Genomic DNA, 112,044 nt, shown 5'->3' with positions numbered 1-112,044 from the left:
GCCGCGGCGCGCGCGTGCAGCCACACGCCCCAGCACGCCGCCTGCGCGGGCGTGGCGCCGCGTGCGCACAGGCCGCCGATCAGGCCGGCCAGCACGTCGCCGGATCCGGAAGTGCCCAGTCCCGGCGGCCCGTTGCGATGCAGCCACAGGCCGCCCGACGGATCGGCGATCCAGGTGTCGGCGGATTTGAGCACCACCACCAGATCCCAATCGCGTGAGAATGCGGCCGCCAATGCCGCAGCGTGCGCGGCGACATCAGCGGCATCGCAGCCCAGCAGCGATGCCATTTCGCCGTGATGCGGCGTGATGATGGCGGGCGGCCGCTCGCGCAGGCGATGCCATCCGCGCAGCAGCTGCAGGTCGATCGCACCCGCATCCAGCACTGCGGTGCCGGGCAGGCGCGACAGCAGTCGCGCCGCCAGTGCGCGCATCGCCGTGCCGCTTTCCACGCCTGGCCCCAGCACCAGCGCGTCGGTGTGTGTCACCGCTGCGGGCAGGTGCCGGCCACCACTCGCGATGCTGCCGTCGGCAGCTTCGGGAAGGCCGAGCACCCGCGCCTCGGGTACGGCGATGGCCAGCGCAGGCGCAGCACTGCCCGCGACCGCGAGCTGCAGTTTGCCCGCGCCCGCGCGCAGAGCAGCCTCGCCTGCGAGGCGCACCGCGCCAGCGAGGTCGCGCTGGCCGCCGACCACCAGCACGCGGCCGCGCTCTTCCTTGCCGCCGCCATCGCGCCGCGACGGCAGCGGCCAGGATCGCAGCAGGGCCGCAGTCAGCGGCTTGGGCCGCGGCGCGCGTCCGCCTGTGTCGGGCGCGGCAGTGCTCACTTCGGCCCGGCCGGGACGTCCGCCGCTTCGGTCACCGGCGCGCCTGCCTGGAGCAGCGGCAGCTCCATGTTGGCCACCTCCAGCCAGAAGCGTGCGTCCGGCGCGGTGCGGTCCATGGCGTAGGTGGTGACCGAGCAGTTGGGCACGTCGGCCTGCCGGTCGATGTCGAGGATCTCGGCCTCGTCCATGCACTCGAACAGATAGCGGAAGCAGTTGACGATCACCTGGTGCGCCACGATCAGCACGCGTTCGCCCACGTAGTCACGACGCAGTTCCTCGGTCACGCTGCGCAGGCGCAGGATCACGTCGCACCAGCTCTCGCCGCCAGGCGGGCGAAAGTAGAACTTGCCCACGCTGGAGCGCTGCGCGGCCAGCTCCGGAAACTTCGCCTTGATGCCGGCGATGGTGTAGCCGTCGAGCACCCCGAATTCCTTCTCGCGCAGGCGTTCGTCAACCAGCACCTGCTCGTCGGGCGTACCCAGTGCACGCGCCACCGCCTCCATGGTCTGGCGTGAGCGCACGAAGGGCGAACTCATCAGCGTGGTGGGCTGGATGTCCGGCGGCAGGCGTGCGAACCAGTCGCCGAGTGCGCGCGACTGCTCGCGGCCGAGCTCGGACAGCGGCGTGTCGGCATCGCGGGTTTCCAGATCGATCAGGTGGTGCGCGGCAAGTTCCGCGCGATCACGCGCGACGTTGCCTGCGCTCTGGCCGTGTCGCACGATCCACAGGCGGTCGGGCCAGTCGGTGTGTCGAAGTCTTGCCATGGAGTGTCGGTGCGTTGGCGCTCCAGATTCGACGTAGACGCGTCAAGGGCGCGCGAATCGGCCGCACGCACCGTGGCATTTGGAATACGGCAGGGAGCGCGTCCCCGGAACTGCCCGGAAGACGCACCCTCTCAATGGCCCACCCTCTCCGCATCGACATGCGGGGATGTTGCGAACCGAGTCACTCGGCCTCGCCGACATCATCCGAACTCAGGCTGACCTTGGTGGTCTTGGCCATCGTGCCTTCGGCTTTGCCCAGTTCAATGCCGGTGACCGGGTTGGACGCAGGGTCGGAGGCAGTGCGCTCCGCCATGGCCGTGACCACGCGCTCTTCCATCGGATCCAGCACGACGCTGGGAACGCCATCACCACCATCGACCGCGGTGAACTGCTCGGGGTCGGAGACGTAGTCGAAGTTCTCGTCGCTGTTCCACGGCCCGCGCATGTCGCCATCGCCCTGCGAGGTGTTGACGTACATCTCCTGGAACTCCGGCATGCCAGGCAGCTTGCCGGGCGGGAAGTTCGGCTCGATGGCGTAGAGCGCCTTCTCGAATGACTTGAGGTGCGCCATCTCGCGCGTCATCAGGAACGTCAGTGCGTCCTTGACGCCCGGATCGGCAGTGACGTTGATCAGTCGCTCGTACACGATCTTGGCGCGCGCTTCGGCCGCGATGTTGGAACGCAGGTCTGCGGTCGGTTCACCGATGCTGTCGATATAGCCGGCGTTCCACAGCTGGCCGCCCGAGTTGATCAGCGCCGGGCCACCGCCATACAGCACCTGGGTCACGTGGGAATCGTTGCCCTCGCCCTGCAGCGAGCGGAACAGTTCGCCCTCTTCCTCGACCGCTTCGGCCAAGCGGCCCTTGGCGCCCTTGTTCAGCATGGCCACCAGCGAGCCGATGACCTCCAGGTGGCTGAGCTCCTCGGTGGCGATGTCGAGCAGCATGTCCTTCCTGCCCGGGTCATCCTCGGAAAGGGCCTGGGTGAAATAGCGCATGGCGGCTGCCAGTTCGCCCTGCGGGCCGCCGAACTGCTCGAGCAGCAGGTTGGCCAAGGCGGGGTTGGGCGCGGCGACGCGGACGGTGTATTGCAGTCGCTTGTTGTGGCTGAACATCTGCTGCTCCTTGGGCGCACGATACGGGAGATCCGGGTCTGTGCGACCGGTCGCGCGCGATGTTCCGCGTTGGGCGGAAGTCACCGGGCTACGTCGCTCTGCACAGGCCGCCGAAGCTATCGGTGCGACTGAAACAGGTGCGTGAATTCACCGGCTTTTTTGCGCTGAAAATCGTTCAGGCTGTCCGGAAACATGCGCACGCCGTGAAGCCGACGGGATGCATCGCGCTACCGCGCTCCGAGGGCCTCGGCCAATGGCACAAGATCCTCGCCGGACACCGGCCGTACCACGCGCGCGATCTCGTCTCCCGCGCGCAACAGCACCAGTGTCGGCCACAGCTTCACGCCGAAAGCGCGGCCCAGCGGCTTGCCGCGTCCGTCTTCCACTTTCAGGTGGATCACGTTCGCCGGCCCGTCCAGCATGTCCCGCAGCGCCGGCTGGGCCGCCTGGCAGTGGCCGCACCAGGGTGCGCCGAATTCGAGCAGCACCAGTCCGGGCGCTGCATCGACATCCATGCGCGCCGGCTCCACCACTTCGTAGTCGCCGCGATAGCTCACGCGGATGCCCGCAGTGCGCGCTCGATATCCTCCAGCGGCGCGTTGGTCAGGGTCTTGGGAAGCTCGGCGATGATGCGCGCCTGCACTTCCTTGTGCAGCAGCGGACGCATGCGCCCGAGCGTGGTGGGGTCGGCGGCAAGCACGAGATATTCGTACTGGTGCTTGAGCGCGCCGTCGTTGAGCGCGTGCGCCAGCTGCTTGGCGAAGGTGGCCTCGTCGATCTGCTGGCCGGTGGACTCGTTCGGCATGCTGCCGGCCGGGCCGTCGTCGTCCATGTTCATCAGCTCGCGCAGTTCGACCTGATGCAGCGCAAGCTCGCGTTCGTCGCCACGGTTGCGGAACAGTCACGCGTTGCCGCCGTCGGCGACCACCACCAGCGTGCCGGAAGGAATCAGTGCCATGCGGTTCTCCTCTTTGATCGAGGAACCACCTTCACCCATCCGCGATCAATGTCGCGTGACCCGCTCAACGCGATGGCGTGTCCTTGTCGCCTTCGGCCTCCGGATCGGGCGGCGCCTGCCGCTGGCTGCCGCCTTCATGGATCGGCATGCGGTCCTTGCCGAACGGCGAGAAACTGTTGCGGTCGCCGCTGCCATGCGGGTACTCACGCTGCTCGCGCTCCGGCTTGTCGGCCTGGGGCGGCGTGTCGGTCTTGCGGGTCATCTCTCTCTCCTGCTGCCACTGGTATCGACGCGTTTCAATCCTGGCGCGGGCGCCGGTCGGGTTCGCGATCGGGGCCGGACCCCGGATCCTGCCTGGGCTGCTCGCCCGGCTGCTCGCCCGGCTGCTGGCCCGGCGCCTGGCGATCGGGATTGGCCGGATGCGGATCCTCGCGGCGCGGGGGCGGCTCCTGCTCGATGCCGTTGTCGTAGGGTCGGTTGTTCATCGTTGCACTCCTGCACCTGCGAGGCGCCCTACCGTGCGCCGGCCGCAATGCAGGATGCGTGAGGGGCTGCCCGTGCCGTCAGGCCTGCGGGCGCGTCTCGGCCTTGGGTTCGGTCACTTCCTGTCCCGCTTCGGCGCGGCCGGCCATCTCCGCCCCCGCATCCGGTGCCAGCTTGCGCATCTGCAGCACCGAGACCAGCGAAACCAGGCCCACGGTCAGGAACGCGAAGGTGAAATTGATCGGCGCGTCAGCGCCTGCGCCGGTCATGCGTGAAGCGATGCTCAGCGCGAAGCCGCCGATGGTCACCCCCAGCGCCAGCGACAGTTGCTGCGCCATCGCCGCCAGGCTGCTGGCCTGGCTCATTCGCGCCTGGTCGATGTCGGCATAGGCGATGGCGTTGATGCTGGTGAACTGCAGCGAGCGCAGGAAGCCGCTGGTGAGCAGCACGCCCACCATCAGCGCGTACGGCGTATCGGCGCGGAACAGCCCGAAGCCGCACAGCATCAGCGAGGCCAGCAGCCCGTTCCACACCAGCACCGGGCGGAAGCCGGAGATGCGCAGCACGCGCGGCGCCAGCACCTTCATCAGCATGGCGCCGGCCGTGGAGGTGAAGGTGACCAGGCCCGACTGCAGCGGATCCAGGCCAAAGCCCAGCTGCAGCATCAGCGGCAGCAGGAACGGGGTGGCGCCGATGCCGATGCGAAACAGCGAGCCGCCCAGCACGCCTGCGCGATAGGTGGGCACGCGCAGCAGGTCCAGCTGCAGCAGCGGATGCGGATGCCGCCATGCATGGCGCACGTAGGCCGCCAGCAGTGCGGCACCGACCAGGATCGCGGCCGCCAGCGCCACGCCCGGCACCAGCCCGTGCCCGATCGCCGACAGCCCGAACATCGCCAGCGCCAACCCGCCGGCCGAGAGCAGGAAGCCGCGCCAGTCCAGCGGCCCCACCGGCTGGCGCAGCATCGGGATGTGCCGCCACGCCAGCCACATGCCGAGCAGGCCCATCGGAATGTTGATCAGGAAGATGAAGCGCCAGTGCGCATAGGTGGTGATCGCGCCGCCCAGCACCGGGCCCAGCATCGGCCCGAGCATGGCCGGCACGGTGAGCCAGCTCAGCGCGCGCACCAGCTCGGATTTCTCCACGCTGCGCAACAGCACCAGCCGTCCGACCGGCACCATCATCGCGCCGCCCACGCCCTGCACGAAGCGCCCGGCCACCAGTTGCCCCAGTCCATCGCTGGCCGCGCAGCCCAGTGATCCCAGCAGGAACACGCCGATCGCGCCCATGAACACCGGTTTGGCGCCGAAACGATCGGCAACCCAGCCGCTGACCGGAATGAAGATCGCCAGCGCCAGCATGTAAGTGGTCAGCGCCAGCTTCAGCGCCACCGGCGCCACGCCCAGGTCGGCCGCGATCTGCGGCAACGAGGTCGAGATCGCCGTGGAGTCCATGTTCTCGATGAACAGGGCGGTGGCGATGATCAGCGGAAGCAGGCGTTTCGGGGACAAAGGGGGACGCAAGGAAGAAGACCGTCATTGTGGCGGCGAGGGTGGCAGCCGGCGTGAGTGCACGCTGACCCCGCCGCAGGGGCGAACAGGGGCGAATAGGGGCGACGCAGGGTGCATTGCGCGCGCAGCCATCACAAGTCCTTCACACGACGCCGGGCGACCGCTCCTAGACTTGTCTGTGTCATGGCCCGCGGGGAGCGCGCTTGGATATGCTCACGCCGGTGCAGGGCCCAGCTGTCGACGCCAACCAGCTGCGCCTGTACGAAACCATCCTCCAGGCCGTGCCGGACCTGGTGTACGTGTTCGATCTCGAGCATCGCTTCATCTACGCCAACCAGGCGCTGCTCGCGATGTGGGGCTGCACCTGGGAGCAGGCCAGGGGCAAGACCCTGTTGGAGATGGGCTACGAGCCCTGGCACGCGTCGATGCACGACGAGGAGATCGATCGCATCATCGCCACGCGCGGCACGATCCGCAACGACGTGCCTTTCGAGCATGCGTCACTGGGCGAGCGGGTATACGACTACATCTTCATGCCGGTGCTGGACCCGCAGGGGCAAGTCGAGGCCATCGCGGGCGCCGCGCGGGACGTCACCACCCGCAAACGCCAGGAAGAGTCGCTGCGCCGCAGCGAGGAGCGCCTGAGCGCGATGGTCAATGCAAGCTCCGACCTGATCTACCGCGTCAGTCCGGACTGGCGGCAGCTGGCGGTGGTCGGGGGGCGTGCGGTCGGCAATTTCACCCGCGGCCAGTCGCTGGCCTGGTCGTTCAACCTCATCCACCCGGAGGATCGCGAGCGCGTGGCCGAAGCCATCCGCCATGCGCGCGAAACGCTGACCCCGTACCAGTCGCAGCACCGGATACGGCTGGGCGAGGACCGCTGGGCCTGGGTCTCGTCGCACGCCGTACCGATCCGCGACGACGATGGTGCGGTCAGCGAATGGTTCGGCGCCGCCACCGACATCGACCAGCGCGTCCGCCACGAGGAATCGCTGCGCCTGCTGGTCAACGAACTCGACCACCGGGTCAAGAACACGCTCGCCATCGTCCAGTCGATCGTGGCGCAGACGCTGCGGACCAGCCCGGACGGCGCAGAGGCGACGCCGCTGATCGAATCGCGGCTGCAGGCGCTGGCCGCGACCCACGACGTGCTCACCCGCGAGAAGTGGAGCGGCGCCCCGGTCGAGGAGATCGTGCGCCTGGCGGTCGGACACTGCCGCGACGGCAACCCGGCGCGCTTCGACCTGCAGGGGCCAGCCGTCAGCCTCGACCCCCGGCGCGCGGTCGCCCTGTCGATGGCGATGCACGAGCTGTGCACAAATGCGACCAAGTACGGCGCGATGTCCGTGCCCGACGGTCGCGTGCGCGTGCACTGGGCGCTGCACGACCAGGACGGGCAAACGCGACTGGTGCTGGATTGGGAAGAATCCGGCGGCCCTCCCGTGCAGGCGCCCACGCGCGGCGGCTTTGGCACGCGCCTGCTGCAGCGTGGGCTGCAACACGACCTCCAGGGCACGGTGACACTGGAATTCCCCCCCGCGGGCGTGCGCTGCCACATCGAAGCTCCCCTCCCTTGCAATGCAGGAATCCGGCCATGACCCCTCGCGTTCTCATCGTCGAAGACGAATCGCTGCTGGTGATGGTGCTCGAGGACCTGCTGCCCGAGCTCGGTTACGAGGTCGTGGCGACGGCGCACTCGGTGGAGACCGCGCTCGAGGCGATGGACGAACACGAGCCGGACATGGCCATCCTGGACATCAACCTGGCCGGTGCCGCGTCGTTCCCCATCGCCGACGAACTCGACAGCCGCGGCATCCCGTTCCTGTTCGCCTCCGGCTATGGCCGTGGCGCGCTGCCGGCCCGTCATGCCGGCGCGGTACTGGTGCGCAAGCCTTTCGGCCGCCAGGACCTCGCCGATGCGCTGGCCGGGATGCCGCGACGCAAGTCCGCGCGCGCCTGATCGCCATGACTCCGCTCGACAAGCCGCTGCGCCGCGAACTGCTGATCGACGAGATGCCCTACACGCTGACCATCGACCCCGAGGGCCTGAAGCTGGTGCCCAAGGGCAAGCGCAAGGGACTGGTGCTGCGCTGGACCGAGCTGGTGAGCGGAGATGCGGCCCTGGCGGTTGCGCTGCAGGCGTCGCTGAAGGTTTGAGCAAGGCCCGGGTGGCACCGTGACTGTGGCGTGGCGTGGGATGCCAACGTTGTATCGCGCCACGTGCATGTCGCTCGCGGCTGAAGCCGCTCCTACAAAGGTGTGGACGGGCGTGTCCGGGAGGCGACGATCCAGGATCGCGCCACGTGCATGTCGCTCGCAGCTGAAGCCGCTCCTACAGAACGCGGTCGTCTCCACTTGTAGGAGCGGCTTCAGCCGCGAACGCAGGTAGGGGCGCCACGCCGCCCACCACGCGATCACCGCCACACGCCGCGCCCACCGGTTTGACCCTTCCTCTCCCAGCCGCGAGGATGGGACTCCATTCACCCGATCTGGGAGCCCTGATGCCAGCATTTACCGGCCAACGTGCCGGCCTCCAACCCCACTTCGCGCCGGCGCTGCCGGCCCGTTCCAGCGTCCTGGCCGACGAACATACCGGCCTGCAGCACGTGATGGTCACTCGCCACCCGCACTTCGGCGGGCAGCTGTTCCTCGACGACGACCTGCAGATTTCCGAATCCGACACCGCCTACGGCGTGGCCATGACCAGCCCCTTGCTGGAACTGCCCCGGCCCGCACGCGTGGCCATCCTCGGCGGCGGCGACGGTGGCGTGCTCTGCGAATTGCTGCGCACGTTCGAACCGCTCGACGCCATTCCCTCCGAACTGACCATGGTGGAGATCGACCCGCGCGTGGTCGCGCTCTCACGCCGCCATCTTCCCGCCCTGTGCGGCGATGCCTTCGACAGCCCGCATGCGCGCGTGGTGAACGGCGACGCCTACGCCTGGATCGCGCAGGCGCGCGGCCTGGACGCAGTGATCTACGACCTGACCATGGACCCGGTGCGCGAAGGCCATCCACGCGCGGAGTTCATCGCCCGCGTCATCGCCCACATGGCGCGCGCCCTGCGCCCCGGTGGCGTACTGAGCATGCAGTGCTGCGGCCACGGCCTGCGCGACGCCGAGGACCGCGCCACCCGCCGCGAACTGCTGCCGCTGATCCGCGAGGCGGTGGACGCGCACTTCCAGGATCGCTGCGAACAAAGCGTGCTGGTTCCGTCCTACCGCGACCTGTGGACCTTCCTCAGCGCGCGCAAGCCGGGCTGAGCGACCGTTCCAGCTGCCGGTAGTACGGCAGCAGCGCCAGCGCGCGCGCGACCACGAACAGCACGAACGCCGCCCACAGCCCGTGGTTGCCCCACAGCGCGGCGGCCGGCCATGCGCAGAGCAGGAACACGGCCAGCGACAGCAGGCCGGCGTTGCGCATCTCGCGCGTGCGCGTGGCGCCGATGAACACGCCGTCGAGCTGGAACGCGGCCACTGACAGCAGCACGTACAGCGCCGCCCAGGGCAGGTACGCGCGTGCCGCCGCGACCACCTCGGGCAGCGACACCAGCAGCCCCACCACCGTCCCGCCCAGCAGCCAGATGGCGAGCGCCAGCAGCGCCGCGGTGGCCAGCGCCAGTTCGCTCGACAGGCGCACCACGCGCCGCAGCCGGGGCAGGTTGCGCGCGCCGACCGCGCCGCCCACCAGCGCCTCGGCCACGAAGGCGTAACCGTCGAGGAAGAACGCGCTGAACGACACCAGCTGCAGCAGCAGATGGTTGGCCGCGAGCGTCACGTCGCCGAAGCGCGCGCCCTGGCTGGCGAACCAGCCGAAGCCAGCCAGCAGGCACAGCGTGCGCAGCATGATGTCGCCGTTGGCCGCCATCATCCGGCGCAGGCGCGTGCCGTCGCGCAAGCGTTCGAGCGGCAGGAACGGCGCGTCGTCGCGGTGCCGCGCGCGCAGCGTGCGCCACAGCACCAGCGCCGCCACCACGCAGGTGGTCCACTCGGCGATCGCGGTGCCCAGGCCGATTCCGCGCGCGCCCATGTCCAGCACGCCGGCGAAGTACACGTCGAGCGCGGCGTTGAGCCCGTTGAGCAGCAACTGCACCAGCAGCAGGGTGCGGCTGTGGCCCAGCCCGATCAGCGCGCCACTGAAGGCATACAGCGCCAACGCCGCCGGCGCGCCCCAGATGCGCGCCTGGAAGTAGTCCATGCCGGCGTTTTCCACCGCGACGCTGGCGTCCATCACCGCGAAGTAGGCCGTCGCCAGCGGCCACTGCAGCAGCATCACCACGATTCCCAGGCCCACGCCCAGCAACAGCGCGCGCGCCAGCGTGGCGCGCACCTCGGCCTCGTCGCCGGCGCCATCGGCCTGCGCGACGAAGCCGGTGGTGGCCATGCGCAGGAAGCCGAAGCTCCAGTAGATGAAGTTGAACAGCAGCGCGCCCAGCGCCAGCCCGCCCAGCGCGGCCGTGCTGCCGTAGTGGCCGATGACGGCGGTGTCCACCAGCCCCAGCAGCGGCACCGAGGCATTGGCCAGGATGATCGGCCAGGCCATGCGCGCGATGTCCGGGCGCGTGAGTGCGGGCGAGTGCGGCGTCTGCATCAGCCGATGATGCCGCAGCCCGTGGGTGGCGCGCATGCGATACGAAGCGGCGCGACCGGCAGATCCCTCGCTGCGCTCGGGATGACAGAGATACAGCGGACAGATGCTTCGCTGCGTTGTGGCCCTCGCCAGCTGTCATCCCGAGCGCAGCGAGGGATCTGCTCCGCGACACCCGGGCGCGTCGCGCTAGACGTCCCGCGCTGCTGCCAGCTGCGTTTCCACCGCCAGCCGCAGCTCCTCGAACGCGCAGGGCTTGCGCAGCAGCGGGATGTCCAGGTCGTGCGCCCCGGCCGGTCGACCGCCGGTCTGTACAGGTTTGTGCAGAAGACTATGAACAGGCCCGTGTGCAAACGGCATCGCGTCATGGCGTCTACCGCCGCACCTGCGGCATTCCCGTTCCGCGCAAGGCGTGCCGACCCGCCTATAGCCGCTCCACCGCCATCGCCCGCACCAGCACCTCGTCCTGGCGGAAGCGCTGCTGCAGCTGCCGCCGGTACGCCGCCCACCAGCCGTGGTCGAGCTGCGCGGCCATCACCTCGAACAGCACCACCTGGTCACGCTGCACCTGCCCGCCATCGTCTTCCCAGGCGCCCAGCGCCGGCGCACGCAGGAAGGCGGTGACGCCGCCGAAGAGGTCGGTTAGTTCTGTGCGTACGGTGTCGAACAGCGACCTCTCGAACGCCACGCCGGCGTTGTCATGCAGCGGCAGGAACAGCTGGACAAGATGCATGGGGCGGCCGGTGCAAGCGATGAAGGCCGCACGATCGCACGCGTGGCGTGGGCATGACGTCTGGAGCACGAAGTGACGGCCCGTTCACCGCACTGCGTCCATAACGCCGCCATGGCCAGACCTTCCATCGCAGCCGCAGCCGCACTCGCGACCCTGTTCGCCCTGCTCGCCCTGTCCGCCTGCGACGACTACCCCCGCGACGCCGACGACATGACCAGGCAGGCCGAAGAACAGGGCATGCGCGTGGGCGCCAGCCACGATCCGCCCTGGGTGGTGGTGTCGACCGACGGCACGGTCGGCGGCCCGGAAGCCGAACTGGTGCAGCGCTACGCCGATGCGCAGGGCTACCGGCTTACCTGGCTGCCGGGCAGCCATGACGCATTGATAGGCGACCTGGAGCGCGCGCGCCTGCACGCGGTGGTCGGCGGCCACCATCCCGACTCGCCATGGAAGCCCAAGGTCGGCTGGTCGCGCCCGCTCGCGCTGCGCGCATCGCCGGACGGGCCCATGCCCGAACGCCGCATCGCCTTGCCGCCCGGGCAACCGGCCTGGCACCTGGCCTTCGACCGCCACCTGGCCGAGCGCGAGGCCGCGCAATGAGCGCCGACGGCCTGCGTCCGCCAGCGCGCGAACTTCCACAGGCGCAGCGCGACGCCCTGCGCCGCGCCGAGCGGCTGTGCGGCTGGACGCTGCTGTGGATGTCGCTGGTCGCGGCGCTGATGTTCGTGACGATGGGCGGCTCGCAGGCGATGAAGACCGCGCTGATCGAGGACGTGCTGAGCCTGGTTCCCCCGATCGCCTTCCTCGTGGCCAGCCGCTTCCGCCGCAAGGGCGTGGACGCCGAGTACATCACCGGCCGCGAGCGCGCCTTCGACGTCAATTTCCTGATCTCCGCCGTCGCACTCACCGGCGTGGGCCTGGCCCTGGTCTACGACGGCCTGCATACCCTGCTCACCGCCACCCGCCCGGTGGTGGGCACGGTGATGATCGCCGGGCACGTGCTGTGGCAGGGCTGGATCATGATGGGCGCGCTGCTGGTCTCGGCGGTGCCGCCGATCATCCTGGGCCACAAGAAGCTGGCGCTGGCGAAGACGCTTTCGCTCAAGCCGCTGCACACCGATGCCGACATGGGCAAGGCCGACTGGATGACGGCCGCAGCCGGCATCGTCGGCGTGGCGGGCATCGGCTTCGGCCTGTGGTGGGCCGATGCCACTGCGGCGCTGGTGATCGCCGGCAGCATCCTGCACGACGGCGCCGGCAACCTGCGCGCCGCGGTCCGCAACCTGCACGACGCGCGCCCCGAAACACTCCAACGCGGCGAGCCCGACCCCCTGCCCGACCGCTTGTGCGCCGAGATCTCCGCACTGCCCTGGATGGACGGCTGCGCGGTGCGCCTGCACGAGGAAGGTTTCCACCTGTCCGGCGTGGTGCTGCTGCGCAACCGCACGCTCACCGCCGCGCAGGTGGAGGAAGTGCGCGCGATCGCGCAGGCGATCGACTGGCGGCTGGACCAGATCGACGTATCGATCAGCACCCCGAGGGAACATTGAGCGCGGGGAACAGGGATCTCTGGCGGAGATCCTGCCGGGATCTCTCGCTGCGCTCGAGATGACAATTTTTCTGCTGCGCCAGTTCGTGAGCAACCGGAACAACAAGCCTGTCATTCCGAGCGCAGCGAGAAGAGCTTTACAACGGCGAATCCGGTCAATCTCCGGCCGCACCACCAACCACTTTGCCGCACCACCGAATGACAGCCGCGCTGGCCTTGCCTACAGTGCGTGCGTACCCGTCCATGCAGACGCCATGCCCCGCCGCTTGAGGATTCCGCGCACCTACTGGGCCGACAGGTCCATCCTGGCCGTGCTGATCGCGGGGACAGCGTGGCTGTCGCTCACGCTGGCGCGCGGCCCCGGCGAGCTCGCGGCCATCTGGGTGGGCAACGGCATCCTCACCGGTTGGCTGTTGTCGCGGCGCACCGCCACCTGGCCGGGTTACCTCCTCGTTGCATTCGCGTCCGAGCTGTCGGCGCGCATCCTCGCCGGCGACGAGCCGCTCTACGCCATCGCGATCGCCGTGTGCAACCTGATCGAAGTGCTGGGTGTGGCCGGCATCGTGCGCCTGCGGGTCCCCGACATCCGCGATCCGCGCAGCTGGATACGGCTGGGCGGAATCGCCACTGCCGCCACCCTGGCGGCCTGCGCGGTGGCCGGCGTGCTGGCGGCGACCGTGGCCTACTCGCTGCACGCGCAGCCGTTCCTGCCCGCGCTGGGGCGGTGGTACTCGGCGCACGTGGTCGGCATGGTGGTGGTGGCCACCACCACCCTGGTCGCGCATCGCAGAGGCCTGGGCCTGCCCATCGCGTCCAGGCGCGGCTGGAGCCTGGCCGCCACGCTGGCGCTGCTGGCAGCGGTGGCGGTCGGCGTGTTCACCACCAGCCACTCGGTGCTGTTCCTCACCTATCCGCCGCTGCTGCTGGTGGCGGTGCAACACCGCTTCGCCGGCGTGGCGCTGGGCGTGATCGCGCTGGCGTTGATCGGCGCCACGGCTACTACCCTCGGCCTGGGCCCGATGGCGCACCAGGAACTCGACGCGGCCACGCGCATCGCCCTGCTGCAGCTGTACATCGCCGGCGGCTGCGTGATGACCATTCCCGTGTGCCTGGCCCTGGCCGAACGCGACCGCCTCGCCACCAGCCTGCGCGACAGCGAGCGCCGCTACCGCATGCTCGCCGACCATTCGCACGATGCCGTCACCCGGGTAAACGCCGAGGGCGAGCGCATCTACGTCTCGCCCTCCGCCACCGAGATGCTGGGCTGGGCGCCGGCCAACCTGCTGGGGCCGCGCTGGGAGATCGTCCATCCCGAAGACCGGGACAGACAACGCGCGGCGATGGAAGAGGTGCTCGCCAGTGGCGAGCCGAACACCGACAGATACCGGCTGCGCCACAAGGACGGCCATTACGTCTGGATCGAGGCGGTGTCGCGCTGCATCCCCGCCGACGACGGCGGCGACCGCAACGACGTGGTGATCGCCGCGCGCAACATCAACCGCCGCGTCGCCGCCGAACAGGCGCTGGCCGAAAGCCGCCTGGAACTCGAACGCCAGTCGCGCGTGGACGCGCTGACCGACCTGGCCAACCGTCGCCAGTTCGAAGAGCGCCTGTCATTGGCGCTCAAGCGCCTGCAGCGACACCACACGCCGGTGGCGCTGCTGTACCTCGATATCGACCGCTTCAAGGGCATCAACGACGGCTATGGCCATGCCGCCGGCGATGCCGTGCTGCAGGCGTTCGCCCGTCGCCTGTGCCACTGCGTGCGCGAGACCGACCTGGTGGCGCGCCTGGGCGGCGACGAGTTCGTGATCCTGCTCGAGGACGTCCCGGCCACGGGCGCCGAGGCGGTGGCGCGCAAGGTGGTGGCCGCCATGGTCGATCCCATCGATGCCGGCGACGGCCACCGCATCACCGTCACCACCAGCATCGGCATCGCCTGCACCCGGCAGCCCACCGACGCCGGCACGCTGATGGCAGAGGCGGACGCCGCGCTGTACGCGGCCAAGAATGCAGGGCGCAACCGCTATCACGTGGGGACGCCGGACTAACGCGCAGCCGCGTCGCGGCGCAATCACCCCAACCCGCTACCAGACCAGGTCGTCCGGCACCTTGAACTGCGCGTAATACGCATCGTCTTCATCACTCGACGGCGCGGCCGCTGCCCCCGCCTGCCCGTGATCGAGCACGATCATCCCCGCATCGCGCTCGCGCACCTGCTGCCCCGCCCCGCGCGGCAGCAGCACATACCCGTCCGCGCCAGCCGCGACCACCAGCTCACCCGCCGCCAGCTTGCGGCGCAGGTCCTCGGTCACCAGCAGCGTGCGGATCGCACCATCGGCGGTGAACCGGTACTCGCTCTCGCCACCGTGCGGCACGCGCTTGTCGCGGATGATCTGGCGCGCCTGCGCGCGCAGCTCGGCCACGCGCGCCTGCGCCCTGCGCTCGGCCTCCAGCGCACGGTCGCGCTCGGCCTTCTCGGCCCGCACCCGCTGCGCTTCCAGCTCGATCTCGTTCGGCCCGGACGGCGCCCGCGCATGCCGGGCCAGGTGCTGCTCGCGCGCCACCGCCGAAACCTTGGACTTCTTGACCAGCCCGGCCTTGAGCAGCTGTTCCTGGAGGGGATTGCCTTTGGCCATGGCGGCGGCACCTTGCTTGGGAGGCCACCATGATACGGCCGCGCCGTCGGGCCCCTTGCCGGCAGCCCTGACGGAGTCCGGACGCGACCGTTCAGTCGCGCAGCTTCAGCGTCGGATGTTCGTCGAGCACGCCGTCTTCCAGGATCACCACGTGGCGCGTGTCGTCCTTGTCGAACAGCACCGGGATCGGCGTCTGGAACAGCGGCCGGCGCACGAAGGCCAGCCGCCAGCGGAAGATCTCCAGCGCCTCCAGCGTGACCAGCTGGGCAGGCGTGAGCCCGGCGCGCAGCGCTTCGGCAGCGGTCGGCGGGGCCGGCCTGCGGCGCTCGGGCGTGCGCGGCCCGGGAGGCGGCGCCACGGACTGCCACGGACCGTCGATGACCGTGGCTTGGTGGTGGTTGCGGGACATGGAAACTCCGGAACTTCGGTGGGGGCCGGGCCTACCTGGCGCGCTTCCCATGGCGCGCTGGCATACGCCGGCGCATGGGGCAAAGCAAGGCGCGTGCCGTTGTGGGTGTGTCGCCACTAAACTCCAGTGAATTCAGTGATTTGTTCACTTCGGATGCAGGAATGTGGACGGGATGTGCACGCCAGGCGCCGTCCGGCTGACACCGAACCGTTGTCCGCGCGCCCACCACCCGATCCGGGTCGACCGGCGCGCCGCAGCGCTGCCGGAAAATTGACTCGCTGCGCCTACCGGCATCCGCAGGGTGCCCCGTTGCGTCCGATTTCTGCCCCTCGCTGCCGCAGGCAGACGCCGCTGCCGCGGGCAGACGCCGCCGAGACGATTCGCTTGCGGCCTCCCCTGTCTCTTCGGAGACTGGGCAACCCCGGGCACACGCACGCACGGCATGACCACCACCCCGCACGAACTGCACCGCCTGGCGGCGTTCACCGACGATCCGCGAGGCGGCAACCCCGCCGGCGTCTGGATCGGCGATGCGCTGCCGCCTGCGGATCACATGCAGCGGGTCGCCGCCGAGGTGGGGTACTCGGAAACGGCGTTCCTGGCCCCTGCCGCTGGGCGCGCGTGGCGGGTCCGCTACTTCAGTCCCCTGGCCGAAGTGCCGTTCTGCGGGCACGCCACGATCGCCAGCGGCGTCGTGCTGGGTCGCAGGTCCGGCAGTGGCACTTACACGCTCGCCACCCGCGCGGGCGACGTGCGTGTCCAGGTCGAGCGCGAAGGAGATATGTGGCGGGCCAGCCTGCAGTCGGTCCCCACGCAGCAGCGCCCTGTGCCCGCGGCCCTGCTCGACGAAGCCCTGGCTGCGCTCGACTGGCGCCGGGGTGAACTGGATCCGCTGCTGCCCCCGATGCTGGCGTACGCCGGGGTGTGGCACCTGGTGCTCGCGGTTGCGCAGCGACAGCGGCTCGAACAGCTGCGCTACGACTTCGAGCGTCTGAAGACGCTGATGCTGGCGCACGCGCTGTCAACGCTGCAGCTGGTGTGGCGCGAATCGCCCACGCGATTCCACGCGCGCAATCCCTTCCCCGTGGGCGGCGTGGTCGAGGATCCGGCCACCGGCGCGGCCGCCGCGGCGCTCGGCGGCTACCTGCGCGATGCCGGCCTGATGCCAGTGCCGGATGGGTTCCAGATCATCCAGGGCGCGGCGATGGGGCGACCCAGCCTGCTGGTCGTCACCGTGCCTGCCGAGGGCGGGATCATCGTGTCGGGCACTGCGGTGGACATGCCGGCAGGGGACTGAGAGCGGTCAGCCCGCCCTGCTTCGTTGCGGGATCCGCGTGCCGCTGCGCGATGCGGAAAACGCCGCCGCTTCCGCTCGGTCCGGCACTGACAGAAGCTGCGCCTGCGCGTGGAAATGCACCAGCAGCCCCGCGAGGCTGCGCAGGTCCTGGGCGTTGTGGTCGCCGACGCGACGGAGTTTGTCGGCGCTGCCGCCGCGCAGGTAGTCGAGCCAGGCGGCGGGGGCTTCCGATCCGGGCAGGTCGTCTTCGCGCACCACGCCGAGCAGTTGCCGCTCGACGGTGGCGAGGCGGCAGTTCTCCCAGACGCCGCGGTAGCGGCGCCGGACCGGATGCAGCAGGTCGATGTGGTCGCGGCCGAGCACCGGATCGGACAGCCGGGCCAGGGTGTAGCGCGTGCTCAGCAGTGGCCGGTCGTAGCACTTGCCGTTGTAGGACAACAGCACGGTGCGCGGCTCCAGCCAGTTGGCGAACTCGCGCAGCATCGCCTGCTCGGCGCCCATGGTGGTCATCAGCAGCTGGCGGATGCGCAGGCCGCCGTCGCGCCAGTCGCTGGCGCCGATCATGAAGGCGCGCGTGCCGGTGCCCCCGGCAAGGCCGGTGGTCTCGGTGTCGAAGGCGAGGATGCGGTGGGTTTCGATCTGGTCGAGGGCGGGCGCAGTGAGGTTCAGCGCCGTCAGGTCCAGTCGCGCCGGCAGGCGTTCGAACGGCACCCACTTCTCGATGTAGCGCAGGCCGGGCGCGATTTCCACACCCTCCAGGCTGCGGTCGAAACTGTGCACTGGCGACAGGGCGCGCGGGCGCAGGCCAAGCAGCTTGCGCAGCTGCGCCACCTGCGCGTCGGTCGTCTTCCCGCGTGGCGCGGCGGGCGGCACCACCTGCTCGCCGGTCGTCTTCCCCTGCGGCGCAACGGGCGCCGCCATGGGTCGGGCCGCCACGCCCGCCTGCTGCCGCAATCCGGCCAGGCGTTTGGCCAGCACGCTCAAGCCGTCTCTCCCAGCAGTTCCAGCACCTGCATCCCCGCCGCCTTCACCGACTTGCCTGCCGCTTCGCTGCTGGCCAGGATCGGCCCCACGCACGCCGGGCAGCCATGCTTGCAGGGACACGAAAGAATCAGCCCCAGCGCCTGCTGGCGCAGATCCTCGCGACGCTCGAACAGCGGCAGCGACAGCCCCACGCCGCCCGGATAGTTGTCGTAGAGAAACAGCGTGGGCGTGAACCCGCGTGCGGCCTCCACCATCGCCTCGCCACTGTCGCCCGAGCGGATCTGCCCGCGCCCGGCCTGGTCGGCGGTGGCGAACCACGCACCGTCGCCGCTGCCCACCGCCTTCTGCAGGTCGCGCCCTTCGGCCATCACGCAGACCATGGCCACCAGGTGCAATGCGTACGCCGCTGAAAGAAACCCATCGAGCGCATCCTGGCGGCTGTCGAAACTGCTATCCAGCACCCGCTGCGGCAGCTGCCACCAGCATGCGGTGGTGTGCAGCTCCTGGTCGGGCAGAGTCACCGGCCCGTAGCCGATGTTCTCGTGGGTGTGGAAGCGGATCTTCTTGTAGCCCGACACCCGCCGCAGCACGTGCACCTCGCCGTGGTGGGCACTACCCTGCCCGGCCAGCGCGCCTTCGGCCTCGTCGAGCACCTTGAGCTTGGTGTAGTCGATGGCGTCGGTGTAGTAGTCCACGTTGGTCTGCTGCACGTAGGCCTTGCGCCCTTCCCAGTCCAGGCGTTCGACCTGGTAGGGCTCGGACTGCACCATGTGGATCGCGCCCTCGTAGAGCGTGAGCGCGGCAGCCGAATAATCGACTTCGGCGATGATGGTCTGGCGGCCGTTGGTGCGGTCGACCACCACGAAGTTGCCGTCGGCCACCGAGCGCAGGTTCACCGCCTGGGCCGGATAGCTGTCGGCGATCCACTCCCAGCGCTCGCCTTCCTGGTGCAGCACGCCGCTTTCGACCAGCACCTCCAGCCACGGGCCCGGATCGACCGGCCCGAAGGCATCCCCAGCCAGGAACGGAAGCTCGAAGGCCGCGCAGCGGATGTGGTCCATCAGGATCAGCGGCTGGTCGGGTTCGATGCGCGCCTGCTCGGGCGTGGCGCTGGCGAAGAACTCCGGATGACGCACCACGTATTGATCAAGCGGCAGGCTGCTGGCCACCAGCACGCCGATCGACGGCTGCTGGCGCCGACCCGCCCGACCGAAGCGCTGCCAGGTCTGCGCGATGGAGCCGGGATAGCCGTTGAGCACCACGACATCCAGGCTGCCGATGTCCACGCCCAGCTCGAGCGCGGAGGTGCTGACGATGCCGTCGATCTTGCCCGAGCGCATCTCGCGCTCCACCTCGCGCCGCTCCGTGGGCAGGTAGCCGCCGCGATAGGCGCGTATGCGCCGCGGCTTGCGCGGGTCGTGGTCGAACACTTCCTTGAGGTACTTGGTGAGCACCTCGACCATCAGCCGCGACTGGCAGAACACCATCGTCTTCAGGCCCGACTTGATCGCCATGCGCGCGATGCGGTTGGACTGCGAGCGGGCCGACGCGCGTATGCCGAGGTCGGGGTTCACCACCGGCGGGTTCCACAGCAGGATGTGCTTGTCGCCGGTGGGCGCGCCGCTGTCGGTGATCGCCTCCACCTCGTGCTCGATCAGCGCACTGGCGTGCTGCGCGGCATTGCCGATCGTCGCCGAGCACAGCACGAACTGCGGCTTGACCCCGTAGAACGCGCACACGCGCTTGAGCCGCCGGATCACGTTGGCCACGTGCGAGCCGAACACGCCGCGATACGTATGCACCTCGTCGATCACCACGTAGCGCAGGTTCTCGAAGAACTGCGCCCACTTGGTGTGGTGCGGCAGGATCGCCTGGTGGAGCATGTCGGGATTGCTGACCACGATGTCGCCATTGAGCCGGATGGCCTGGCGCGCATCGCCCGGCGTATCGCCATCGAAGGTCGCCGCGCGCAGCCCCAGGGCTCCCGCGGCATTGAGTTCCAGCAGCTCGGCCACCTGGTCCTGGGCCAGCGCCTTGGTCGGGAACAGGTACAGCGCCTTGGCCCCCTGCTCCAGCGCCGCACTGACCACCGGCAGCGTGTAGCACAGCGACTTGCCCGACGCCGTGGGCGTGGCCACCACCACATGCCGCCCCGCGCGCGCCGCGTCCCAGGCCTGCGCCTGGTGCGAATACAGCGAGCGGATACCGCGCGCCTGCAGCGCCGCATCGAGCGCGGGCGGCAGGTCACGCGGCAGCGGGCGCAGGTCGGCCGCCTGGCCCGGAATGGTGAACTGCCCGGTGACACGGTCGGCATAGCGATCGGCCAGGCGACGCGCCAGCTGTCCGCCGGAGGGAACGGGCGCAGGCAACGGCCTGGCGTGGAGGATGGCGTTCATGGGGCCTGCCCTGATTGGGCGGGCCAGTGTTGTGGGGGGCAGTCTCACCAGGTGAGTCTGAGCGCTCGCCGGGGAGCCTCTGAACAAGCCCCATTTTGCTCGTCATTCCCGCGAAGGCGGGGCTTTTCAACAGCCCGCAGGGCTGGTCATCCAGGGACTTTGGACTCAACGGCTTGCAGTCAGTGGATCCCCGCGTTCGCGGGGATGACGACAGTTGTTCAGAGGTTCCTTAGGGAACCCACCTGTCCTCATGTGCCCAGGATGCGGCTAGCTCAGGTGCCGGCCTCGCCTCATTCGTCGCGCGCATAACCCGCCTCGCGTTGCGCCCGGATCGCCAGGACGAATACCGCATCCAGCGCCATCACATACCGGTAGAGGGCGATGTACCCGCGAGCGCCCCGGCCGATGACCAGTTCGCGCAGACCATCGCGCGTTGGGCGTCCGATCAGCGGATTGTTCGTGAGCACATCGGAAGCGCTGACGATCTCGCCAAGCCGATCGTGAAGGTGCCCGGCCTCGTGCTGCTCCAGATGGATGATGACGCGCTGCAGGTCCTCATACACGCCGGGCAGAAACTCGACGCGCGCCATGTTACTTGGCGAACTTGCGCGCGACTGGATGCGGACCGGCCTTGCCGTGGCTGCGGTCGACCAGATAACGGCGCATCTCTTCCCAGGGAATGCTCTCGCCGGTTTCGAGGAACGCCGCCCAGCGCTGATCGGCCTGTGCATAGAAGTCGGCGCGCCGTTCGGCGAGATCAGCCTTCTCGGCGATGGCTTCCAGGATGAAGTTGTGCGAGGTGGTGCCGGCCGCTTCCGCAGCCTGAGCGACGCGGGCTTTGAGGTCGTCGGGCAGGCGGATGGTGGTGGTGCTCATGGAAGCTCCGGTTTTGCGTCTCGCGGCAAAAGTAGCACAAATGTGACACATGTATCCCGACCCCTGAACGAATGGCCCCGCCGGAGCGGGGCCATGGCAGGTTTACCGTGAGGTGTCGAGATCAGCCTGCGGGCACCGGCTCGGGCGCCGGCTGCGACGCGGCGCTACGTGCAGTGCGGCTGAAGCGCTGCGACAGCAGCCGCTTCAGCGCCTCCATGCCCTCGCCCCGCCCCGACACCTTGAGCACCGCATAGCCTTCCAGCGCCGCGTTCATCAGGTCGCTGCCCAGCGCAATCTCCGCCCCGGACATGCGCTCCTGCAGGCGCTTGATCCGCTGCAGCCGCGGGCGCAGCGCGTCGAGCGAGGCCAGGTCGCGCTGGAAGCCCTCCAGGTCGAAGTTGCGCGGCAGCACGCCCGGGTTCTCGGCAAAGGCCACCGTGCTCTGGCGCACGAAGGCCTCGGACTTGGCGCCCATCTTGGCCAGGTCCCGCGTCTGGTCCGGACCCAGCGCGGCCATCCCGGCCAGCTCGGTCTCCACCGCCGCCAGCGCGGCATCCAGGCGTCCCAGCCGCTCGGCATCCAGGCTCAGGTCGATCAGGTTCTGCGACATCACGTGTCTCCTTGGTCCATGTGAAAGTTGGCCGGCGCATCCCGTCCGGCCTGTGCATTCCAGCGGGCGGACGCCCGCCGCGCCGCCGGGGAAGTCCGCACCCCGCTGTAGGACAACGCCCCGGTGGCGGGTGGGACTGGGCCTACAGCGGCTGGCGGCGGGTATGGCGCAAGCGGCCAGCGGTAGCGCGCAAGCGGACACGGCCGGCGCGCAAGCGGGAAACAGTGGGCCGCGAGCCGAAATGGCTTGCGCGCAAGCATTCGGCGGTTGCGCGCAAGCGAGTCCGGCTTGCGCGCAAGGCGGCAACAGTCGCGCGCAAGCGGAATTGGCTTGCGCGCAAGCCAACGGCGCCCGTGCTCCAGCACGAGCCATCCAATCGCAAGCCGCGAAGGCTTGCGCGCAAGCGATATTTGGTTGCGCGCAACTGGTTTTCAGTCGCGTGCAAGGCGCGGTGGCTTGGCGCTGATGCAAATCTGCTCGTAGGATGAGTCGGGACGGCCAGAAGCCGCGATGTTTGCGATCCAAGCGTTGGGAAGCAGAGAAAGTGAACCTGACCCGATCCTCCTCATAGCCCTTGACCTTTACAAAAAGTGTCAGGGCAAAAGCGGCAGCCCCAGTTCCTTCAGAAAGGAATTGTGGCGCTTCTTCGCCTCGGCGATCTCCTTTTCGATCGTAACCAGACCGCTATGGACTTCCGCAAGGTCAATCTCCGACTCTGCACGCGCCGTGCTCACATAACGGGAAATATTGAGATTGAACTCGTTCTTCTCGATCTCGGCCATGTCGACGCGCCTTGCATAACGGGACTCCTCTGAGCGCTCCCGATATGTCGAGACGATCTTGGCGATGTGTTCCGGCAGCAGGCGGTTCTGGCGTTTACCCTTCTCGAAATTCTCGGGGCTACTAGCATTGATGAACAACACATCATCCGGCTGCTTGCACTTCTTCAGTACCAAGATGCAAACGGGAATTCCAGTGGAATAGAACAGGTTCGCCGGCAGCCCGATTACCGTATCGATGTGCCCGTCCCTGAGCAGTTTGGTGCGAATGCGCGACTCGGCGCCACCGCGGAACAACACACCGTGCGGCAGGATGATGGCCATCACGCCATCGTCCTTGAGGTAATGGAAGCCGTGTAGCAGGAAGGCGAAATCCGCCGCCGACTTGGGTGCCAACCCGTGGTTTCGGAAGCGCATGTCCTCGCCCAATGCCTCGTTCGGCTCCCAGCGATAGCTAAAGGGCGGATTGGCCACCACGGCATCGAACCGCGGCATCCGAGCAGGATTCGACTCGCGCAGCCAGTCCCATTGGTTCTCCAGCGTGTCGCCGTGATAGATCTCGAACTCTGAATCCTTCACCCCGTGCAGCAGCATGTTCATGCGCGCCAAGTTGTAGGTGGTGATGTTCTTCTCCTGCCCTACCAGTTTTCCAATGCTTCGTTCCTTCGCGTGCCGGCGCACATTCAGCAACAGCGAACCGGAACCGCAGGCGAAGTCCAGCACCTGGTCCAGGTGGGCGCGCGGGCCGGATGCGGGATTCTGGCTGTCGAGGGTGACGATGGCGGACAAGATGTCGGAGATGAACTGCGGCGTGTAGAACTCGCCGGCCTTCTTGCCACTGCCGGCAGCGAACTGGCCGATCAGATACTCGTACGCATCTCCCAGCGTATCGTTATCGGCCTTGAAGTGCGTCAGCCCCTTGGCGATCTCGCCGACGATCTTGATCAGTTGCTTATTACGCTGTGCATATGCCTTGCCCAACTTTTCGGAGTTCAGGTTGATCTCTGAGAACAACCCGCCAAAAGCGCTCTCGAATGATTCCTCTTCGATGTACTTGAAGGCATCCTGCAGCGTGCTCAGCAGGTCATTGCTCTGCACACGCGCCAACTCGGCAATGTTCGACCACAGGTAATCTGGATGCACCACGTAGTGCACCTTGCGGCGCATCTGCTTCTCGAAGGCCAGCACGTCTGTGGGATTGTCGGCATACCAAATGGCCAGCGGCGCCCGGCGCTCTTCCTTGCCCGGAACCGGATAGTCGCCGCCAAGCTCGCGTTTGGCCGCCGCTTCGTAGTTGTCCGACAGGTAGCGCAAGAACAGGAAGGCGAGCATGTAGTCCCGGAAATCGTCCGCGTCCATGCTGCCGCGCAGGGTGTCGGCGATGTTCCAGAGTAACGCGCCGAGCTTGTTTCGTTCGTCTTGGGTCATGGTAATCAGGGCTTCGGTCGGCGCTGGCCGCACCAGACAGTCTGCTGGTCGGCGTGCAGCCGGATCTGGCTGTGGCCATCGTCGGGGGTGTAGAGGATCAACATGTCAGGCATCCACGCCGGGCAACGAGGCCCTGTTGAAGGGGTAGTAATTCAGGAAGTCGTCAAGCACCTTCTCGAAGTGCTCGCGATTCTCCTGCAGCATCTCCACGGGGTCGTAGAACGAATAATTGCCGTGGCTCATGATGTTCACCACACGACCGTAAAGTGTCGCATCCGGATCGTTCTCGGCGTCCTGCTGGATGCACACCGAAAACTTGTCGTGCCCGTGGAATATCTGCGCTTTCTCCAGCAGACTGCGCAGCGCATTGAAGTGATGCGTATAGACCTGTCCCGAGTCGCGTGCGCGGCACAGGTCTTCCAACAGCGCCAGATGATGGAAGAACGGCGTATCGCTGCTCCAGGCAAGGGTGAACTCGCCCGTGGTGCGTGAGCGCGAAAGCAGCCATGACTGGAACTTTTTGCGATCAATCTGCCTGATTTCGTTCCACAGCACATTGAAAAACAGGGCGTGATGGGTGGAGATCACGGTCTTGATGGCGTGATCGTTACGCGCCAAGAACTGGCTCAGGTGGTTGGCCACGACGATGGCGTTGTGCTCATCGAGCGAAGAAATTGGATCGTCTATGACGATATACCTGACCCATTGGTAGGCTTCCGCTCCATCCATCGCCAGCTGCACGATGGCGAGGAAGAAGCACCAGATGAACATGGTTTCCTCGCCACGGGAAATCTTGATCGGCTGCTCGTCATTACCTTTCGGGTAGAAGCGCACCACACCCGCTTCTGCATCGATCCGGAAATCGAAATCCGCATAGCGCTGCAGCAGTGGCCGGATTCGGTTGTCCATCTCCAGCTCGGTTAGACCCGAGAAGAATCGTGAGTTGGTGTTAAGCACAAGCCTGCGGTCACTGTCGCCGGTCAGGTCGTTGTCCCAGCCAAACAGGTCCTCTGTGTAGGCGTTGAAGTACAACGTGTCGCGGGCGTCGCCTTGCCGACCAATGTTCTTGAACGCCATCGACAACTGGGTCTTGCCGACGCCGTTGTGGCCATAGAGCAGCACGAAGCGCTTGGCCTCTTCCGGCGCGCTCGCGGGGCCGTTCAGAGTTGTACGGACGTGGGCGGCGAGTAGGGCCAGGTCGGGAAAGTTCGGCGGCGGACTCACGGGGCATCAGCCTCAACAAGTGGGAGTAGTCGCTGCATCAGGCCCTTCTTGTGCTGCCTGAGCAGCTCGATCATTTCAACCTGGGCCCGAATGAGAACATCCAGATTCGCGAGCAGATCGGCGATCCGCAACTGCTCATCAGGGTCTTCCGGGAATTTCACCATCATCTCTTTCAGCTGAGAAAAGTGTCGGCGGTAATCGAGCATGACTATGGGGTTCGCCTGCAAACACTGAAAAAGAAACGCCGTCGAAACATCCTTTTTTGCACGAAGTATCTTGATGCCGTCCGCGCCCTGAACAAATGGCTTGTTCGCCAACTTCAACACACACGTGTGGTCACCAAACACGATCAGCGGAAACGGGCCAGCGACAAGGCCGCACGAGTCATCTGTCCAACCGGCGATTGGCTTCGCTGACTGATCGATGATTGGATACGCGCCTTCCTGCATGTATTGCGACGTTTGCAGTTTCTTCGGCGGCGTAACCGTGACGATAGTGTTTTCGAGTTTCTGGACTTTCCATCTGCCCACGAACCCCGGAAAACGCAGACACGGCAGGGGCTGTCCTTCGTCCGGGAACAGCTGTTGCATAAGCCCCTGCTTGTGAGCCCTGAGCGTATCGAGCTTGCGGGCTTCCGCACCGATACGGTCATCGAGAGTTGATAGGACGTTACCAACCTTTTGCTGCTCCCTCTGCGACGGGAAAGCAAGCTCAAAAGACTTAAGAACACCTCCCGAAAGTTCTTTGAACGTGTTGCCTGCACCAAGTCTCTCCAACGCAGCCTTGGATCTTGCCAGAGAGAAGTAGAGGAACTTTCCGTCGAATCCCTCCTTTGAGACAAAACCTCGGCAACCCTGATTCATCGCCATCGGGACTGCGTTGATCGCGAGATGGCCAATGGGCGCACGTGTTGAGAGAATAGTCGATTCTGGAGGTAACACTTCAGAGGAGCAGTTCTGTAACCCTTCTTCGGTAATAGTACGGACCGTCTTGGAAATGTAAGGGCTTGCATCCTTCCCCATCTCCGCGGGAGTTACCCACTGAACATCGCCTCCCCAGTACTTCGCCACGCCAGTACTAGGTGTACCGCCCTGTGCGATACGGGCTACCTGAGATAGCGGCCTCGACTCCCACCATCCGTCGAATTCTGGGAAACGTAACTTTGGCAGAGAAGTCCGATATCCGACTGATTTCTGGACACTCTTGTTCTCACTGCGCATACGCACTCAATCCTGCAATCTCCCGACCCTGCGCCAACCGCTCCAGCACAGGGGTAAGCTCTTCCATCAAATCCAGCTCACGGCGCGTCCTTTCCTTCCAGGCCAGTTCCAGTGGCGCCATCAATGCGCTCAGCGCCTCCCCATCGAACACGCGGCGACGCAGGATTTCGTCCACGAATTCCTTGAACTTTTCTGCCTCCAGCCCATGCGCCTGCGCAATCGCGTTGAGCTGATCGGTGCGTCGCTGCACCTTGAACGCCTCGTAGCCCTTGCGGATCACAGCTTCGTCCAGCGCCCGGTCGGTCGGTAGGCTGCGGATGTAGTCCGCAATCACCTCGCGCTCGTCCATGAACTTTGCATCAGCCTGCACCAGCCCAATCACCTGCTCGCGGGTCATGCTGCGCTCGTCCGGCGGTTTTCCACTATCGCGAGCGACCAGCGCCATGATGTAGTCGTAGTCGATCAGGTTGGAGGCGAACAGCACGAACTCGAAGTCCAATTGCTGCACTTCCGGCGCAGCGCCGTCGCCCTGCGCCTGCTGCTGCGACTTGAGCCGCTGCGCCGTTTCTAGATAGGTGCCGCGCCAGGCGCGCAGGTCGTCCGGTGCGATCAGCGTATCCACCTGGTCGCGCTGGGCGGCCGTCAGGTCGGTGTACTGGTCCAGTTGCGTCTTGAAGCGCTGCACCTGCTTGAACAACTCAATGAACTGCGCACGCGCGGCATCGCCACGCAGGTTGGCGATCTGCTCGGGCTTGCTGACCAGCCCCTGCGACTGCATGAAGCCCTGCAACTTCTGCATAGCGTCATCCAGTTGCTCGATGACCTTCGGTGCCAGGTCCACCAGCCAGATGCGGGCAGGCGCGTCGCTGCCTTCGCCCGAGAACAGCTTGATCGCCTCGTCCACTTGCACCTGCTGCTGACGGAAGTCGAGGATGTTGCCGTAGGGCTTGGCATCGTTGAGCACGCGGTTGGTGCGGCTGAACGCCTGAATCAGGCCGTGGTACCTGAGCTTCTTGTCCACGTACAGCGTATTCAGGTACTTGGCATCGAAGCCGGTGAGCAGCATGTCTACCACCAGCGTGATGTCGATCTTCTCCGCGCCCTTGCCGGGCAGGTCGGCATCGGGCACCTGCTGCTGCTTGATGCGCTGCTGCACGTCCTTGTAATAGGCATCGAACTCACCGACACCGAAATTACAGCCGTAACGGGCGTTGTAGTCGGCAATGATCTGCTTAAGCGCGGCGTACTTGCCTTCGGGATCCTCTCGGTTGTCGGACTGCTCCTGCGGCAGGTCTTCCTGCAGCTGGCGCACGTCGGCGGCGTTCTTCGCGGCATCGTCGCCGCCTTCCGCCGCCACGGCCTGCGCAGGCGGGGAAAACACACAGGCGACCTTCAGCGGGCGGAACTCCGGATCTTCGGCCTGCCGCTGGGCCTGCATCTCGCCGAACAGCCGGTAGTACTCGATGGCATCGTTGATCGATGCGGTGGCGAACACCGCATTGAAACGGCGCTGCGCGGTGGCGGCATCGTGCTTGTCGAGAATGGTCTCGATGACCTTGGGTTTGGGCGGCGCCTCGCTAGGCTTGGGCGGGTTGGCGCCTTCGGGCTTAAAATGATCCACATGGAACTTCAGCACGTTGCGGTCGTCGATGGCGTGGGTGATGGTGTAGGCGTGTAGTTCGCGCTGGAACAGATCCAGCGTGGTACGTACGCGCGCGTTTTCGCCTTCGCGCTGCACGCTGGAGGCGTTCTTGTCGAAGATCGGCGTGCCAGTGAAACCGAACATCTGGGCACGCGGAAAGAACGCCTTGATCGATTGATGGGTCTCGCCGAACTGCGAGCGGTGGCACTCGTCGAAGATGAACACCAGCCGCTTGTCTCGCAGCGGCTCCAGCCGCTGCGGATGGTTGCGACCCGCAGACCCGTCCAACGCCAGCCCTAGCTTCTGGATGGTGGTGACGATGACCTTGTCGGCCTTGTCGTCTGACAACAGTCGACGCACCAGCGCCTCGGTGTTGGTGTTCTCCTCGACGCAGCCTTCTTGGAAGCGGTTGAACTCCTCGCGGGTCTGGCGATCGAGATCCTTGCGGTCCACCACGAACAGGCACTTCTCGATGTCCGGGTTGTCCTTGAGCAGGGTGGATGCCTTGAAGGAAGTTAGCGTCTTGCCACTACCGGTGGTGTGCCAGACATAGCCGTTGCCGCCGTTCTTCTCGATGCAGTCGACGATGGCCTTGACCGCATAGATCTGGTACGGCCGCATCATCAGCAGCTTCTGTTCGCTGGCCACCAGCACCATGTAGCGGCTTAGCATCTGGCCCAGCGTGCACTTGGCCAAGAAGGTTTCGGCAAAAGCATCGAGGTGGCCGATCTTGCGGTTGGCCTCGTCGGCAAACTGGTAGACGGGCAGGAATTGCTCGTCTGCGCTGAAATTGAAGTGTCGCGCGGTGTTGTTGGCGAAGTAGTAGGTGTCTGTGCGGTTGCTCACGATGAACACCTGCAAGAAACACAGCAGCGTGCGAGTGTAGCCGTTGCCGGGGTCGGCCTTGTAGTCGACAACCTGTTGCATGGCCCGGCGCGGACTGATGCCGAGCGTCTTCAACTCGATCTGGGCGACTGGCACGCCGTTGATGAGCAGGACTACATCGTAGCGGTGGTGGCTGTTGTCGTGGTTGATGCGCAGTTGGTTGACCACCTCGAAGGTGTTCTTGCACCAGTCGCGGGTGTTGACCAGGGTGTAATGCAGCGGGGTGCCGTCATCGCGTAGGAAGGTGGAGGTCTCACGCAGGCGCTGTGCAGCAGTGAAGACATCCGCGGTGACAATCTCGTCCAAGAAACGCTGCGCCTCGCCGGGCGTGAGGTAGACGCGGTTGAGCGACTCGAACTTCTCCAGGAAGTTACGTTCGAGCGCGGCGCGGTCACGGATGTCTGGACGCAGGGTGTACTTGAGCTCGCCCAGCTTGGCGACGAGTTCCTGCTCAATGATGCTTTCCTTGATGTGCATAGCCCAGTCCAGCCTTTCAGATTCAGTAGACGCTACCCCAAGCAAGTCTAACGACTGGGGGCTGGAAGTTGGCCTATAACTCTTGCGCACCGCGGATTGCCGCATGTGCGGCTCATGTTTAGTTGCCCTTCGAGCTCAGCAGGGAGGCCGCAGCACGGTTGGCGACATGCCACACCGCCTCCGATACGCCTTCGACAACGCCCCGGCCCCAGCGAACCCCAGCTCGTGCGCCACCTGCTTCACCGCCCTGCCCCCGCGCAGGCGGGTGGCGGCGAGGCCCGGGCGCCAGTTGAGCACGTAGGCGGCGGGCGTGTGCCGACGGCGTGCTTGAACGCGGGGGCGAAGGCGCTGCGCGGCATGGGGCCAGCGCGGCCAGGAGTTCGAGCGCCTAAGGTTCGCCGGGGCGCGCGTGCAGGGGGGACGAGCGCCTTGCCTAGCTGCGAGAGGCCGGCAAGCGTGGCGTGGTGCACGGATACTAGGGCGCCCCCACCGGCGCCCCTCTCCCGCGTGCGGGGGAAGGAGCAGAGCGGGCGCGTTGGGGACTACATGCGTCACTTGACGTCGTGCCGCCGCCCATTACCTATTCGCGAATGACGCATAGGGGTTATCCGCCTGCTGCGCACGCCGCGATCGCATCCTGCCCCTGCGCCGCGGCCACGCAGCGCTCTCGTGCCAGCCGCATGCGGACTTCGCCGTCCAGGCTGCGCAAACCCCAGCGACGGCCTTCTGCAATGGCGGCCTCCTCGTCGGCGCCTTGCAGCCACGCGGCACGCAGTGCAGCCAGTGCACCGACGCGGTTGCCGCTGGCGCAGTGGACCAGGGCCGGGCCTTCGATGCCGCGCAGCAGCTGGTCGAAGGCGGCGACCGATGCGGGCGAGAGATCGGCCGCGCCGGCGATGGGGAGGTTTTCATATTTCAGGCCTGCGGTGCGCACGGCAGTGGCTTCGTCGAATCCGGGCGTTTCGGCGTCGGGGGTGAGGTCGATGACGTGGGTGATGCCGGCGGCGCGCAGGGCGGGAAGGTCTTCGGCGGTGATGCGTCCGCCGGTGTGGATGCCGGGGGTGGGGTTGTTGAAGCGGCTCAGTCCGGGGGCGTGGGCCGTGGTGTCGGGGGTGGGTGGTGGGGTGGCTGCGGATTGGGGGGTGGTGATGCAGCTGGCGAGGAGGATCAGGGCGACTGTAAGGAGGGAGGCCTGGATGGGGGCGAGGTTTTGGGTGCGCATGGGTGGCGCCTCCGGGGTGGGCGGTGGTGGGTCGGATATTGAGGCTTCTGGGGGCCCCGACCCAGCTCTCCACCCGTGAAGGGCGCAATGCCCCACGCGCGGGGGAAGGAGCAAAGGTTCGGCAAGGAGGGAGTGAGCGCGCGATTTAAGCCGCCGCTTCGAGCGCCAGCAGGTAGTCGCCGAAGCCGTGCCTTGCGCGGGGGTCACGGCGGGCGCTGGTGATGACGGCGGGATTGGCGCGGCGGGCGACGGTGTGGCCGCTGCGCTCCAGGGCGTCCAGCAGGGCGCGGTCTTCGTGGGCGGTGAGCGCGGGGAAGCCGCCCGCAGCGCGGTACGCGGCAGCCGAGACGCCGAGGTTGGCGCCGTGTACGTGCGGGTGGCCGTCGATGTAGTGCTCGCCGGCGAGGAAGGCGGCGCGCACGCGGGGGGCGAAGTCGCGCCAGTCGGCGACGCGCACGGTGCCGCAGAAGGCGTCCGCATCGCAGGCCAGCTGCGCGGCGAGCCAGTCGGCGGGCACGCAGCTGTCGGCGTCGGTCGAGGCCAGCCAGCGCGCGCCTTCGTGCAGCAGGAGCTCGGCCGCGGCGGCGCGGGCGCGGCCGACGCAGCGCGCGTTGAGCGCCACGGTGCGCACGCCCAGTGCGGCGCAGGCGTCGGCGGTGGCGTCGCGGCAGCTGTCCAGTGCGACCACCACCTCGACGCGCTCGCCGGCCAGCGCGGGCCACTGCGCGGCGGCGAGGATCGAGCGCAGGCAGTCGCCGATCAGTACCTCCTCGTTGTGCGCGGGTACCAGCACGCCGATCATCGCAGGCCCTCGCGCTGCGCCACCGAGGTGGTGTCGTCGCTCCAGCAGTCGAGGATGAAGTCGGGGTCGCGGTAGTGGGCGATGCGGGTCAGCCCGGGGATGGCCGCCAGCCGTGCATGCACGTCCAGGGTGTCGCTGTGCCGGCCGTCGAAGCCATGCCGCCAGTGGCAGGCCAGCAGCACGGCGTTTGGTGCGAGCGAAGTTTCGATCCTGTGGGCGAATGCCTGCATCGCGGTGTCGTCGAGGTAGTAGCCCATCTCGCCGACCACCACCAGGTCGAAGCGGCCGTCGGGCCATTCGCGCGGGTGCTCCATGCAGCGCAGCTCGAGGTGGCCCAGCCCTGCGCAGCGCCGGCGCGCCACGGCAATCGCGCGCGGATTGAGGTCGGTGCCCAGCAGGGCGTCGCAGCGTGCGGCGAGCTTGCGGGTCAGCTCGCCGTTGGCGCAGCCGATTTCCCAGCCGCGTTCGAACTCCGGACGCGGCAGCGCGGCCAGCAGCAGGTCGCGCTTGCGGGTTTCGTACCAGCGGGTGCGGTAGCCGAAGGGGTCGTCGCCCGCCTGCCAGACCTGGTCGAAATAGCGCGCAAGCGTCATGGCAGGTAGACCTCGAACGGGCGGTGGAAGCGTTGCAGCACGTGCGGGGGCAGGATCGGCGCGGGCGCGTGTGGCGCGTCGCTTTGCAGCTGCGAGGCGAAGCAGGCGATGGCGCGCTGCTTGAGGACGACGGTTTCGGGCGTCAGCGGCATGCGGAACGCATCGAACGGCGGCCGGCTGGTGTGCGGCAACAGCCAGTGCCAGGCCCACACGGGATAGCGCAGCAGGCGCATGCCCGGCTGCGCCGCGGCGGCGAGTGCGGCGCGGCCGACGGCGTCGTGGTCGGGGTGGCCGTCCTGCTCCCAGGGTGCGAGGACGAGGTCGCCGGGCTGCAGCAGTGTGCGGAGCGTCGCCTTGAGGGCAGCGCTGCGCGCCTCGACCCCGCCGTCCGGAATGTCGAGGCGCTGCACCTGCGCGCGAACGCCCAGCACGTCGAGTGCCTGCGCCACTTCGCGCGGACGCACCTCGCGCAGGCGATCGGGGGTCCAGGCGGCGTCGCCGGGATAGCAGGCTTCGCCATCGGTCACCGCCACCAGGAGGATGTCGAGTCCGGCCTGGCTGGCGGCGCGCAGCAGGCCGCCACAGGCGAGGGTCTCGTCATCCGGATGCGGCGAGAGCAGCATCAGGCGGTGCCGGCCGTGCAGCAATTGCGCGGCCAGCCGCTCGTCCAGCGCGGCCAGCCACGGCGAGGCGCGCCACGCGGATTCGCATTGGCCTGCGCCATTGATGCGCGGCGGGGCTACAGCGGCCATCGTGCCTCCGCGTCCAGCGCTGCGACCTGCGCGCCCAGCGCTGCCCAGTCGCGATCGGCGTGGCTCTGGCGCACGAACACGGTGAGATCCGCGCAGCGCTGCGCATGTTGGCCGTCGCGGCACAGCGGGCCGGGACCGAGGCTGCGCGCGGCGGCATCGAGCACGTCGTGGCAGGCGCGCTCGACCACCGAGCGCAGGCGCACCACTTCGCGCTGGTATGGCTGTGTGGGGTTGGCGTCGATTTGTGCCGCCAGCTCGCGCAGCATGGCGGACGCGGCGCCCAGCTCCATGTCGACGCGTCCCAGCGACGCGGCAAGGTGCGGGTCGCGCGCGACGCGTGCCGGGTCGGCCATGCGCTGGGCGATTTCCACCGCAGCTCCGTGCCAGCAGGCGGCCACGCCAGCGCCGCCGTGCCAGAAGCCGGGACGCTCGAGATAGGCGCCCGGCGCGCCGATGCGCACGCACGGCACGGCGTCGAACTCCACCGGCCCGCTTTCGATCGTGGCCATGCCGACTGCCTGCCAGCCGGCGTCGGGTATGGCGACGCCGGGCTGGCGCATGTCCACCAGCACCAGCTGCCGCGCATCGCCCTCGCTCGCGGTAAGCAGCGCGGCGTCGACGAAGCGCGCGCCCGAGCACCAGGGCTTGCGTCCGGACAGGCGCGGCTTGCCGGGCCCGTCGCGCACCACCACCGTCGACTCCGGGCCCTCCGCGGCCCAGACCGCCAGCAGCGTCGTCGGCGCGGGTGGGGCGGCGACCAGCTCGACCAGGATCGCGAGCGCGTCATGGTGGGCTTCGAGCACCTTGGCCAGCGCCAGGTCGTCGGCACCCCACCGGGCCAGGGCGCGCCAGCGGGCGAGCGTTTCGCCCTGCCCCGGCAGCGGTAGCGGGGCTTTGCGCAGGCGTGCGCGGGCGCGTGTTTCGAGGGAAGAAGGCGCTGTGTCGGCGGTCGAAGTTGCAGGCGTAGGCATGACACCAGTGGACCAACCCAGCGGTAGGCGCCGCGTGAGCCGCACGACTGCGACCACCAATGCGTGCTGTGTCGCCACACGAAGGAGCCCCGCGTGTGCGGGGCTCTTCCTGTTTCAGTCGGGCAACTTGAACTCTGCAGTTGCAGGCGACAGCGCGTGGCTGCAGGCGCCGCGTGTTGCGATCCAGCAGGCTCAGGCCGTCGCCACCTTCGGCTTGCGGAACTTCGCCACCAGCCACTCCTCCACATCATCCACCAGCGTGAACGCCGCCGGCACCACGATCAGGCTGAGCACGGTGGAGGTGATCAGGCCGCCGATCACGGCCACGGCCATGGGCATGCGGAAGCTGGCGTCGGCGGTGAAGCCCAGGGCGATGGGCAGCATGCCGGCGCCCATGGCCATGGTGGTCATGATCACGGGGCGGGCGCGCTTGTGGCAGGCGTCCATCAGGGCGTCGTGGCGTGCCATGCCCTGCGCTTCGGCCATGACCGCGTAGTCCACCAGCAGGATGGAGTTCTTGACCGCGATGCCGATCAGCAGGATCAGGCCGATCAGCACCGACAGCGAGATGTCCAGGCCGGTGATCAGCAGCGCGCCGAACGCGCCCCCGGCGGCCAGCGGCACGGCTACCAGGATGGTGATCGGCTGGCTGGCGTGGTTGAACAGCAGCAGCAGCACGCCGTAGACGCAGAAGATGCCGGCCACCATGGCCATCAGGAAGCCGCCGAACATCTCGGCGAACACCTCGCTGTCGCCGGCAGCCTGGCGGTCCACGCCCACGGGCAGGTTCTGCAGTGCAGGCAGTGCGTCGATCTGGCCCTCCACCTCGCCCATGGCCATGCCGTTGAGGTCGACGGTGATGGTGACGTTGCGGCGGCGGTCGTAGCGGTCGATCTGCGAGGGGCCGCTGGCGGTGGTGATCTCGGCCACCGAGGACAGCGGCACGCTGCCGCCGCCGGCGGTGGGCACGCGCAGCTGGCCGAGCAGGGCCGGGTCCGACAATGCGGCCTCGTCGAGCTGCACGCGGATGGGCACCTGGCGCTCGGGCAGGTTGAGCTTGGACAGGAACTGCTCATAGTCGCCGCGCGTGGCCACGCGGGTGGCGGCGGCGATGTCGGCGGTGGAAACGCCCAGGTCCGCGGCGCGCGCGGCATCGGGCCGCACGATGATTTCCGGGCGCACCAGCGCGGCCGATGAGCTCACCGTGCCCAGGCCCGGCAGCTGGCGGATGCCGCGCTCCACGTCGCGCGCGGCTTCGGCCAGCTTCACCGGGTCATCGCCGGCCAGCACCAGCTGCAGCGCGCGGCCGGGCTCACCGCCCTGGAAGCTCAGGCGCACGCCGGGCATGTCGGCCAGGCGTGCGCGCACCTGGGATTCGAGTTCGTACTGGGTGGCGTCGCGATCGTCGGACCAGCGGATCAGCAGGGTGGCCTTGCGCAGCTCGGCGCTGGTGATGTCGCCCGCCGGGCCGTTGGCGCCGCTGTTGCTGCCGGCGGTGACGAACACGTGTTCGATCTCGGGAATGTCGGCGATGCGCTGGCGCGCGGTCTCGGCCACCTCGCGCGTGGTCTCCAGCGCGGTGCCGGGCGGCAGTTCCACCAGCACGCTGCTCAGGATGCCGTCGTTGGGCGGGATGAAGGTCACTTTCAGCAGCGGCAACAAGGCCAGTGAGCCGATGAAGATCGCCAGCGCAGCGACCAGGGTGCGGTTGCGATGGCGCAGCGCGCGGTCGGCCCAGCGCAGGTACCACTGCATCAGCTTCGAATCGCCCTTGTGTTCGGGCGTGGGCTTGAGCAGGTAGGCGGACATCATCGGCGTGATCAGGCGCGCGACCAGCAGCGAAAACAGCACCGCCGACGCCGCGGTCCAGCCGAACTCGCGGAAGAACTTGCCGGGAATGCCTGGCATGAAGGCCACCGGGATGAACACCGCGGCGAGCGTGCACGAGGTGGCGACCACCGCCAGGCCGATCTCGTCGGCCGCTTCGAGCGCGGCCTGTTTGGGTGTCTTGCCCATGCGCAGGTGGCGGTCGATGTTCTCGACTTCCACGATGGCATCGTCCACCAGGATGCCCACCACCACGGCCAGCGCCAGCAGGGTGATCATGTTGAGGCTGAAGCCGAACCAGTACATCACCGCGAAGGTCGGGATGATCGACAGCGGCAGCGCCACGGCCGAGATCAGGGTGGCGCGCCAGTCGCGCAGGAACCAGAACACCACCGCCACCGCCAGCAGCGCGCCCTCGTAGAGCATGTGCATGGACGATGTGTAGGAGTTCTCGGCCACCTCGGTGGTCGACCCCACCTCGACGATGCGCAGGCGCGGCTGCTGCGCCTGCAGTTCGGCGATGCTCGCGCGCACGGCATTGCCCACGTCCACTTCGCTCGAACCGGTGGTGCGCTGCACGGCAAAGCCGATGACCGGCGTGCCGTCGAGCGTGGTGCGCTGGGTGATCGGCGCGTGGCCGTCGCTGACCTCGGCGATGTTGGACAGGCGCACGCTGCGCCCGTCGGGCACGAAGATCGGGTAGTTCTCCAGATCAGCGGCGCTGTCCACGGTGCCCAGCGTGCGCACGGCCTGCTCGCTGCCGCCCACGGTGGTGCGTCCGCCCGGTTGCTCCTGCTGGATCTGCGCCAGTTGCTGCGAGAGCAGCGCCGGGCTCACGCCGAAGCCCTGCACCGCCTCGGGTCGCAGGTCGACGCGGATCTCGCGGTCGACGCCGCCAATGCGGCGCACCGCGCCCACGCCCGGCACCGCGAACAGGCGCTTGGCGATGGCGTCGTCGATGTACCAGCTCAGCTGCTCGTCGCTCCAGCCGTCGGCGGTGACGGCGAAGCTGATCATGTCGCCGCCGGTAACGTTGACCAGGGAGACGATCGGCGGTTGCACATCGGCCGGCAGGTCGATGCGCACGCGATCGATGGCGTCGCGCACCTCGTCCTTGGCGATGTTGCCGTCCTTCTCGATCTGGAAGGTGAGCACGGTGGTCGACACGCCCTCGTTGACGATCGAGACCATGTTGCGCAGGTCCGGGATGCTGGCGGTGGCATCCTCCACCTTGCGCGTGACCTGGGTTTCCAGGGTGCTGGGGCTGGCGCCCGGCAGGGTGACGGTGACGGTGACCACCGGAACGGTGAGGTCGGGGAACTGCGAGACGGCGAGCCGGTTGAAGGCGACCAGGCCGGCGGCGGTGAGCAGGATGAAGAGCAGGATCGCCGGCAGCGGGCGGTGGATGGACCAGGCGGAGAAGTTCATTCCACCACCCGCACCAGATCGCCATCGCCCAGGAAGCCGGCACCGCGCGCGACCACGCGTGCGTCGGAAGGCAACCCGCTGACGACTTCAATCTGGTCCCCATGCGTCGGCCCGACCTCGATGCCGCGTTCGCGCACGCGCTGGTCATCCTCGACGGTGAACACGTAGGCGCGTCCGTCGCGGCGCACCACGGCATCGTTGGGAATCAGCATCGCCTGCGCGCGGCCCAGCGCGATGCGGCCCTGCGCGAACATCCCCGCGCGCAGGCCGCCGGGTTCGGGCAGGTCGGCGTAGATGGTGCCGGTGCGGGTCTGCGCATCCAGCGCCGGCGAGACGCGGCGCACTACACCGGCGACGGCACCAGCGGGCGTGCGCACCTGCACGGTGGCGCCGGGCGCGACCAGCAGCAGGTCGGCCTCGGCCAGTTCGGCGCGCCATTCCAGGCGGCCGTCGCGAATCAGGCGCAGCAGTTCGCCTCCGGCCCCTACTACCTGCCCTCCCTGCACGCTGCGCGCCGACACCACGCCGTCGACCGGCGCCCGCACCACGGTGAAATCGCGCTGCACGCGGGCCGCGTCGCGGCCGGCGATGGCGGTGTTGAGCCGGGCCTGGGCATTGGCGCGGGCGGCCTCTGCCTCCTCGGCGTCCTGCAGCGAGACCATGCGGTCGTCGGCCAGTTCGCGTACGCGCGAGGCCTTGCGCCGGGCGGTCTCCAGGTTGGTCTGCGCCTCGGTCACCGACGCCTCGGACTGGGCCAGCTGCGAGGCCAGGGTGCGGTCGTCCAGGCGCAGCAGCACGTCGCCCTGCTTCACCACGCTGCCCACTTCAACGTCGACGCTGGAGACGCGCACGCCGGAGAGCTCGACGCCCACCGACACCTCCTCCCACGCGGCCACCGCGCCTGAGGCAACCACTTCGCGCACAACCTCACGCGTCGTTGGCGTGGCCAGCGATACGGTCAGGCTCGGCGTCGCCTCGGGAGGCGCGTCGGCGCCGCAGGCGGCCAGGGCAAGCAGTCCAGCAACAGCCAGCGCACGCAGGGGAATGGCAGGCATGGGGGCTTCGGCTCGTATCAGAAGGCTGATACTCTATCAGCACACTGATATGTAGCGAAAGCTGCGGAGGGCCTGCGATGCCGAACAAGAAGCTGAGTCCACTGCAGGCGTTCAGGAATTCCCGCGGCTATCGCGCCAGCTCCCTGCTCAAGCGCCTGCACGTCGGCCTGACGGTGATGATGGAAGAGCGCCTGCGCGGGCACGGCATCGTGCTGACGCGGCCGCAGGCGCTGGCGCTGATGCACCTGTCCGAATGCCCTGGCGCGTCCAATGCGGAACTGGCGCGGATGAGCGCGGTGTCGCCGCAGACGATGCACCAGATCCTGCTGCGGCTCGGCCGCGACGAACTGGTGACGCGCGCGCCGCATCCCTGGCTGGGACGTGTGATGTCATTCCGGATCACCGAGGAAGGGCGCGAACTGGTCACGCGCGGCGGCCTGGTGGCACAAGGCGTGATCGATGGCGCGCTGGGCGTGCTGTCGCCTGCCGAACAGGACCAGCTTGTCGCGATGCTGGAGCGCTGCGTGGCGACGCTGCCTTCGTCGATCCTCAAGCAGCGCGAATGACGAACGCCGCGCGCCGGCAACGCTAGGCGGGGCGCAAGGCCTGCACGTCGTCGAACAGCGCTTCCAGCCGCGGGTGCGTGCCGCGCAACCCGGCGACGACCTCCGCGGTCCAGTCGAAGTATTCGCGGCGACGGTAGGCGGGCCAGTCGGCGGGCGGGAACTCGATGAGGTCGCGCAGGTTGGCGATCTTGTCGGCCAGCTTGACCAGCCGCGCGCCGTGGGAGGCGTTCGCGGCGTGTTCGACCTGCAGGCGCTTGCGCTCGGCCTTGGGCAGCGTCTTGTCGTCGGTCAGGGCGTCGACGTAGGCCAGGACCGCGTCGCCGAAGCGGCTGCGCAGCTGCTTGCGGCCCTCGTCGAGTTCGGGCTGGCCGTCGCTGCCGCAACAATCCTCGAGGTAGTCGTGCAGGGCGGCAGCGCAGAGGATGTCGGGATCATCGATGCCCGCTTCGACAGCGAGGATGCGCACCAGGGCGACGGGATGATTGATGTAGGGCGTCGCGTCGGCGTCCTTGCGGCGCTGGGCGCGATGGGCGTGCGCGGCGAAGGCAATGGCGTCGATGACGCGGGCGAGTGGCTGGTCTTGTTGATTCATGCGCTTTCCCCTGTCTGCAGGCGACCATGCTGGCGTGGACGCGTCGCAGCGGCTGGGACGCCCCAACCTCGCCCGCCCGGCCCGGCGCAGCACGCTGGGCCGTTCGGCAAGGTGCGCGCTGACGAAGCGCTACGCTCCCGCCGTATCCTCCACCACCTCGCCGCCCCCGAGCCTGGCCTCGATCTGCCGCCGCGCATCGCTGCACGACGCCGTGCGTCGTGCCACTTCCGCAATCGTGTCGCGCTTGTCGTCCAGCGCCCGCCGCCGCTGCGACGAACGGGTGCCGGCGCGGACCTGCTCGATGGCCTGCAGCAGGCGCAGCAGGATCGTGGTGTTGGCGTGCGCGTTCTCGAGGATCTGGTCGAAGGCCAGTGCCAGCAGGCGCTCGAACCCCGGCCCGGCGGGCAGCACGCGCAGGGTGTCGCCATCGCGCATCGGACGCGGCTCGATGTGGCGCCCGGCCAGCCGCTGCAGGATCACCGAGAGGTAGTCGAGGCTGGTTACCGCCGTGGTGGCGTCGTTGATGCCGGGCGAAAGCGCCTTCAGCGCCACGTCCACCAGCTGGCGGATGCCGAAGGCCACGTCCTGCCCGATGGGGCGGTAGGAATCGATGGCGAACAGGCTGGACAGGTAGCGCATGGCGTCCGCATCGGGTGCGCGGCGCGCGCCGATGCTGGCAATGCAGCGGTCGGGGCTGGCGAATCGCCGAGGCTGCTTTCCATCCGCACCACCACGTCGTGCTCGCGCGCGAATTCGAGCAGCGCCTGGTACTGCACGCGCTCGATGTAGCCCATCTGCGTGGCGGGGACCGGATACCACTGCAGCCCGCCGCCGGCGTCGCGGTCGGGCGCTGCTTCGTCGTCCTCGAGTTGATCAGGGAAGACGGTGTCGATCGTGTCCAGGGTATCGACGGCGATACTGCGCGCGATCGAGCCGGACTGGATCGACGCGGCCACGTGGTGGATGAAGTACACCAGGAACGCCACCGCCACCAGCGCCAGCAACAGACCCGCGGTCGCCGCCACGAGCGGCACGAACTGCTGCCCATCGCCGCCGGTGATGGTGCGCATCACGCACAGGCAGTAGGCGAATACGCCCAGGAACACGCCCAGCACCACCTGGTTGCCACGGTCGCGCATGAAGTTGCGCAGCACGCGCGAGGTGTACTGGTTGGACGCCTGCGCGAGCGCGACGATGGTGATCGAGAACACCACGCCGGCCACGGTGATCATGGAACCGGCAATGGTCGCCATCAGCTCGCGCGCGCCGTCGGCGTCGACCCCGAACAGCCACGGCCAGCGTTCACCCGGCGCACCGCCGAGCTGGCGGTCGAGCGCGACCAGCCCCAGCGCCAGCCCGATCGCCAGGAGCACGATGCATGCGGGCAGGAACCAGAAACTGGACCGCAGGCTGATGACCAGCTTGCTCAGCGTGCCGCTGGAAATGTGCCGCACTGCGCCGCTCCCGGTTGGATCCACATGGCAGGGTCGCGGCGCGGGCGTGGACAGGGCGCGAAGCACGGACGGTCTGCACGTCTCCCACCAGAGGTGGCGATGCCCAGCCCCCGAAGGCTGACGCACCCCACAAAGCGAAAGCCCCGCTTTCGCAGGGCTTTCTTCAAGTCACCGGTCTCCCGCCTGCGCGGGGATGGCAACAGTGCGTAGTCAGGCGAAGGGATCCTGCAGCACCATCGTGTGGTCGCGGTCCGGGCCGGTGGAGACGATGCTGATCGGGCAGCCGGCCAGTTCCTCCAGCGCGCGCAGGTAGGCGCGGGCGGCGGGCGGGAGTTCGTCCCACACGGTGATGCCGTGGGTGTTCTCGGTCCAGCCGGGGAACTCGAGATAGACGGGGGTGATCTCTTCCCAACCCTGCGCGTCGAGCGGGGCGTATTCGGTGCGCTTGCCGCGGTACTCGTAGGCGATGCAGATCTTCAGCTTCTCCATGCCGTCGAGCACGTCGAGCTTGGTGATGCACAGGCCGGACATGCCGTTGATGGCCACGGCACGCTTGAGCGCGACGATGTCGATCCAGCCGCAGCGGCGCGGACGCCCCGTCGATGCGCCGTATTCGGCGCCGCGGTCGCGCAGGCCCTGGCCAACCTCGTCGTCGAGCTCGGTCGGGAACGGGCCGCCGCCCACGCGCGTGGCATAGGCCTTGGCGATGCCGAGCACATAGTCGATCGCATCGGCGCCAACACCCGTGCCAGCCAGCGCGCCGCCGATGGTGGTGTTGGAACTGGTGACGTAGGGATAGGTGCCGTGGTCGATGTCGAGCAGTGCGCCCTGCGCGCCTTCGAACAGCACGCGCTTGCCCTGCTTGCGCAGGTCGTGGCAGATGCCGGCGACGTCGGACTTCATCGGCTCGACGTAGTCGCCGAAGGCCAGCGCCTCGTCCAGCGTCTTCTGGTAGTCGACCGCGTCCACGCCCAGGTACTTGGTCAGCACGAAGTTGTGGTAATCGAGCGCGGACTTGAGCTTTTCGGCCAGTTGCTCGGGGTAGTGCAGGTCGGCGATGCGGATGCCGCGACGCGCCACCTTGTCCTCGTAGGCCGGGCCGATGCCGCGGCCGGTGGTGCCGATGGCCTTGCCGCCGGCAGCCTTCTCGCGCGCCTGATCCAGCGCGATGTGGTACGGCATGATCAGCGGCGCGGCCGGGGAGATCTTCAGGCGCGAGCGCACTTCCACGCCGGCGCTTTCCAGTTCCTCGATCTCCTTGATCAGGGCGGCGGGCGAGATCACCACGCCGTTGCCGATCAGGCACAGCGCGTCGTCGCGCAGGATGCCGGACGGAATCAGGTGCAGCACCGTCTTCTTGCCGTTGATGACCAGGGTGTGGCCGGCGTTGTGGCCGCCCTGGAAGCGCACGACGGCGCCGATCTCCTCGGTGAGCAGGTCGACGATCTTGCCCTTGCCCTCATCGCCCCACTGCGCGCCGAGCACCACGACTGACTGGCCCATGGCCATGACTCCTTTGTTGCGTGCGGCCATCGGGGCCGCGGGATCGGTCGGGTCTGGCACGAAGTGCATGTGGGCCGGTTCCATCGGGGAACCGTCCGCTACGCCGGGCCTGACACGGAAAAAGCCGGGGGGACGTCAGTCCCCGACCGGCTTTTATGCATTATCCGGGTTTTCGGGGACCGGGGCCAGCCTTGGGGATTACGGCGGCCTTGGCCGTCAGCTGCGGACGAAGTACAGCGCCAGCAGGCCGCAGGCCAGGACGATGGCACCGATGCGGCGCAGGTTGTGGTCAGGCAGGGACTGCAGCTGCTCGGCTGCGCGCTTCCAGCCGCCGGGGGCGACGAACAGCATCAGGCCTTCGAGAACGGCGACCAGGCACAGGGCGGCCCAGAGGTCTTGCATGGGTCGGGTTCCTTGTGGTTTGGTTGGGCGTCGGGTGACGCGCCTTCGGAGGCGGCCCCCATCCGCCTTCGGCACCCTTCGGCGGGCTCAGGGCAGGGCTCTTCCCCCGCGAGCGGGGGAAGGAAAACGTTGGTTGGTCGCGCTCGCCTGCGGGGGCGAGCGCGTGCCGCTTCAGCGCTCGCTGCGCATGTACTGCAGGAACGGATCGTTGCGCTCGAGCACGATCACGCCCTCGCCGTCGGCAAACGCGGCGCGGTAGGCCTCGAGGCTGCGCTGGAAGGCGTAGAAGCTGGGATCGCGGCTTGCGGCCTCGCCGTAGATGCGGGTGGCTTCGGCGTCGCCTTCACCGCGCAGCTTCTGCGCATCGCGCTCGGCTTCGGCCACCAGCACGGTGCGTTCGCGGTCGGCTTCGGCGCGGATGATGCGGGCCTGCTCCTCGCCCTCGGCGCGCAGGCGGCTGGCCACCTGGCGGCGTTCGGCGCGCATGCGGTCGTAGACCTGGGCGATGACGTCGCTGTCGGTGGGCAGTTCGATCTGCTTGAGGCGGATGTCGATCACCCGCATGCCCAGCGTCATGGCCGCCTCGTTGATGCCTTCCAGCTGCTTGGCGATGATCTCCGTGCGGTCGCCGGACACCAGCTGCTGCAGGGTGCGGCGGTTGATCTCGTTGCGCAGCGAGTCCTTGATGATCGGGGCCAGGCGCTCACTGGCCAGGTCCATCTGGCCGCCGGTGGCACGATAGAAATCGGCCACGTCGCTGATCAGGCCGATCGCGACGAAGTCCACGCTCACGTCCTTGCGCTCGGAGGTGAGGTAGCGCTCGGGCGAGAACTCGGCCGCGTAGAAGCGGCGGTCGAACACGCGCGCGGTTTCGATCAGCGGCACCTTGAAGTGCAGGCCGGGCGCAAGGTCGGTGCGGGCGACGCGGCCCAGGTTGAGCACCAGTGCGGTCTGGCCCTCGCGCACGACGAACACCGAGCCGAGCAGGAGCAGCAGCGCCACGACCACGGCGGGAATGATCAGGTTGAGTCTCATCGGTTGCCTCCTTCACCGCGGGCGCCACGGGTCGGCCGCGGCAGCGTGGCCTCCGTGCCGGTACCGGTCGGCGGGATCACCACCTCGGGCGGCAGCAGCGGCGGCTGCACATTGCCGGATGCACCCTCGCCCTGCTGGGGCATGGGGACGTAGATCAGCTGGCGGCCGTCACCACCCACCACCTTGCGGTTGTCGGCCAGCACCTGCTGCAGGGTCTCCAGCCACAGGCGCTTGCGGGTCACGTCGGGCGCGTTGAGGTATTCGTCGAGCAGCAGGGTGAAGCGCTCGCCGTCACCGGTGGCGCGAGCCACCGACGCGGTCTTGTAACCCTCGGCAGTGGTGCGCAGGCGCGCCGCGTCACCGCGGGCCTCGGGCACCACCTTGGCGGCGTAGGCACGGGCTTCGTTGACCAGGCGCTCGTTGGTCTGCTGGGCGCTGTTGACCTCGTCGAACGCGGGCTTGACCTCTTCCGGCGGACGCGCGTCCTGCAGGTTGAGTTCGGTCACGACCAGGCCGGTGCGGTAGGCCTCCAGCGAAGCCTGCAGCGCGGTGGCTGCGGCCACCGACAGCGGGCCACGCGCGTTGAGCGCGGTGTCCAGGTCGGCGCGGCCGATCTGCTCGCGCACCGTGCTCTGCGCGATCTGCTCCAGCACGCGCACTGCGTTCTGGGTGCCGAACAGGAACATCTCCGGGTCGGCGACGCGGTACTGCACGTTGAACGACACGGTGACGATGTTCTCGTCGCGGGTCAGCACCGGCAGGCTGTTGGTGAAGGTGCGCACGCTGGTGGCGTCGACCTTGGTGACGATCTCGATCGGCCAGGGCGCCTTGAAGTTGGGGCCGGGCTGCATGATCCGGGCCACCTTGCCGAAGCGCAGCACCACGCCCCGCTGCTGCTCGCCGATCAGCACGAAGGAATTGAACACCAGCCACACCACCAGCGCCACGCCGATCCAGCGCAGCGGATGGCCGCCGCCAGGACCGCCGCCGCCGAACATGCCGCGCAGGCGATCGACCACGTCGCCCAGCCCCCCGCCGCCGCCGCTGCCACGGCGCTTGGGCGGCCATGGATTGCGGCCTTCGCCGCCGGGGCGCGGGCGTTCGGGCCGCTCGCCGTTGTTCTTGCCGGGAATGTTCCAGGCCATGCCTGCTCCAGTGTGTGTGCGCCGTGCCCGGGCGGGCGGCAGCGCATCGTGTACCGAGGGTGCGGGTGCGGGCGTGGGAGTGGCCTTGTCACGCGATCGAAGGCCTGGCCTCCGGTCGCGCGCATGGCCCGCTCCTGCGCCAGCGGGTCCGTTAGTTTACAGGGTGGGGTCGGGCTCGAGTTCCGGCAAGAGCGGCCGCAGCACCGCGCCATCGGCGTGCGCCGCCAGGCGCGCGGCATCGGCCTCGGACAGGTCGACCTGGAGCCGCCAACCGTGCTCGTCCTGCGACTCGCCGCGCACCGCGTCCAGTTGGTGCAGGCGCGCGCGCAAGCGCCCGGCTTCGGGCGGCAAGTCGAGTTGGGCGACGATCCGGCGCTGGGCCAGCCGCGCCGAAAGCGCCTCCTGCAGCAGGTCCAGGCCGAGGCCGTCGCGGGCCGAGATCCAGACGCGCTCGCGACCGACAGCCACAGTGCCGCCCGGCAGCGCGTCCTCGCCATTGCCGTTGGCGGGCTCGGGCGTGTCGCGCCTTGCCAGCGCGCCTTCGATCCGGTCGATCTTGTTGAAGACCAGCAACTGCGGGATGTCGCCCGCGCCGATCTCGCCCAACACCTTGTCGACCTGGCGGATGCGCTCCTCGCGCAGCGGGTCGGCGGCGTCGATCACGTGCAGCAGCAGGTCGGCCTCGCGCGCCTCGCTCAGGGTCGAGCGGAACGCGGCGACCAGCTCATGCGGCAGGTCGCGCACGAAGCCGACGGTATCGGCCAGCACCACCGGGCCGCTGGGCAGGCCGATGCGACGCACCGTGGGGTCGAGCGTGGCGAACAGCTGGTCGGCGGCGTAGGCGTCGGCGCCGGTCAGGGCGTTGAACAGGGTCGACTTGCCGGCGTTGGTGTAGCCCACCAGCGCCACGCGCGGCAGCTCGCTGCGCACCCGGGCGCGGCTCATCTGGTCGCGCTGCACCTGCACCTTGGCCAGCCGCTTCTGCAGCATGTCCACGCGCTTCTGCAGCAGTCGGCGGTCGGTCTCGAGCTGGGTCTCGCCGGGGCCACGCAGGCCGATCGAACCACCGCGCTGGCGCTCGAGATGGGTCCAGCCGCGCACCAGGCGCGTGGACATGTGCTTGAGCTGGGCCAGTTCGACCTGCAGCTTGCCGTCGTGGCTGCGCGCGCGCTGGGCGAAGATGTCCAGGATCAGGCCGGTACGGTCGACCACGCGGCGTTCCAGCAGCTTCTCGAGGTTGCGCTCCTGGCCGGGGCTGAGATGGTGGTTGACCAGTACCAGGTCGGCGCCGGTCGCCTCGCAGGCGGCCTTCACCTCGTCCAGCTTGCCGCTGCCGATCAGGGTGGCGGGATTGGGCTTGTCGACCCGCGCGGTCAGGACGGTCGCGACAGTGGCTCCGGCCGAACGCGCCAGCTCGGCGAACTCTTCCAGCTCGGCATCATCGGGCGCGCCCTGTGAGTGGGGCTGGATCAGCAGCGCGTGCTCGCCCTTGCGGGAGCGCTCGAACAATTCGGTGGGCATTGGATCTCGGCGGTTGGCTCAGTCCTGCGACATGGAGGCCGCAGGACCGGTCTTCAACCTCCGGGGCGCCACGCAGGCGCCCGGGGATTCACGATCAGGCCGGATCGACTGGCGCCTCGTCGACGCCATCGGCCGACTGGACCACGCCTCCGCCCGGCCCCACGCGCACGTTGCGCGCCGGCACCACGGTGGAAATCGCGTGCTTGTAGACCATCTGGCTGACGGTATTGCGCAGCAGGACCACGAACTGGTCGAAAGACTCGATCACGCCCTGCAGCTTGATGCCGTTGACCAGGTAGATCGAAACGGGAACGCGTTCGCGCCGCAGCGCATTCAGGAAAGGATCCTGCAAGGACTGTCCCTTGGACATGGTGTTTCCCCAGCTTGATTATTGTTGTGTCCGGCGGGTGCCCTGGCGGGCCTCCCCGGCCGCATTGCCCGACCCGCAACATCCCCGGCGGCGGCAACAGGTCGATGGTACACAACCGGCGCGGCTGCGGACGGGATGTGGGGGGCTGGCGTCACAAAAGGGGAATTGGGGGCCCGCCCGATCGCATTTCCGGGCCAGCCGGGGTATCTGCAGGCGCTTCAGCCGCCGAGGAAGCGGCGAACTGTCCCATCGAGGGCCCCGCCCTGCCTGCCCGGGTCGAACCACAGCGCGTCGAGTTGGCCGCGCAGCCAGGTGAGCTGGCGTTTGGCGAGCTGGCGGGTGGCGGCGATGGCGCGCTCGCGCAGCTGCGCGGCATCGGTGGCGCCATCCAGGTGTTCCCAGGCCTGGCGGTAGCCGACGGCGCGGATCGCGGGCAGGTCCAGCGGCGCGGGGTGGGACTGGAGCTGCGGCAACGCCCGCAGCGCCTGCACCTCGTCCAGGAAACCGGCGGCGAGCATCGCGTCGAAGCGGGTGGCAATGCGCGCGTGCAGCAGGGCCCGTTCGGCCGGCGCGATCACCAGCTTCAGCACGCGCACCGGCAGCGGCGGCGAGGCGCTGGCTTCGCGCTGCCAGTCGCTGATCGGGCGGCCGCTGAGGCGGAACACCTCCAGCGCGCGCTGGATGCGCTGCGGGTCGCCGGGCTTGATGCGGGCAGCGGCGGCGGGATCGATGCGGGCCAGTTCCTCGTGCATGCGCGGCCAGCCGCACTCGCCGGCCTCGGACGCGATGGCGGCGCGCATCGCCGGATCGGCTGCGGGCATGGGCGATAGGCCGCGCAGCAGCGCCTGGAAATACAGGCCGGTGCCGCCGGCGAGGATCGGCAGGTGGCCGCGCGCGACGATGCCGTCGATGGCGGCGCGCGCATCGCGTGCGAATTCGGCGGCCGAGTAGGTCTGCCAGGGGTCGCGCAGGTCGAGCATGTGGTGCGGGGCGCGGGCGCGTTCGGCGGCATCGGGCTTGGCCGCGCCGATGTCGAGGCCGCGGTAGACCAGGGCCGAGTCGACGCTGACGATCTCGCCGCCATGGCGCTGCGCCCACTCCAGCGCCAGCGCGGTCTTGCCCGAGGCAGTGGGGCCCATGAGGGCGATCGCGGGTGGGCGGGTGTCGGCGGGCATGGGGGGATTATCGGGGGTGAGGCGGGTGGCGGTGGATGGGACGTGGATCGGTGTGCGTGGTCGGGACATGCCCGGCCTCCGGCGGCCCCCACCCCAACCCTCCCCCGCACGCGGGGGAGGGAGCAAGAACGAACCGCTTTCTGCTCCCTCCCCCGCTTGCGGGGGAGGGTTGGGGTGGGGGCCCGCAGCACGATGTCTGTGCCGGCTTCCAGCGATCTTCCGGAGCCCCAACCCCGTTCCCCAGTGCCGCGCGTTCAATCTCCCTGTCCATCACGGAGTCCCGCCATGCATCGCCACGTCCTTGCCGTCGCCCTTGTTGCCGCCATTGCCATGACCGCCTGCAGCTTCCGCTCCGACCACCTCGCCGAAGCGCCACCCCCGCCGCCGTCGCCGCCATCGCCAACGGCCGACATGGCGCTGGAGTCGGTCATGGTCACCGGCAGCCGCCAGCGCGCGGAGGCCGCGCGCGCCACGCAGCGGCAGATGCACGCGGCCATGCCGGCGGCCATGGCACCGCCGCCCTCCATTGCCGCGCCCTACCCCGCGCACGTCCCGCCGCCCGCCAATACCGAGAACTACGCCGAACGCGAGGACAACCCGGTACAGCGCGTCGCCGAGCAGCCGGTCTCCACCTTTTCCATCGACGTCGACACCGGCAGCTACAGCAACGTGCGCCGGATGATCCGGTCCGGCACGCGCCCACCTGCCGATGCGGTGCGCGCCGAGGAGTTCATCAACTACTTCGACTACGGCCACCCCGGCCCGGATTCGCTGGATACGCCGTTCCTCGCGACCACCGAGATCGCGCCCGCGCCCTGGGACGCGCGCCGCCACCTGCTGATGATCGGCATCAAGGGCTTCGACGTGCCCAAGGCGCAGCTGCCGCCGGCCAACCTGGTGTTCCTGCTCGACACCTCCGGCTCGATGAACTCGCCCGACAAGCTGCCGCTGCTCAAGCAGGCCTTCGCCGAACTCACCGGCCAGCTGCGCGCGCAGGACCGGGTGTCGATCGTGGTCTACGCCGGTTCGGCCGGACTGGTGCTGCCGCCCACGCCGGGCGACCGCAAGGACGAGATCCTCGCCGCGCTCGACCGGCTGGAGGCCGGCGGCAGCACCAACGGCGGCGACGGCATCCGCCTGGCCTATGCGATGGCGCGACGCGGCTTCATCGACGGCGGCGTCAATCGCGTGATCCTGGCCACCGACGGCGACTTCAACGTCGGCACCGTCGACGGCGGCTCGCTGGAAACCATGGTCGCCGACCAGCGCAAGTCGGGCATCGCGCTGACCACGCTCGGCTTCGGCCACGGCAACTACAACGACCACCTGGCCGAGCGCCTGGCCGACGCCGGCGACGGCAACCATGCCTATATCGACACGCTGCAGGAAGCGCGCAAGGTGCTGGTCGAAGAGATGTCCTCGACCCTGCTCACCATCGCCCAGGACGTCAAGATCCAGCTCGAGTTCAATCCTGCGCTGGTGTCGGAGTACCGCCTGATCGGCTACGAAAACCGCATGCTGGCGCGCGAGGATTTCGCCAACGACCGCGTCGACGCCGGCGATATCGGCGCCGGCCACGAGGTCACTGCGCTGTACGAGATCACCCTGGCCGGATCCGGCGCCGAGCAGCTGCCCGCGCTGCGTTATGGACAGGCGGCCACCCCATCGGATGCGTCGAAGGCCGGCGAACTCGCGCACCTGCGCATGCGCTACAAGCGCCCCGGGCAGACGCAGAGCCGGCTGATCGAAACTCCGGTCACGCGCGCCGCAATGCGCGCGCAGCCGGGCGAATCGATGCGCTTCGCGGCCACGGTGGCGGCCTTTGCCGATGCCCTGCGCGGCGGCACCCACCTGGGCGGCTGGGACTGGCCGTCGATCGTGGCGAGCGCGCGCGATGCGCAGGGACGCGACACCTGGAAGCTGCGCGCGGAGTTCGTCGAACTGGCCGAAGCCTCGGCCGCAATGATCGCCGGCGGTGGCGATGACGGTGCGTCCGCCGCGCCGCCAGTGGCGTACTGACTCAAGCCGGCTGCAGGGCGGCGGACTCGATCTCCTCCGCCCGCGGCCGCCCGAACAGATAGCCCTGGCCGTAGGCACAGCCCAGCTCCGACAGCAGCTGCCGCTGCTGCAGGTTTTCGACGCCCTCGCCGATGGTGTCGATGCCAAGCGTCCCGGCCAGCGCCAGGATCGCGCGCACCAGGGCCAGGCTCTCGGCGTGCGTGTCGCCCGACAGCCCGGCGATGAAGCTCTGGTCGATCTTCAGCGCCTGGATCGGGAAGCGGTGCAGGTACGACAGCGCAGAGAAGCCGGTACCGAAATCGTCGAGCAGCGCCAGCACGCCCTGCTCGCGAAGGGTATTGAGGATGCGCGCGGCGCGCGGGGCGTCATCGAGCAGCGCACCTTCGGTGATCTCGATGCGCAGGCGGCGGTGGTCGACGCCCGCTTCGGCGGCAGTGCGCAGCAGGCGTTCGGCGAAGTCCTCGGCGTGGAAGTGCCGCGGCGAGACGTTGATCGACACGTAGCCGTCGAGGTTGCGCGCCATCCAGCCGACCACGCGCCGGTACAGCTGCCAGTCGACCTGTTCGATCAGGCCGCTGTCCTCGCATACGCGCAGGAACTCCGAGGGCGGCAGCCAACCGTGCAGTTCGTGCTTCCAGCGCAGCAGCGCCTCGTGCCCGACCACGGCGCCGTCGGACAGGCGCACGATGGGCTGGAAGTGCGGTTCGAACGCTTCGCGCTGGATCGCACGGCGCAAGTCCGCTTCCAGGTCGAGCAGGCGCATCGCCTCGGCGCGCATCGCCTCGTCGAACAGCGCGCTGCGGTCGCGGCCGCAGGCCTTGGCCCGGTACATCGCGGCATCCGCGTCGCGCAGCAGCTCGTCGGCGTGCCGGTAGCGCGGCTGCCACAGGGCGATGCCGATGCTGGCCGAAGGAAACAGCTCGCGCCCGGCCACCCACATCGAACGGCTGAGCCTGGCGAGGATGCGCGTGGCGCGGACCTCGGCGGCCTGCGCGTCGGCCACCGAGGCGAGCACGATCGCGAACTCGTCGCCGCCCAGGCGCGCGACCACGTCCTCGGCGCCGATGGCGGCGCGGATCCGGCGCCCGACCTCGAGCAGCATCGCATCGCCGGCGGCGTGCCCCATCGAATCGTTGATCAGCTTGAACCGGTCCAGGTCGAGGAACAGCACCGCGAACGGCTGCCGGCCGGCCTCGTACATGCGCAGCATCATGCCGTCGAGCCGGTCGAGCAGGAACACGCGGTTGGGCAGGCCGGTGAGGTGGTCGTGGCGCGCCTGGTGGGTCAGGCGCTGCTGCGCGCGCACGCGCTCGCCGATCTGCGCGCGCAGCTCGCGGTTGGCCTGCTCGAGTTCACGCGTGCGCGCCTCGACCCGGAACTCGAGTTCGGCATGCGTGGACTTGAGGGATTCCTGCGCGCGCTTGCGCGCCAGCGCGCCGTCGACGTGGTGGGCCACGAACGTGAGCAGGTCCTGGTCGGCTGGCGTGAACGTGCAGTCCGGCCCGTAGCTCTGCACCGCGATCACGCCGCAGGTGACGCTGTCGCGCGTCAGCGGCACGCCCAGCCAGCAGTGCGCAAGCGTGCCGTGGCCGCGCATCTGCCCGGCCTGCTCCAGCTGCGCCATGCCGTAGCGGTCCACCAGCAGCGCCAGGCCGGTGCGGATCACGTATTCGGTCAGTCCCATGCCCAGGCGACGCGGGCGCCGCACCGCGTCGCGCTCGTCCACCGAATACGGGAACTCGAGCGCGCTGCCGTCCTCCGACAGCAGCGCGATATAGAAATTGCGGGCATCGAGCAGCTCGTCGATGATCCCGTGCACGTCGGCGTAGAAGCGTTCGATGCTGCCGGCGGTGATCGACAGCTCGCTGATCCGGAACAGCGCGCGCTGCAGGCGCTCGGCGCGCTCGCGTTCGACGATTTCCGCTTCCAGCACCCCGTTGGCGTGCTGCAGGTCGCGGGTGCGCTCCTCGACGCGCCGCTCCAGCTCCTCCTGCGCGGACTTGCGGTCGAGCGCGGTCAGGATGTGCTGGGCGACGAACTCCAGCAGCGCGCGATCCTCGTGGGTGTAGCGCTGCGGCTGGTCGTAGCTCTGCACCACGATCGCGCCGCTGACGTAGCCTTCGCGGCGCATCGGAACGCCCAGCCAGTCGGCGCTGTCGGGGCCGTGGGCCGGGTCCTTGACCACGCCCAGCGCGCGCCGCACCTGCACCGACGGCCCCAGCATCGGCTGGCCCTGGCGCAGCATCGCCACCGTCAGGCTGGTGGGCATGTCGGCAATCGCGATCTCATCGTCGGGATCGGCGACCCAGGGGTCGCGCTGGTCGACGAAATAGAGGAAGCGCAGCGTTTCGCGGACGTCGTCGTAAAGGACGATGAAGAAGTTTTCGGCCGCCATCAGGGTGCCGACGACGGCGTGGATGCGCGCCAGCATCTCCTGCATGTCGAGACTGGCGCCGGACAGGTCGGCGATTTCGTACAGCGCTTGGCGCAGGCGCTCGGACTTGCGCATGCCCTCGATGCGCGACTGCGCGCGGGCGCTGGCGACATGGGCATCGACCGTGCTGCGGGCCAGCGCCAGCCAGCCGTCGCGCAGCGCGCCCGGCAGCGAGCGCCCGGGCTGCACCACCAGCGCGATGCGGGTGGCGTCGAGCGTCCAGCCGAGGGCGAGGTCCTGGCGGCGCAGGCCTGCGCTCTCCCCGGCCAGCATCGCCACCACCGCGGCGAGGGCGACCGGGCCGTCCTTGCCGCCATGCGAAGCGCCGGCGCCGGACAGGGGGTCTTCCCAGCCGACCGCCACCGCCGCCCCGGGAGGGAGAGTCCGCGCCAGCAATGGCGCAAGGCCGGCCAGTCCCGCCTGCTCCGCGGGGTCCGGTATCTGCGCCTCGACCACGGGGATGTCCACGGGTTGGTTCTCCATCGGAGAGGCATAACGCAATAAGGCGCCCGATCCGGCAACCCCGTTTGCCGCGTTTGTCCGTTTGTCATGCCCATGTCCCCGTCCCTCGCCTGCCACCCGCCTGCGCGGCAGCCTTACGGCCCCGGCTTCACTCGCGCCGGGGCAGGGCTTACCCTGCTGCCAGTGAACGAAGCCGCGCCCGCCAGCGATCCCGAGCCCAGCGACGAGACGCTGATGCTGGCCTATGCCGGCGGCGACGTGGCTGCGTTCGAGGCGCTGTACGGGCGCCACCGGCTGCGCCTGTACCGGTTCTTGCTGCGCCAGCTGCGTGACCCGGCGCTGGCCGACGAGCTGTTCCAGGACGTCTGGCAGAAGCTGATCGCCGCGCGCGCGACCTGGACGCCCGAGGCCGCGTTCGCGACCTGGCTGTACCGCATCGCCCACAACCGCCTGACCGACCACTGGCGGGCGCTGCGCCACCGGCCGCCCGCACCGGCCGACGCCGACGAGCGCACCGCGCGGGTGCCCGACCCGGACACGCCGGAACGGCAGCTGTCGGAGTTCGAGCAGCGGCGGCGGCTGCAGCTGGCACTGGACGAACTGCCGCCGGAGCAGCGCGAGGTGATCGTGCTGCGGCTGGAGCAGGAGCTGAGCCTGGAGGAGATCGGCGAGATCACCGGCGTGGGCCGGGAGACTGTGAAATCGCGCCTGCGCTACGCGATGGACAAGCTGCGCGCGCGGCTGGGGACGGCCCTGCCATGACCCGCCACGAGCGCGAACCGCTGACGCCCGAGGAGCGCGAGATCGCGCAACGGCTGGCGCGCCTGGAGGCCAGCGCCGCGCCTGCGGCCGGGCTGGACGCGCGGATCCTGGCCGCAGCGCGGGCGGAAATTGAAGCCCCGGCGGCGACGCCGGTGGTCCCGGCCCGCCCGCCAAGGCCACGCTGGCCGGTGGGCATGGGCATTGCCGCCTCGCTGGTCGTGGCAATGGGCGTGGCCTGGCAGCTGCGACCGCAGCCGGACAGCGTGGCGCTGGACGCACCGTCTGAAGTGGCAATGTCGCGCACACAGGCCGAGCCGGCGCCGACGGCCGACACTATGGATGCGCCGTCCGCGGCGGCCGCTTCAACCGCTGCCAAAGAGAGCGCCGGCATGCCTGCCGACCCGGCGGCACCCGCTCCCATGGCTGCGCCCCTGCCGGAGGCCGCCGCAGCCGGCGCGGTGACTTCCTCGGTCGAGCGGGAGCGCAGCGAATGGGCCGCGCAGCTGGCCCGCGAAGCCGCCACGCGGCAGGTCGAAGCCCGGCAGGCAGAAGCGCGGCAGGCCGCCGCGCGGAAACAGGCCGCGTCGCAGGACGCGCGCGCACGCGAGAACACCGCGCGACAGGCGCCGCGGGCGGCGATGGCGGCTCCATCGGCCGAGATGGCGCTGGAACCGGAACTGACACAGGCGCCTCTACCCGCGCCCCCTGCCCCGCCTGCCCCGCCTGCCCCGCCTGCGGCGGCAGCGCGGGCGCCGGAATTCGTCTCGGCGCCGCCACCGCCTGCGCAGCCCCCGTCGCCCGTCCGCACGCTCGCTGCCCCGCCGCCGGGCGTCGCCGCGCCCGCTCCCCTGCCGGCGCAAGAGCGCCGCGCGCGCGCGCAGGCCGCCTCGCCCGCCCTCGACAGGATAGAGGTCACCGGCCACCGCGCCGCACCTGTCGCGGACGTGGTCGATGTGCTGGCCGACCAGCCGCTGGACGACAGCCCGCCGGCCTCGGCCGATTCCCCGGCCGTGCGCGAGCGCTGGCTGCAGCGCATCCGCGAACTGCGCGACGCCGGCCAGCACGAGGCGGCCCGCGACAGCCTGCGCGAGTTCGTGCGCCGTCATCCGCAGGCCGGGGTGCCGGACGATCTGCGTCCGCTGCTCGAAGGATGACGCTGGACACGCTGGCCGCGCCGGCGCAGCACGCCATCGAAGTCAGGCACAGCCGCTTTGTCGCCCGCGCCGCACCCATCGGCGCGACCGCCCACGCCACCGATTTCCTGCGCGAGGTCTCCGTTGCCGACGCCACCCACAACTGCTGGGCCTGGCGGCTGGGTGGCGACTACCGCAGCAGCGACGACGGCGAGCCCGCCGGCACCGCGGGGCGACCGATCCTGGCCGCGATCGACGGCCAGGGCTATGACCGCATCGTGGTCGTGGTCACGCGCTGGTTTGGCGGGATCAAGCTCGGCGCGGGCGGGCTGGTCCGCGCCTACGGCGGCGCCGCAGCCGAATGCCTGCGCCTGGCACCACGCTTGCCGCTGGTCGAAACCGCCACGTTGGCGGTGCATGTCGCCTTCGAGGACATCTCGCTGCTGCACCACCTGCTGCCCGCGTTCGCGGCGGCCAAGCAGGCCGAAACATTCGACGCCGGCGGCGCCCGGATGGTGGTCGAACTGCCCGTCGACCAGGTCGACGCCTTGAAAACCCGGCTGCGCGACGCCACTCGTGACCGGGCACGTTTCGATGACTGAAGGCTGATGGCGTTTAACCATGACCGGCGCGGCGGCGCCCCAGGCAACCCGCCCACCGCACCGGATGCGCCCGATTCCAAGGCCCCGATCGGCTCGCTGCGCACGCTGTGGCCGTTCGTCATGCGCCAGAAGGGCCTGTTTTTCGCCTGGCTGCTGGCGCTGATGGCCTCGTCCAGCGCCACCCTGGCGCTGCCGGTTGCGGTGCGCCACATCATCGACCAGGGCTTCAGCAGCGGCAGCAACATCGACGCGACCTTCGCCATGGTGCTGCTGGTCGCGCTGGCGCTGGCGCTGGCCACCGCCGCACGCTTCTTCTTCGTCTCGCTGCTGGGCGAGCGCGTGGTCGCCGATCTGCGCAACCGGCTCTACGGGCATCTGATCGGCCTGGACCAGGCCTTCTTCGAACGCAGCCGCAGCGGCGAGCTGGTGTCGCGGCTCACCGCCGATACCGAATTGCTGCGCAGCGTGATCGGCACCACCATGTCGGTGGCGCTGCGCAGCACGGTGACCGTGCTCGGCAGCGTGGTCATGCTGATGGTGACCAGCCCGAAGCTGGCGGTGTGGGCGCTGGTGGGCATCCCGCTGCTGGTGCTGCCGCTGGTGCTGGGCGGGCGCCGGCTGCAGAAGATCTCGCGCCAGAGCCAGGACCGCGTGGCCGACGCCAATGCGCTGGCGGCCGAATCGCTCGGCGCGATCCGCACCGTGCAGGCGCACGCACGCGAAGCCTACGAGCGTGGCCGCTTTGCCGAGGCGGTCGCGCTGTCGGTCGCCACCGCGCGCCGGCGCATCGGCGTGCAGTCGCTGGTGACCGCGGTGGCGATCTCGCTGATCTTCGGCGCGATCATCCTGGTGCTGTGGTCGGGCGCGCACGACGTGATCCGCGGCGATATGAGCGCGGGCACGCTCGGCCAGTTCGTGCTGTACGCGCTGCTGGGCGCGGGTTCGGTCGGCGCGCTGGCCGAAGTCTGGAACGAGCTGCAGCGCGCGGCCGGCGGCATGGGCCGGATCGGCGAACTGCTGGACGAGCGCGGGGGTATCGCGGCGCCACAGCAGCCCGCATCGCTGCCGCGGCCGCTGCGCGGCGCACTGCATTTCGATGCGGTCTCGTTCCACTACCCGACGCGCCCGGATGCGCCGGCGCTGCACGATTTCAGCCTGGACGTGGCGCCGGGCGAGACGGTGGCGCTGGTTGGGCCGTCGGGCGCGGGCAAGAGCACGGTGTTCGCGATGCTGCTGCGCTTCCACGATCCGCAGTCGGGGACGATCACGGTCGACGGGGTCGACGTGGCCACGCTCGATCCGGTCGCGCTGCGCGAATCGATCGCGCTGGTGCCGCAGCAGCCGACGATCTTCGCCACCAGCGCGCGCGACAACATCCGCTACGGGCGGCTGGACGCCAGCGATGCGGACGTCGCGGCCGCCGCGGCTTCGGCGGAGGCGCACGAGTTCCTGAGCGTCCTGCCGCAGGGTTACGACGAGCAGCTCGGCGAGCGCGGCGCGCGCCTGTCCGGCGGCCAGCAGCAGCGCATCGCCATCGCCCGCGCCCTGCTCAAGGACGCGCCGGTGCTGCTGCTCGACGAGGCCACCTCGGCGCTCGACGCGCAGAGCGAACGCGCGGTGCAGACCGCGCTCGAACACCTGATGGACGGCCGCACCACGCTGGTGATCGCGCACCGCTTGGCCACCATCCTCAAGGCCGACCGCATCGTCGTGATGGACCAGGGCCGCATCGTGGCCCAGGGCACCCACGCCGAGCTGCTGGCCGAGGGCGGGCTCTACGCGGAGCTGGCGCGGCTGCAGTTCATCGACTGACGCCGTTTTGCTCCCTCCTCCGCGTGCGGGGGAGGGCCGGGGTGGGGGCAGGCAGGTCGCCACGTCGTTTACGCGCGCCGTTGGCGCGCGCCCCCATCCCAACCTTCCACCCGTAAAGGGCGCAATGCCCCGCTCTGCGGGGGAAGGAGCAAAAGCAGCCAGGCAGCTACGCTGCCTGGGCCATACCCTTCTTCCACTCGCGCGGTGACTGCCCGGTGTGGGCCTTGAACGCGCGCGACAGCGCGGCCTCGCTGCCGTAGCCGACGTCGCTGGCGACGACCTTCAGCGGCCGCCCGCGCCGCAGCGCCTGCTGCGCCAGGCCAATCCGCCAGCCCTGCAGGTACTGGCCGGGCGTGGTGCCCATCGCGTCGCGGAAGCTGCCTGCAAACACGCTGCGCGACATGCCGGCGACCTGCGCCAGCCCGTCGAGCGTCCACTCCTTCGCCGGCGCCTCGTGCATCGCCACCAGCGCATTGCGCAGGCGCGGGTGGGACAGGCCCGACAGCATCCCGCCGCGCACCGCGCCGCTTTCCATCAGGTGGCGCAGGATCTGGATCATCAGCACCTCCAGCAGCCGCTCGACCAGCGCCACGCGGCCGCAGCGCTGTTCGAACGCCTCTTCGAACAGCAGCGCCACGATCGGTGCAGCGCCGCCCAATTCGTCCAGCGGCAGGCACACCACCGGCGGCAGCGCGGACGCGACCGGGTTGCCGACACCGCCCTCGAACGCCAGGTGGGCGCAGACCATGTCCGCGCCGCGCAGTGGATCGGTGATGAAGCGGTGCGCGAGCGGCCGCGGATACAGCAGCAGGCTGGGCCGGTCGATGTGCAGCGACTCGCGGCCGTGTACGACCTCGACCGCGCCCTCGCGCACCAGGTGCAGCTGGCCGTGGTGGCCGTCGTCCTCGACGCTGTTGATTCCGCACAGCGGGCCGGTGTTGAACACCCGTGCGGCAATCGGGAAGTGCGCCATGAGCGCCGCAAGCCTGTCCACCATACCAGTACTCCTGATCAAATTTTCAGGACTTTACAACACCAGTGGTCCCGCTGCACGGCGCAAAGTACGCCTCACCGGGGGATGCCCCCGGCCACCACCAACGACAGGAGTTGCGCCATGTCCATCGAGAAGATCCTCTACGCCGCCACCGCCACCGCCACCGGAGGCCGCGACGGCCGCGCCCGGTCCAGCGACGGGGTGCTCGACGTGCAGCTGTCCACCCCGCGCGAGCTGGGCGGCGACGGCAGTCCCGGGACCAATCCCGAGCAGTTGTTCGCCGCCGGCTATTCGGCCTGCTTCCTCGGCGCACTGAAGTTCGTCGCAGCCCGACAGAAGGTCACGCTGCCGGCGTCCGCCAGCGTCACCGGCAAGGTCGGCATCGGCCAGATCCCGACCGGCTTCGGCATCGAGGCCGCGCTCACCGTCTCGGCGCCGGGCGTCGATCGCGACATCCTGCAGTCACTGGTCGAGCAGGCCCACATCGTCTGCCCCTACTCCAATGCCACCCGCGGAAACATCGACGTCTCGCTCTCGATCGCCGACTGAGCCGCCGGCCAGGGCACGCACCCCCACAGGAGCACCACCCATGAACGCCATCGCCCGCACCCTCGCCACCAGCCTGCTGGCCATCGCCGTCCACGCCGGCACCGCCCAGGCGGCAACGCCCGCGCCTGCCGAGCTGCAGGCTGCCGCCCGCGCCGCCACCATCGACGGCAGCCACATCGTCACCGCCGACGGCGTGCGCCTGTACTTCAAGGACTGGGGCCCGAAGGACGGGCCGGTGGTCACCCTCAGCCACGGCTGGCCGCTGAATTCGGACAGCTGGGAATCGCAGATGCTGTTCCTCGCCGACAACGGCTATCGCGTGGTCGCCCACGACCGCCGCGGCCACGGCCGCTCCAGCCAGCCCTGGGACGGCAACGACATGGACCACTACGCCGACGACCTGGCGGCGGTGATCAGCGCGCTCGACCTGCGCGAGGTCACCGTGGTCGGTTTCTCCACCGGCGGCGGCGAAGTGGCACGCTACATCGGCCGCCATGGCACCTCGCGAGTGAAGAAAGCGGTGCTGGTCGGCGCGGTCACGCCCTTCATGCTGCGCACCGACGACAACCCGGACGGCGCGCCGATCGAGCTGTTCGACGGCTTCCGCAAGGCCGCGCAGGCCAACCGCTCGCAGCAGTACCTGGACATCGCCTCGGGCCCGTTCTTCGGCTTCAACAAGCCCGGCGCCAGCGTCAGCCAGGGGCTGGTGCAGACGTTCTGGGCGCAGGGCATGCAGGCCGGCCACAGGAACACCTTCGATTCGATCGCGGCGTTCTCGGCCACCGACTTCCGCCCCGACCTTGCGAAGTTCGACGTCCCGACCCTGGTGATCCACGGCGGCGACGACCAGATCGTGCCCCCGGCGATGTCGGCGCAGCTCGTGCCGCGCCACGTCAAGCACGCCGAAGTGATCCTCTACCCCGGCGCGCCGCACGGGATCACCGATACGCACAAGGACCGGCTCAACCAGGATCTGCTGGAGTTCCTGCGGCGGTAGGTCGCATGGACGCATCACTGTGGACGCATGCTTCGGCATGCGTCCGCTTTTGCGTGCAAGTGCGTCGGGCGCGAGCGGTTGTCGATGCAGGCCAGGCGTCGTGGTCGCGGCTGTAGGAGCAGCTTCAGCCGCGAGCGTTACGGCCGGACGCGTCCAGGCCTGATGACACGCCAGATGCACGCCCAACGAGCGCATCGAAACCCGCATCCGCATCCAGGCTGCCAAACGCCAGGCCTTGCCCACCACCCAGGCGACTGCGGCAGAATCCCGCAGCCATCGGGCTTCCCGCGCGCAGCAGCACAGCGCCCTGCAGCAGCAGCGCCACGCGCTCGACCAGCCGGCGTGCGCCAGCTTCGGCCGGGCCGGCCGCAAGCGCATCGCGCAGCACCGCGAGCGCTGCATCGAAATCCCCGTTCGCACCCGCAGCCGCATCCAGTTCGGCCAGCACCGCCGCGCCAGTTTCCGGCTCCCTCGCAAGTGCGCGCAGCACGTCCAGGCACTGGATGTTGCCGCTGCCCTCCCAGATCGAGTTCAGCGGCGCCTGCCGGTACAGCCGCGGCAACAGCGATTCCTCGACGTAGCCGGCGCCGCCCAGGCACTCCTGCGCTTCGTTGACGAAGGCTGGTGCACGCTTGCAGACCCAGTACTTGCCGATCGCGGTGGCGATGCGCGCGAATGCAGCCTCGACCGGATCACCCGGCGCGGCGTCGACCGCGCGCGCCACCCGCATCGACAAGGCCAGCGCGGCTTCGGATTCGATGGCCAGGTCGGCCAGCACGTTGCGCATCAGCGGCTGGTCGACCAGCGCGCGGCCGAACGCATGGCGATGCCGGCAGTGATGCAGCGCCTGCGCCAGCGCCATGCGCATCAATCCCGCGGAACCCAGCATGCAGTCCAGCCGGGTCAGCATGACCATCTGGATGATCGTCGCCACCCCGCGCCCTTCATCGCCGACGCGATGCGCACGCGCCGCGTCCAATTCGATCTCGGACGACGCGTTGCTCCAGTCGCCGAGCTTGTCCTTGAGCCGCATCAGCCGGAACCCGTTGAGCGCGCCATCGGGCAGGCGCCGCGGCATCAGGAAACAGGTCAGGCCGCCGGGTGCCTGCGCCAGCACGAGGAAGCCGTCGCTCATGGGCGCGGAGAGGAACCACTTGTGGCCGCGCAGCACGTAGTCGTCGCCACCGGGCAACGGTGTCGCGGTGGTGGTGTTCGCGCGCACGTCGCTGCCGCCCTGCTTCTCGGTCATGCCCATGCCCAGGGTGACGCCGTGCTTGTCGGTCATGGGCAGGTCACGCGGGTCGTAGCGGCAGGCGGCGACCCCGGCGGCCCAATCCTGCAGGCCCGGTTCCCGCGCGAGGACGGAAACCGCCGCATGGGTCATCGTCAGTGGGCAACTGCTGCCCGGCTCGGCCTGGTAGTGAAGGTAGGACAGCGCGGCGCGTGCGACGTGGACGCCCGGCCCCGGTCGTGCCCAGGACAGCCCGGCCACGCCGTGGCCGATCGCGGCCTGCATGATGCGGTGGTAGTGCGGATGGAACTCGACCGTGTCGATGCGATGGCCGCCGCGATCATGCGTGCGCAGGCGCGGACGGTCGCGATGCGCGTCGAACGACAGCGCCAGCAGCTCGCTGCCGGCCAGCGCACCGTAACCGGCGACGGTGTCGGCGAAGGCGCCGCCACCTTCGCGCTGCAACGCCTCGCGCAGCGCGTGGTCATCGCGCCAGAGTTCGCGCGGCGCGAACTCCGGCGGCTGGTTGTCGACGATGTGGGTGGCCGATCCGCTCATCCTGCCCTCCTGTCTTCATCCGCGCTGGCTGCAGCCTTGCGCCAGCGCCTCGACGAAGGCCTCGTCGAGCGCGATCCGGCCGAACAGCCCCTGTTGCGTGCCGCTCAGCACCCGCAGCATATGCGTCCCGCCCAACGGCAGCCGGCCCGCCCGCAGAAGCGCAAGGTCGCGCAAGCGGGCCACCGTGTCGAGATTGGACTGGAACATCGGCGTCAGCCAGCGGCTCCACAGCTGGTAGATCGCGACATGGCGGCGACGCTCGCGCTGCAGCGCGGCCAGCGCATCGTGCATCGAACCCGGCACGCGCAGCGCCGATGCCAGCGCCATCGCGTCCATCAGCGCCATGTTCACGCCCTGCCCCAGCTGCGGGCTCATCGCATGCGCTGCATCGCCGATCAGGACCGCGTGGCCGCGGTGCCACTGCGTGACCACAGTGTCTCGGTAGCTGGCGCAGGCGAGCTGGTCGGGCACGCGGATATGCGCGAGCAGCGATTCGATCTCCGGCCACAGCGCGCACACCTCCGCTCTCCAGGCCTCGATGCCGCCCTCGCGCCAGGCATCGAAGGCGGCGGTGGGCAGGCTCCAGAAGAAGCTCAGGCGCTGCGTGTCGTCACCTGGCCTGGTCCCGACCGGCAGCAGGCCGATCATCCGTCGCGCCGCGACATAGCGTTGGCGCAACTCGCGCAGGTGCGGCCAGTCGGCGGACGGCAGCAGGCACCACAGCGCGCCCCACGGGTAAGGCTGATCGAGGCGTACACGGCCGGCATGGCCGCGCAGCAGCGAGGCTGCGCCGTCCGCCACCACCACCAGGTCATAGGGCCCATGACGCCCGCCGGCCGCATCGAGCAACACGCGGCCATCGTCGTCCAGCCCGACGATCCGCATGCCCGCCCGCACGCGCCGATGGCCTTCAAACGCTGCCGCCAGGATCGAGAACAGCGCGCCACGCTGCAGGCCCACACCCGCCAGCCGCGGATCGAGCCCGTCATAGCGCATGTCCATCACCGCGCGGCCGCAGGGCGTATCGCCGAACAGCCGTTCGACCACCGCGCCGTGTGCAAGCACCTGCGGCAGCAGCCCCATCCGCCACAGCACCTGCAGACCGCTGGGCTGCAGCAGGAATCCAGCGCCCACCGGGCCCGGCTCCGGCACCCGTTCGAACACTTCCACGCAATGCCCGTCGCGCTCGAGCAACACCGCCGCGCACTGCCCCGCGCTGCCGTAGCCAACGATGGCGATGCGGCGCTTCATGGGCAAGGCTCCGGCCCGGAGGAAAGACTCTCCTCGCCAACTGAGGAAAAAACCTGGCGTCTGTTGCGGTCTAGAGGCGCCGGCTGCGGGTACCCCTGGGTGCGAATGTCCCCCGGCAATGGCCTGCGGCCGTCGCCTCCTCCTTGATTTCGCACCCAGGGGTACCCGCACCCGACGTGTCGGGATGGTTGGCGTTTCAGGAAGTGCAAGGCCATGGCCTCTGCTTCGCTCCCGCGCACGCGGCCGTAAGCCGGGCCAGGCCGTGGCCGGCTGGCCTTCGCAGCGAAATCAAGGAGGAGGCATCCGCCGGCAGGCGGATGCCGGGGGACATTCGCGGAGAGGGCCTGCCGGTCACGGCGTGGCCCGTCAGGTCGCGACGGGACGAGGCAACGCAAATCGTTGGAACGGAAGTTCATCTTTCCATCTTTGTGAGGGAAACCAACCCGTCCCGGCCAGGCGAAGAACCAGAAAAAAGCCCCGCCTGGGCGGGGCTTCAAAAATGTCTTTGCCGACATCTCAGACGACTGGCTGTACGCCTGTCGCCTGCGCACCCTTCGGACCCTGGGTGACTTCGTACTGCACACGCAGGCCTTCCTGCAAACTGCGAAAGCCCGTCGAATCGATCGCCGAATAGTGCACGAAGACATCGGCGCTGCCGTCCTCGGGCGCGATGAATCCGAATCCCTTGGCGTCGTTGAACCACTTCACTGTGCCGTATTGCATGACTCGTCAAACCTCGTGATGGCGGGTGGCGCCCGCACGGTCGCGCTGGGCGGCCGGTCGTGCACGCCGAGTATGCAAAGCAAACCGGGGGGTTGCAATCACCCGCGCAACAGTGTCGAGATCAGCGCGGGGATGCCGGAGGACGCGGCGGCGACGTTGGCCAGCACGTCGTCGAGGGTGATCGTTTCATCCGGATCCGGTCCGGCGCCCGCCGCCCAGTTGGCGACGATCGCCAGGCATGCGTACTCCAGCCCGAGTTCGCGCGCGAGTCCCGCCTCGGGCATTCCGGTCATGCCGACCAGGTCGCAGCCGTCGCGTCGCAGGCGCGCGATCTCGGCTTTCGTTTCCAGGCGCGGACCCTGGGTGGCGCCGTAGCAGCCGCCATCGACGAGTTCGACGCCCGCCGCCTTCGCCGCGTCAAGCACCTGCCGCCGCAGCGGTGGCGTGTAGGGGTCGCCGAAATCCACATGCAGCACCTCGGTGCCGGGCTCTTCGCACAAGGTGGAGATGCGCCCCCAGGTGTAGTCGATCAACTGGTCCGGGCAGGCCAGCACGCGCGGGCCGAAGCGCTCGCCAATGCCGCCGACCGTATTGAGCGCCAGCACGCGGCTTGCGCCCAGTGCCTGCAGCGCGGCGAGGTTGGCGCGGTAATTGATCCGGTGCGGTGGCACGGAATGTCCTTCGCCATGGCGCGCGAGGAAGGCCACGCGCGTGCCGTCCAGCGTGCCGATGCGGATCGGGCCGGAGGGCGCGCCGTACTTCGTGACCGGCTGGTGGGTTTCGATGTCCTGCAGCTCGGCCAGCGCATACAGGCCGGTGCCGCCGATGACGGCGAGCGGGATCGGGGTGGTCATGCTGGACTGCTTCAGGCGGGCGGAGCCAAAGGATACCGCCAGGATCACGAGGCCCGCGTCAGCTTGACCTCGCCTGCCGCGGCTGCCGTCCAATGGATCCCAGCTTGCGCTGGAATGACCGGACTACGGAGTGACCGCGATGGCCGGTGGCGCAGCGCCTACTCGCCGAGCGCGTAGATGCCCGGCAGGTTCCTGCCCTGCTCGTGGAAATCCATGCCGTAACCGAACACGTAGCGGTCCGGCACACCCACGCCCATGTGGTCGGCGCAGATGTCGTCGACGCAGCGGTCGTGCTCCTTGACCGCCAGCACCGCGACGCGCACCTCGGCCGCGCCCTGGTCCTCGCACCAGTACTTCACCGCCTTGAGCGTGTGGCCCTCGTCGAGGATGTCGTCGACCAGCAGCACGCGGCGGCCGCGCATCGGCGTGGCCGGACGATGCAGCCAGGCCAGCCCCGAACCAGTGGTGTTGCCGCGGTAGCGGGTGGCGTGCAGGTAGTCGAACTCGAGGTCGAGGCCGCGTTCGCCCAGCGCGAAGGCGAGCTGTCCGGCAAATGGAAGCCCGCCGTGCATCACCGTGAGGAACAGCGGCGGCTGCTCGTCGCCGGCATAGTCGGCCAGGATCGCGTCGGCCATTTCCTCGATCACATCGTCCAGCTCGTCACGATCGAAGAGCAGTTCGGCGGTCTCGAGGATTTCCGAGAGCTTCGGCACGTTCATGCGGTCTGTCCCAGTCGCGCAGCCAGCTGCGCCTGCGCGCCACTGTAGCGCGCATCGGCCAGCAGGCCGTCCCAGCCCAGGCCACCGCGACCGAGCAGGCCGACCAGGGCCATGGTGTTGAGGCTGCGGTGCTTCACCGCCGCCAGTGATTCCTCCACCAGTTGCGGATGGCAGACCAGGACCACGTCGCAGCCGGCATCCAGGTGCGCGTCCACGCGTGCCTTGATGCCGCCGGCGGAAAACGCCGCGGCCATGCCGATGTCGTCGGAGAACACGACTCCGCGGAAGCCCATTTCCTTGCGCAGGATGTCGTTGATCCACAGCGGCGAGTAGCCGGCCGGCTCCGGCGCGACCTGCGGATAGACCACGTGCGCCAGCATCACCGCGTCGGCGCCGGCCTCGATGCCGGCGACGAAGGGCACCAGGTCGTGCGCGCGGATCTCGTCCAGCGAGCGGTTGTCGATCGCGTTGTCGAAGTGCGTGTCCTCGCGCACCGTGCCGTGCCCGGGAAAATGCTTGAGCGTGGCCGCCATGCCCACCGAATGCATGCCGCGCACGTAGGCGCGGGTGAAGTCGGCCACGACCTGCGGATCGGTGCAGAACGCGCGGTCGCCGATGGCGAGGTTGCCGTGGCCGACGTCGACCACCGGCGCGAAGCTCAGGTCCACGCCGGTGGCGCGGATTTCGCTGGCCATCAGCCAGGCATGCTCTTCGGCCAGGCGCAGGGCAGCCTCGCGGTCGTCGGCATACAGCCGGCCGAAGCCGTCGAGCGAAGGCAGCGCGCTGTAACCGTCCCGGAAGCGCTGCACGCGCCCGCCTTCCTGGTCGACGCAGATCAGCTGCGGGCGCGACGCGGCTTCGCGGATCGCGGTGCACAGTTCCATCACCTGCGATCGCGAGGCGAAATTGCGCTTGAACAGGATCACGCCAGCACAGGCGTCGTTCTGCAGCCAGTCGCGCTCCTGCGCGCTGAGTTCCATGCCGGCAACGCCGATCACGAGCATCCGCGGGTCTCCTTCACATGCGCGGTTGCGCACCGCGCCATTGTCGCAGATGGCCGCCGGGCCGCAGCCCTCGGCGGCTCGACGCGTTCAGATGCGGCAGCCGTCCGGACCGCAGCTCGCATCGTCGGGAGCCTCGTTGGCCGGCGCGGTGCCACGGGCCTGCAGCAGCGCCTGCGCGAACGCCTCGGGTGGCTGCGCGCCCTGCACCGCGAGGCGGCCATCGATGATGAAGGTCGGCACCGAACGGATGCCCATGGCCTGCGCCTGCGCGAATTGCGCGCGTACCTCGGCCTCGCCCTCGTCGCCGGCGAGCAGGGCGCGGATCCGCGTCTCGGGCAGCCCGCCGACGAGGCCGGCCGCGACCAGCACCTCCGGGTCGGCCAGATTGTGGCCTTCGGCGAAATGGGCGTGGAACAGCGCCTCACCAACGCGGTCGGCATCGCCCTCGCGCGCGGCCAGCCACAGCAGGCGGTGCGCCGGCAGCGTGGTCACGCGCACCTGGCCCCGGTCGAAATCGAACGGCAGGCCTTCCGCGCGCGCCGTGGCCTGGGTGCTGGCCAGCATCTGCGCGGTGCGCTCAGGGCCGCCGAACTTCTTCGCGTAGGCCTCGCGCAGCGGGACCGGTACGGTGCCTGCGTCAGGATCGAGCAGGAACGGATGCCAGTGCACCTCGACCTGCGGCGCATCGGCGCCCAGCAGTTCCAGGCCACGCTGGAAGCGGCGCTTGCCGATCCAGCACCAGGGGCAGACCACGTCGGACCAGACATCGATTCTCATGCAACGGTCATGGGGGCGGATCCACCGCGGCCAAGCCCTCAGCCGACCCCGGCGCGGTCCTCTGCGTTCCAGCGCGCGTATGGGTGCGACGCGAGCGCGAGGTTGTAGTAGCGCGACGTGTCGGTGACCTCACGCCCGGCCCACGGCGGCAGGGCGAAATGTTCGTCGGCGCTGGACAACTCGATCTCGGCGACCACCAGGCCGGCGTTGTCGCCGAGGAACTCGTCGACTTCCCACAGGTGCCCCTCGTGGGACACCAGATGCCGAAGTTTGTCGATCACCCCGCCCACGCACAGCGCGAGCAGGGCGCGGGCATCATCGAGCGGGATCGGGTAGTCGAATTCCTGCCGCGTGCTGCCCAGCTCGCGCGACTTGAGGTTGAGGAAGGCCTCTTTGCCCTGGATACGCACGCGCACCGAGGCCTTCTGCCCGCCGTCATCCATCGCGCCAAGGTCGTTGATGTAGCCCTGGGCCATGGGCAGGACGTCATGCGCGGCGGCGCGCCAACCGTCGCCGGTGACCAGGAATTTGCGTTCGATTTCGATGGGCATGGCGTTTCAACCGGGGTTGGAGGCTGGGGACATACCTATTGTCATTCCGAGCGCAGCGAGGAATCCGGTATCAGGTCGACGGAAACAGGATCCTTCGCTGCGCTCGGGATGACACGCCTGAGGACCGACGTCACGTCGATCATCGCTTCTCGAACAGTGCGATCGACTCGACGTGCGCAGTCTGGGGAAACATGTCCATCACCCCCGCACTCGCCAGCTTCCAGCCACGCTCATTGACCAGGTAGCCCGCGTCGCGCGCCAGCGATCCCGGGTGGCAGCTGACGTAGACGATGCGGCCGAACCGCTCCAGCGGCAATTGCTTCAGCACGTCGATCGCGCCCGAGCGCGGAGGATCGATCAGAAGCTTGTCGAATCCCTGCCGCATCCAGCTGCTGCCGCGCTGGTCCTGGGTGAGGTCTGCAGCATGGAAGCCCGCGTTGGACAGGCCGTTGCGTTCCGCGTTCTCCCGCGCGCGCGCCACCAGTCCGGCCTCGCCCTCGACGCCTACCACTTCAGAAACGATGCGCGCCATCGGCAGGGTGAAGTTGCCCAGGCCGCAGAACAGGTCGAGCACACGGTCGGTCGGCTGCAGGTCGAGCAGCTCGAACGCGCGCGCGATCATGTCCTCGTTGAGGCGCGCGTTGACCTGGATGAAATCCAGCGGCCGGAACGACAGGCCGATATCCCAGGGCTCCAGCCGGAACGACAGCGACGGCTGCACCGGCCACAGCGCATGCACCGAGTCCAGCCCGCCCGGCTGCAGGTGGATGGCGACGCGATGGCGCGCGCCGAAATCGCGCAGCGCCGCCAGATCGGCCTCGCCCAGCGGCTGCAGGTGGCGGAACACCAGCGCGACGCCGTCGAAGTCGGGCTGCGCATCGCCGACGATGAACTCGATCTGCGGCACATCGCGCCGCGCCTGCAGGCCGTCGACCAGCACCGACAGCGGAACGATCAGCACGCCGACTTCGGGCACCACGGTATGGCACTCGCGCAGGTCGGCCACGTAGCGCGCGTCGCGCTCGCGGAAGCCGACCAGTGTCTTGTCCTTCTTCTCCACGCGCCGCACCGAGAAGCGGCCCTTGCGCCGGTATCCCCAGGCACCGCCGGTCAGCGGCGGCAGCACCGCCGCGGGCGCGACATGGCCGATTCGCTCGAAGTTCTCCAGCAGCACGCGCTGCTTGGCCAGGATCTGCCTGGACTCGTCCAGGTGCTGCAGCACACAGCCGCTGCACACGCCGAAGTGCGGGCAGCGCGGCGTCACCCGGTCGGGCGAGGCCTGCAGCACTTCCAGCGTGGTCGCCTCGTCGAAGCTGCGCGAACGCGCGGTCTGGCGCACCACCACGCGTTCACCGGGCAGCGCATCTGCCACGAACACGGCCTTGCCGTCGGCGCGGCGCGCCACCCCGCGTCCATCGTGGCTGAGGTCGACGATGTCGAGTTCAAAAGGCGTCTGGTCGATCCGGGCCACGTGGCATCAGGCTGCTTGCAGGGCCGGACATTGTCGCAGATGCGATGGAGGGGACGGATTGGCCGGTGCCGTTCCGTCCCCTGCGCTGGCATTGGAGCGCCGCGCCCTACTTCTGCTTCCAGACCCCGCCCTGCTGGTACCACCAGCCCGGGCGCGCGCTCGCGATCCACTGGCGGGCGAACACGTCGCGAATCTGCGACTCCCATTCGGGATGGCCGTTGGCCACGGCGATCTCCCGATAGACCGCCTTGCGGTCGCGGTTGTCGTCGGCGACGGCGGCGTTGACCGCAACCCGGTCCTTGATCGCCAGCTGCGATGCATCGCGCACCACCACCGTGCCGTCACCGGCAAAACCCAGCGCGCCGGAATCAAAATGCGGGCGCATCGAGTTGAAGCGCGACTCCATCCGCGACTGGATCGCCTGGATCGCCGGCGTGCGGATGGTGATGTCCGGCTGCGACTGCGCCTGCGCGCTGCCGATGCCAAGCAGCATCCAGGGATCGAAGCGCAGCTGGCGCGTGGCCATGCCGCCGTCGCCCGGGGGCGTGGACGCGGGCGCGGCCTCGTCGCCAATCACGTTCTCGACGAACTCACGCGCGGCTTCGCGCGCCTCGGCGGCGGGGAAATAGACGTTGATCGTGACGCAGGCGCACAGCACCAGCGAAAACAGCGAGATTCCCAAGACACGGCGCATGCGACGACTCCCTTGCGTTGATGACGTTGCGGCCGCTCAGTCCACCACCGGCGCGACATCGCCGGCGGCCACTGCGGCCAGGCGCTCGAGCAGGGTAGGCCAGTCGACGTTGCGGTTGAACCCGACCACCTGCAGCCTGGGCACGCCCGCACCCTGCACGATAGTAAAGCCGTCTCCCGCTGAATGCAGTCCCGACATGGCGCAGACCTCGTTGGCCAGGCGGCAGCCGATGCCGATGCCGCGATAGCCGAAATCGTCGAACAGCCCGATCAGCTGCCCCTGCAGGCTGCTGACGAAGGAGGCGTCGCCGACGCTGGAGATGTCCTGCACCGCGCGCTGGCTGATGCGCTGGCGCACGCCACGACGTGGTTCGGTATGGAGTTCGGCGTCGAAGGCGGTCGCAGTCCAGTCGACCAGGCGCAGCCCGTCGATGCGCCCATGCAGCCGACCGCTGATGCTGCCGAAGTCGAACACGCCGGTGATGTCCATCAGGTCCAGGTCGTGCAGCGACAGGTCGGCCGACAGCGTGGGCGCGACCCCGAACGGACGCTCCATCGACAGCGCGCCGACGTCGATGCGGCCATCGAACAGATGCACGCTCAGGCCGCCGTCGAACTCCAGGCGTTCGTCGGCATAGCGTGCGCTGGGAATGCGCCCGCCCAGGGTGCCGCGGAACTCCGGCCAGCCGAAGGCGCTGGCGAGCTGGCCGACGTCCAGCGCGTCGAGCGCCAGCCCGAAACCGAGGCGCAGGCCGCTGTCCTCATCCGGCGGGGTCAGGCTGAAGTTCTCCAGCTGGAGCTGGCCGCCGAGCATGTCCAGCGCAACGGCCTCGCGCAGCTGCAGCGTGCCGGACTGGCTGCGCAGCGGCAGGCGGATCGGCCCGAAGGCCAGCTCGTAGAGCGCGCCGCCGCGCCAGCGCAGTTCGCTGTCGACCATTCCGCCTGCGGCGAGGCGCAGGTCGCCCTCCAGGCCGTCGATGCGAAAGCGCTCACGCGGGTCGCGGATATCCACCCCGCCAAGCTGCAGCTCCAGCGCCTCGACCCGACCTTCCTCGACGCGAATCTGTGCGCCCACCGCGCCGTCCAGCGCCAGGCCCGACATTCCGGCAAGGCCCAGCCAGCCGGCGAGGTAGCGGTCGGGCAAGGTCGTGAGCGCATCGCTGCGCACGTCGAGCGTGAGCGCGCGCAGCCCGCCTTGGGCATCGAGCTCAGCGCTGCCGCGCGCATCGACTGCGCCCGCGTCACGCCATTCGACCCGCGGCGCGGACCAGCCGCCGCCGGGCATCTGCCGCGCATCGATCGCGAATGCCACCGGCGTGCCGCCCAGCGCGAGGTAGGCATTGCCGAACAGCGCCTCGCCGCGATCGACCTCGCCGTCCAGCGACAGCAGCATGCCGCTGTCCTCGGGCACGCGCAGGTCAAAGCGCACCCTGCCATCGACATCACCCAGCGCGATCGTGCCGTCGTCCGATTCCAGGCCAAGGCCGGCCAGCGCAAGACGCCCTTCGACCTGCAGCGGTCGTCCACTCGGCGTCTGCAGCGTGATCGCCCCATCCATCGTGCCCGCAGCCAGCCGCCCGCCCGGCCAGGCATTGGCCAGCAGCGCCTGCGCCCAGAGCATCGGCACGCGCGTGAGCTGCAGCTGCGTGGCGTCGGGACTGGCGGCATTGCGATGCAGCGCCAGCCGCGCGTCGCCGCGGGCCAGCAGCGCGTCGGTGCTGGCCGGCGAGAGATCCACCGCCAGTCGCATAGGGGCGCCGCCCTGGCCCTGCAGCGGCCCTTCGCAGCGCCAGGCATCGGCCTGCGGCCGTGCCAGCGGGCACTGCCAGCGCACGTTGTCAAAACGGTAGCCCAGCGCCGACGCCTCGATCAGCGCCGCCTCGATCCGCAGTTCGCCCTGCGCCGCGTCCGCCGGCCAGTGCAGGCGCACGCGCACGTCGCGCAGCGCCACGCCGGCGGCATCGATGGCGTCGATGCGCGCGGTCGCGGTGCGCGCGAGCGCCGGGCTCGCGGCCAGCACCAGCAGCAACAGCGTTAAGATGCGCCAAGGCATCGGGCGAGCATATCCGCTGCGCAGGGGGCGACGATGAATCCACGGATCCTGCTGGTCGAGGACGATCCCACCAGCCGCGCGTTCCTGCAGGCGGCGACCGAATTGCTGCCGGCCGTGGTCGATGCGGCGGCCAGCATGGCCGAAGCGCTCGCGCTCGCCACTGCCAATCCACACGCACTGTGGCTGTTCGATGCCCGCCTGCCGGACGGCAGCGGCAGCGAACTGCTGGCGCGACTGCGCGCACGCGGGCTGCAGACGCCGGCCATCGCGCATACGGCCTCGCGCGAGCAGGACGAACACGCAGCGCTGCTGGCAGCCGGCTTCGCCACCACGGTCGCCAAGCCGCTACCGGCCGATGCCTGGCTGGCTGCGATCCGGCGCGTGCTGGAACCGCGGGGCGACGGCGATACCGCTGACGGCACGCACCACGTGCGGCAACCGGCCGCGGGCTACCACCTGCCGGTCTGGGACGATGCGCAGGCGCTGTCGGCGCTGGCCGGCAACGCCGACAATGTCGCGGCCATGCGCGGGCTGTTCATTGCCGAACTCGCGGGGGCGCGCGACGCAGTGGCCGCGGCCGCAGCCGCGGGCGATGCCGAGGCGCTGCGCGCCACGCTGCACAGGCTCGAGGCCGGATGCGGCTTCGTGGGCGCGGCGCGGCTGGGCGCGGCGGTCTCTCGATTGCACGCCGCGCCCGGCTCGGGCGATGCGCTGCAGGCGTTCCGCGATGCGGTTCAGGACACGCTGTCAGGCGCCTGATCGGACCCGCGCGCGAGCCGTCCCAGCTCGCCGGCCAGCTGCCAGGATTTCAATCCGCGCGGACCCAGGTGCTGCGACAGCACGTCGCGCATGGCGCCGCGCAGGCTGTCGAGATCGGCGGGATCGGGCCTGCGGTCCTCGCCCAGCGCCAGCAGCGCGCTACCGGTCGCGTAGCGCGCGCGCGATTCGCCGACGCGCTCGCCCAGCACACGCCGCGGGCCGTGCTCGGCATCAAGCCGGTAGCGCGCGGCCGGGTCGATCGCCGTGCCGTCGCCGTCATGGCCAAGATCGAAGCCGAAGCCCAGCACCTGCAGCAGGTCGCGCTCGAAGCGGCGCAGGTTCCAGGCCAGCCCCGCAGCATCGTGCAGCCGCGCGCGCAACCATCCGTACAGCTCGTAGAGCTCGGGGTGCGGATCCTGTCGTGGCGCCATGCGCAGCACCAGTTCGTTGACGTAGAACGCCGACAGCGCGGCGTGCCCGGGCAGCCGCGGCGGCGCGTCGATCGCCTCCACCGACGTCAGGGTGGCCAGCTCACCGCGCTGCACCGCCACCAGCCGCACGTGCTGCAGCGGCTGCAGCGCGGCGAACTGCGCCTGCCTGCGCGGTCCGCGCACGCCGCGCGCGAGCAGGCCGAGGCGGCCGTGGGAACGCGTCAGCACGTCGACCAGCAGGCTCGTCTCGCGCCAGGCTCGCGCATGCAGGACATAGGCCGGTTCGGCGTCGTAGCGCACGGATGCCCGCCCCCAGCGCGCCGGCTACTCGTAGCCGAGCGTGCGCAGCGCCGCTTCGTCGTCCGACCAGCCCTCGCGCACGCGCACCCAGGTCTGCAGGAACACCTTGGCGTCGAACAGCTGTTCCATCCGCTCGCGCGCACGCTTGCCGATGTCGCGCAGGCGGGTGCCGCCCTTGCCGATCACGATCGCCTTCTGGCCCTCGCGCTCGACCCAGATCACCGCGCCGATACGGTACATCACCCCGGCCTTGGGCGAGGGCTCCTCGGTGAATGATTCGATCTCCACCGTCGTGGCGTAGGGCAACTCGGCGCCGAGCTGGCGCATCAGCTGCTCGCGCAGAAGTTCGCCCGCCAGGAAGCGCTGGCTGCGGTCGGTGATCTCGTCTTCGCCATACAGCGGCGGCTGCTCGGGCAGCTGCGACAGCAGCGACGTGGTGAGTGCATCGAGGCCGGTGCGCTTGAGCGCGGACACCGGATGCACCGCGGCAAAGCTGCGCCCTTCGGTGATGCGCTGCAGGTAGGGCAACAGCTTCGCCTTCTCGGGGATGCGGTCGACCTGGTTGACCACCAGCACCAGGGGCAGGCCGCTGGCGTGCAGGGTGTCGTAGGCCAGCGTGTCTTCCTCGTCCCAGCGACCGGCCTCGACCACCAGCGCGGCCGCGTCCACGCCCTCGAGCGCGCCGCGGGCGGCGCGGTTGAGCACCCGGTTGAGCGCCGACGAGGCACGCTTGCCCCCTTCCAGGTGCAGGCCGGGCGTATCGACCAGGACGATCTGCCCCGCAGGCAAGGTGGCGATGCCCAGCAGCCGGTGGCGCGTGGTCTGCGGCCGGTTGGACACGATGCTGACGTTGGCGCCCACCAGCGCGTTGACCAGGGTGGACTTGCCAACGTTGGGACGGCCGATCACGGCGAGGTGGCCGGCGCGGTGCGCGGCGGGGGGGGGCTGCTGCATGGCGCGGATTGTAGGGGAGTTGCGGACGTGGGCGGGTGATCGGCAGCCCGAACCCGCCGCGAGCGCGCGACGTCAGTCGCCTGCTTCCAGCAACTCCAGCACCACGCCGGCCGCGACCTGCTCGGCCGCGCGCCGCGAACCGCCCTCGCCCTCTCCGGCCGCCGCCGGGTCGGACAGCACGCAGCGCACCACGAACACGCGCGCGTGTTCCTCGCCGCTCTCGGATTTGAGTTCGTACTGCGGCAGCGGCTTCTGCCGCCCCTGCAGCCACTCCTGCAGGCGGGTCTTGGCATCCTTGCCGACCTTGCTGGCCGGCACCGCCGACACCGCTTCCTCGAACCAGGGCAACACCACGGCGCGGCAGGCCTCGAAGCCGGCGTCGAGGTAGATCGCGCCGATCACCGCCTCCAGCGCGTCGGACAGAATCGAATCGCGCCGGTGGCCGCCGGATTTCATCTCGCCCGGACCCAGGGTCAGCCACTCGCCGACCGCCAGCCGCCGCGCCACTTCAGCCAACGAGGATTCGCGCACCAGTTCGGCGCGGGCACGGGTGAGCGAGCCCTCGTCGGCCTTCGGCCAGCGCGCGTACAGCGCATCGGACACGATCACGCCCAGCACCGCGTCGCCGAGGAATTCCAGACGTTCGTTGTGGGGCGCCCCCGCGCTGCGGTGCGTCAGCGCCTGCTGGAGCAGGGACGGGTCGCCGAACGCATGCGCGTCGAACACCCCGCCCCGTGGGTCAGTTTGCGGCACCGCCGGTCCCGGTCAGGTGCTGGCTGGCATGGAACCGGCCCACCGCATCGAGGTTAGCGACCATCGGCTTGCGCACCTCGTAGGTCACGTCCATCTGCCAGCCGTTGTCCACGCGCTGGATCTTAACGTGTTCCTTCTTGATGTTGGACGCGTAGCTGATGTTGAGCCGGCGGAAAAACAGGTCCTGGATCCGCCCCGGCGCGTAGTTGCCCACGCCGGGTTCGGCCGCCAGGCTCTTGAGCGCCGACTTGACGCTGTAGTACTCGGAGTACATGGGGAACAGCTTGATCCCCATGAACACCAGGAAGCCGGCCACGCCGGCGACGATGATGAAGCCCAGCAGCGTGATGCCGCCCTGCCTGCGACGCATGTCCATGATCCGATCCCCTGTTGCTGCAGATGTGCCGGCACGCTGACAGCCTTCCGCGCCGGCGCTACGGAATGCGGCTGCCGATCCGGCTCCAGTCGATCCAGCCCGGCGCGCTGCTGTCGAGATTCATCCAGACCAGGAACGCCTTCCCGCGCAGCTGGCTCTCCGGCAGCGTACCCCAAAACCGGCTGTCGTCGCTGCGGTCGCGGTTGTCGCCCATCACGAAATACTCGCCTTCGGGCACCCGCCACTCGCCCTCGCCGGGGTCGAGCATGCCGGGGCGCCGGGTCTCGAGCACCTGGTGGGTGCGGCCGGGCATGGTCTCGTCGATCAGGCCAGCGCCGGTCATGTCGCTGCCGCGGCCCACGCCGACATAGTGCTGGGGCTCGCCGTAGCCGAACGACTCGCCGTTCACGTACACGGTGTTGTCGCGATACGACACCACGTCGCCCGGCAGGCCGACCACGCGCTTGATCCAGTCCTGGTCGGGATGGTGCGGCGGGCGGAACACCACCACGTCGCCGCGCTCGGGCTCGCCCAGCGCGATCACCTTGCGGTTGTTGACCGGCAGGCGGATGCCGTAGCTGAACTTGTTGACCAGGATGAAGTCGCCGATCAGCAGGGTCGGCATCATCGAACTGGAGGGGATGCGGAACGGTTCGGCGATGAAGCTGCGCAGGATCAGCACCACGAACAGCACGGGGAAGAAGGCCCGCGCGTAGTCGACGAGGATCGGCTCCTTCTCTTCCAGCAGACCCGACCGCTGCGCGCGACGCTTGGCGAAGAACAGCCGGTCGAGCAGCCAGGTGATGCCGGTTGCGAAGGTCAGCACGACCAGCCCCAGCTCGAACCATTTCATCATGTCACGCCATCCCCTACTTGTTGTCCACCTGCAGCACCGCCAGGAATGCTTCCTGCGGGATCTCGACCCGGCCGACCTGCTTCATCCGCTTCTTGCCCTCTTTCTGCTTCTCGAGGAGCTTCTTCTTGCGGCTGATGTCGCCACCGTAGCACTTGGCCAGCACGTTCTTGCGCAGCGCCTTGACCGAGCTGCGGGCGATGATCTGCGAGCCGACGGCGGCCTGGATCGCGACGTCGAACTGCTGCCGCGGGATCAGTTCCTTCATCTTCTCGGTGAGGTCGCGACCGCGGCGATCGGCGTGGCTGCGGTGGACGATGATGCTCAGCGCGTCGACCTTGTCGCCATTGATCAGCGTGTCCACGCGCACGAACGGACCGGCCTCGAAGCGCAGGAAGTTGTAGTCCAGCGAGGCGTAGCCACGCGACACCGACTTGAGCTTGTCGAAGAAGTCCAGCACCACCTCGGCCATCGGCAGCTCATAGCTGATCTGCACCTGGCTGCCCAGGTACTGGATGCCGATCTGGCTGCCGCGCTTCTCTTCGCACAGCGTGATCACGTTGCCCACGTAGTCGGGCGGCGTGAGGATGTTGGCGCGGATGATGGGCTCGCGCACTTCCTCGATCTTGTTGGCCGGCGGCAGCTTGGCCGGGTTGTCCAGCGACATGACTTCGCCACCGGTCAACAGCACTTCGTAGACCACCGTCGGCGCGGTGCTGATCAGGTTGAGGTCGTACTCGCGCTCCAGCCGCTCCTGCACGATTTCCATGTGCAGCATGCCCAGGAACCCGCAGCGGAAGCCGAAGCCCATGGCCTCCGAGCTTTCCGGCTCGAAGCGCAGCGCGGCGTCGTTGAGGCGCAGCTTTTCCAGCGCCTCGCGCAGGTCCGGGTAGTCGTCGGCGTCGACCGGAAACAGGCCCGAGAACACGCGCGGCTGCATCTCCTGGAAACCGGGCAGCGGCTCGGCGGCCGGGTCACCGGCGAGCGTGAGCGTGTCGCCGACCGGCGCGCCGTGCACGTCCTTGATCGAGGCGTTGATCCAGCCCACCTCGCCCGCGCGCAGCGCAGCGGTTTCCTTGCGCTTGGGGGTGAACACGCCGACCTTGTCGACCTGGTGGGTGCGGCCGGTGGACATCACCAGCATCTTGGCGCCGGCCTTGATCTCGCCCTGCATCACCCGCACCAGCGAGACCACGCCCAGGTAATTGTCGAACCAGGAGTCGATGATCAGCGCCTGCAGCTTGTCGCTGTCGCGCCGCTGCGGCGGCGGGATGCGGTGCACGATGGCTTCCAGCACCTCCTCCACATTGAGGCCGGTCTTGGCGCTGACTGCGACCGCGTCACTGGCGTCGATGCCGATCACCGCCTCGATCTCGGCCTTGGCGCGCTCGATGTCGGCGGTGGGCAGGTCGATCTTGTTGAGCACCGGCACCACTTCCAGGCCCTGCTCGACCGCGGTGTAGCAGTTGGCGACCGACTGCGCCTCGACGCCCTGGGCGGCATCGACCACCAGCAGCGCGCCTTCGCAAGCGGCCAGCGAGCGGCTGACCTCGTAGCTGAAGTCGACGTGGCCGGGCGTGTCGATGAAGTTGAGGTGGTAGGTCTCGCCGTTGCGCGCGGTGTAGGGCACCGACACCGACTGCGCCTTGATGGTGATGCCGCGCTCGCGCTCGATCGGGTTGTTGTCGAGGACCTGCGCCTCCATCTCGCGCGCCGTCAGGCCGCCGCACAGCTGGATGATGCGGTCGGCAAGCGTCGACTTGCCGTGGTCGACATGGGCGATGATGGAGAAGTTGCGGATAAGCCGCATGGGGTCGGACATGGGGAAGCGGCAGCGGCCGTCGTCAGGACAGCCGGAGATTATCGCATAGGGCAGACGTGGTCCCCGCCGCGGCTCCCAGCCCCATCACCGCGCGGCAAGGCGCCTGCCCGGCGATGCAGGGCAGGCGCTTTCAGGGGCCTGATGGAGCCGCTCAGCCTTCGGGCGTGATTGCAACGAAGCGGCTGCCGCCGCCCTGGCTGCGGACCAGCAGCATCACCGTCTGCCCCGCCTTCACGCCACGCACTTCGCGGGCCAGCGCGGCCGAACTGCCGACCGGCGTGCGGCCCACGCGCAGCACCACGTCGCCAGCAGACAGGCCGGCCTCGCGGGCTGCCGCGCCTTCGACGCGGGCGATGCGCACCCCTTCACCCGCCTCCAGGCCAAGCTGGCGACGCTGGGCCTCGGTGAGCTCCTGGGTGACCAGGCCGAGCGCATTGGCATCGCTCGCCGCCGCCGGCGAAGGCGCGCCCGGGCGCGGGGTGGCGCTCGCCAGCGCATCGTCGTCGAGCTCGGCCAGGGTCACGTCGAGCGTGCGCTCGCGGCCTTCGCGGAACACCACGATCTTGATCTTCGCACCCGGCACCTTGTTGCCCACGATCGGCGGCAGGTCGCCCGGCTGGCGGATGGTGACACCGTCGGCGCCGCGGATCACGTCGCCGGGCTCGATGCCGACCTTCTCGGCCGGACTCCCCGGGACCACCTCGCTGACCAGCGCGCCCAGGGTATCGGGCAGGCCGAAGCCCTTCGCCTGGTCGGCGGTGATGCCGGTCGCCTGGAACTGCACGCCCAGCTGGCCGCGCTGCACGCGCCCGGTCTTCTTGAGCTGGTCGACCACGTTCATGGCCACGTCGATCGGGATCGCGAAGGCCACGCCCATGTAGCCGCCGGAGTTGCTGAAGATCTGCGAGTTGATGCCGATCACCTCGCCGCGGGTGTTGAGCAGCGGGCCGCCCGAGTTGCCCTGGTTGATGGCGACGTCGGTCTGGATGAAGGGCACGTACTGCTGGTTGGCGTAGGGATTGCTGCGGCCGACCGCGCTGACGATGCCGGCGGTCACCGTCTGGTCGAAGCCGAACGGCGAGCCGATCGCCACCGCCCACTGGCCGGGCTTCACGCCCGAGGCATCGCCCGTGCGCAGCACCGGCAGGCCCTTGCCCTCGATCTTGAGCAGGGCCACGTCCGAGCGCTCGTCGCTGCCCACCACCTTGGCGGTGTACTCGCTGAGGTCGCTGAGGGTGACCTTGACCTCGTCGGCGCGGTCGATGACGTGGTGGTTGGTGAGGATGTAGCCATCATCGGAAATGATGAAGCCGGTGCCCATTGCGCGCCCGCGCGGGGCCTGGCCGCCGCCACCCGGGCCTCCCGGGCCGCCGGGGCCAGGCATCTGGAAGCCGGGGCCGAAGAAGCGGCGGAAGATTTCGGGGATCTGCTCCTCGCCCGGGACGCTGTCGTCGGGCTGCTGGGCGGTGCGGCGGCTGCCGATCATGGTGTCGATCTTGACCACGGCCGGGCCGACCTCTTCGACCAGGCGGGTGAAATCAGGCAGCCCGGTGACCAGCGGCGCGGCCGGGACCGCGGTCGCCTGTCCGGCCAGCGGCGCGGCAACGGCGTCCGCTCCCGGCTGTGCGGTGGCGATGGGCAGCACCACGGCGGTCGTGGCAGCAGAGGCAAGGAGGATCAGCGTAAGAGCATGCAGCGGGGTTTTCATCGGGATGTGACCCTGGACAACGCGTGGGGAAGATGGTGACCGGAGCGCGACGCGGCAGGGCCGCAGCGACCTCAGGGTTGGGTGGCGTCCGCCTGCGGCTCGGACGGCGTCGGTGCCAGCCATGGCGCGACGCGACCACCCGGCAGCACGGGGTCGAACTGCGACTCGCGCGGCAACAGCGGTTCGAACTGCGGCTCGCGCGGCAGCAGGCTGCCGTTGGCCACGGTGAACGCGCCTTGCGGCGCCAGCAGCGCGCGCGGCCAGGGCCGGCGCGCGGCCTGCGGCATGGGAAACACGATGGCGGGCGCGATGTCCTCGCTGGCGAGGGACATCGGCGGCGTCGGGTCGTCGATCGCTGCGGGCACGGACGCGCGCGCGACTTCGACCGACGCTGGCTGCGCACGCGCCGCACGCCGCCGCTGCGCGGCGCGGCGCGGCGTCTCGACGGCCGCAGCCACAGCCATCGCCGCCACCGCGACGGTCGCGTCGGGTTGCGCGCGCGGCATTGCCGGCGCCGGATCGGCTGCGTCGGCAATCGCGGCGGACACATCGTCGTTCATGGAGGCGGACGCCGCTGCTCCCGGTTCCTGCAGCGGGGGCGGGGCGACCGCCGCCACCATCGGCGCAGGCTCGGCAACGGGCACAAGGCCCGCCTCGGGAAGCTGCCGGGTGGCAAACACCGCCATCAGCGCGACCGAAGCGGCCACCGCCGCGCCGCCGCCCCAGCGTGCAAGGCGTGGTCGCGTCGCGCGACGCGGCTCGACCGTCTCCACGCCCGCGCCGCCAGCACCCACCGCGACCGCGACGCGGTGCGCGAAGTCGGCCGGAAGCAGGTCGTTGCGCTGGCCACGCAGCATGTCGCCGCAGACCTGCCAGCGCTCCCAGCAGGTGGCGAGCTCGCCGTCGTGCTGCAGCCGGCGCAGCATGAACTTCGCCTCGTCGGGCGACAGCTCGCCGTCGAGCATCGCCGACAGCTGCTGCCGGTGGTAGACGTACAGCTTGTCCGGGTCAGGGACGATCTGCAGGGTTTCGTTGTCGTGGACGGAAGTCATCGTGCAGCACGCTCCGATCTGTTGTCGCTGTCCAACAAGGGTTTCATCTCCTGGTCGATCGCTTCGCGCGCACGGAAGATGCGCGAGCGCACCGTGCCGATCGGGCAATCCATGCGCTGGGCGATTTCCTCGTAGCTCAAACCGTCGACCTCACGCAGCGTGATCGCCAGCCTCAGCTCCTCGGGCAATGCTTCGACCGCGCGGATCACGGTTTGTTCCAGCTGGTGGCGCATCAGTTCGCGTTCGGGCGTGTCGCTGTCGCGCAGGCGGATGCCGGAATCGAACTGTTCGGCGTCCTCGATGTCGATATCGGCGCCCGGCGGGCGGCGGTTGCCGGCCACCAGGTGGTTCTTGGCGGTGTTCACCGCGATCCGGTGCAGCCAGGTATAGAACTGTGCGTCGCCGCGGAAGTTGCCGATCGCGCGGTAGGCGCGGATGAACGTGTCCTGGGCGACGTCCTGGACTTCGCTCCAGTCGTGCACATAGCGCCCGATCAGCCCTGCGATGCGATGCTGGTACTTGCGCACCAGCAGGTCGAACGCGGCGCTGTCGCCGCGCTGCACGCGCTTGACCAGTTCGAGGTCGAGTGTCTGGGTGTCGATCTCGGCCATCGGCCTTGGTCACTCCTGGGTTGGCCGGCCGGGGCCGGGCGCTGTGACCTGCGCTGGGGCGGGAAGTTCCCGCATCGGACGGATCTGGGGGCGCCAGCCGTCCGCCGCAAGCCGCGCCACAGGCCGCCTGCGGCTTTGCCAAGACATCCGATTTGACTGCGGCGCAACACCCTCTGGATCATAAGGGGTTCCCATACCCTAACGGATGGTCCCGCATGATCGCTGGCCTCGATGGATTGCGCTTCAGCCACTGGCAGGTCGAACTGCGCCCGGACGACGTGCTGGTGCTGTCGTTCGACCGCGCCGACGAGTCGGTCAACACCTTCGCCCAGGACGTTCTGCTGGAACTCGAAGGCCTGCTCGAGCGCGTGGCGCTGGAGCCGCCGAAGGGCCTGGTGCTGCGCTCGGCCAAGGACAAGGGCTTCATCGCCGGCGCCGACATCCGCGAGTTCGCCGAGTTCGACCGCAAGGGCACGATCGGCGATTCGATCCGGCGCGGCCAACAGGTGTTCCAGCGCCTGGCCGAATTGCCCTGCACCACGGTCGCGGCCATCCACGGCTTCTGCATGGGCGGCGGCACCGAGATCGCGCTGGCCTGCGATTACCGCATCGCCAGCAGCGACCCGTCCACGCGCATCGGTTTGCCCGAAGTGAAGCTGGGCATCTACCCGGGCTGGGGCGGCAGCGTGCGCCTGCCGCGACTGATTGGCGCGCCAGCGGCGATGGACGTGATGCTGACCGGCCGCAACCTGTCGGCCGCGTCCGCGAAGGCCATGGGCGTGGTCGACAAGGTGGTCGAACCCGCGCTGCTGCTCGACGAGGCCGCGAAGCTCGCGCTGGGCGGCCGCGAGCGCCCCTTCAAGCAGCGCTTCCTCGGCTGGTTCACCAACACCTGGCCAGTGCGCCAGCTGCTGGCGCCGATGCTGGTCAAGCAGGTCGCGCGCAAGGCGCGCAAGGAACACTATCCGGCGCCCTACGCGCTGATCGAAACCTGGCGGCGCAGCGGTGGCGGCATCCAGGCCCTGCTCAAGGCCGAGCAGAAGTCGGTGGTGAAGCTGGCCGGCACCCCGACCGCGCGCAACCTGACCCGCGTGTTCTTCCTGATGGAGCGGCTCAAGGGCCTGGGCGGCAAGGATCCGCACGGCATCACGCACGTGCACGTGGTCGGCGCCGGCGTGATGGGCGGCGACATCGCCGCGTGGTCGGCGTACAAGGGTTTCGAGGTCACGCTGCAGGACCGCGAGCAGAAGTTCATCGACGGTGCGATGACGCGCGCGCAGGCGCTGTTCGCGAAGCGGGTCAAGGACGAGGCGAAGCGTCCGGCGGTCGCGGCGCGGCTCAAATCCGACCTCGAAGGCAGCGGCCTCGCGCAGGCCGACCTGGTGATCGAGGCGATCATCGAGCGCGCCGATGCCAAGCGTGAACTGTATGCAGGCGTCGAGCCGCGCCTGAAGCCCGATGCGCTGCTGACCACCAACACCTCGTCGATCCCGCTGGACGAGCTGCGCGGGCATATCGCGCGTCCGGCGCAGTTCGCCGGCCTGCACTACTTCAACCCGGTGGCGTCGATGCCGCTGGTGGAGATCGTGCGCCACGACGCGATGTCGGCGCAGACCGAGCAGCGCCTGGCCGCGTTCTGCAAGGCGATCGACAAACTGCCGGTGCCGGTGGCGGGCACGCCGGGCTTCCTGGTCAACCGGCTGCTGTTCCCGTACATGCTCGAGGCCGCCACCGCGTATGCCGAAGGCATCCCGGCATCGGTGATCGACAAGGCGGCGGTCAAGTACGGCATGCCGATGGGGCCGATCGAGCTGATCGACACCGTGGGCCTGGACGTGGCCTACGGCGTCGGCCAGGAACTGGCTCCCTTCCTTGGCCTGGCGATCCCGCCGGCGCTGTCGCAGCCACCGGAAGCCGGCAAACGCGGCAAGAAGGACGGCCAGGGCATCTACGCCTGGGAGAACGGCAAGCCGAAGAAGCCGGAGGTGCCGAAGGAATACCGCGTGCCGGAGGACCTGGAGGATCGACTGATCCTGCCTCTGCTCAACGAGGCCGTGGCCGCCCTGCACGAGGGCGTGGTCGAGGATGCCGACCTGCTCGATGCCGGCGTGATCTTCGGCACCGGTTACGCGCCCTTCCGCGGCGGCCCGATCCAGACCATCCGCGAAGTCGGCGTCGACGTGCTGCTCGCGCGGCTGCAGGTGCTGCAGGCGCGATACGGCGATCGTTTCGCGCCGCGCGCGGGCTGGGACAACCCCGCGCTGCGCGACGGCGCGGAGACGGGCAGCCTGGCGTCCTGATGCGCTGATGCGTTGATGCGCGGATGCGCTGCTGCGTTGATGTACTGCTGCGTTGATGCACTGCTGCGCTGAGGCCGGGGCGTCAGCAGGACGAACGGTAATCGGGGCGCACGGCGTGCGCCCCGACCCTGTCATTTCGACCGCAGGGAGAAATCCCGGAACGGGCGCGATCCGGCCAGCCCTGGACCGCGACGCGAATCAGTTGCCCGGGTTCGCACGCGTTCGGGAGGCGCGCAAGTCGCCCTTCAGCGATCCAGGCCGAGGCCGCGCAGCGCTTCTTCCAGCGCGGCGCGCTGCGCGTCCAGCGTGTCCGGTCCCTCGTAGGCGAACACCGTCCAGCGTTCGCGCGCCTGCATCGACTCGCCCGGCGCCAGCGTGCGCAGCGGAGCGTGGACCTCGAGCTCAAGGATCCCCGCCTGCGGATCGTCGTGGTGCCACTGCTGATACAGCTCGAGCTGGCCGTGTTCGGGATCGATCAGCGCGCCGTCCTGGCGCTCGAACTGGATCACCAGCAGTTGCCCGGCGTTGAAGCCGGCAACCCAGCCGGCCGACGGGGCGATGAAGATCTTGCCGCGGCGACCGCCCTTCCCGGCCGATGGCGGCTCGAGCTGCAGCGAGTACAGGCCGTCCCGCCACCAGGCGACGGGGCCGTCGAACACCGCGTCCGCATCCGCCCGCAGGCGCGCATCTTCGGGCCTGGCCACGGGCGCGAACACGCGGCTGCCCGCCGGCAGGCGGGTGTTGAACCACAGGTTGCGGCGCACGTCCCGGTCACGGCGGTTCACCGCCTCAGCGGAGAGTTCCAGTGTCGCCGGAGTGCCGCCGGAGAGGCGGAACGATTGTGTCGCCCGCAGGCCACTCACCGGACTTGTCACGCCTTCGAGCACCAGCGCGTGCGCGTCGCGCTCGACGATGCGGTTGCGCGCATGCGCGAGCCAGGGATCCGGCGGCCACGGCGCCGCGGCCGCGCGCCGGGTCTGGTTCACGTCCTGGTCGAGCCACCAGCGCGACTGCGGGCCGAGCCAGAGCTCGTGTCCGAAATAAGGCAGGTCCGGGCCGTCGGCGGAGGGTTCTGGCGCGGGCACGGTCGCCAGCGCTGGACCGACCTTGAGCACATTGCCGCGGCCGGGCAACGAGAGGTGCACGATCCGCCCGCCGACCGCGGGCGCCACCTCGACCTGCAGCTGGCCATCATCCAGCCGGATGTGCTCGGTCGCGATCGCCGGCAGTGCCAGCGACGCCGCGAGCAACAGCGCTGCAGCGCCTTGCCACATGCGCGACGCGATCGCGCCCGTCACATCGTATGCGTCGGCTTTTCCGCGGACAGCGTGCCCGCGAGCAGGGTTTCGATCCGGCCCTTCACAGTCTCGCCTTCCGGGGTGTCGGCGAACTGCACGCCGACGCCCGCGGTGCGCGCGCCCTGCGCGCCGGTCGGGGTGGCCCACACCACCTTGCCGGCCACCGGCAGGCGCTCGTTGGATTCGGGCAGGGTGAGCAGCAGGAACACCTCGTCGCCGAGGAAGTAGCGCCGCGCGGTGGGCACGAAGATGCCGCCGTGTTTCAGATAAGGCATGTAGGCGCTGTAGAGCTGCGCCTTGTCCTTCAGTGCCAGCGACAGGATTCCCTGCCGCGCGCCGCCCGCGGTCGTATTCATCGATACCTCTTGTTGGCGGATGCCGGGCCTGGCACATCCGTGCCTCGCCAGGACAGCAGCAGCTCCGCGACTGCGAGGTCTGCGCGCACCGTGGTGCGCAACAGGTCGCGCGTGCGGTTGGCCGCGTCGAACCACTGCGCCAGCTTCCGGATTCGCGCTGGATCGGTCAAGCCCGAGGCCTCGGCCAGCGCCAGGTCGGCGGCGAGGCGCAGGCGCAGGACGGCATGTTCGTCGCCGGTCCAGCGTTGCGCGGCCTCGACCGGCGCCAGCTCGCCGCGCGCAAGCTTGTCCAGGTCCGCAGCCACTTCGTGGCGCAGCTGCATGCCACCATCGCGCAGCCAGGCATCGGTCAGGCCCGGATGGCCGCGCGCGGCGTCCAGCGCCTCACCGGCAACCTTGGCGGCATGACCCTGTGCCTGCAGCCAGGCCAGTGCTTCATCGCGCGGCGGCAGACCGAACTCCAGGCGCTGGCAGCGGCTGCGGATCGTCGCCGGCAGGCGCGAGGGACTGGAGGCGAGCAGCCACAGGTAGCGGCCGGGCTGCGGTTCTTCCAGGGTCTTGAGCAGCGCATTGGCGGCCGAAGCGTTGAGCGCGTCGGCGGGATCGACGATCGCCACCTGCGCGCTGCCGTACTGCGGCGTCAGCGACAGCTTTTCCGACAGTTCGCGGATCTGCTCGATCACGATCTCGGTGCGCAGCTTCGTGCCTTCGCGGTTGGGCAGCAGCGTGACCACGTGGAAATCCGGATGCGTTCCCGCCTCGATCAGATGCGCGGCACGCGGTTCGTGCGCGCCCAGCAGGTGCGCGGCCAGGCGCGCGGCCACCGCGCGCTTGCCCAGTCGCGCCGGGCCGCAGATCAGCAGCGCGTGGCCGAGGCGGCCTTCGGACAGCGTGCGCGCCGCATGGTCGAACGCACGCTGCTGCCAGGGGGCCAGCGGCGCAGTCATGCGCGCGCCATCCATTCACGCAACAGGCGCACCGCCTCGCTGGCCACGTCGGCCGCCGGCTGCGAGGCATCGATCACGCGGAAGCGCTGTGGCTCGGCAGCGGCGCGCGCGCGGTAGACCGCGCGCACGCGCTCGAAGAATTCATCGCGTTCGGACTCGATGCGATCGGGCGCGAGATCGCGGCCGCGCGTGCGCTCGCGCCCCCGACCGACATCGACGTCCAGCAGCAGGGTCAATCCCGGCTGCAGCCCGACCACGCGCCGCTCCAGCTCCGCGATCCAGCCGGCGTCCAGGCCACGGCCCCCGCCCTGGTAGGCGTAGCTGGAATCGGTGAAGCGGTCGCACAGCACCCAGGCGCCGCGTTCGAGCGCGGGCGCGATCGTCTCGCGCACGTGCTGGGCACGGGCGGCGAACATCAGCAGCAGTTCGGTGTCGGCCGCGGGCGGCTCGTGTGCCGGATCGAGCAGCAGGCCGCGGATCATTTCCGCCAGCGGCGTACCGCCCGGCTCGCGGCTGCACACCACCTCCTGCCCGCTTTCGCGCAGCGCTTCGCGCAGCGCATCGAGCACGGTGGTCTTGCCCGCGCCTTCGCCGCCTTCGAGCGAAATGAAGCGCGCATGCGAACGCAGCGCCATCACGGCCCGAACTGTGCGCGGTAGCGCTGCACGTATTCGCGCACCGCGGCGTTGTGCTCGTCCAGCGTGCGCGAAAACACGTGGCGGCCACTGCCGTCGCCGACGGCCACGAAATACAGTTCGTCGCCAGCGGCCGGCTGCGTCGCCGCACGGATGGCAGCCACGCCGGCCATGGCGATCGGCGTCGGCGGCAGGCCATCGCGGGTGTAGGTGTTGTAGGGCGTGTCGGCGAGCAGGTCGGCGCGGCGGATGTTGCCCGCATAGCGGCTGCCCATGCCGTAGATCACGGTCGGATCGGTCTGCAGGCGCATGCCGCTGTTCATGCGGCGCACGAACACGCCGCCGATGCGCGCGCGTTCCTCGGCGATGCCGGTTTCCTTCTCGATGATCGAGGCCAGCACCAGCGCCTGCTCCGCGTCGTCCAGCGGCAGATCCGGTGCGCGCGCCTCCCACGCGGCCTGCAGCGCACGTTCGAGCGACTGGTTGGCGCGGCGCAGCACATCCAGGTCGCTGTCGCCGCGGGTGTAGGCATAGGTTTCGGGCAGGAATCGGCCTTCCGGGTGCACGCCGGCGCGGCCCAGCGTGTCCATCAACGCGGCGTCGTCCAGTTCACCGATGGTCTGCAGCAGCGGCGTGGCCCTGGCCAGCGCAGCGCGCAGCTCGCGCATGTTCCAGCCTTCGACGATGGTGAAGCGATAGCTGACCACGCGGCCATTGCGCATGTGCTGCAGCAGCGTGCGCGGCGTCATGCCCGGCTCCAGCGCGTACTCGCCGACCTGCACGCGCGCGTCGGCACCAAGCTGGCGCGCCAGCGCCTGCCACTCCAGGTCATGGCCGTCGCGCACGCCGGCCTCGCGCAGCCGCGACAGCACGCGCCGGAACGAATCGCCGCGCTCGACCCGCAGCGTGTCGCCCGCCTCGATCCCAGAGAGCGGCGCATCGGCGAAACCGGTGTAGCGCTCAGACAGGAAGAACGCGGCGGCACCGGCCACCAGGGCCGACAGCACGAACAGCAGCCGCAGGCCGCGCCAGCGCCTAGGAGCCTTGGCCATGCGCCTGCTCCATCGAGGGGAAATTCCGGATCATCGGCCTAGGATACCGTGGCGCCGTCGGCGTCGGCGTCGGCGTCGGCGTCGGCCGCCAGCGCCTGCAGCATGCCGCGGGCCTTGGCGCGGGTCTCGTCGAGTTCCCGCGGAGGATCCGAATCGGCCACGATGCCGCCGCCGGTGCGAAAGCGCACCCGCGCCCCTTCGACCTCGGCGCTGCGGATGAGGATGTTGAGGTCGAGGTCGCCGTCGCGGTTGAGCCAGCCCATCGCGCCGGTGTAGGCGCCGCGCCCGCGACCTTCCAGTTCGGCGATGACCTGCATGCAGCGCACCTTGGGGCAGCCGGTGATGGTGCCGCCGGGGAACGTCGCCGCGATCACGTCGCCCGGGCTGGCATCGGCGCGCAGCCGACCGCGCACGTTGCTGACGATGTGGTGCACGTGGGCGTAGCTTTCGATCGTCATCAGCTCGTCCACCTCGACGCTGCCGGGCACGCAGACGCGGCCGAGGTCGTTGCGCTCCAGGTCGACCAGCATCACGTGCTCGGCGCGTTCCTTGGGATGTCCGATCAGCTCGCGCACGCGCTCGGCATCGTCATCGCCGGCCAGGCGCGGACGGGTGCCGGCGATCGGCCGCGTTTCCACCACCTCGCCGCGGATCGACACCAGCCGCTCGGGAGAGGCGCTGGCCACCGCCCAGCCATCGCCTGCGTACAGGCCCGCGAACGGCGCGGGATTGGCCTGGCGCATGCGCGCGTAGAGCCGCGCCGGATCCAGCGCCTGCGCGAAATCCGCGCGCCAGCCGCGCGACAGGTTCACCTGGAACACGTCGCCCGCGGCCAGATAGTCGAGGATGCGCACCACACCAGCGGTGAAGCGCGCCGGCGCGTCCTCCCGCACCTGCGCAGGCGCCTGCCACGCAGGCAGGGCCGGCAGCGTGGCAGCCGCGGCAAGGTCGGCTTCGATCACATCGAGCATCGCGTCCTGGTCGGCCTCGGCAACCGCGACACATTCACCGCTGGCGTGGTCGCGCAGGATGGCAGCCGGGCAGCGCAGCGCCTGTGCGACCGGCAGGCTGCCCGCCGCGTCCGGCAATCGCAGCACCGGCTCGACCTGCCGCGCCAGCTCATAGCCCAGCAGCAACGCCCAGCCACCGCGGAACGGCCAGCGCGACTCCTCGCGCGGCAGGCGCGCGGCGCGCCACGCGTCATCGAGCGCATCGAGGAAGGTGCCGGCCATCGCGACACCGGACCCGTCGCGCGTGACGCCGTCGTTGCCCAGCGTCAGCGAGCCGCCATCGGTTGCAAGCAGCAGGTCCCAGCGCGCCTGCGCCGTCCCGTGCGCGACCGACTGCAGCAGCAGCCGATAGCGGCCCGGATCGAGGCGGTGCAGCGCCAGCAGGTCGGTGTCGGGCGGTAGCGGCCTGCTGATCAGCACGTGGACTCGCTTTGAGTAGTCGTCTGGAGGCTGGAATGCTGCCATCCCAAGCGCAGCCAATCTTCACTGCACAAAGAGTTTCTGCAAACTCCCGAAAATGATGGCTATCCAGACCTGATGAAGCACCGAGCTCTTGGCGAGATAGACGCTCAAGCCGCCTGCTTCAAGCGACGTCAACGAATATCCCGGCGCCGTGCCGGCTGGGGATTGCGGAGAGCAGGCCATGGATGGCCTGCGGCGGCGAGTCAGCGATGGATGGCTGACCGAGCCGAGGAGCAATCCCCGGCCGGCAGGGCGCTGTTTCCGAAGGCGCTCGCTCTACGCAATCGCTGAGCCGCAACATCCTTCCGTAGCTGCATAGAACAGATCCTCAAACCCGCCTGAAGATCAATGTCCCGTTCGTCCCGCCGAATCCAAACGAATTGGACAGCGCGATGTCGATCTTCGCCTCGCGCGCGGTATGCGGCACGTAGTCGAGATCGCAGCCTTCGGACGGGTTGTCGAGATTGATCGTCGGCGGCACCACACCCGTCTTCAGCGCCATCGCCGAGAACACCGCTTCCACCCCGCCGGCCGCGCCGAGCAGGTGGCCGGTCATCGACTTGGTCGAGCTGACCATCAGCTTCGATGCGTGCGCACCGAACACCGACTTGATGCCCATGGTCTCGGCCAGGTCGCCCTGCGGCGTGGAGGTGCCATGCGCGTTGATGTAGCCGACCTCGGACGGATCGATGCCCGCATCGCGCAACGCCGCCACCATGCAGCGCGCGCCACCCTCGCCACTCTCGCTGGGCGCGGTCATGTGGTGCGCATCGCCACTCATGCCGAAGCCTGCGAGTTCAGCGTAGATGTGCGCGCCGCGCGCCTTCGCCCGCTCGTATTCCTCGAGCACCAGGATGCCCGCGCCATCGCCCATCACGAAGCCGTCGCGGCCCGCGTCCCAGGGACGCGACGCACGCTCCGGATCGTCGTTGCGCGTGGACAGCGCCTTCATCGCGCAAAACCCGCCCAGCGAGGTCGGCGTGGTCGCGAACTCGGAGCCGCCGGCGATCATCGCGTCGGCGTCGCCGTACTGGATCATGCGCGCGGCCAGGCCGATGTTGTGCGTGGCCGTGGTGCACGCCGTGACCACGGCGATGTTGGGGCCGCGCGCACCGGTCATGATCGACACCTGGCCCGCGACCATGTTGATGATCGTGCTGGGCACGTAGAACGGCGAGATCTTGCGCGGACCGCCCTCGTGGTACTTGATCGCGGTCTCTTCGATGCCCTTGAGGCCGCCGATGCCGGCACCGATGGCCACGCCGATGCGATCGGCGTCCGCGTCGCGGATCTCGAGCCCCGCATCGGCGATCGACATCAGGGCCGCCGCCACGCCGTAGTGCACGAAGGGGTCCATCTTCTTGACGTCCTTCGCCGGGATCCACTGCGCCGGATCGAAGCCCTTGACCGAGCCGGAGATGCGCGTGGCGAATGCGGAAGCATCGAAATGGGTGATCGGGCCAATCCCGGAGCGACCGTTGACGACGCCGTCCCAGCTCGAGGCCAGGTCGTTGCCGAGCGGCGACAGGATGCCGATTCCGGTGATGGCGACGCGGCGCTTGGACATGGGCAGCTCTCTCTTCGATGCATTCGTGGGCATGCGCCGTTTCGATGGCGCGATGCAAAACGCACGAGGCCGCAATGCGGCCCCGGGTTGTTACAGATCGACCTGAAGGGTCGACGGTATCGCCTGGCGCGACGACGCCCGGCCGACAGGCCAGGCGCGCCGGCCCGACATCACGCCTTGACGTGGGTCTTGATGTAGTCGATCGCCTGCTGCACCGAGGTGATCTTCTCGGCTTCCTCGTCGGGGATTTCGCACTCGAACTCTTCTTCGAGCGCCATTACCAGTTCGACGGTGTCCAGCGAATCCGCGCCGAGGTCGTCGACGAAGGACGCGCTTGCGCTGACCTCCTCGTCCTTGACGCCCAGTTGTTCGACCACGATCTTCTTGACGCGTTCTTCGATGCTGCTCATTGGTTGTAGCTCCGCGGAGGCTGTTACGTTGACAAGTGTAAGGTCTGATCCGGGGCGAGGATAGCGCGTTGCCGCTGCGCGGCCCCGGTGCGGGCAGGCAGGCCGCGACATCCGGCCCCGCATTCCCTTTGAAAACGGCAACTTAGGAAAGCATCGCGGCGGGCCGCGGTGCTCCCCGGAAGACAGGGTGCATCAGGGCATGTACATGCCGCCGTTGACGTGGATGGTTTCACCGGTGATGTAGCCGGCGCCGGGGGCGGCGAGGAAGGCCACCGCATTGGCGATGTCGGAGGCCTGGCCCAGGCGCGCGAGCGCGATCTGGCTCACCAGGCCCTTCTTTACTTCCTCGGGAAGCGCGGCGGTCATGTCGGTCTCGATGAAACCCGGCGCGACCACGTTCACGGTCACGCCGCGCGAACCGATCTCCTTGGCCAGCGACTTGCTGAAGGCGATGACGCCAGCCTTGGCCGCGGCGTAGTTGGTCTGGCCGGCATTGCCGGTGACGCCGACCACCGAGGCGATGTTGATGATGCGGCCCTTGCGCGCCTTCATCATGCCGCGCATCGCGGCCTTGGAGGACCGGTAGACACTGGTGAGGTTGGTATCCAGGATCGCCTGCCAGTCCTCGTCGCCCATGCGCATCAGCAGGCCGTCGCGGGTGATGCCGGCATTGTTGACCAGGATCGACAGCGGGCCGATCTCCTTGCCGATGGTATCGATCAGCGCCTCGACCTGGCCCGGCACGGACACATCCAGCACGCGGCCATGGCCGCCGTGCGCGGAGAGCCGATCGCCGATCGCCTTGGCACCCGGCTCCGAGGTCGCGGTACCGATCACGGTCGCGCCCTGCGCGGCCAGCGTGTCGGCGATCGCGGCACCGATGCCGCGGCTGGCGCCGGTCACCAGCGCTATTTCGCCTTTGAGTTCCTGGGTCATCTTGTTCCTGCCTGTCTCAAACTGGAGCATTCTGCCGCGGATTTCGCGGGTGGACACGGATCAGCCGCAGCGTCGCGCGCTTTCCAATCCGCGTGATCCGCGTAAATCCGTGGCTGGTCAGCCTTTCAAACCTTCCAGCGCAGCGTCGAGGTCGCCTGGCGTGCCGAGCGTGCGCATGTCGATGCCCTTGTCGATGCGCCTGGCCAGTCCGGCCAGCACCTTGCCCGGGCCGCACTCGGCGATACGCGTCGCGCCCTTCGCGGTCAGCGCCTGCACGCAGCCGGTCCACTGCACCGGCAGGTACAGCTGGCGCGCCAGCGCGTCGCGGATCGCGTGTGCGCCGTCGTGCACCTCGGCATCGACGTTCTGCACCACCGGGATCGACGGCGCGCTCCAGGACAGGCCCGCCATCACTTCCGACAGGCGATTGGCCGCATCGCGCATCAGCGGCGTGTGCGAGGGCACGCTGACGGCGAGCTTCACCACCTTGCGCACGCCGCGTTCGGACAGCAGCGCCAGCGCGCGGTCGACCGCGGCCGCGTGCCCGCCAATGACGATCTGGCCGGGCGAATTGTAGTTGGCCGGCACCACCACGCCGTCCCGCGAGGCCTCGCGGCAGACCTCCTCCACCAGTGCGTCCTCGGCGCCGATCACCGCGGCCATCGCGCCGGTGCCGGCCGGTGCCGCGTCCTGCATCAGCTGGCCGCGCACGCGCACCAGACGCGCGCCGTCTTCGAGGGACAGCGCGCCGGCAGCGACCAGCGCCGCGTATTCGCCAAGGCTGTGGCCAGCCAGCAGTGCCGGCTGCGCGCCGCCCGCAGCCAGCCACGCACGCCACACCGCAACGCCCGCGGCAAGCAGCGCCGGCTGGGTGAACTCGGTGCGGTTGAGTTGCTCCTCGGGGCCGTCCTGTGCCAACGCCCACAGGTCGACGCTCGCACCCTGCGAGGCTTCGGCAAAGGTGTCGCGCACGACGGGATGACGTTCGGAAAGTTCCGCAAGCATGCCCACCGACTGCGAGCCCTGCCCGGGAAACACGAACGCGAGTTTCGGATCGGTCACGCCAACATCCGGGGTGAAAACAGGGCGGGATGATACGGGCAAAGCCATCGCGTCGTCTGTACCGGGCCGTATGCCGCGCGGCGTGGGCCGCGACAGCTACGTGCTCAGTAGCGCAGCAGCGCCGAGCCCCAGGTGAAGCCGCCGCCGAAGGCTTCGAGCAACAGCAGCTGGCCGCGCTGCACCTTGCCCGAGCGCACGGCTTCGTCCAGCGCCAGCGGTACCGAGGCCGAGGAGGTATTGCCGTGCCTGTCGACCGTGACCACGACGCGCTCCATCGGCATGTCCAACCGCTTGGCGGTGGCCTCGATGATGCGCAGGTTGGCCTGGTGCGGGATCAGCCAGTCGATGTCATGGCGGTCCAGCCCGTTGGCTTCCAGCGTTTCCTCGACCACCGAATCCATTGCCTTGACCGCGTACTTGAACACGTCGCTGCCCGACATCTGGATGCGCACGCCGGCGTTCTTCGCATTCTCCTCGAAGCCCACCGACACGCCCACCGGATTCCACAGCAGCTCCTTCTTGCTGCCGTCGGCATGCAGGTGGGTGCTGAGGATGCCGGTGTCGGCATCGGCCTTGAGTACGACCGCGCCGGCGCCGTCGCCGAACAGCACGCAGGTGGTGCGTTCGGTCCAGTCGACCATGCGGGTCAGGGTTTCGGCGCCGACCACGAGCACGGTCTTGGCATCGCCCGACTTGATGAACTTGTCGGCGATCGAGAGCGCGTAGAGGAAGCCCGAACAGGCGGCGTTGACGTCGAACGCGCCGCAGCCGGCCACGCCCAGACGTTCCTGCAGCAGGCAGGCCGAGGACGGGAAGATCAGGTCTGGCGTGGTGGTGCCGACGATGATCAGGTCGAGTTCGTCGGCGCTGCAGCCGGCAGCCTCGAGCGCGCGCACCGACGCGTGGTACGACAGGTCCACGGTGGTTTCGCCTTCGGCGGCGATATGGCGCTCACGGATGCCGGTGCGCGAGGCGATCCACTCGTCGCTGGTGTCGACGATCTTCGACAGGTCGTCGTTGGTCAGCACCTTGCTGGGGAGGTAGCTGCCGGTACCGGCGATACGTGAATAGATCCGCGCGCTGCTGCTCATCTCGTGGACGGCCCTCGGGTCGAAACGGGGCGGCCCGCGCCGCGGGATGCCGCAGGGCGCGGGCGCGGGTGACGAGCCGAGGTCACCAGGCCCGCGTGCGGGCCCGGGAGCGGGTCAATCTTCCTCGACGGCCTTCGTCTTCGGCTGGATCACCTGCTTGCCGCGGTAGTAGCCGTTGGCGGTGATGTGGTGGCGCAGGTGGGTCTCGCCCGAGGTCGGGTCGGTGGCCAGCTGCTTGGCCGTGAGCGCGTCGTGGGAACGACGCATGCCACGACGGGACGGGGTGACGCGGGATTTCTGCACAGCCATGGGATTGCTCCAGGAACGATTCGTTTGTTGCCAGTGCGGCAGCGCCGGGGCGCCAACCGCTTATTCTTTCTTCTTCAGCGCGGCCAGCCCGGCGAACGGATTGGCACGCACCTCTTCTTCCGCGGACACCGGCCAGTCGCGCTCGACCGCCTCGGAGCCCGGCTTCACCGGGATCAGCGGCAGGGCGAGGATCAGTTCGTCCTCCACCAGGTCCAGCGTCCGCAGCATGCCGTCGGCCGCGACCAGCAGCGGCTCGTAGCCTTCGGGCAGACCGGCGTCCTCGTCCTCGTCCCTGATCAGCCCCAGCCGCTGCTCGATCAGCACCGGGAACAGGAACCGCTGCAGGCTGCGCTGGCATTGCAGCGGCAGCTCAGCCTCGATCCTCAGCTCCAGATACGGCACCTGCATCGCGTCGCTGTCGAAGCCGAGTGCGAATGAAACATCGCCCTCCGCATCCGTCAGCGCATCGCGCAGCCTAGGCAGCGACGCCAGCGCGACGCTCCCCTTGAACTCCCGCCGCGCGGCAACCATCCGCCAGGCGTCCAGGATTTCGGGCAGTTCCGCAGACATAAGCTGTAGGATTTTAAAGGTCGGATCCGCCCCTGTCAAACCCGAATGGGGAAGGCAAGCCGTTGTGCCGGCAGGGGAATTTGCCCGGCAGCGCGGCGGCGGTCAGACTGCCGTCCACTTTGGGGAGCTGCATTGTGACCGTTATTGCCCTTTCCGTGCTGGTCGTTGCGGTGACGGCCGGCCTGGCGGCATGGCTGCGCCGCCGCGGCGGACAACGCAACCGCGCCATGGCGGAGCTGCTCGACGCAGCCGATGCCCTGGAGGACCGGCTGCGCACCGCGCGCTTGGAGATCGAGGCCATTGCCGGCGACGAGCACAACCCGGTGCGCGAGGCGATGCAGGAAATGCTGCGGCAGCGGCTGTGGCTGCAGCTGCACGGGCAGTCGGCCTCCCTGGAGCAGCTCCACAGCGTGCGCGAATCGATCGAGGCCGCACGCAGCAGCATCGACGCGCAGCTGCTGCAGATCGAACGCGCACGCGCCCCACTCCACTAGGCGACCTTCGTGCCGCATCCGTTCCCACTCGTGCTTGCCTCGACCTCGCGCTATCGCGCGCAGCTGCTGGAACGGCTGCGCCTGCCGTTCGAGGCCGCGCGCCCGGAGGTCGACGAGACGCCTCGGGCGGGCGAACCGCCGGCCTCGCTGGCGCTGCGCCTGGCCGTCGCCAAGGCCGAGGCGGTAGCCCGGCAGCAGCCGCAGGCGGTGGTGATCGGCTCCGACCAGGTGGCCAGCTGCGACGGTCGGCCGCTGGGCAAGCCGGGGTCACGCGAGGCCGCGATCGCGCAGCTGCAGGGAATGTCGGGGCGGGACGTGGTGTTCCTGACCGCGGTGGCGGTGGCGGTGGCCGGCCCCGGCGCCGCGACCGGGCAGGCGCTGGACACCACCCTGGTGCGCTTCCGCCCGCTGGCCGATGACGCCATCGCCCGCTATGTCGATGCCGAGCAGCCCTGGGACTGCGCCGGCAGCTTCCGCTGCGAGGGCCTGGGAATCACCCTGTTCGAGGCGATCGAGTCGCACGACCCGACCGCGCTGGTCGGCCTGCCGCTGATCGCAACGGCGCGACTACTGCGCGCGGCCGGCTTCGTCCTGCCCTGAGCCCACGCCGGTGCCGGCCGGCTGCGACGCACGATCGAACGGCGCAAAGCCGCGCGCACGCAGCACCCCCAGATACCCGTGCGCCGCTTCGGCGCGCCAGCCATAGGCCGCTTCCATCACGCCGGCATCCACGTCGGGCCAGCTTGCGCGGATATGCGCCGCGTAGCCTTCGGCGCGCACGTGCAGCTCCCGGGCCTGCTTGGCCATGTGGATGCCGTTGCCCAGCAGGAACACCAGCAACACCGACAGCAGCGGTCGCACCCAGCGCCGCCACGCGGGCTGGACGTCGCGCCAGGCCACCAGCATCAGTCCGATCCAGCCGAACCAGAACAACGACGAGAAGCTGACGTATCGGGTCACGAACGCGTGCTCGGCGCCGTACTCGGCCGCGCGCCCGAGCGCGGTCAACAGCGCACAGCCGATGCCGAACAGCATCAGCGCCAGCCACGGCAGCAGCGCGGGCTGCCAGCGCCTGGCCGCCGCCCAGACCGCGGTCGCCAGCGCGACCGCGGCCCATACCGGCGCGGCCGTGGTCGCCAGCCGCGACACACCGGCGCCAAGGTAATTGAGGACGTACATCAACAAGGTGCCAAGCCCGGGCGCACCGGCGGCGGCGCCCCGCCCCGCCCAGACCCAGCCCAGCAGAGCCCCGCCCGCGAGCAGCCACGGCAGCGCGAACAACACACGCTGCGCACGCGACAGGCCCGGATGCAGGGCCAGCAGGCCGAGCGCGATCGGGAACACCGCAAGCGTGGTCGAAAACCCGAGCACGCCCAGCGAGGCCAGCAGCACCGCCAGCAGGTTGCCGATCGCAGACAGCCCGGGCCGCGTCAGCAGCGCGATGGTGGCAACCGCGCCCAGCGTGCTGATGAACACCGCCACCTGCCAGCCCCACTGCAGGTTGACCAGATGGCCCGGGTTGAGCGCCAGCCACAGCAACGCCAGCAGCCAGATCCCGCCGATCCTGCCTACTGGAGCCGCACCGGCGATGCGCATGAGGATCCAGGCCTGCAGCACCAGCAGGCAGACACTTGCCAGGCAATCCAGCCACGGCTGCCCGCCCGAGGCAGCGGTGGTGAGCAGGAGCACGGCGTATCCGGACACGTGCAGGTGGCTGCCGTCGTGGATCCGCCAGAACGCCGAGGATGCGAGCGTTCCGTCGCGCCAGGCCTCGTACATCGGCACCAGGTCGATGTGGTCCCAGAGCATCATCGGCAGGTGCCAGGCCATCGTGGCCACAAGCAGCAGCAGGGCAAGGGTGGCGAACGCAAACCATGTGCGCAGCGGAACCGTCGTCATCCCACCCCCCTGCCCATGCGGCACGCGTCGCGCATCATTCCCCGACAAGTTCGACCGGCTGGCCGGCGAACCGCTCCACGCTGCCGTCCTTGCCCTCCACTTCCAGGCCCAGCCAATAGCGGCCCGGGCGCAGGTCGCCCGCATCGACCTGCGCGCGGAAGCCCACGTGAGGCAGCGACGGGTCCTTCGAGCGGTCGCCATAGAAGCGCTGCGGCCAGTCGTCGGGCAGCCCGTACTCGGCTTCGGCCACCACGCGGCCATCGAGCGTCAGCGACACGCGCTCCACGCCCGCAACGTCCTTGATCGCCCAGCCGCTGGCTTCGAACACGGCCGGCACCCGCGTCCCGGCCTGCGGCGCGTTGAGATAGGCGATGGCCGGCGGCACGCAGGGCGACGACGCATCCGGCGTTCCGTCCTCGAGCGCGAACAGCAGGAACCGCCTGCCGCCGCCATCGGCGTGGACGACCTGCGGCGCAGGCAGGGTCCCGAAGCGCTCGCACAGCGCCTGGTAGTGACCAAGCAGTTCGCTGAGTTTCACGTCGCTGGGCGACACGACCAGCAGCGCCGGGCGGTCGCCGGCGCCCTGTGCGCCGACTTCAAGCCCCCACAGCTGCAGCTGCGGCGCGCGCCCGTGGCCGCGGTTGAGCGCATGCGGCAGCACGGGGATGGCGGGGTCGCCCAGCGCGAAGCCGAGCTCGGCGCCGACCTTGAAGTTGTCTGCGATCAGGCGCGTGCCGGCAGGCATGGCCGCCCGCTTGGTGCGCACGGCGGCAGCGAGCTCGTCCCAGCCGGAGAAGTTCTGCGGATACCATTTGGTCTCCGCACTGCGCTCGCGCAGCGCGGGATCCGAGACGGCAGCGTAGTAGCCGAGCATCGCCAGCATGCCGGCCACCGCGACGCCCCAGGTCAGCGTGCGCAGCCAGCGCGGCCACGACGCGAGTACCAGCGGCAGCAGCGGCAGCAGCGCGACATAGCCCGGCAGCGGCCAGTGGAAGCTCACGCGCTCGGTGTCGGCGAAGAAACCGAGGATGAAGAATCCCAGCACCACGATCCCGCCCGACAGCGCCAGCAGCCGCAGCGCATCGTTGTCGTGGCGACGGAAGCGCCAGGCCGCCACCAGCAGCGCCACCAGCAGCAGTGGCGTGACGAAGGCCGCCTGGATCGGGATGAAGTCGATGCCGTCGCGGTGCAGCGCCCAGGGGTGGCGGTCGACCAGCTGGAAGCGCAGGCCGGCCTCGGCGTTTTCGATGTTCCAGGCCAGCAGCGGCATCCACGCTGCGGCGCCGAACGCGACGGCGATGATCACCCGTGGATCGCGCAGCAGCGCGCGGCCGCGCGCGATCAGCAGCAGCGCGACCACACCTGCGCCGATCGCGGCGATGAAGCGGTAGTGGCTCAGCGCACCGATCGCCAGGCCGGCCGCGAGCTGCACCGCGCTGCCGTAGCTGACCTCGCGCAGCATCCGGGTCAGCGCATCGAGGCAGAGCAGGGTCGCCAGCGCCATCAGCACGTCCGGCAGCGCCATCACCCCGAGGCTGCCGAACAGCGGCAGGACCAGCGCGCCACAGCCGGCGATCCAGGCATGGCGTGGCCCGGTTTCCCGCATCGTGATGCGCACCACCAGCCATGGCAGCGCGGCGGAAATCATGACGAACAGCGAGCGCGCGGCGAGCACGCTGTCGCCGAACAGCTCGCTGCCCAAACGGATCGTCCACGCGGTCAGCCCGGGCAGGTCGGAATAGGCCCAGGCCAGGTGTTGCCCTTCCTGCCAGTAGAAGGCTTCGTCCACGAACAGCGGCAAGCGTGCGGCCACCAGCAGCTTGGCCAGCACCACGCCCGTCCACAGCGCGATGAACGCTGTCCGCTGACCGTTCCGTTCCCGCATCCGCCGCAACCCCGTACACTGGAAATTGATCATTACGGAGAGCGTCGTGTCCGCCGCCATCCATGAACCGGCCATGCTAACCGACCGCGATCAAGAGGCGTTGACGGCCGCGCAGGACCAGGTGAACAGCCTGGTGCTGGGCAAGGCGCGCGAAGTGCAGCTGGCGTTCGTCGCGCTGCTGTGCGACGGCCACCTGCTGATCGAGGACCTGCCCGGCCTGGGCAAGACCACGCTGGCGCACGCGCTCGCCGCGACCCTGGGGCTTGGTTTCCAGCGCGTGCAGTTCACCTCCGATCTGCTGCCGTCCGACATCGTGGGCGTATCGATCTTCGATGCGCAGGCGCGGCGCTTCGAATTCCATCCCGGGCCGGTGTTCGCCAACGTCCTGCTCGCCGACGAGATCAACCGCGCCCCGCCCCGCACGCAAAGCGCGCTGCTCGAAGCGATGGGCGAGCACCAGGTGACCGTGGACGGCACCACCCACCGGCTGCCCGAACCGTTCTTCGTGATCGCCACGCAGAACCCGGTGGACCTGTCGGGTACCTATCCCCTGCCCGACTCTCAGCTCGACCGCTTCCTGCTGCGGCTGTCGCTGGGCTATCCGGACGAAACCGCCGAGCGCGCACTGCTGGCCGGCGAAGACCGGCGCGGGCTGATCGCGCGCGCCACGCCGATGCTCGGCGGCGACGACGTGACGCGCCTGCGCCAGGCGGTGACCGCCGTGCACGCCAGCGAGGCGCTGGTCAACTACGTGCAGGCCCTGCTGGCGCGCAGCCGTCACGCGCCCGGCGTGCGCGTGGGTCTGTCGCCGCGTGCCGGCATCGCCCTGCTACGCGCGGCCCGCGCCTACGCGCTGCTGCAGGGCCGGACCAGCACGACCCCGGCCGACGTGCAGGCGCTGTTTGGCGCGGTGGCCGCGCACCGGCTGGTGCCGGAGATCGAGGCAGGGGGCGACGGCGCCGCGCTGGCGACGTCGATCCTGCAGGACGTGCCGGTGGACTGATGCGGCCCGTGCCATGACTGCCGCTCCGGTCACTCCGATCCCCGCATCCGCGCCGGCTGGCCACATGCCCGCGACCGTTCGCGCGGCGCCGTGATGCTGCGGCAGCTCCGGCAGCGGCTGGACGCACGCTTCGACGCCTGGACGCGCAGGCGCACGCCGGCTTCACTGCCGGTGCGCTTCGACCGCCACCGCATCTATGTCCTGCCGACGCGCTTCGGACTGTTCTTCGGCGTGCTGCTGCTGGTGATGGGCGCGGGCGCGCTCAACTACAACAACAACCCGGCCCTGCTGCTGTGCATGCTGCTGGCAGGCGCAGGCATCGCCAGCCTGCTGCAGGCACAGCTGCAGCTGGGTGGGTTGGAGATCCACGTGATCGGCGCCGAGCCGGTGTCTGCCGGCTCGCCGCTGCAGCTGCGCATACACGCCCGCGCGGAGGCTGGACGCGAGCGGCATGGCCTGCGCGTGGAATGCGCAGGCCATGCCGCGACGCTGTCGCTGGACGATGGCACCGGCGAAGCCGACCTGGCGCTAGCCACCGCCACCCGCGGCTGGCTCGACCCCGGCCGGCTTCGCATCTCCACCACGCGGCCGCTGGGCCTGGCGCGCGCCTGGGCCTATGCCTGGGCGGATACGCCGCTGCTGGTCTATCCCGCGCCCGAAGCGGCCGGGCCACCGCTGCCCACCGGCGAAGGCGAACACGCGCAATCGCGCCTGACGCCCAGCGGCGACGACGTCCACCACCTGCGCGAGTGGCGGCGCGGCGACAGCCTGCGCGGGGTGGCGTGGAAAGCCTCGGCCCGGCGCGACGCGCTGCTGGTGCGCGAGTTCGAACAGCCGCTCGGCGCCGACATCGTGCTCGACTGGCAGGCGCTGCACGCGCTGCGCCACGAGGACCGCATCCGCCGGCTCGCGCGCTGGGTCGACGAGGCCGAGCGCGAATCGCGGCGCTACCGTCTGCACCTGCCTGGCCAGTCCGTACTGGGGCCGGGCCATGGTGCCGCGCATCGGCACGCCTGCCTGCGTGCCCTGGCCCTGCTGCCGCGGGAGGGAGGCTCCGGTGCGGCGGGCTGAGCGCGCGCCGCTCGAACGCGGCAGCCGCCGCTGGGCGCTGGCCGCCGCGGCCGCCTGCCTGCTGCCGCTGCTGCTGCAGCTGCCGGCGACCCTGGCGCTGGGCTGCGCCGGCGTCGGACTGCTGGTGGTTCTGGCTTCGCGAAGGCGTCCGCTGCCGACCTGGATCCGCGTGCTGCTGGCGCTGTGCCTGGTCGGCATGGTGCTGTCGATGTCGCGCTTCAGCCTGGGACGCGACACGGCCTGCGCCCTGCTCGCGGCGATGCTCGCGATCAAGCCGGGCGAGCTGGCCTCCCTGCGTGACGCGCGCAGCCTGGTCGGCTTTGCGCTGTTCGCGCCGTTCTCGACCTTCCTGCTCGACCAGGGGCCGCTGTCGCTGCTGCTGGGGCTGGCCGGCGTGCTCATCGCGCTGGCCGCGCTGGCGCAGCTGTCGGAGCACGAATCGGGCGCTGCGACCCGGCTGGCGCCGCGCGCGCGCCTGGCCACGGTGGGCCGGCTGCTGTTGATCGGGCTGCCGCTGGCGCTGGCGGGGTTCTGGCTGTTCCCGCGCCTGGGTGCGCCGCTGTGGGGCGTGCCCGAGCGCGCGCTGGCGCGTCCGGGCCTGTCCGACGAGATGGCGCCGGGCGAATGGCTGGACATGATGAACGACGACCGGCCCGCGCTGCGCGTCAGCTTCAGCGGACCGGTTCCCCAGCAGTCGCAGATGTACTGGCGTGGCCCGGTGCTGATGGACTACGACGGGCGCACATGGACCCGCGCGCGGCGGCTGGAAGGGCTGCCAGTGCCCGCAACCGCGCGGGTCGACGGACGCTGGCACTACGAGATGGTGCTGGAACCCACCGACCGCCGCACCCTGGTCGCGCTGGAGCTGCCCGATGCCGTGCCGGCGGGCGCGCGGCTGGCGTGGGATTACACGTTGGAGTCGCGGCTGCCGATGAGTTCGGTGACGCGCTGGCGCATGGACGCCGCGCCGCCGCGCAGCTTCGAAACGCAGCTGTATCCGTTCGTGCGGGAGGCCGCGCTGCGCCTGCCGGCCGGCTTCAACCCGCGCACCGTCGCGCTTGCGCAGCAGTGGCGGGGCGAGCTCGGCCCGTCCGCCGACGCCGCCATCGTCGAACGTGCGATGGCGATGATCCGCGCCGAATTCGGCTACACGCTGGCCACGCCCCTGCCCGGTCGCCACAGCGCCGACGAGTTCCTGTTCGAATGGAAGGAAGGCTTCTGCGAACACTACAGTTCGGCGTTCGTGATCCTGATGCGCGCAGCCGGCATTCCGTCGCGGGTGGTGACCGGCTACGCCGGCGGCTACCGCAATCCGTTCGGCGGCTACTGGATCGTGCGCAACCAGGATGCCCATGCCTGGGCGGAGGTCTGGCTGCAAGACCGCGGCTGGGTGCGGGTGGATCCGACCGCCGCGGTCGCGCCCGAACGCATCTACGACACCATCGACGACCGCGCCAACGCCGGCGGCTTCGGCGCCCTGCCCGGCGTGCTGCCGATGCTCGATGTCGGCGACTGGCTGCGCCGCGGCTGGAACGACCTGGTGCTGGGCTTCGACGCCAGCCGGCAGATGGCGATGCTGCGGCCGCTGGGCATGGGCGAGACCGGCACGCGCGGACTGGTTGCCCTGTTCGCCGTATGCGCGGGCCTGGCGCTGGCCTGGATGCTGTGGCTGACCGCGCGCGCCGAGCGCAGCGGCGATGTCGTGCTGGCCGCCTGGCGACGGCTGGGCGCACGCTACGCGAAACTTGGGCTGGCGCGTGCGCCACACGAGCCGGCGCTGCAGTGGGCCAGGCGCGTGGCCGCCGCGCGACCGGGCAAGGGCGAAACCCTGCTCTCGCTCACCGCGCGTTTCGAAGCCTGGCGTTACGCTCCGCGCAGCGCTGCTGCAGACCCATGCCCCTTGATCCGCGACCTGCGCAGGCATCGCCCCGAATGACCCGACCGCACGGAACCACCACCATGACCGTCCGTCCCATGCTTCCCGCCGCCGCGATGCTGCTCCTGCTGGCGGCCTGCGTGTCGCAGCCCAGGCCACTGCAGGGTGGCTTCAGCGAGACCACGCCGCATGCCGTGGTGGAATCCGACGCGACCGGCCTTCCGGTGCGCTGGGGCGGACGCATCGTCCGGGTCGAACCGGGTCCGAACCAGACCTGCTTCGAGATGATCTCCACGCGCCTGACCTCGACGGGTCGCCCGTGGTGGGGCAGCGACGACAGCAACGGCCGTTTCATCGCCTGCCGCACCGGCTTCTACGACCCGGCGGTGTTCGAAGTGAACCGGGAAGTGACCTTCACCGGCACCGTCACCGGCTACGACACGCGTCGCATCGGCGAGTACGACTACCGCTTCCCGAAGCTCGCCGCCGACGTGGTCTACCTGTGGCCCAAGCGCGACGCGGTGCGCGTGATCACCCGCCCCGAGCCCTGGCCGTGGTGGGGGTGGTGGTAAGCGGCAACCGTTATCGGCGCGCCGCGGGCCATCAAGCCCCGAATCGCCCCAGCGGCGCACCTGCCAGCAGGTGGAGGTGGATCTGGTACACGGTCTGGCCGCCGTCGCCGTTGCAGTTCATGACGACGCGGTAGCCGTCCTCGGCAAATCCCTGCGCCTTCGCGTACGCGGCCGCCGCGAGGGCAAGCCTGCCGATGATTTCCGGCCGCGCGGACGGCACGTCGTTCAAGGTGGCGAAATCCTGCTTCGGCACGAACAGCACGTGCACCGGCGCCTGCGGCGCGATGTCGTGGAAGGCGATGACGTGTTCGTCCTCGAACACGATCTGCGCGGGGATCTCGCGGCGGATGATCCTGTGGAAGATGGTGGGCATGGGGTGTCCGGGATTTACTCAGGCCATCTCGCTGCGCGAGCCGAACGCGTGCGACAGCGTGCCGCGGTCGACGTACTCGAGCTCGCCGCCCAGGGGCACGCCGTGGGCGAGCCGGCTGGGTTTGACCTGGTGCTGGCGCGCGAGCTGGGCGAGGTAGTGCGCGGTGGCCTCGCCTTCGACGGTGGGATTGGTGGCGATGATCAGTTCCTGCACCTGGCCCTCGCGCAGGCGCGCGTCCAGCCGGTCCAGGCCGATCTCGCGCGGCCCGATGCCATCGAGCGGCGACAGCCGGCCCTGCAGCACGAAGTACAGCCCGCGGTAGCCGGTGGCCTGCTCGATCGCGAGCCGGTCGGCGGGAGATTCCACCACGCACAGCAGGTGCGCGTCGCGCGATCCGCTGGCGCAGGTCGCGCAGACTTCGGTCTCGCTGAAATCACGGCAGCGCGTGCAGTGGCCCACCCGCTCGACCGCGTCGGCGAGCACCGAGGCCAGGCGACGCCCGCCGTCGCGCTCGCGCTCGAGCACGTGGTAGGCCATCCGCTGCGCCGTCTTCTGGCCCACGCCGGGCAGCACGCGGAAGGCTTCGATCAGCTGTTCGAGGAGCGAGGACATGGGCTGGTGACTGCTGGACCGGTAACCGGTGATTCGAAAAGCGCCAGGCCGACCGTCGGCCGCAGCGAGCGGCCACCGCGCTTCAGGAGAGCGGCAGGCGGTTGCTGACGAATCAGCGGGGCTCTCAGAACGGCAGCTTCATCCCCGGCGGGATCGGCATTCCGGCCGTCGCACCGGCCATCTTGTCCTTGGACGCCGCGTCGATCTTGTTGGAAGCGTCGTTGAAGGCCGCCGCGACCAGGTCCTCGGCCATCTCCGGATCGGAGAGCACGCTCGGGTCGATACGCACCTTGCGGCACTCCTTGGTGCCCGAGAGCGTCACGTTGACCATGCCGCCGCCGGCGCTGCCGATGACTTCGAGCGCGGCGATTTCCTCCTGCACGCGCTGCATGTTCTCCTGCATCTTCTGCGCCTGCTGCATCAGCTGGGCGATGTTTCCACGCATGTTTGGTTCCTAGGCTTCGTCGAATGGTCGGATGGAATCTGGCACGAGCTTGGCGCCCTGCTGCTGCATGAGGCGCTGCACCTGCGGGTCGGCCAGAAACGCGCTTTCGGCAGCGGCCTGGCGCTGGTCGCGCTCACGCGCGGTGCGTGCATGCAGGGTCTCGCCAACGGCCGCGGCCACCTCGTCGAACCGGATCTGCGGCGCGACGCCAAGCTTCGGCGACAGCGCATTGGCCAGCTGTGAAATCAGGAACGGTGTCTTGAGATGGTCGTCGCTGGCCGGCAGCGACAGGCGCAGCACGGCGCCGCTCCAGTCGATGAACGAGGCATGCGCAGCCAGCTCGCGGACCGGACCGCGCAGCGCCAGGCCGGCGACCAGGTCGACCCAGGCCGCGGCGTCGAGCGCCGCCAGTGGCGAGGCAGCCACGACCGGCGCGGGTTCTGGCGCCGGTGTCGCTGGTGTCGGCGGTGGGGTGTCGACGGCGCCAGCGGCTGGAGCACTGTCACGTGCAACGGCCGTGTGGCCCGCAGGCGCGGCGTCGCGAGGGCTGGCTGCTTCGCGCGGAAGCATCGCATCGCGCGCGGCCCCCGCACGCGGAGCGGGCGCCATCTCCGCCGCGAGTGCAGCGCGCGCGGCGTCGGCGGCGGCGGAACGTCCGCCACGCGCCGGCGCAACGCTACCCGTCGGCGTCGCCGCAGCCGCCTGGCTGCCGCCTTCCACCGGCCGGAACGCCAGCATCCGCAGCAGGATCATTTCAAAGCCAGAACGCGGGCCTGGCGCCAGGGGCAGGTCGCGACGCCCGGTCAGCGCCATCTGGTACCACAGCTGCACCAGCTCCGGCCGCAGCGCGGCGGCGAGCGGTGCGATATCGATGCCATCGGCCTCGCCAGTGCTGTCGGGCACCAGCTGCCGGACCTGGATGCGGTGCAGCGCGGCGGCCAGCGCGTCCAGCACGCCCGACCAGTCGGGTGAGAACCCGGCCAGTGCCTCGATTTCCGCCATCAGCCGCGCGCCATCGGCCGCGGCCAGCGCATCGAGCAGCGCGCCCACGCGGGTGCGGTCGACGGTACCGAGCATCGTCGCCACCCCGTCCTCGGATAGGTTGCCGCCGGTGTAGGCGATCGCCTGGTCCAGCAAGGACAGGCCATCGCGCAGGCTGCCATCGGCCGCCCGCGCCAGCTGGCGCACGGCGCCCGGTTCGACCGCGATGCCCTCTGCCTCGAGGATCTTCGAGATCTGCCCGCCGATCTGTTCCTCGTCCAGCCGCTTGAGGTTGAACTGCAGGCAGCGCGACAGCACCGTCACCAGCAGCTTTTCCGGATCGGTGGTCGCGAACAGGAACTTCACGTGCTCCGGCGGTTCCTCCAGCGTCTTGAGCAGCGCGTTGAACGCCTGCTTGGACAGCATGTGGACTTCGTCGATCAGGTAGACCTTGTAGCGGCCGCGCGAAGGCATGTACTGCGCGTTGTCGATCAGGTCGCGGACGTTGTCGACGCCGGTGTTGGAGGCCGCGTCGATCTCCAGCAGGTCGATGTAGCGGCCTGCGTCGATCGCCAGGCAGGTTTCGCACTGGCCGCAAGGATCGGCGCCCGTGCCCTGCTCGCAGTTCAGGCTCTTGGCGAAGATCCGCGCGATCGTGGTCTTGCCCACGCCGCGGGTGCCGGTGAACAGGTAGGCGTGGTGCACGCGGCCCGAATCGAGCGCGTTGGAGAGCGCCTGGACCACGTGTTCCTGGCCCACCAGCTCGGCAAACCGCCTGGGGCGCCACTTGCGGGCGAGGACGAGATACGACATGCGCCCATTGTGCCGCGCCGGGCCCCGGTTTGCCTGTCCCGATTGGCCATGCCCGAACGATCGCGCGACGCCAGCGCAGTCTTTGGTTGTGGCAAAGCCGCGCGACCGCTAGAATTTGCGCCCCTGTGAGCGGCGGCTGTCGCCCACCGGGGCCTCCCGGAGAGGTGTCCGAGTGGTTGAAGGAGCACGCCTGGAAAGTGTGTAAGCGTCTAAACCGCGCTTCGGGGGTTCGAATCCCCCTCTCTCCGCCAGTTTCAGTTTCATGTTCAAGGGCCGCGCGTTGCGTGGCCCGTCCTATGGTGGCCCCGTCGGCCCCTCGCGACGCTAGGTTGAAAATCCCGCCAGGGCCGGAAGGCAGCAACGGTATCGATCGACGCGGGTGCCGAGGCAAGCTGGCGGGGCCATCACCCTTTCCGGAGTCCGCTGCGTATTCACGCCGATCGTCACTGGCGGCAGCGGCCACTGGTGGCGGTTGCAGGTGACCTCTGAACAACTGTCGTCATCCCCGCGAACGCGGGGATCCAGTGACCGCAAGCCGTTGAGTTCGAAGCCAATGGATTGACCAGCGCTTCCGCCGCTGTTGAAACGCGCTTCCGCTTGACCAGCCTGCGGCTGTTGCAGAGCACTTCGCGGGAATGACGAGCAAAAGCGGGCGGCCGATGGTCCGCACACTACGGTTGTCATCCCGAGCGCAGCGAGGGATCTCGGCCTCGATGCAAGATCCCTCGCTGCGCTCGGGATGACAGTGGAAGCTTCGCGCGACGCCAGCGTCCTGCGGCGAACCCGGAACCAGGATTCACGGCCCCTGGCGCACGATCCCCAGAGCGTCGGGCTGGCGGCCGGTGTTCCAGTACTCGAGCACGCGCCAGTCGCTGCTGTCGATCACGGCGATCCGGTCCGCGCCGCTGATCGCCACGTACACGCGCGGCCGCGATGGATCGGCGATGACGCCAATCGGCATCGGGCCCTGGCCGAGCATGCTCTGGCCGGACTCGCCGCCTTCGGGCTGCAGCGGCACCGTGGCCACAGGCGCACGGGTCGCGGCGTCGAAGACCGACATCGTCGCGGCCCTGGCATTGGTGACCAGCGCATGGCGCCCCTCGGGCGTGAACACCACGCGGATCGGGAAGCCGGCGCCTTGGAGCGTGTCGATCTTTTCCAATGTGTCCGGGTCGTGCACGGTCACCGTGTCTTCGGCGCGGTTGGTCACCCACACGCTGCCGTCGGGCGCGACCTCGATGCCTTCCGCGCCCTCGCCCGCCGCGACTTCATGGGTGACGCGCGCAGCCGCAACATCGACGCGCGACACGGTTCCGGCGCCGATCTTGCTCACGTAGGCGGTCGCGCCATCGCGCGAGATCGCGACCATGTGGCCGACACCGTCGCCGACGTCGATCGCCTGCGCCACCGCACCGGCCTCCAGGTCCACGCGCAGCAGCGCACGGCTCTGCTCGGTGGTGACCAGCAGGTCGCCGCCCGGCAGGAAGCGCAGGCCGTGCGGGCGGCCGTGCTCGCCCAGGTCGATGCTGCGCGTGACGCCCGATGCCAGGTCGATGACGGTCAGCGAACTGCCCGGCTGCTGCTGGCCGTAGTCGGTCACCACCGCCACGCGGCCGTCGGCGGACACCGCGATCTCGTGCGGCCCCGCGCCGCTCGCAATCTCGCCCAGCCTGCGCCCGTCCTCGAGCGAGATCCGCCACACGGTGTCGTCGCTCTTGTTGCCGACCAGGAGCGCATCCTGGGCGAACGCTGCCGCACACGACATGGAAAGCGGCAGTCCCAGCAGGAACAGTGTGAATCGCTTCATGAGGACCTCTGCGTAATCAGCGACGGCGGATGGACCGGCAGGGATGTGCAAAAGACCGGGCGTAGCGGCCACTCTTTGCTTTCGCCCGTGGCGACGGTGTCAGTTGCCGGAACCTGGAGGGTCGGTTTGGCGCGGATGCAACCAGTCGGCGTGGCCGTCGGCGTAGCGTTCGTGCTTCCAGATCGGCACGCGCGACTTCACCTCGTCGATGATCCAGCGACAGGTGTCGAAGGCCGCGTCTCGATGCGCGGCGCTGGCGCCGACCCATACAGCCAGTTCGCCGATCGCGAGATCGCCGACGCGATGCACGCAGCAGGCGTCGATCGCGCCGAACTTCGCCAGCGCTTCTTCCAGGATCCGCCCGCCCTCGGTTTCGGCCAGCTCGACGTAAGCCTCGTAGCGCAACCCAAGCACCGGACGGCCATCGTTGTGGTCGCGCACCCAGCCTTCGAACGCGGCGAATGCGCCGGCGCGCTCGTGCAGCAGGCGCTCGCGCAGGGGCGCGATGTCGAAGGGTGCGTCGGCGATGCGGAAGCGCTTCATGCCGGCAGGCATCCAGGCGTACCCGCCGCGAAAACATCAGCGGCAAAATGGATGACCAGCCCTGCGGGCTGTTGAAAGGCGCTTCCGGCGTTCGCCGGGATGACGGCGGATGGATTGGGCCTGCGCATGCTCATCCTCCCGACACCGGCGGGATGAAGGCCACTTCCGCCCCGTCGGGGACGGCATCGGTCCAGCGGGCGAAGGCACCATCCACCGCGACGCGCAGGTGCTCGACTGGCAGCGCGAAGCCGTGGCGTTCGCGCGTCTGCGCGTACAGCGCGGCCAAATCGGCCGCGCCCGTGTCCAGCGTTTCCGACGCTGCGCCCGCGGCATCTCGCAGGCTGGCGAAATACAGCAGCGTCACCCGCGCCATCAGCCGACCTTCCCGAAATCGCGCTTGCCGCCGCGCTTGCCGGCCAGCTTGGCCGGGCCCAGCACGATCGCGTGCGACAGCGCCTTGCACATGTCGTAGACGGTGAGCGCGGCCACGGTGGCGCCGGTCAGCGCTTCCATCTCCACGCCGGTGCGGTGCGTGGTCCTGACCAGGCACTCGATGCGCAGGTCACGCTCGCCGTGCCAGTCGATGGCGATGCGGATGCCGTCGATGGGCAGCGGGTGGCAGAACGGGATCAGCTCGTGCGTGCGCTTGACCGCCATGGTGCCGGCGATCACCGCGGTGTCGACGATGCCGCCCTTGGCGCTGCGCAGTCCGGAGCGGCGCAGCTGCGCGGCCACGTCGGCCGGAAAGCGCACGCGGCACTCGGCCAGCGCCTGGCGCGCGGTGACGGCCTTGCCCGACACGTCGACCATCGCGGGTCGGCCGTCGGCATCCAGATGCGTGAGTGTCTTGCCTTTCGCCATTGCGCCATCGTAGTCGCTGCGGCGGCGGCGCGCCCGCTGGACTCAGCCGCCGACCAGGAACATCTCCACGTGCCGCGGCGACGCGTGGGGGCTGCCGCGCAGCTCGCTGTAGCGGTCGGCCCGCCGCGACCAGATCTCCGCCAGGCGCGCCGCCAGCGCGGCCTCGCCCTGCGCCAGCGCAGGCCGCAGGTCCAGGCCCTGCGAGGAGAACAGGCAGGTGTACAGATGCCCGTCGGCCGATACACGTGCGCGGTGGCAGTCGCCGCAGAACGGCGCGGTCACCGAACTGACGAAACCGATCTCGCCGCCGCCGTCTTCGAACGCATGGCGCTCGGCCACTTCGCCACGATAGTTGGCGTCGAGCGCACGCAGCGGCCAGCGCGCGTGGATGCGCGCGCGCAGTTCGGCCGAAGACACCACGCCTTCGCGCTGCCAGCCGTTGCAGGTGCCCACGTCCATGTATTCGATGAAGCGCAGCACATGGCCGCTGCCGCGGAAATGCCCGGCCAGGGCCAGCACCTGCGATTCGTTGACGCCACGCTGGACCACGCAGTTGATCTTGAGCGGACCAAAGCCCGCGTCCTCTGACGCGGCGATCCCCGCCAGCACGTCGGCCACGTCACCACGCCCGCCGGACAGCGTACGGAACAGGTCCGGCTCCAGGGCGTCCAGGCTCACCGTGATCCGGCGCAGGCCGGCCGCATGCAGCGCGGCGGCGTGTCGCGCCAGCAGCGAGCCGTTGGTGGTCATCGCCAGGTCCTCGATGCCCTCGATACGCGCCAGGCGTGCGATCAGTTCGGGCAGGCCGCGACGCAGCAGCGGCTCGCCCCCGGTGATGCGCAGCTTGGTCACGCCCAGCCCGGCGGCGCCGCGCGCCAGCGTCTCGATCGCGTCGAACGAGAGCCGGCCCGCCGCATCGAGGCCGTGGTCGTCGGGAATCCGATCGGCCGGCATGCAGTAACCGCAGCGGAAGTTGCAGGCCTCGATCACCGACAGCCGCAGGTCATGCAGCGGCCGCGCCAGTCGGTCGACCAGCGCCAGCGGGAAACCGGGCTGCGCACTCATGCCGCCGTCTCCGGGGAAATCGCAGGCGCCCGCAGCGGGAAGACCTCGCCCGCTTGCGCCACGCGATGGCCGCGCGCCGCCATGGCCCGGCCGTCGGCGGCGCTGGCGTAGTGGTAGAGCACGCAGCGCGCGAGCAGCTGCGGCTCGTATTCGCGCTCCAGGTCGTCGATGCCGCTGTGCGAGGGATTGCCATGCAGGGCGCAGTCGTGCGCGACCAGTTCGTCGCGATCGGCGTGCCTGCGCAGCTGCTCGGGGATCGGCCGGGTGTCGCCAGTCCACACCAGGCTGCCCGGCAGGCGCAGGCCGAATGCGGTGTCCGGCCAGTGGTGGCGCACCGGGAACACCTCCAGCCGCAGACCGTCGTGCCAGAACGCGTCGCCCACCGGGATCACGCGGAACGCGTCCCAGAAGTTGGCGCCGCCCTCGGCCAGCACGTTGGGATAGGCGGCCACGCGCTGGTGCAGCAGCGGCAGCACGCTGGCCGGCACGTACACCGGCATCCTCCCGCGCCGCGCCGGATCGAAATACTCCGACACGAACAGCCGCTCGAAGCCGCCGACGTGGTCGAGATGGGTATGGGTGATGAACAGCGCGGGCGGCGGCTCGCCGTAATGCTCGAGCAAAGCAGTGAGGCCCTCGCTGCCGCAGTCGACGGTCAGCCACGGCCGG

At 69.4% G+C, this 112,044-nt stretch carries 107 protein-coding genes, 1 tRNA gene, 1 other RNA gene and 2 pseudogenes (2 of these 111 only partly in view); 26 read left to right on the top strand and 85 right to left on the bottom strand.

The genetic code is table 11. From position 1 onward, the window contains the following. The 8 genes from ACW5DW_RS04300 to ACW5DW_RS04265 all read right to left on the bottom strand — a co-directional run. Positions 1 to 824, bottom strand: the 5' portion of a protein-coding gene (locus ACW5DW_RS04300) for an NAD(P)H-hydrate dehydratase (protein ID WP_457017529.1). The gene continues 82 nt to the left of window position 1, outside the view; only the first 824 of its 906 coding nucleotides appear in the window; the start codon lies at positions 822 to 824; its stop codon lies off the left edge, out of view. After that, a complete protein-coding gene (locus ACW5DW_RS04295; protein ID WP_457017528.1) occupies positions 821 to 1,588 on the bottom strand; it encodes a histidine phosphatase family protein in 768 nt (255 codons plus the stop codon). The genes ACW5DW_RS04300 and ACW5DW_RS04295 overlap by 4 nt, the downstream gene beginning before the upstream one ends. A gap of 181 nt (positions 1,589 to 1,769) precedes the next feature. Then, a complete protein-coding gene (locus ACW5DW_RS04290; protein ID WP_457017527.1) occupies positions 1,770 to 2,702 on the bottom strand; it encodes a manganese catalase family protein in 933 nt (310 codons plus the stop codon). Positions 2,703 to 2,929: 227 nt separating this feature from the next. Beyond that, positions 2,930 to 3,259: a thioredoxin family protein gene (locus ACW5DW_RS04285; RefSeq protein WP_457017526.1), complete on the bottom strand. Its 330-nt coding sequence runs from the start codon at positions 3,257 to 3,259 to the stop codon at positions 2,930 to 2,932. Beyond that, positions 3,256 to 3,603: a host attachment family protein gene (locus ACW5DW_RS04280; RefSeq protein WP_457018401.1), complete on the bottom strand. Its 348-nt coding sequence runs from the start codon at positions 3,601 to 3,603 to the stop codon at positions 3,256 to 3,258. Before ACW5DW_RS04280 ends, ACW5DW_RS04285 begins: the two co-directional genes overlap by 4 nt. Positions 3,604 to 3,724: 121 nt before the next feature. Beyond that, on the bottom strand, positions 3,725 to 3,922 hold the full coding sequence (locus ACW5DW_RS04275; protein WP_457017525.1) for a hypothetical protein: 198 nt from the start codon (positions 3,920 to 3,922) through the stop codon (positions 3,725 to 3,727). Between the two features lie 34 nt (positions 3,923 to 3,956). Further along, positions 3,957 to 4,145: a hypothetical protein gene (locus ACW5DW_RS04270; protein ID WP_457017524.1), complete on the bottom strand. Its 189-nt coding sequence runs from the start codon at positions 4,143 to 4,145 to the stop codon at positions 3,957 to 3,959. Positions 4,146 to 4,223: 78 nt separating this feature from the next. Beyond that, positions 4,224 to 5,654: an MFS transporter gene (locus ACW5DW_RS04265; protein WP_457017523.1), complete on the bottom strand. Its 1,431-nt coding sequence runs from the start codon at positions 5,652 to 5,654 to the stop codon at positions 4,224 to 4,226. A 209-nt stretch (positions 5,655 to 5,863) separates the two neighbouring features. On the opposite strand from ACW5DW_RS04265, the gene ACW5DW_RS04260 reads away from it, so the two are divergent. The 4 genes from ACW5DW_RS04260 (at position 5,864) to ACW5DW_RS04245 (ending at position 8,917) form a co-directional block, all read left to right on the top strand. After that, a complete protein-coding gene (locus tag ACW5DW_RS04260) occupies positions 5,864 to 7,252 on the top strand; it encodes a sensor histidine kinase (RefSeq protein ID WP_457018400.1) in 1,389 nt (462 codons plus the stop codon). Next, a complete protein-coding gene (locus ACW5DW_RS04255) occupies positions 7,249 to 7,614 on the top strand; it encodes a response regulator (protein WP_457017522.1) in 366 nt (121 codons plus the stop codon). The genes ACW5DW_RS04260 and ACW5DW_RS04255 overlap by 4 nt, the downstream gene beginning before the upstream one ends. Positions 7,615 to 7,619: 5 nt before the next feature. Further along, a complete protein-coding gene (locus ACW5DW_RS04250; protein WP_457017521.1) occupies positions 7,620 to 7,811 on the top strand; it encodes a hypothetical protein in 192 nt (63 codons plus the stop codon). A 344-nt stretch (positions 7,812 to 8,155) separates the two neighbouring features. After that, positions 8,156 to 8,917, top strand: coding sequence for a spermidine synthase (locus ACW5DW_RS04245; RefSeq protein ID WP_457017520.1), 762 nt, complete (start codon positions 8,156 to 8,158; stop codon positions 8,915 to 8,917). Here ACW5DW_RS04245 and ACW5DW_RS04240 read toward each other — a convergent pair. Together ACW5DW_RS04240 and ACW5DW_RS04235 are read right to left on the bottom strand one after the other, a co-directional pair. Next, positions 8,895 to 10,244 (bottom strand): MATE family efflux transporter, encoded by a 1,350-nt coding sequence (locus ACW5DW_RS04240; RefSeq protein ID WP_457017519.1) that lies wholly within the window; start codon positions 10,242 to 10,244, stop codon positions 8,895 to 8,897. The two genes, ACW5DW_RS04245 and ACW5DW_RS04240, sit on opposite strands and share 23 nt — an antisense overlap. 421 nt (positions 10,245 to 10,665) lie before the next feature. Beyond that, positions 10,666 to 10,974, bottom strand: coding sequence for a hypothetical protein (locus ACW5DW_RS04235; RefSeq protein WP_457017518.1), 309 nt, complete (start codon positions 10,972 to 10,974; stop codon positions 10,666 to 10,668). A 111-nt stretch (positions 10,975 to 11,085) separates the two neighbouring features. On the opposite strand from ACW5DW_RS04235, the gene ACW5DW_RS04230 reads away from it, so the two are divergent. The 3 genes from ACW5DW_RS04230 (at position 11,086) to ACW5DW_RS04220 (ending at position 14,574) form a co-directional block, all read left to right on the top strand. Beyond that, complete coding sequence (locus ACW5DW_RS04230) at positions 11,086 to 11,574, top strand: ABC transporter substrate-binding protein (protein WP_457017517.1); 489 nt, start codon at positions 11,086 to 11,088, stop codon at positions 11,572 to 11,574. After that, the gene (locus tag ACW5DW_RS04225; protein ID WP_457017516.1) at positions 11,571 to 12,524 is read left to right on the top strand and encodes a cation transporter; all 954 of its coding nucleotides are present in this window, start codon (positions 11,571 to 11,573) and stop codon (positions 12,522 to 12,524) included. Before ACW5DW_RS04230 ends, ACW5DW_RS04225 begins: the two co-directional genes overlap by 4 nt. Before the next feature lie 253 nt (positions 12,525 to 12,777). Continuing rightward, positions 12,778 to 14,574 (top strand): diguanylate cyclase domain-containing protein, encoded by a 1,797-nt coding sequence (locus ACW5DW_RS04220; RefSeq protein WP_457017515.1) that lies wholly within the window; start codon positions 12,778 to 12,780, stop codon positions 14,572 to 14,574. 36 nt (positions 14,575 to 14,610) lie between these two features. Here ACW5DW_RS04220 and ACW5DW_RS04215 read toward each other — a convergent pair whose 3' ends face one another. Both ACW5DW_RS04215 and ACW5DW_RS04210 read right to left on the bottom strand, forming a co-directional pair. Then, a complete protein-coding gene (locus tag ACW5DW_RS04215; RefSeq protein WP_457017514.1) occupies positions 14,611 to 15,162 on the bottom strand; it encodes a DUF2058 domain-containing protein in 552 nt (183 codons plus the stop codon). Between the two features lie 91 nt (positions 15,163 to 15,253). Then, positions 15,254 to 15,571: a hypothetical protein gene (locus tag ACW5DW_RS04210; protein ID WP_457017513.1), complete on the bottom strand. Its 318-nt coding sequence runs from the start codon at positions 15,569 to 15,571 to the stop codon at positions 15,254 to 15,256. A 442-nt stretch (positions 15,572 to 16,013) separates the two neighbouring features. On the opposite strand from ACW5DW_RS04210, the gene ACW5DW_RS04205 reads away from it, so the two are divergent. Beyond that, entirely contained in the window at positions 16,014 to 16,868 is an 855-nt protein-coding gene (locus tag ACW5DW_RS04205) for a PhzF family phenazine biosynthesis protein (protein ID WP_457017512.1), read from the top strand. A gap of 6 nt (positions 16,869 to 16,874) precedes the next feature. On the opposite strand, the gene ACW5DW_RS04200 is transcribed toward ACW5DW_RS04205, so the two are convergent. The 17 genes and pseudogenes from ACW5DW_RS04200 to ACW5DW_RS04120 all read right to left on the bottom strand — a co-directional run bounded on the left by ACW5DW_RS04200 (position 16,875) and on the right by ACW5DW_RS04120 (position 38,039). Beyond that, entirely contained in the window at positions 16,875 to 17,846 is a 972-nt protein-coding gene (locus ACW5DW_RS04200) for a ribonuclease H-like domain-containing protein (protein ID WP_457018399.1), read from the bottom strand. 2 nt (positions 17,847 to 17,848) lie between these two features. Continuing rightward, positions 17,849 to 20,212, bottom strand: a pseudogene (locus ACW5DW_RS04195) (DEAD/DEAH box helicase); the annotation flags it as partial. 326 nt (positions 20,213 to 20,538) lie between these two features. After that, positions 20,539 to 20,838 (bottom strand): type II toxin-antitoxin system RelE/ParE family toxin, encoded by a 300-nt coding sequence (locus tag ACW5DW_RS04190; RefSeq protein ID WP_457017511.1) that lies wholly within the window; start codon positions 20,836 to 20,838, stop codon positions 20,539 to 20,541. A gap of 1 nt (position 20,839) precedes the next feature. After that, positions 20,840 to 21,124 carry a ribbon-helix-helix protein, CopG family gene (locus ACW5DW_RS04185; RefSeq protein WP_457017510.1) on the bottom strand — a complete coding sequence of 95 codons (285 nt, stop codon included), beginning with the start codon at positions 21,122 to 21,124 and terminating at the stop codon, positions 20,840 to 20,842. 121 nt (positions 21,125 to 21,245) lie between these two features. Next, the gene (locus ACW5DW_RS04180) at positions 21,246 to 21,734 is read right to left on the bottom strand and encodes a hypothetical protein (RefSeq protein WP_457017509.1); all 489 of its coding nucleotides are present in this window, start codon (positions 21,732 to 21,734) and stop codon (positions 21,246 to 21,248) included. A 593-nt stretch (positions 21,735 to 22,327) separates the two neighbouring features. Continuing rightward, complete coding sequence (locus tag ACW5DW_RS04175; RefSeq protein WP_457017508.1) at positions 22,328 to 23,941, bottom strand: type I restriction-modification system subunit M; 1,614 nt, start codon at positions 23,939 to 23,941, stop codon at positions 22,328 to 22,330. Between the two features lie 105 nt (positions 23,942 to 24,046). Then, positions 24,047 to 25,165, bottom strand: a complete 1,119-nt coding sequence (locus tag ACW5DW_RS04170; protein WP_457017507.1) for an AAA family ATPase — start codon at positions 25,163 to 25,165, stop codon at positions 24,047 to 24,049. Next, entirely contained in the window at positions 25,162 to 26,385 is a 1,224-nt protein-coding gene (locus tag ACW5DW_RS04165) for a restriction endonuclease subunit S (protein ID WP_457017506.1), read from the bottom strand. Before ACW5DW_RS04165 ends, ACW5DW_RS04170 begins: the two co-directional genes overlap by 4 nt. Next, positions 26,375 to 29,494, bottom strand: coding sequence for a type I restriction endonuclease subunit R (locus tag ACW5DW_RS04160; protein ID WP_457017505.1), 3,120 nt, complete (start codon positions 29,492 to 29,494; stop codon positions 26,375 to 26,377). Before ACW5DW_RS04160 ends, ACW5DW_RS04165 begins: the two co-directional genes overlap by 11 nt. A gap of 30 nt (positions 29,495 to 29,524) precedes the next feature. Next, positions 29,525 to 29,944: a helix-turn-helix domain-containing protein gene (locus ACW5DW_RS04155; protein WP_457017504.1), complete on the bottom strand. Its 420-nt coding sequence runs from the start codon at positions 29,942 to 29,944 to the stop codon at positions 29,525 to 29,527. Positions 29,945 to 29,993: 49 nt separating this feature from the next. Beyond that, entirely contained in the window at positions 29,994 to 30,611 is a 618-nt protein-coding gene (locus ACW5DW_RS04150; RefSeq protein WP_457017503.1) for a beta-lactamase hydrolase domain-containing protein, read from the bottom strand. A 145-nt stretch (positions 30,612 to 30,756) separates the two neighbouring features. Next, positions 30,757 to 31,413, bottom strand: a complete 657-nt coding sequence (locus tag ACW5DW_RS04145; protein WP_457017502.1) for a glycosyltransferase — start codon at positions 31,411 to 31,413, stop codon at positions 30,757 to 30,759. Next, entirely contained in the window at positions 31,410 to 32,006 is a 597-nt protein-coding gene (locus ACW5DW_RS04140) for a class I SAM-dependent DNA methyltransferase (protein WP_457017501.1), read from the bottom strand. Before ACW5DW_RS04140 ends, ACW5DW_RS04145 begins: the two co-directional genes overlap by 4 nt. Then, the gene (locus ACW5DW_RS04135; protein WP_457017500.1) at positions 32,003 to 32,758 is read right to left on the bottom strand and encodes a PIG-L deacetylase family protein; all 756 of its coding nucleotides are present in this window, start codon (positions 32,756 to 32,758) and stop codon (positions 32,003 to 32,005) included. Before ACW5DW_RS04135 ends, ACW5DW_RS04140 begins: the two co-directional genes overlap by 4 nt. Further along, complete coding sequence (locus tag ACW5DW_RS04130) at positions 32,746 to 33,729, bottom strand: acyl-CoA dehydrogenase family protein (RefSeq protein ID WP_457017499.1); 984 nt, start codon at positions 33,727 to 33,729, stop codon at positions 32,746 to 32,748. The genes ACW5DW_RS04135 and ACW5DW_RS04130 overlap by 13 nt, the downstream gene beginning before the upstream one ends. Before the next feature lie 192 nt (positions 33,730 to 33,921). Continuing rightward, complete coding sequence (locus ACW5DW_RS04125) at positions 33,922 to 36,984, bottom strand: efflux RND transporter permease subunit (RefSeq protein ID WP_457017498.1); 3,063 nt, start codon at positions 36,982 to 36,984, stop codon at positions 33,922 to 33,924. Next, a complete protein-coding gene (locus ACW5DW_RS04120) occupies positions 36,981 to 38,039 on the bottom strand; it encodes an efflux RND transporter periplasmic adaptor subunit (RefSeq protein WP_457017497.1) in 1,059 nt (352 codons plus the stop codon). The genes ACW5DW_RS04125 and ACW5DW_RS04120 overlap by 4 nt, the downstream gene beginning before the upstream one ends. A 77-nt stretch (positions 38,040 to 38,116) precedes the next feature. Here ACW5DW_RS04120 and ACW5DW_RS04115 point away from each other — a divergent pair, with 77 nt between their 5' ends. Beyond that, on the top strand, positions 38,117 to 38,605 hold the full coding sequence (locus tag ACW5DW_RS04115; protein WP_457017496.1) for a MarR family winged helix-turn-helix transcriptional regulator: 489 nt from the start codon (positions 38,117 to 38,119) through the stop codon (positions 38,603 to 38,605). Positions 38,606 to 38,627: 22 nt separating this feature from the next. On the opposite strand, the gene ACW5DW_RS04110 is transcribed toward ACW5DW_RS04115, so the two are convergent. The 9 genes and pseudogenes from ACW5DW_RS04110 to miaA all read right to left on the bottom strand — a co-directional run bounded on the left by ACW5DW_RS04110 (position 38,628) and on the right by miaA (position 47,802). Continuing rightward, on the bottom strand, positions 38,628 to 39,197 hold the full coding sequence (locus ACW5DW_RS04110) for an HD domain-containing protein (protein WP_457017495.1): 570 nt from the start codon (positions 39,195 to 39,197) through the stop codon (positions 38,628 to 38,630). A 129-nt stretch (positions 39,198 to 39,326) separates the two neighbouring features. Next, positions 39,327 to 40,570: pseudogene (locus ACW5DW_RS04105) on the bottom strand (DUF2254 domain-containing protein). 291 nt (positions 40,571 to 40,861) lie between these two features. Continuing rightward, positions 40,862 to 42,154: an adenylosuccinate synthase gene (locus tag ACW5DW_RS04100; RefSeq protein WP_457017494.1), complete on the bottom strand. Its 1,293-nt coding sequence runs from the start codon at positions 42,152 to 42,154 to the stop codon at positions 40,862 to 40,864. 216 nt (positions 42,155 to 42,370) lie between these two features. Then, positions 42,371 to 42,556 carry a DUF2065 domain-containing protein gene (locus ACW5DW_RS04095; RefSeq protein ID WP_457017493.1) on the bottom strand — a complete coding sequence of 62 codons (186 nt, stop codon included), beginning with the start codon at positions 42,554 to 42,556 and terminating at the stop codon, positions 42,371 to 42,373. Positions 42,557 to 42,727: 171 nt separating this feature from the next. Then, positions 42,728 to 43,591 carry a protease modulator HflC gene (gene hflC / locus ACW5DW_RS04090; RefSeq protein ID WP_457017492.1) on the bottom strand — a complete coding sequence of 288 codons (864 nt, stop codon included), beginning with the start codon at positions 43,589 to 43,591 and terminating at the stop codon, positions 42,728 to 42,730. Next, on the bottom strand, positions 43,588 to 44,736 hold the full coding sequence (hflK, locus tag ACW5DW_RS04085) for an FtsH protease activity modulator HflK (RefSeq protein ID WP_457017491.1): 1,149 nt from the start codon (positions 44,734 to 44,736) through the stop codon (positions 43,588 to 43,590). Before hflK ends, hflC begins: the two co-directional genes overlap by 4 nt. A gap of 156 nt (positions 44,737 to 44,892) precedes the next feature. After that, a complete protein-coding gene (gene hflX / locus ACW5DW_RS04080; protein ID WP_457018398.1) occupies positions 44,893 to 46,245 on the bottom strand; it encodes a ribosome rescue GTPase HflX in 1,353 nt (450 codons plus the stop codon). Positions 46,246 to 46,351: 106 nt separating this feature from the next. Beyond that, positions 46,352 to 46,627: an RNA chaperone Hfq gene (hfq, locus tag ACW5DW_RS04075; protein ID WP_457017490.1), complete on the bottom strand. Its 276-nt coding sequence runs from the start codon at positions 46,625 to 46,627 to the stop codon at positions 46,352 to 46,354. Between the two features lie 218 nt (positions 46,628 to 46,845). Then, entirely contained in the window at positions 46,846 to 47,802 is a 957-nt protein-coding gene (gene miaA / locus ACW5DW_RS04070) for a tRNA (adenosine(37)-N6)-dimethylallyltransferase MiaA (protein WP_457017489.1), read from the bottom strand. Positions 47,803 to 48,087: 285 nt separating this feature from the next. Here miaA and ACW5DW_RS04065 point away from each other — a divergent pair, with 285 nt between their 5' ends. Next, complete coding sequence (locus ACW5DW_RS04065; RefSeq protein WP_457017488.1) at positions 48,088 to 49,821, top strand: vWA domain-containing protein; 1,734 nt, start codon at positions 48,088 to 48,090, stop codon at positions 49,819 to 49,821. 1 nt (position 49,822) lies between these two features. Here the strand turns inward: ACW5DW_RS04065 and ACW5DW_RS04060 are convergent, their stop codons facing one another. Further along, positions 49,823 to 52,738: an EAL domain-containing protein gene (locus tag ACW5DW_RS04060; protein WP_457017487.1), complete on the bottom strand. Its 2,916-nt coding sequence runs from the start codon at positions 52,736 to 52,738 to the stop codon at positions 49,823 to 49,825. Positions 52,739 to 52,810: 72 nt separating this feature from the next. On the opposite strand from ACW5DW_RS04060, the gene ACW5DW_RS04055 reads away from it, so the two are divergent. From ACW5DW_RS04055 to ACW5DW_RS04040, 4 genes are read left to right on the top strand one after another with little or no spacing between them, the layout of a single operon-like run. Continuing rightward, positions 52,811 to 53,479 (top strand): RNA polymerase sigma factor, encoded by a 669-nt coding sequence (locus tag ACW5DW_RS04055; protein WP_457017486.1) that lies wholly within the window; start codon positions 52,811 to 52,813, stop codon positions 53,477 to 53,479. Further along, on the top strand, positions 53,476 to 54,633 hold the full coding sequence (locus ACW5DW_RS04050; RefSeq protein WP_457017485.1) for a hypothetical protein: 1,158 nt from the start codon (positions 53,476 to 53,478) through the stop codon (positions 54,631 to 54,633). The genes ACW5DW_RS04055 and ACW5DW_RS04050 overlap by 4 nt, the downstream gene beginning before the upstream one ends. Beyond that, positions 54,630 to 55,214, top strand: coding sequence for an IMPACT family protein (locus ACW5DW_RS04045; protein WP_457017484.1), 585 nt, complete (start codon positions 54,630 to 54,632; stop codon positions 55,212 to 55,214). Before ACW5DW_RS04050 ends, ACW5DW_RS04045 begins: the two co-directional genes overlap by 4 nt. 6 nt (positions 55,215 to 55,220) lie before the next feature. Further along, complete coding sequence (locus tag ACW5DW_RS04040; protein WP_457017483.1) at positions 55,221 to 57,026, top strand: ABC transporter transmembrane domain-containing protein; 1,806 nt, start codon at positions 55,221 to 55,223, stop codon at positions 57,024 to 57,026. Between the two features lie 166 nt (positions 57,027 to 57,192). Here the strand turns inward: ACW5DW_RS04040 and ACW5DW_RS04035 are convergent, their stop codons facing one another. Then, positions 57,193 to 58,023, bottom strand: a complete 831-nt coding sequence (locus ACW5DW_RS04035) for an AraC family transcriptional regulator (protein WP_457017482.1) — start codon at positions 58,021 to 58,023, stop codon at positions 57,193 to 57,195. Between the two features lie 117 nt (positions 58,024 to 58,140). Between ACW5DW_RS04035 and ACW5DW_RS04030 the strand changes: the two genes are divergently transcribed. Further along, positions 58,141 to 58,569 carry an organic hydroperoxide resistance protein gene (locus ACW5DW_RS04030; protein WP_457017481.1) on the top strand — a complete coding sequence of 143 codons (429 nt, stop codon included), beginning with the start codon at positions 58,141 to 58,143 and terminating at the stop codon, positions 58,567 to 58,569. 40 nt (positions 58,570 to 58,609) lie between these two features. After that, positions 58,610 to 59,566, top strand: coding sequence for an alpha/beta fold hydrolase (locus tag ACW5DW_RS04025; protein ID WP_457017480.1), 957 nt, complete (start codon positions 58,610 to 58,612; stop codon positions 59,564 to 59,566). Positions 59,567 to 59,690: 124 nt separating this feature from the next. Here the strand turns inward: ACW5DW_RS04025 and ACW5DW_RS04020 are convergent, their stop codons facing one another. The 11 genes from ACW5DW_RS04020 to ACW5DW_RS03970 all read right to left on the bottom strand — a co-directional run bounded on the left by ACW5DW_RS04020 (position 59,691) and on the right by ACW5DW_RS03970 (position 71,451). Further along, positions 59,691 to 61,355 (bottom strand): acyl-CoA dehydrogenase family protein, encoded by a 1,665-nt coding sequence (locus ACW5DW_RS04020; protein ID WP_457017479.1) that lies wholly within the window; start codon positions 61,353 to 61,355, stop codon positions 59,691 to 59,693. A 15-nt stretch (positions 61,356 to 61,370) separates the two neighbouring features. Next, positions 61,371 to 62,612, bottom strand: coding sequence for an FAD-dependent oxidoreductase (locus ACW5DW_RS04015; protein WP_457017478.1), 1,242 nt, complete (start codon positions 62,610 to 62,612; stop codon positions 61,371 to 61,373). 510 nt (positions 62,613 to 63,122) lie between these two features. Beyond that, positions 63,123 to 63,329: a cold-shock protein gene (locus ACW5DW_RS04010; RefSeq protein WP_457017477.1), complete on the bottom strand. Its 207-nt coding sequence runs from the start codon at positions 63,327 to 63,329 to the stop codon at positions 63,123 to 63,125. 98 nt (positions 63,330 to 63,427) lie between these two features. Then, complete coding sequence (locus ACW5DW_RS04005) at positions 63,428 to 64,183, bottom strand: S-methyl-5'-thioinosine phosphorylase (protein WP_457017476.1); 756 nt, start codon at positions 64,181 to 64,183, stop codon at positions 63,428 to 63,430. Positions 64,184 to 64,341: 158 nt separating this feature from the next. Further along, entirely contained in the window at positions 64,342 to 64,902 is a 561-nt protein-coding gene (locus tag ACW5DW_RS04000; protein ID WP_457017475.1) for a hypoxanthine-guanine phosphoribosyltransferase, read from the bottom strand. Further along, entirely contained in the window at positions 64,899 to 65,906 is a 1,008-nt protein-coding gene (nagZ, locus tag ACW5DW_RS03995; protein ID WP_457017474.1) for a beta-N-acetylhexosaminidase, read from the bottom strand. The genes ACW5DW_RS04000 and nagZ overlap by 4 nt, the downstream gene beginning before the upstream one ends. 87 nt (positions 65,907 to 65,993) lie before the next feature. Then, entirely contained in the window at positions 65,994 to 66,683 is a 690-nt protein-coding gene (locus ACW5DW_RS03990) for a DsbA family oxidoreductase (RefSeq protein ID WP_457017473.1), read from the bottom strand. 38 nt (positions 66,684 to 66,721) lie between these two features. Continuing rightward, on the bottom strand, positions 66,722 to 67,234 hold the full coding sequence (locus ACW5DW_RS03985) for a CYTH domain-containing protein (protein ID WP_457017472.1): 513 nt from the start codon (positions 67,232 to 67,234) through the stop codon (positions 66,722 to 66,724). Between the two features lie 139 nt (positions 67,235 to 67,373). Beyond that, the gene (gene rlmD, locus ACW5DW_RS03980) at positions 67,374 to 68,705 is read right to left on the bottom strand and encodes a 23S rRNA (uracil(1939)-C(5))-methyltransferase RlmD (RefSeq protein ID WP_457017471.1); all 1,332 of its coding nucleotides are present in this window, start codon (positions 68,703 to 68,705) and stop codon (positions 67,374 to 67,376) included. Positions 68,706 to 68,811: 106 nt separating this feature from the next. After that, positions 68,812 to 69,399 (bottom strand): YdbL family protein, encoded by a 588-nt coding sequence (locus ACW5DW_RS03975; protein WP_457017470.1) that lies wholly within the window; start codon positions 69,397 to 69,399, stop codon positions 68,812 to 68,814. Positions 69,400 to 69,435: 36 nt separating this feature from the next. After that, on the bottom strand, positions 69,436 to 71,451 hold the full coding sequence (locus ACW5DW_RS03970; protein ID WP_457017469.1) for a hypothetical protein: 2,016 nt from the start codon (positions 71,449 to 71,451) through the stop codon (positions 69,436 to 69,438). Positions 71,452 to 71,484: 33 nt separating this feature from the next. Here ACW5DW_RS03970 and ACW5DW_RS03965 point away from each other — a divergent pair, with 33 nt between their 5' ends. Further along, on the top strand, positions 71,485 to 72,210 hold the full coding sequence (locus ACW5DW_RS03965; protein ID WP_457017468.1) for a response regulator: 726 nt from the start codon (positions 71,485 to 71,487) through the stop codon (positions 72,208 to 72,210). Here the strand turns inward: ACW5DW_RS03965 and recO are convergent. From recO to rpoE, 9 genes are all read right to left on the bottom strand, one after another. Continuing rightward, positions 72,186 to 72,941: a DNA repair protein RecO gene (recO, locus tag ACW5DW_RS03960; RefSeq protein ID WP_457017467.1), complete on the bottom strand. Its 756-nt coding sequence runs from the start codon at positions 72,939 to 72,941 to the stop codon at positions 72,186 to 72,188. The two genes, ACW5DW_RS03965 and recO, sit on opposite strands and share 25 nt — an antisense overlap. Positions 72,942 to 72,965: 24 nt before the next feature. Then, complete coding sequence (gene era, locus ACW5DW_RS03955; RefSeq protein WP_457017466.1) at positions 72,966 to 73,895, bottom strand: GTPase Era; 930 nt, start codon at positions 73,893 to 73,895, stop codon at positions 72,966 to 72,968. 72 nt (positions 73,896 to 73,967) lie between these two features. Further along, the gene (gene rnc / locus ACW5DW_RS03950; RefSeq protein WP_457017465.1) at positions 73,968 to 74,648 is read right to left on the bottom strand and encodes a ribonuclease III; all 681 of its coding nucleotides are present in this window, start codon (positions 74,646 to 74,648) and stop codon (positions 73,968 to 73,970) included. Then, a complete protein-coding gene (locus ACW5DW_RS03945; protein ID WP_457017464.1) occupies positions 74,635 to 75,024 on the bottom strand; it encodes a DUF4845 domain-containing protein in 390 nt (129 codons plus the stop codon). The genes rnc and ACW5DW_RS03945 overlap by 14 nt, the downstream gene beginning before the upstream one ends. 58 nt (positions 75,025 to 75,082) lie before the next feature. Then, positions 75,083 to 75,877, bottom strand: coding sequence for a signal peptidase I (lepB, locus tag ACW5DW_RS03940; protein ID WP_457018397.1), 795 nt, complete (start codon positions 75,875 to 75,877; stop codon positions 75,083 to 75,085). Between the two features lie 16 nt (positions 75,878 to 75,893). Continuing rightward, entirely contained in the window at positions 75,894 to 77,687 is a 1,794-nt protein-coding gene (lepA, locus tag ACW5DW_RS03935) for a translation elongation factor 4 (RefSeq protein WP_457018396.1), read from the bottom strand. 163 nt (positions 77,688 to 77,850) lie between these two features. Then, entirely contained in the window at positions 77,851 to 79,407 is a 1,557-nt protein-coding gene (locus ACW5DW_RS03930; protein WP_457017463.1) for a Do family serine endopeptidase, read from the bottom strand. A 71-nt stretch (positions 79,408 to 79,478) separates the two neighbouring features. After that, positions 79,479 to 80,459, bottom strand: a complete 981-nt coding sequence (locus ACW5DW_RS03925; protein ID WP_457017462.1) for a sigma-E factor negative regulatory protein — start codon at positions 80,457 to 80,459, stop codon at positions 79,479 to 79,481. Then, positions 80,456 to 81,070 carry an RNA polymerase sigma factor RpoE gene (rpoE, locus tag ACW5DW_RS03920; protein ID WP_457017461.1) on the bottom strand — a complete coding sequence of 205 codons (615 nt, stop codon included), beginning with the start codon at positions 81,068 to 81,070 and terminating at the stop codon, positions 80,456 to 80,458. The genes ACW5DW_RS03925 and rpoE overlap by 4 nt, the downstream gene beginning before the upstream one ends. A 215-nt stretch (positions 81,071 to 81,285) precedes the next feature. Here rpoE and ACW5DW_RS03915 point away from each other — a divergent pair, with 215 nt between their 5' ends. After that, positions 81,286 to 83,370 (top strand): 3-hydroxyacyl-CoA dehydrogenase NAD-binding domain-containing protein, encoded by a 2,085-nt coding sequence (locus tag ACW5DW_RS03915; RefSeq protein ID WP_457017460.1) that lies wholly within the window; start codon positions 81,286 to 81,288, stop codon positions 83,368 to 83,370. 245 nt (positions 83,371 to 83,615) lie between these two features. On the opposite strand, the gene ACW5DW_RS03910 is transcribed toward ACW5DW_RS03915, so the two are convergent. The 13 genes from ACW5DW_RS03910 to ACW5DW_RS03850 form a co-directional block, all read right to left on the bottom strand. Next, positions 83,616 to 84,644, bottom strand: a complete 1,029-nt coding sequence (locus ACW5DW_RS03910) for a DUF4380 domain-containing protein (RefSeq protein ID WP_457017459.1) — start codon at positions 84,642 to 84,644, stop codon at positions 83,616 to 83,618. 20 nt (positions 84,645 to 84,664) lie between these two features. Next, entirely contained in the window at positions 84,665 to 85,024 is a 360-nt protein-coding gene (locus ACW5DW_RS03905) for a PilZ domain-containing protein (protein WP_457017458.1), read from the bottom strand. Beyond that, entirely contained in the window at positions 85,021 to 85,971 is a 951-nt protein-coding gene (locus ACW5DW_RS03900; RefSeq protein WP_457017457.1) for a DNA polymerase III subunit delta', read from the bottom strand. Before ACW5DW_RS03900 ends, ACW5DW_RS03905 begins: the two co-directional genes overlap by 4 nt. Beyond that, a complete protein-coding gene (gene tmk / locus ACW5DW_RS03895) occupies positions 85,968 to 86,606 on the bottom strand; it encodes a dTMP kinase (protein WP_457017456.1) in 639 nt (212 codons plus the stop codon). Before tmk ends, ACW5DW_RS03900 begins: the two co-directional genes overlap by 4 nt. After that, positions 86,606 to 87,658 (bottom strand): endolytic transglycosylase MltG, encoded by a 1,053-nt coding sequence (gene mltG, locus ACW5DW_RS03890; RefSeq protein ID WP_457017455.1) that lies wholly within the window; start codon positions 87,656 to 87,658, stop codon positions 86,606 to 86,608. Before mltG ends, tmk begins: the two co-directional genes overlap by 1 nt. Positions 87,659 to 87,696: 38 nt before the next feature. Then, on the bottom strand, positions 87,697 to 89,088 hold the full coding sequence (locus tag ACW5DW_RS03885) for an aminodeoxychorismate synthase component I (protein ID WP_457017454.1): 1,392 nt from the start codon (positions 89,086 to 89,088) through the stop codon (positions 87,697 to 87,699). A 370-nt stretch (positions 89,089 to 89,458) separates the two neighbouring features. After that, positions 89,459 to 90,697 (bottom strand): beta-ketoacyl-ACP synthase II, encoded by a 1,239-nt coding sequence (gene fabF, locus ACW5DW_RS03880; protein WP_457017453.1) that lies wholly within the window; start codon positions 90,695 to 90,697, stop codon positions 89,459 to 89,461. Between the two features lie 170 nt (positions 90,698 to 90,867). Next, positions 90,868 to 91,107: an acyl carrier protein gene (gene acpP / locus ACW5DW_RS03875; protein ID WP_457017452.1), complete on the bottom strand. Its 240-nt coding sequence runs from the start codon at positions 91,105 to 91,107 to the stop codon at positions 90,868 to 90,870. 192 nt (positions 91,108 to 91,299) lie between these two features. After that, positions 91,300 to 92,043 carry a 3-oxoacyl-ACP reductase FabG gene (gene fabG / locus ACW5DW_RS03870; protein ID WP_457017451.1) on the bottom strand — a complete coding sequence of 248 codons (744 nt, stop codon included), beginning with the start codon at positions 92,041 to 92,043 and terminating at the stop codon, positions 91,300 to 91,302. 117 nt (positions 92,044 to 92,160) lie between these two features. After that, positions 92,161 to 93,105 (bottom strand): ACP S-malonyltransferase, encoded by a 945-nt coding sequence (gene fabD, locus ACW5DW_RS03865; protein WP_457017450.1) that lies wholly within the window; start codon positions 93,103 to 93,105, stop codon positions 92,161 to 92,163. A gap of 104 nt (positions 93,106 to 93,209) precedes the next feature. Next, positions 93,210 to 94,196 carry a beta-ketoacyl-ACP synthase III gene (locus tag ACW5DW_RS03860; RefSeq protein ID WP_457017449.1) on the bottom strand — a complete coding sequence of 329 codons (987 nt, stop codon included), beginning with the start codon at positions 94,194 to 94,196 and terminating at the stop codon, positions 93,210 to 93,212. A 114-nt stretch (positions 94,197 to 94,310) separates the two neighbouring features. Then, complete coding sequence (gene rpmF, locus ACW5DW_RS03855) at positions 94,311 to 94,505, bottom strand: 50S ribosomal protein L32 (RefSeq protein ID WP_457017448.1); 195 nt, start codon at positions 94,503 to 94,505, stop codon at positions 94,311 to 94,313. A 60-nt stretch (positions 94,506 to 94,565) separates the two neighbouring features. Beyond that, the gene (locus ACW5DW_RS03850) at positions 94,566 to 95,075 is read right to left on the bottom strand and encodes a YceD family protein (RefSeq protein WP_457017447.1); all 510 of its coding nucleotides are present in this window, start codon (positions 95,073 to 95,075) and stop codon (positions 94,566 to 94,568) included. Between the two features lie 134 nt (positions 95,076 to 95,209). Between ACW5DW_RS03850 and ACW5DW_RS03845 the strand changes: the two genes are divergently transcribed. Together ACW5DW_RS03845 and ACW5DW_RS03840 are read left to right on the top strand one after the other, a co-directional pair. Continuing rightward, complete coding sequence (locus ACW5DW_RS03845; RefSeq protein ID WP_457017446.1) at positions 95,210 to 95,569, top strand: hypothetical protein; 360 nt, start codon at positions 95,210 to 95,212, stop codon at positions 95,567 to 95,569. Between the two features lie 9 nt (positions 95,570 to 95,578). Continuing rightward, positions 95,579 to 96,169: a Maf family protein gene (locus ACW5DW_RS03840; RefSeq protein WP_457017445.1), complete on the top strand. Its 591-nt coding sequence runs from the start codon at positions 95,579 to 95,581 to the stop codon at positions 96,167 to 96,169. Here ACW5DW_RS03840 and ACW5DW_RS03835 read toward each other — a convergent pair. Both ACW5DW_RS03835 and ACW5DW_RS03830 read right to left on the bottom strand, forming a co-directional pair. Then, positions 96,137 to 97,468: a hypothetical protein gene (locus ACW5DW_RS03835; RefSeq protein ID WP_457017444.1), complete on the bottom strand. Its 1,332-nt coding sequence runs from the start codon at positions 97,466 to 97,468 to the stop codon at positions 96,137 to 96,139. The genes ACW5DW_RS03840 and ACW5DW_RS03835 overlap by 33 nt on opposite strands. 34 nt (positions 97,469 to 97,502) lie before the next feature. After that, complete coding sequence (locus tag ACW5DW_RS03830) at positions 97,503 to 99,353, bottom strand: ArnT family glycosyltransferase (protein ID WP_457017443.1); 1,851 nt, start codon at positions 99,351 to 99,353, stop codon at positions 97,503 to 97,505. Positions 99,354 to 99,399: 46 nt separating this feature from the next. Here ACW5DW_RS03830 and ACW5DW_RS03825 point away from each other — a divergent pair, with 46 nt between their 5' ends. From ACW5DW_RS03825 to ACW5DW_RS03810, 4 genes are all read left to right on the top strand, one after another. After that, positions 99,400 to 100,356, top strand: coding sequence for an AAA family ATPase (locus tag ACW5DW_RS03825; RefSeq protein ID WP_457017442.1), 957 nt, complete (start codon positions 99,400 to 99,402; stop codon positions 100,354 to 100,356). 93 nt (positions 100,357 to 100,449) lie between these two features. Beyond that, the gene (locus tag ACW5DW_RS03820; protein ID WP_457017441.1) at positions 100,450 to 101,427 is read left to right on the top strand and encodes a DUF58 domain-containing protein; all 978 of its coding nucleotides are present in this window, start codon (positions 100,450 to 100,452) and stop codon (positions 101,425 to 101,427) included. Beyond that, entirely contained in the window at positions 101,414 to 103,363 is a 1,950-nt protein-coding gene (locus ACW5DW_RS03815) for a transglutaminase TgpA family protein (RefSeq protein ID WP_457017440.1), read from the top strand. The genes ACW5DW_RS03820 and ACW5DW_RS03815 overlap by 14 nt, the downstream gene beginning before the upstream one ends. Positions 103,364 to 103,386: 23 nt before the next feature. Continuing rightward, the gene (locus ACW5DW_RS03810) at positions 103,387 to 103,875 is read left to right on the top strand and encodes a Slp family lipoprotein (protein WP_457017439.1); all 489 of its coding nucleotides are present in this window, start codon (positions 103,387 to 103,389) and stop codon (positions 103,873 to 103,875) included. Positions 103,876 to 103,906: 31 nt separating this feature from the next. Here the strand turns inward: ACW5DW_RS03810 and ACW5DW_RS03805 are convergent, their stop codons facing one another. The 4 genes from ACW5DW_RS03805 to dnaX form a co-directional block, all read right to left on the bottom strand. Continuing rightward, positions 103,907 to 104,248: a histidine triad nucleotide-binding protein gene (locus ACW5DW_RS03805; protein ID WP_457017438.1), complete on the bottom strand. Its 342-nt coding sequence runs from the start codon at positions 104,246 to 104,248 to the stop codon at positions 103,907 to 103,909. Between the two features lie 18 nt (positions 104,249 to 104,266). After that, positions 104,267 to 104,860 carry a recombination mediator RecR gene (gene recR, locus ACW5DW_RS03800; RefSeq protein WP_457017437.1) on the bottom strand — a complete coding sequence of 198 codons (594 nt, stop codon included), beginning with the start codon at positions 104,858 to 104,860 and terminating at the stop codon, positions 104,267 to 104,269. Positions 104,861 to 104,984: 124 nt separating this feature from the next. Continuing rightward, on the bottom strand, positions 104,985 to 105,305 hold the full coding sequence (locus tag ACW5DW_RS03795; protein ID WP_457017436.1) for a YbaB/EbfC family nucleoid-associated protein: 321 nt from the start codon (positions 105,303 to 105,305) through the stop codon (positions 104,985 to 104,987). A gap of 9 nt (positions 105,306 to 105,314) precedes the next feature. Continuing rightward, positions 105,315 to 107,099: a DNA polymerase III subunit gamma/tau gene (dnaX, locus tag ACW5DW_RS03790; RefSeq protein ID WP_457017435.1), complete on the bottom strand. Its 1,785-nt coding sequence runs from the start codon at positions 107,097 to 107,099 to the stop codon at positions 105,315 to 105,317. 158 nt (positions 107,100 to 107,257) lie between these two features. Between dnaX and ACW5DW_RS03785 the strand changes: the two genes are divergently transcribed. Beyond that, positions 107,258 to 107,350: transfer RNA gene (locus ACW5DW_RS03785), tRNA-Ser, on the top strand. A 54-nt stretch (positions 107,351 to 107,404) separates the two neighbouring features. Next, positions 107,405 to 107,501: signal recognition particle sRNA small type (ffs, locus tag ACW5DW_RS03780), an RNA gene on the top strand. A gap of 394 nt (positions 107,502 to 107,895) precedes the next feature. Here the strand turns inward: ffs and ACW5DW_RS03775 are convergent. The 6 genes from ACW5DW_RS03775 to ACW5DW_RS03750 all read right to left on the bottom strand — a co-directional run. After that, positions 107,896 to 108,906: a Vgb family protein gene (locus tag ACW5DW_RS03775; RefSeq protein WP_457017434.1), complete on the bottom strand. Its 1,011-nt coding sequence runs from the start codon at positions 108,904 to 108,906 to the stop codon at positions 107,896 to 107,898. A gap of 99 nt (positions 108,907 to 109,005) precedes the next feature. After that, the gene (locus ACW5DW_RS03770) at positions 109,006 to 109,449 is read right to left on the bottom strand and encodes a molybdenum cofactor biosynthesis protein MoaE (protein WP_457017433.1); all 444 of its coding nucleotides are present in this window, start codon (positions 109,447 to 109,449) and stop codon (positions 109,006 to 109,008) included. A gap of 130 nt (positions 109,450 to 109,579) precedes the next feature. Then, positions 109,580 to 109,825, bottom strand: coding sequence for a MoaD/ThiS family protein (locus ACW5DW_RS03765; RefSeq protein WP_457018395.1), 246 nt, complete (start codon positions 109,823 to 109,825; stop codon positions 109,580 to 109,582). Then, the gene (gene moaC / locus ACW5DW_RS03760; protein WP_457017432.1) at positions 109,822 to 110,310 is read right to left on the bottom strand and encodes a cyclic pyranopterin monophosphate synthase MoaC; all 489 of its coding nucleotides are present in this window, start codon (positions 110,308 to 110,310) and stop codon (positions 109,822 to 109,824) included. The genes ACW5DW_RS03765 and moaC overlap by 4 nt, the downstream gene beginning before the upstream one ends. Positions 110,311 to 110,352: 42 nt before the next feature. Then, complete coding sequence (gene moaA / locus ACW5DW_RS03755) at positions 110,353 to 111,375, bottom strand: GTP 3',8-cyclase MoaA (RefSeq protein ID WP_457017431.1); 1,023 nt, start codon at positions 111,373 to 111,375, stop codon at positions 110,353 to 110,355. Beyond that, positions 111,372 to 112,044 carry the 3' portion of an MBL fold metallo-hydrolase gene (locus tag ACW5DW_RS03750; RefSeq protein ID WP_457017430.1) on the bottom strand. 86 nt of this gene lie beyond the right edge of the window, so only the last 673 of its 759 coding nucleotides appear in the window; the start codon falls outside the window, past its right edge; it ends in the stop codon at positions 111,372 to 111,374. The genes moaA and ACW5DW_RS03750 overlap by 4 nt, the downstream gene beginning before the upstream one ends.

The sequence above is a fragment of the Luteimonas sp. A482 genome, assembly GCF_054072655.1.
The sequence above is the reverse complement of the archived record's forward strand: the minus strand, read 5'-3'. Positions and strand labels throughout refer to the sequence as shown.

Coding starts and splice junctions, on each gene's coding strand:
- ACW5DW_RS04295 (WP_457017528.1), bottom strand. CDS start 1,588: ATGGCAAGACTTCGACACACCGACTGGCCCGACCGCCTGTGGATCGTG.
- ACW5DW_RS04290 (WP_457017527.1), bottom strand. CDS start 2,702: ATGTTCAGCCACAACAAGCGACTGCAATACACCGTCCGCGTCGCCGCG.
- ACW5DW_RS04275 (WP_457017525.1), bottom strand. CDS start 3,922: ATGACCCGCAAGACCGACACGCCGCCCCAGGCCGACAAGCCGGAGCGC.
- ACW5DW_RS04270 (WP_457017524.1), bottom strand. CDS start 4,145: ATGAACAACCGACCCTACGACAACGGCATCGAGCAGGAGCCGCCCCCG.
- ACW5DW_RS04260 (WP_457018400.1), top strand. CDS start 5,864: ATGCTCACGCCGGTGCAGGGCCCAGCTGTCGACGCCAACCAGCTGCGC.
- ACW5DW_RS04255 (WP_457017522.1), top strand. CDS start 7,249: ATGACCCCTCGCGTTCTCATCGTCGAAGACGAATCGCTGCTGGTGATG.
- ACW5DW_RS04250 (WP_457017521.1), top strand. CDS start 7,620: ATGACTCCGCTCGACAAGCCGCTGCGCCGCGAACTGCTGATCGACGAG.
- ACW5DW_RS04245 (WP_457017520.1), top strand. CDS start 8,156: ATGCCAGCATTTACCGGCCAACGTGCCGGCCTCCAACCCCACTTCGCG.
- ACW5DW_RS04240 (WP_457017519.1), bottom strand. CDS start 10,244: ATGCAGACGCCGCACTCGCCCGCACTCACGCGCCCGGACATCGCGCGC.
- ACW5DW_RS04235 (WP_457017518.1), bottom strand. CDS start 10,974: ATGCATCTTGTCCAGCTGTTCCTGCCGCTGCATGACAACGCCGGCGTG.
- ACW5DW_RS04230 (WP_457017517.1), top strand. CDS start 11,086: ATGGCCAGACCTTCCATCGCAGCCGCAGCCGCACTCGCGACCCTGTTC.
- ACW5DW_RS04225 (WP_457017516.1), top strand. CDS start 11,571: ATGAGCGCCGACGGCCTGCGTCCGCCAGCGCGCGAACTTCCACAGGCG.
- ACW5DW_RS04220 (WP_457017515.1), top strand. CDS start 12,778: ATGCCCCGCCGCTTGAGGATTCCGCGCACCTACTGGGCCGACAGGTCC.
- ACW5DW_RS04215 (WP_457017514.1), bottom strand. CDS start 15,162: ATGGCCAAAGGCAATCCCCTCCAGGAACAGCTGCTCAAGGCCGGGCTG.
- ACW5DW_RS04210 (WP_457017513.1), bottom strand. CDS start 15,571: ATGTCCCGCAACCACCACCAAGCCACGGTCATCGACGGTCCGTGGCAG.
- ACW5DW_RS04205 (WP_457017512.1), top strand. CDS start 16,014: ATGACCACCACCCCGCACGAACTGCACCGCCTGGCGGCGTTCACCGAC.
- ACW5DW_RS04190 (WP_457017511.1), bottom strand. CDS start 20,838: ATGGCGCGCGTCGAGTTTCTGCCCGGCGTGTATGAGGACCTGCAGCGC.
- ACW5DW_RS04185 (WP_457017510.1), bottom strand. CDS start 21,124: ATGAGCACCACCACCATCCGCCTGCCCGACGACCTCAAAGCCCGCGTC.
- ACW5DW_RS04180 (WP_457017509.1), bottom strand. CDS start 21,734: ATGTCGCAGAACCTGATCGACCTGAGCCTGGATGCCGAGCGGCTGGGA.
- ACW5DW_RS04175 (WP_457017508.1), bottom strand. CDS start 23,941: ATGACCCAAGACGAACGAAACAAGCTCGGCGCGTTACTCTGGAACATC.
- ACW5DW_RS04165 (WP_457017506.1), bottom strand. CDS start 26,385: ATGCGCAGTGAGAACAAGAGTGTCCAGAAATCAGTCGGATATCGGACT.
- ACW5DW_RS04160 (WP_457017505.1), bottom strand. CDS start 29,494: ATGCGGCAATCCGCGGTGCGCAAGAGTTATAGGCCAACTTCCAGCCCC.
- ACW5DW_RS04150 (WP_457017503.1), bottom strand. CDS start 30,611: ATGCGCACCCAAAACCTCGCCCCCATCCAGGCCTCCCTCCTTACAGTC.
- ACW5DW_RS04145 (WP_457017502.1), bottom strand. CDS start 31,413: ATGATCGGCGTGCTGGTACCCGCGCACAACGAGGAGGTACTGATCGGC.
- ACW5DW_RS04140 (WP_457017501.1), bottom strand. CDS start 32,006: ATGACGCTTGCGCGCTATTTCGACCAGGTCTGGCAGGCGGGCGACGAC.
- ACW5DW_RS04135 (WP_457017500.1), bottom strand. CDS start 32,758: ATGGCCGCTGTAGCCCCGCCGCGCATCAATGGCGCAGGCCAATGCGAA.
- ACW5DW_RS04130 (WP_457017499.1), bottom strand. CDS start 33,729: ATGCCTACGCCTGCAACTTCGACCGCCGACACAGCGCCTTCTTCCCTC.
- ACW5DW_RS04125 (WP_457017498.1), bottom strand. CDS start 36,984: ATGAACTTCTCCGCCTGGTCCATCCACCGCCCGCTGCCGGCGATCCTG.
- ACW5DW_RS04120 (WP_457017497.1), bottom strand. CDS start 38,039: ATGCCTGCCATTCCCCTGCGTGCGCTGGCTGTTGCTGGACTGCTTGCC.
- ACW5DW_RS04115 (WP_457017496.1), top strand. CDS start 38,117: ATGCCGAACAAGAAGCTGAGTCCACTGCAGGCGTTCAGGAATTCCCGC.
- ACW5DW_RS04110 (WP_457017495.1), bottom strand. CDS start 39,197: ATGAATCAACAAGACCAGCCACTCGCCCGCGTCATCGACGCCATTGCC.
- ACW5DW_RS04100 (WP_457017494.1), bottom strand. CDS start 42,154: ATGGGCCAGTCAGTCGTGGTGCTCGGCGCGCAGTGGGGCGATGAGGGC.
- ACW5DW_RS04095 (WP_457017493.1), bottom strand. CDS start 42,556: ATGCAAGACCTCTGGGCCGCCCTGTGCCTGGTCGCCGTTCTCGAAGGC.
- hflC (WP_457017492.1), bottom strand. CDS start 43,591: ATGAGACTCAACCTGATCATTCCCGCCGTGGTCGTGGCGCTGCTGCTC.
- hflK (WP_457017491.1), bottom strand. CDS start 44,736: ATGGCCTGGAACATTCCCGGCAAGAACAACGGCGAGCGGCCCGAACGC.
- hfq (WP_457017490.1), bottom strand. CDS start 46,627: ATGTCCAAGGGACAGTCCTTGCAGGATCCTTTCCTGAATGCGCTGCGG.
- miaA (WP_457017489.1), bottom strand. CDS start 47,802: ATGCCCGCCGACACCCGCCCACCCGCGATCGCCCTCATGGGCCCCACT.
- ACW5DW_RS04065 (WP_457017488.1), top strand. CDS start 48,088: ATGCATCGCCACGTCCTTGCCGTCGCCCTTGTTGCCGCCATTGCCATG.
- ACW5DW_RS04060 (WP_457017487.1), bottom strand. CDS start 52,738: ATGGAGAACCAACCCGTGGACATCCCCGTGGTCGAGGCGCAGATACCG.
- ACW5DW_RS04055 (WP_457017486.1), top strand. CDS start 52,811: ATGTCCCCGTCCCTCGCCTGCCACCCGCCTGCGCGGCAGCCTTACGGC.
- ACW5DW_RS04050 (WP_457017485.1), top strand. CDS start 53,476: ATGACCCGCCACGAGCGCGAACCGCTGACGCCCGAGGAGCGCGAGATC.
- ACW5DW_RS04045 (WP_457017484.1), top strand. CDS start 54,630: ATGACGCTGGACACGCTGGCCGCGCCGGCGCAGCACGCCATCGAAGTC.
- ACW5DW_RS04040 (WP_457017483.1), top strand. CDS start 55,221: ATGGCGTTTAACCATGACCGGCGCGGCGGCGCCCCAGGCAACCCGCCC.
- ACW5DW_RS04035 (WP_457017482.1), bottom strand. CDS start 58,023: ATGGTGGACAGGCTTGCGGCGCTCATGGCGCACTTCCCGATTGCCGCA.
- ACW5DW_RS04030 (WP_457017481.1), top strand. CDS start 58,141: ATGTCCATCGAGAAGATCCTCTACGCCGCCACCGCCACCGCCACCGGA.
- ACW5DW_RS04025 (WP_457017480.1), top strand. CDS start 58,610: ATGAACGCCATCGCCCGCACCCTCGCCACCAGCCTGCTGGCCATCGCC.
- ACW5DW_RS04020 (WP_457017479.1), bottom strand. CDS start 61,355: ATGAGCGGATCGGCCACCCACATCGTCGACAACCAGCCGCCGGAGTTC.
- ACW5DW_RS04010 (WP_457017477.1), bottom strand. CDS start 63,329: ATGCAATACGGCACAGTGAAGTGGTTCAACGACGCCAAGGGATTCGGA.
- ACW5DW_RS04005 (WP_457017476.1), bottom strand. CDS start 64,183: ATGACCACCCCGATCCCGCTCGCCGTCATCGGCGGCACCGGCCTGTAT.
- ACW5DW_RS04000 (WP_457017475.1), bottom strand. CDS start 64,902: ATGAACGTGCCGAAGCTCTCGGAAATCCTCGAGACCGCCGAACTGCTC.
- nagZ (WP_457017474.1), bottom strand. CDS start 65,906: ATGCTCGTGATCGGCGTTGCCGGCATGGAACTCAGCGCGCAGGAGCGC.
- ACW5DW_RS03990 (WP_457017473.1), bottom strand. CDS start 66,683: ATGAGAATCGATGTCTGGTCCGACGTGGTCTGCCCCTGGTGCTGGATC.
- ACW5DW_RS03985 (WP_457017472.1), bottom strand. CDS start 67,234: ATGCCCATCGAAATCGAACGCAAATTCCTGGTCACCGGCGACGGTTGG.
- ACW5DW_RS03975 (WP_457017470.1), bottom strand. CDS start 69,399: ATGCGCCGTGTCTTGGGAATCTCGCTGTTTTCGCTGGTGCTGTGCGCC.
- ACW5DW_RS03970 (WP_457017469.1), bottom strand. CDS start 71,451: ATGCCTTGGCGCATCTTAACGCTGTTGCTGCTGGTGCTGGCCGCGAGC.
- ACW5DW_RS03965 (WP_457017468.1), top strand. CDS start 71,485: ATGAATCCACGGATCCTGCTGGTCGAGGACGATCCCACCAGCCGCGCG.
- era (WP_457017466.1), bottom strand. CDS start 73,895: ATGCAGCAGCCCCCCCCCGCCGCGCACCGCGCCGGCCACCTCGCCGTG.
- ACW5DW_RS03945 (WP_457017464.1), bottom strand. CDS start 75,024: ATGGACATGCGTCGCAGGCAGGGCGGCATCACGCTGCTGGGCTTCATC.
- lepB (WP_457018397.1), bottom strand. CDS start 75,877: ATGAAATGGTTCGAGCTGGGGCTGGTCGTGCTGACCTTCGCAACCGGC.
- lepA (WP_457018396.1), bottom strand. CDS start 77,687: ATGCGGCTTATCCGCAACTTCTCCATCATCGCCCATGTCGACCACGGC.
- ACW5DW_RS03930 (WP_457017463.1), bottom strand. CDS start 79,407: ATGAAAACCCCGCTGCATGCTCTTACGCTGATCCTCCTTGCCTCTGCT.
- ACW5DW_RS03925 (WP_457017462.1), bottom strand. CDS start 80,459: ATGACTTCCGTCCACGACAACGAAACCCTGCAGATCGTCCCTGACCCG.
- rpoE (WP_457017461.1), bottom strand. CDS start 81,070: ATGGCCGAGATCGACACCCAGACACTCGACCTCGAACTGGTCAAGCGC.
- ACW5DW_RS03915 (WP_457017460.1), top strand. CDS start 81,286: ATGATCGCTGGCCTCGATGGATTGCGCTTCAGCCACTGGCAGGTCGAA.
- ACW5DW_RS03910 (WP_457017459.1), bottom strand. CDS start 84,644: ATGTGGCAAGGCGCTGCAGCGCTGTTGCTCGCGGCGTCGCTGGCACTG.
- ACW5DW_RS03905 (WP_457017458.1), bottom strand. CDS start 85,024: ATGAATACGACCGCGGGCGGCGCGCGGCAGGGAATCCTGTCGCTGGCA.
- ACW5DW_RS03900 (WP_457017457.1), bottom strand. CDS start 85,971: ATGACTGCGCCGCTGGCCCCCTGGCAGCAGCGTGCGTTCGACCATGCG.
- tmk (WP_457017456.1), bottom strand. CDS start 86,606: ATGGCGCTGCGTTCGCATGCGCGCTTCATTTCGCTCGAAGGCGGCGAA.
- mltG (WP_457017455.1), bottom strand. CDS start 87,658: ATGGCCAAGGCTCCTAGGCGCTGGCGCGGCCTGCGGCTGCTGTTCGTG.
- fabF (WP_457017453.1), bottom strand. CDS start 90,697: ATGTCCAAGCGCCGCGTCGCCATCACCGGAATCGGCATCCTGTCGCCG.
- acpP (WP_457017452.1), bottom strand. CDS start 91,107: ATGAGCAGCATCGAAGAACGCGTCAAGAAGATCGTGGTCGAACAACTG.
- fabG (WP_457017451.1), bottom strand. CDS start 92,043: ATGACCCAGGAACTCAAAGGCGAAATAGCGCTGGTGACCGGCGCCAGC.
- ACW5DW_RS03860 (WP_457017449.1), bottom strand. CDS start 94,196: ATGAGCAGCAGCGCGCGGATCTATTCACGTATCGCCGGTACCGGCAGC.
- rpmF (WP_457017448.1), bottom strand. CDS start 94,505: ATGGCTGTGCAGAAATCCCGCGTCACCCCGTCCCGTCGTGGCATGCGT.
- ACW5DW_RS03850 (WP_457017447.1), bottom strand. CDS start 95,075: ATGTCTGCGGAACTGCCCGAAATCCTGGACGCCTGGCGGATGGTTGCC.
- ACW5DW_RS03835 (WP_457017444.1), bottom strand. CDS start 97,468: ATGACGACGGTTCCGCTGCGCACATGGTTTGCGTTCGCCACCCTTGCC.
- ACW5DW_RS03830 (WP_457017443.1), bottom strand. CDS start 99,353: ATGCGGGAACGGAACGGTCAGCGGACAGCGTTCATCGCGCTGTGGACG.
- ACW5DW_RS03820 (WP_457017441.1), top strand. CDS start 100,450: ATGCTGCGGCAGCTCCGGCAGCGGCTGGACGCACGCTTCGACGCCTGG.
- ACW5DW_RS03810 (WP_457017439.1), top strand. CDS start 103,387: ATGACCGTCCGTCCCATGCTTCCCGCCGCCGCGATGCTGCTCCTGCTG.
- ACW5DW_RS03805 (WP_457017438.1), bottom strand. CDS start 104,248: ATGCCCACCATCTTCCACAGGATCATCCGCCGCGAGATCCCCGCGCAG.
- recR (WP_457017437.1), bottom strand. CDS start 104,860: ATGTCCTCGCTCCTCGAACAGCTGATCGAAGCCTTCCGCGTGCTGCCC.
- ACW5DW_RS03795 (WP_457017436.1), bottom strand. CDS start 105,305: ATGCGTGGAAACATCGCCCAGCTGATGCAGCAGGCGCAGAAGATGCAG.
- dnaX (WP_457017435.1), bottom strand. CDS start 107,099: ATGTCGTATCTCGTCCTCGCCCGCAAGTGGCGCCCCAGGCGGTTTGCC.
- ACW5DW_RS03775 (WP_457017434.1), bottom strand. CDS start 108,906: ATGAAGCGATTCACACTGTTCCTGCTGGGACTGCCGCTTTCCATGTCG.
- ACW5DW_RS03770 (WP_457017433.1), bottom strand. CDS start 109,449: ATGAAGCGCTTCCGCATCGCCGACGCACCCTTCGACATCGCGCCCCTG.
- moaC (WP_457017432.1), bottom strand. CDS start 110,310: ATGGCGAAAGGCAAGACACTCACGCATCTGGATGCCGACGGCCGACCC.
- moaA (WP_457017431.1), bottom strand. CDS start 111,375: ATGAGTGCGCAGCCCGGTTTCCCGCTGGCGCTGGTCGACCGACTGGCG.